Annotated in this window: 84 protein-coding genes, 1 rRNA gene, 1 pseudogene and 1 riboswitch; of the genes and pseudogenes, 38 read left to right on the forward strand and 48 right to left on the reverse strand. The window is 71.5% G+C overall.

Going from position 1 to position 98,989, the window contains the following annotated elements:
- Positions 1-90: 90 nt before the first annotated feature.
- Positions 91-1,044 carry a methionyl-tRNA formyltransferase gene (locus ACFWXC_RS38935; protein ID WP_384486488.1) on the reverse strand — a complete coding sequence of 318 codons (954 nt, stop codon included), beginning with the start codon at positions 1,042-1,044 and terminating at the stop codon, positions 91-93.
- Positions 1,045-1,098: 54 nt separating this feature from the next.
- Between ACFWXC_RS38935 and ACFWXC_RS38940 the strand changes: the two genes are divergently transcribed.
- Complete coding sequence (locus tag ACFWXC_RS38940; protein ID WP_384486490.1) at positions 1,099-2,454, forward strand: lysine N(6)-hydroxylase/L-ornithine N(5)-oxygenase family protein; 1,356 nt, start codon at positions 1,099-1,101, stop codon at positions 2,452-2,454.
- On the opposite strand, the gene ACFWXC_RS38945 is transcribed toward ACFWXC_RS38940, so the two are convergent.
- Both ACFWXC_RS38945 and ACFWXC_RS38950 read right to left on the reverse strand, forming a co-directional pair.
- Positions 2,369-3,013, reverse strand: coding sequence for an isochorismatase family protein (locus ACFWXC_RS38945; protein ID WP_384486492.1), 645 nt, complete (start codon positions 3,011-3,013; stop codon positions 2,369-2,371). The genes ACFWXC_RS38940 and ACFWXC_RS38945 overlap by 86 nt on opposite strands.
- A gap of 64 nt (positions 3,014-3,077) precedes the next feature.
- A complete protein-coding gene (locus ACFWXC_RS38950; protein ID WP_384486494.1) occupies positions 3,078-4,619 on the reverse strand; it encodes an amidohydrolase in 1,542 nt (513 codons plus the stop codon).
- 481 nt (positions 4,620-5,100) lie between these two features.
- Here ACFWXC_RS38950 and ACFWXC_RS38955 point away from each other — a divergent pair, with 481 nt between their 5' ends.
- From ACFWXC_RS38955 to ACFWXC_RS38995, 9 genes are all read left to right on the forward strand, one after another.
- Positions 5,101-6,417: an MSMEG_0569 family flavin-dependent oxidoreductase gene (locus ACFWXC_RS38955; RefSeq protein ID WP_384486496.1), complete on the forward strand. Its 1,317-nt coding sequence runs from the start codon at positions 5,101-5,103 to the stop codon at positions 6,415-6,417.
- Between the two features lie 19 nt (positions 6,418-6,436).
- On the forward strand, positions 6,437-7,276 hold the full coding sequence (locus ACFWXC_RS38960; RefSeq protein WP_384486498.1) for an amidohydrolase family protein: 840 nt from the start codon (positions 6,437-6,439) through the stop codon (positions 7,274-7,276).
- Between the two features lie 87 nt (positions 7,277-7,363).
- Complete coding sequence (locus tag ACFWXC_RS38965) at positions 7,364-7,888, forward strand: MSMEG_0572/Sll0783 family nitrogen starvation response protein (protein ID WP_384486500.1); 525 nt, start codon at positions 7,364-7,366, stop codon at positions 7,886-7,888.
- A gap of 9 nt (positions 7,889-7,897) precedes the next feature.
- Positions 7,898-9,010, forward strand: coding sequence for an MSMEG_0568 family radical SAM protein (locus ACFWXC_RS38970; RefSeq protein WP_384486502.1), 1,113 nt, complete (start codon positions 7,898-7,900; stop codon positions 9,008-9,010).
- A 5-nt stretch (positions 9,011-9,015) separates the two neighbouring features.
- Positions 9,016-10,506, forward strand: a complete 1,491-nt coding sequence (locus ACFWXC_RS38975; protein ID WP_384486504.1) for an MSMEG_0567/sll0787 family protein — start codon at positions 9,016-9,018, stop codon at positions 10,504-10,506.
- Positions 10,503-11,354: a carbon-nitrogen hydrolase family protein gene (locus ACFWXC_RS38980; RefSeq protein ID WP_384486506.1), complete on the forward strand. Its 852-nt coding sequence runs from the start codon at positions 10,503-10,505 to the stop codon at positions 11,352-11,354. The genes ACFWXC_RS38975 and ACFWXC_RS38980 overlap by 4 nt, the downstream gene beginning before the upstream one ends.
- Complete coding sequence (locus ACFWXC_RS38985) at positions 11,351-12,187, forward strand: carbon-nitrogen hydrolase family protein (protein WP_384486508.1); 837 nt, start codon at positions 11,351-11,353, stop codon at positions 12,185-12,187. The genes ACFWXC_RS38980 and ACFWXC_RS38985 overlap by 4 nt, the downstream gene beginning before the upstream one ends.
- Positions 12,184-13,281 carry an MSMEG_0565 family glycosyltransferase gene (locus tag ACFWXC_RS38990; RefSeq protein WP_384486510.1) on the forward strand — a complete coding sequence of 366 codons (1,098 nt, stop codon included), beginning with the start codon at positions 12,184-12,186 and terminating at the stop codon, positions 13,279-13,281. Before ACFWXC_RS38985 ends, ACFWXC_RS38990 begins: the two co-directional genes overlap by 4 nt.
- Positions 13,282-13,444: 163 nt before the next feature.
- Entirely contained in the window at positions 13,445-13,948 is a 504-nt protein-coding gene (locus tag ACFWXC_RS38995; RefSeq protein WP_384486512.1) for a Rieske (2Fe-2S) protein, read from the forward strand.
- A gap of 8 nt (positions 13,949-13,956) precedes the next feature.
- On the opposite strand, the gene ACFWXC_RS39000 is transcribed toward ACFWXC_RS38995, so the two are convergent.
- On the reverse strand, positions 13,957-14,601 hold the full coding sequence (locus ACFWXC_RS39000; protein ID WP_384486514.1) for a cysteine hydrolase: 645 nt from the start codon (positions 14,599-14,601) through the stop codon (positions 13,957-13,959).
- Positions 14,602-14,679: 78 nt separating this feature from the next.
- On the opposite strand from ACFWXC_RS39000, the gene ACFWXC_RS39005 reads away from it, so the two are divergent.
- Positions 14,680-15,144: a pyridoxamine 5'-phosphate oxidase family protein gene (locus ACFWXC_RS39005; protein ID WP_384486516.1), complete on the forward strand. Its 465-nt coding sequence runs from the start codon at positions 14,680-14,682 to the stop codon at positions 15,142-15,144.
- Between the two features lie 12 nt (positions 15,145-15,156).
- Here ACFWXC_RS39005 and ACFWXC_RS39010 read toward each other — a convergent pair whose 3' ends face one another.
- Positions 15,157-16,344, reverse strand: coding sequence for an MFS transporter (locus ACFWXC_RS39010; RefSeq protein WP_384486518.1), 1,188 nt, complete (start codon positions 16,342-16,344; stop codon positions 15,157-15,159).
- Positions 16,345-16,443: 99 nt separating this feature from the next.
- On the opposite strand from ACFWXC_RS39010, the gene ACFWXC_RS39015 reads away from it, so the two are divergent.
- A complete protein-coding gene (locus ACFWXC_RS39015) occupies positions 16,444-17,529 on the forward strand; it encodes a DUF5937 family protein (RefSeq protein ID WP_384486520.1) in 1,086 nt (361 codons plus the stop codon).
- 36 nt (positions 17,530-17,565) lie between these two features.
- Here the strand turns inward: ACFWXC_RS39015 and ACFWXC_RS39020 are convergent, their stop codons facing one another.
- Positions 17,566-18,468 carry a LysR family transcriptional regulator gene (locus ACFWXC_RS39020; protein ID WP_384486522.1) on the reverse strand — a complete coding sequence of 301 codons (903 nt, stop codon included), beginning with the start codon at positions 18,466-18,468 and terminating at the stop codon, positions 17,566-17,568.
- A gap of 102 nt (positions 18,469-18,570) precedes the next feature.
- A complete protein-coding gene (locus ACFWXC_RS39025; RefSeq protein ID WP_384486524.1) occupies positions 18,571-19,905 on the reverse strand; it encodes an aminotransferase class I/II-fold pyridoxal phosphate-dependent enzyme in 1,335 nt (444 codons plus the stop codon).
- 36 nt (positions 19,906-19,941) lie between these two features.
- Between ACFWXC_RS39025 and ACFWXC_RS39030 the strand changes: the two genes are divergently transcribed.
- Positions 19,942-20,640: a pyridoxamine 5'-phosphate oxidase family protein gene (locus ACFWXC_RS39030; protein ID WP_384486526.1), complete on the forward strand. Its 699-nt coding sequence runs from the start codon at positions 19,942-19,944 to the stop codon at positions 20,638-20,640.
- 99 nt (positions 20,641-20,739) lie between these two features.
- Here ACFWXC_RS39030 and ACFWXC_RS39035 read toward each other — a convergent pair whose 3' ends face one another.
- Both ACFWXC_RS39035 and ACFWXC_RS39040 read right to left on the reverse strand, forming a co-directional pair.
- Entirely contained in the window at positions 20,740-21,717 is a 978-nt protein-coding gene (locus ACFWXC_RS39035) for a DMT family transporter (protein WP_384486528.1), read from the reverse strand.
- 46 nt (positions 21,718-21,763) lie between these two features.
- A complete protein-coding gene (locus tag ACFWXC_RS39040) occupies positions 21,764-22,351 on the reverse strand; it encodes a Clp protease N-terminal domain-containing protein (protein ID WP_384486530.1) in 588 nt (195 codons plus the stop codon).
- Between the two features lie 199 nt (positions 22,352-22,550).
- Between ACFWXC_RS39040 and ACFWXC_RS39045 the strand changes: the two genes are divergently transcribed.
- Positions 22,551-22,745, forward strand: a complete 195-nt coding sequence (locus ACFWXC_RS39045; protein ID WP_384486532.1) for a hypothetical protein — start codon at positions 22,551-22,553, stop codon at positions 22,743-22,745.
- A 114-nt stretch (positions 22,746-22,859) separates the two neighbouring features.
- Positions 22,860-23,288, forward strand: a complete 429-nt coding sequence (locus tag ACFWXC_RS39050; RefSeq protein ID WP_351712342.1) for an SRPBCC family protein — start codon at positions 22,860-22,862, stop codon at positions 23,286-23,288.
- Positions 23,289-23,363: 75 nt separating this feature from the next.
- On the opposite strand, the gene ACFWXC_RS39055 is transcribed toward ACFWXC_RS39050, so the two are convergent.
- Positions 23,364-23,960 (reverse strand): PadR family transcriptional regulator, encoded by a 597-nt coding sequence (locus tag ACFWXC_RS39055; RefSeq protein ID WP_384486534.1) that lies wholly within the window; start codon positions 23,958-23,960, stop codon positions 23,364-23,366.
- A gap of 287 nt (positions 23,961-24,247) precedes the next feature.
- On the opposite strand from ACFWXC_RS39055, the gene ACFWXC_RS39060 reads away from it, so the two are divergent.
- The 4 genes from ACFWXC_RS39060 (at position 24,248) to ACFWXC_RS39075 (ending at position 29,664) form a co-directional block, all read left to right on the forward strand.
- Entirely contained in the window at positions 24,248-24,919 is a 672-nt protein-coding gene (locus tag ACFWXC_RS39060) for a TnsA-like heteromeric transposase endonuclease subunit (protein ID WP_384486536.1), read from the forward strand.
- Complete coding sequence (locus ACFWXC_RS39065) at positions 24,907-26,967, forward strand: Mu transposase C-terminal domain-containing protein (RefSeq protein WP_384486538.1); 2,061 nt, start codon at positions 24,907-24,909, stop codon at positions 26,965-26,967. The genes ACFWXC_RS39060 and ACFWXC_RS39065 overlap by 13 nt, the downstream gene beginning before the upstream one ends.
- Positions 26,964-27,983, forward strand: a complete 1,020-nt coding sequence (locus tag ACFWXC_RS39070; RefSeq protein WP_384486540.1) for an AAA family ATPase — start codon at positions 26,964-26,966, stop codon at positions 27,981-27,983. Before ACFWXC_RS39065 ends, ACFWXC_RS39070 begins: the two co-directional genes overlap by 4 nt.
- 829 nt (positions 27,984-28,812) lie before the next feature.
- Positions 28,813-29,664: a class I SAM-dependent methyltransferase gene (locus ACFWXC_RS39075; protein ID WP_384486542.1), complete on the forward strand. Its 852-nt coding sequence runs from the start codon at positions 28,813-28,815 to the stop codon at positions 29,662-29,664.
- Between the two features lie 102 nt (positions 29,665-29,766).
- On the opposite strand, the gene ACFWXC_RS39080 is transcribed toward ACFWXC_RS39075, so the two are convergent.
- Complete coding sequence (locus ACFWXC_RS39080; protein WP_384486544.1) at positions 29,767-30,903, reverse strand: alpha/beta fold hydrolase; 1,137 nt, start codon at positions 30,901-30,903, stop codon at positions 29,767-29,769.
- Positions 30,904-31,318: 415 nt separating this feature from the next.
- On the opposite strand from ACFWXC_RS39080, the gene ACFWXC_RS39085 reads away from it, so the two are divergent.
- The 3 genes from ACFWXC_RS39085 to ACFWXC_RS39095 all read left to right on the forward strand — a co-directional run bounded on the left by ACFWXC_RS39085 (position 31,319) and on the right by ACFWXC_RS39095 (position 35,299).
- Positions 31,319-32,587: an MFS transporter gene (locus ACFWXC_RS39085; protein ID WP_384486546.1), complete on the forward strand. Its 1,269-nt coding sequence runs from the start codon at positions 31,319-31,321 to the stop codon at positions 32,585-32,587.
- Positions 32,588-32,681: 94 nt separating this feature from the next.
- The gene (gene argG, locus ACFWXC_RS39090) at positions 32,682-34,130 is read left to right on the forward strand and encodes an argininosuccinate synthase (RefSeq protein WP_384486637.1); all 1,449 of its coding nucleotides are present in this window, start codon (positions 32,682-32,684) and stop codon (positions 34,128-34,130) included.
- 356 nt (positions 34,131-34,486) lie between these two features.
- Complete coding sequence (locus tag ACFWXC_RS39095; RefSeq protein WP_384486548.1) at positions 34,487-35,299, forward strand: PhzF family phenazine biosynthesis protein; 813 nt, start codon at positions 34,487-34,489, stop codon at positions 35,297-35,299.
- On the opposite strand, the gene ACFWXC_RS39100 is transcribed toward ACFWXC_RS39095, so the two are convergent.
- Together ACFWXC_RS39100 and ACFWXC_RS39105 are read right to left on the reverse strand one after the other, a co-directional pair.
- Positions 35,289-36,029 carry a CPBP family intramembrane glutamic endopeptidase gene (locus ACFWXC_RS39100; protein WP_384486639.1) on the reverse strand — a complete coding sequence of 247 codons (741 nt, stop codon included), beginning with the start codon at positions 36,027-36,029 and terminating at the stop codon, positions 35,289-35,291. The two genes, ACFWXC_RS39095 and ACFWXC_RS39100, sit on opposite strands and share 11 nt — an antisense overlap.
- A 492-nt stretch (positions 36,030-36,521) precedes the next feature.
- Positions 36,522-38,042 (reverse strand): glutamate--cysteine ligase, encoded by a 1,521-nt coding sequence (locus ACFWXC_RS39105; RefSeq protein WP_384486550.1) that lies wholly within the window; start codon positions 38,040-38,042, stop codon positions 36,522-36,524.
- Between the two features lie 558 nt (positions 38,043-38,600).
- Here ACFWXC_RS39105 and ACFWXC_RS39110 point away from each other — a divergent pair.
- The gene (locus ACFWXC_RS39110) at positions 38,601-39,185 is read left to right on the forward strand and encodes a hypothetical protein (protein ID WP_384486552.1); all 585 of its coding nucleotides are present in this window, start codon (positions 38,601-38,603) and stop codon (positions 39,183-39,185) included.
- A gap of 350 nt (positions 39,186-39,535) precedes the next feature.
- The gene (locus ACFWXC_RS39115; protein ID WP_384486641.1) at positions 39,536-39,742 is read left to right on the forward strand and encodes a DUF5999 family protein; all 207 of its coding nucleotides are present in this window, start codon (positions 39,536-39,538) and stop codon (positions 39,740-39,742) included.
- A 109-nt stretch (positions 39,743-39,851) separates the two neighbouring features.
- Here the strand turns inward: ACFWXC_RS39115 and ACFWXC_RS39120 are convergent, their stop codons facing one another.
- The 12 genes from ACFWXC_RS39120 to ACFWXC_RS39175 form a co-directional block, all read right to left on the reverse strand.
- A complete protein-coding gene (locus tag ACFWXC_RS39120) occupies positions 39,852-40,904 on the reverse strand; it encodes an endo-1,4-beta-xylanase (RefSeq protein ID WP_384486554.1) in 1,053 nt (350 codons plus the stop codon).
- A 31-nt stretch (positions 40,905-40,935) separates the two neighbouring features.
- Positions 40,936-41,769 (reverse strand): carbohydrate ABC transporter permease, encoded by an 834-nt coding sequence (locus ACFWXC_RS39125; RefSeq protein WP_384486556.1) that lies wholly within the window; start codon positions 41,767-41,769, stop codon positions 40,936-40,938.
- Positions 41,766-42,761 carry a carbohydrate ABC transporter permease gene (locus tag ACFWXC_RS39130; RefSeq protein WP_384486558.1) on the reverse strand — a complete coding sequence of 332 codons (996 nt, stop codon included), beginning with the start codon at positions 42,759-42,761 and terminating at the stop codon, positions 41,766-41,768. Before ACFWXC_RS39130 ends, ACFWXC_RS39125 begins: the two co-directional genes overlap by 4 nt.
- Before the next feature lie 8 nt (positions 42,762-42,769).
- Positions 42,770-44,065, reverse strand: coding sequence for an extracellular solute-binding protein (locus tag ACFWXC_RS39135; protein ID WP_384486560.1), 1,296 nt, complete (start codon positions 44,063-44,065; stop codon positions 42,770-42,772).
- 148 nt (positions 44,066-44,213) lie between these two features.
- Entirely contained in the window at positions 44,214-45,680 is a 1,467-nt protein-coding gene (locus tag ACFWXC_RS39140) for a glycoside hydrolase family 43 protein (protein WP_384486562.1), read from the reverse strand.
- A gap of 102 nt (positions 45,681-45,782) precedes the next feature.
- Positions 45,783-47,600 carry an APC family permease gene (locus tag ACFWXC_RS39145; RefSeq protein ID WP_384486564.1) on the reverse strand — a complete coding sequence of 606 codons (1,818 nt, stop codon included), beginning with the start codon at positions 47,598-47,600 and terminating at the stop codon, positions 45,783-45,785.
- Between the two features lie 128 nt (positions 47,601-47,728).
- Positions 47,729-49,378 (reverse strand): potassium-transporting ATPase subunit KdpA, encoded by a 1,650-nt coding sequence (gene kdpA / locus ACFWXC_RS39150; protein WP_384486566.1) that lies wholly within the window; start codon positions 49,376-49,378, stop codon positions 47,729-47,731.
- Between the two features lie 4 nt (positions 49,379-49,382).
- Positions 49,383-50,237 carry a potassium-transporting ATPase subunit C gene (locus ACFWXC_RS39155; protein ID WP_384486568.1) on the reverse strand — a complete coding sequence of 285 codons (855 nt, stop codon included), beginning with the start codon at positions 50,235-50,237 and terminating at the stop codon, positions 49,383-49,385.
- A gap of 3 nt (positions 50,238-50,240) precedes the next feature.
- Positions 50,241-52,394, reverse strand: coding sequence for a potassium-transporting ATPase subunit KdpB (kdpB, locus tag ACFWXC_RS39160; protein ID WP_384486570.1), 2,154 nt, complete (start codon positions 52,392-52,394; stop codon positions 50,241-50,243).
- Complete coding sequence (kdpF, locus tag ACFWXC_RS39165) at positions 52,394-52,483, reverse strand: K(+)-transporting ATPase subunit F (RefSeq protein WP_351712384.1); 90 nt, start codon at positions 52,481-52,483, stop codon at positions 52,394-52,396. The genes kdpB (ACFWXC_RS39160) and kdpF (ACFWXC_RS39165) overlap by 1 nt, the downstream gene beginning before the upstream one ends.
- A 109-nt stretch (positions 52,484-52,592) precedes the next feature.
- Positions 52,593-53,927, reverse strand: coding sequence for a diaminopimelate decarboxylase (lysA, locus tag ACFWXC_RS39170; protein ID WP_384486573.1), 1,335 nt, complete (start codon positions 53,925-53,927; stop codon positions 52,593-52,595).
- Positions 53,928-53,950: 23 nt separating this feature from the next.
- Complete coding sequence (locus ACFWXC_RS39175; RefSeq protein WP_384486575.1) at positions 53,951-54,298, reverse strand: SAV_915 family protein; 348 nt, start codon at positions 54,296-54,298, stop codon at positions 53,951-53,953.
- 299 nt (positions 54,299-54,597) lie between these two features.
- On the opposite strand from ACFWXC_RS39175, the gene ACFWXC_RS39180 reads away from it, so the two are divergent.
- Positions 54,598-55,137: a universal stress protein gene (locus ACFWXC_RS39180; protein ID WP_384486577.1), complete on the forward strand. Its 540-nt coding sequence runs from the start codon at positions 54,598-54,600 to the stop codon at positions 55,135-55,137.
- A gap of 4 nt (positions 55,138-55,141) precedes the next feature.
- Here ACFWXC_RS39180 and ACFWXC_RS39185 read toward each other — a convergent pair whose 3' ends face one another.
- The 7 genes from ACFWXC_RS39185 to ACFWXC_RS39215 all read right to left on the reverse strand — a co-directional run bounded on the left by ACFWXC_RS39185 (position 55,142) and on the right by ACFWXC_RS39215 (position 65,066).
- Positions 55,142-57,682 (reverse strand): ATP-binding protein, encoded by a 2,541-nt coding sequence (locus ACFWXC_RS39185; protein WP_384486579.1) that lies wholly within the window; start codon positions 57,680-57,682, stop codon positions 55,142-55,144.
- A 1-nt stretch (position 57,683) separates the two neighbouring features.
- Positions 57,684-58,367: a response regulator gene (locus ACFWXC_RS39190; RefSeq protein WP_384486581.1), complete on the reverse strand. Its 684-nt coding sequence runs from the start codon at positions 58,365-58,367 to the stop codon at positions 57,684-57,686.
- On the reverse strand, positions 58,367-59,035 hold the full coding sequence (locus ACFWXC_RS39195) for a potassium-transporting ATPase subunit C (protein WP_384486583.1): 669 nt from the start codon (positions 59,033-59,035) through the stop codon (positions 58,367-58,369). The genes ACFWXC_RS39190 and ACFWXC_RS39195 overlap by 1 nt, the downstream gene beginning before the upstream one ends.
- 5 nt (positions 59,036-59,040) lie before the next feature.
- Positions 59,041-61,134: a potassium-transporting ATPase subunit KdpB gene (gene kdpB / locus ACFWXC_RS39200; protein WP_384486585.1), complete on the reverse strand. Its 2,094-nt coding sequence runs from the start codon at positions 61,132-61,134 to the stop codon at positions 59,041-59,043.
- Between the two features lie 29 nt (positions 61,135-61,163).
- On the reverse strand, positions 61,164-62,828 hold the full coding sequence (kdpA, locus tag ACFWXC_RS39205; protein WP_384486587.1) for a potassium-transporting ATPase subunit KdpA: 1,665 nt from the start codon (positions 62,826-62,828) through the stop codon (positions 61,164-61,166).
- 7 nt (positions 62,829-62,835) lie between these two features.
- The gene (gene kdpF, locus ACFWXC_RS39210; protein ID WP_016434100.1) at positions 62,836-62,925 is read right to left on the reverse strand and encodes a K(+)-transporting ATPase subunit F; all 90 of its coding nucleotides are present in this window, start codon (positions 62,923-62,925) and stop codon (positions 62,836-62,838) included.
- Between the two features lie 299 nt (positions 62,926-63,224).
- Positions 63,225-65,066 (reverse strand): APC family permease, encoded by a 1,842-nt coding sequence (locus tag ACFWXC_RS39215; protein ID WP_384486589.1) that lies wholly within the window; start codon positions 65,064-65,066, stop codon positions 63,225-63,227.
- Positions 65,067-65,375: 309 nt separating this feature from the next.
- Between ACFWXC_RS39215 and ACFWXC_RS39220 the strand changes: the two genes are divergently transcribed.
- A complete protein-coding gene (locus tag ACFWXC_RS39220; protein WP_384486591.1) occupies positions 65,376-65,894 on the forward strand; it encodes a hypothetical protein in 519 nt (172 codons plus the stop codon).
- 149 nt (positions 65,895-66,043) lie between these two features.
- Here ACFWXC_RS39220 and ACFWXC_RS39225 read toward each other — a convergent pair whose 3' ends face one another.
- Together ACFWXC_RS39225 and ACFWXC_RS39230 are read right to left on the reverse strand one after the other, a co-directional pair.
- Positions 66,044-66,838 carry a DUF4118 domain-containing protein gene (locus ACFWXC_RS39225; protein WP_384486593.1) on the reverse strand — a complete coding sequence of 265 codons (795 nt, stop codon included), beginning with the start codon at positions 66,836-66,838 and terminating at the stop codon, positions 66,044-66,046.
- Positions 66,835-69,333 carry an ATP-binding protein gene (locus tag ACFWXC_RS39230; protein ID WP_384486595.1) on the reverse strand — a complete coding sequence of 833 codons (2,499 nt, stop codon included), beginning with the start codon at positions 69,331-69,333 and terminating at the stop codon, positions 66,835-66,837. Before ACFWXC_RS39230 ends, ACFWXC_RS39225 begins: the two co-directional genes overlap by 4 nt.
- Positions 69,334-69,702: 369 nt before the next feature.
- On the opposite strand from ACFWXC_RS39230, the gene ACFWXC_RS39235 reads away from it, so the two are divergent.
- Complete coding sequence (locus ACFWXC_RS39235) at positions 69,703-71,262, forward strand: Na+/H+ antiporter (protein WP_384486597.1); 1,560 nt, start codon at positions 69,703-69,705, stop codon at positions 71,260-71,262.
- Between the two features lie 103 nt (positions 71,263-71,365).
- Here the strand turns inward: ACFWXC_RS39235 and ACFWXC_RS39240 are convergent, their stop codons facing one another.
- Positions 71,366-72,907, reverse strand: coding sequence for a hypothetical protein (locus ACFWXC_RS39240; RefSeq protein ID WP_384486599.1), 1,542 nt, complete (start codon positions 72,905-72,907; stop codon positions 71,366-71,368).
- A 444-nt stretch (positions 72,908-73,351) separates the two neighbouring features.
- Between ACFWXC_RS39240 and kdpB (ACFWXC_RS39245) the strand changes: the two genes are divergently transcribed.
- The 7 genes and pseudogenes from kdpB (ACFWXC_RS39245) to ACFWXC_RS39275 form a co-directional block, all read left to right on the forward strand.
- Positions 73,352-75,505 carry a potassium-transporting ATPase subunit KdpB gene (gene kdpB, locus ACFWXC_RS39245; RefSeq protein WP_384486601.1) on the forward strand — a complete coding sequence of 718 codons (2,154 nt, stop codon included), beginning with the start codon at positions 73,352-73,354 and terminating at the stop codon, positions 75,503-75,505.
- 363 nt (positions 75,506-75,868) lie between these two features.
- On the forward strand, positions 75,869-76,678 hold the full coding sequence (locus tag ACFWXC_RS39250; RefSeq protein WP_384486603.1) for an SDR family NAD(P)-dependent oxidoreductase: 810 nt from the start codon (positions 75,869-75,871) through the stop codon (positions 76,676-76,678).
- Between the two features lie 222 nt (positions 76,679-76,900).
- A complete protein-coding gene (locus tag ACFWXC_RS39255) occupies positions 76,901-77,677 on the forward strand; it encodes a GNAT family N-acetyltransferase (protein ID WP_384486605.1) in 777 nt (258 codons plus the stop codon).
- 282 nt (positions 77,678-77,959) lie between these two features.
- Positions 77,960-79,915 carry an amino acid transporter gene (locus ACFWXC_RS39260; protein WP_384486607.1) on the forward strand — a complete coding sequence of 652 codons (1,956 nt, stop codon included), beginning with the start codon at positions 77,960-77,962 and terminating at the stop codon, positions 79,913-79,915.
- 126 nt (positions 79,916-80,041) lie between these two features.
- Positions 80,042-80,563, forward strand: a complete 522-nt coding sequence (locus ACFWXC_RS39265) for a hypothetical protein (protein WP_384486609.1) — start codon at positions 80,042-80,044, stop codon at positions 80,561-80,563.
- 228 nt (positions 80,564-80,791) lie between these two features.
- Positions 80,792-81,187, forward strand: coding sequence for a helix-turn-helix transcriptional regulator (locus ACFWXC_RS39270; protein ID WP_351712422.1), 396 nt, complete (start codon positions 80,792-80,794; stop codon positions 81,185-81,187).
- A 41-nt stretch (positions 81,188-81,228) separates the two neighbouring features.
- Positions 81,229-81,543, forward strand: a pseudogene (locus ACFWXC_RS39275) (aldehyde oxidase); the annotation flags it as partial.
- Here ACFWXC_RS39275 and ACFWXC_RS39280 read toward each other — a convergent pair.
- Positions 81,458-81,946: a molybdopterin-dependent oxidoreductase gene (locus ACFWXC_RS39280; protein ID WP_384486611.1), complete on the reverse strand. Its 489-nt coding sequence runs from the start codon at positions 81,944-81,946 to the stop codon at positions 81,458-81,460. The pseudogene ACFWXC_RS39275 and the gene ACFWXC_RS39280 sit on opposite strands and share 86 nt — an antisense overlap.
- A gap of 207 nt (positions 81,947-82,153) precedes the next feature.
- On the opposite strand from ACFWXC_RS39280, the gene modA reads away from it, so the two are divergent.
- The 3 genes from modA to ACFWXC_RS39295 are packed head-to-tail and all read left to right on the forward strand — an operon-like array spanning position 82,154 to position 84,899.
- Positions 82,154-82,981, forward strand: coding sequence for a molybdate ABC transporter substrate-binding protein (gene modA, locus ACFWXC_RS39285; protein WP_384486613.1), 828 nt, complete (start codon positions 82,154-82,156; stop codon positions 82,979-82,981).
- Positions 82,978-83,826: a molybdate ABC transporter permease subunit gene (gene modB / locus ACFWXC_RS39290; RefSeq protein WP_384486615.1), complete on the forward strand. Its 849-nt coding sequence runs from the start codon at positions 82,978-82,980 to the stop codon at positions 83,824-83,826. Before modA ends, modB begins: the two co-directional genes overlap by 4 nt.
- The gene (locus ACFWXC_RS39295; RefSeq protein WP_384486617.1) at positions 83,823-84,899 is read left to right on the forward strand and encodes an ABC transporter ATP-binding protein; all 1,077 of its coding nucleotides are present in this window, start codon (positions 83,823-83,825) and stop codon (positions 84,897-84,899) included. Before modB ends, ACFWXC_RS39295 begins: the two co-directional genes overlap by 4 nt.
- A gap of 59 nt (positions 84,900-84,958) precedes the next feature.
- Here ACFWXC_RS39295 and gcvP read toward each other — a convergent pair whose 3' ends face one another.
- The gene (gene gcvP, locus ACFWXC_RS39300; protein ID WP_384486618.1) at positions 84,959-87,844 is read right to left on the reverse strand and encodes an aminomethyl-transferring glycine dehydrogenase; all 2,886 of its coding nucleotides are present in this window, start codon (positions 87,842-87,844) and stop codon (positions 84,959-84,961) included.
- A gap of 174 nt (positions 87,845-88,018) precedes the next feature.
- Positions 88,019-88,113, reverse strand: a riboswitch (glycine riboswitch).
- Positions 88,114-88,227: 114 nt separating this feature from the next.
- Between gcvP and ACFWXC_RS39305 the strand changes: the two genes are divergently transcribed.
- Positions 88,228-88,608: a PRC-barrel domain-containing protein gene (locus ACFWXC_RS39305; protein ID WP_384486620.1), complete on the forward strand. Its 381-nt coding sequence runs from the start codon at positions 88,228-88,230 to the stop codon at positions 88,606-88,608.
- Between the two features lie 27 nt (positions 88,609-88,635).
- On the opposite strand, the gene ACFWXC_RS39310 is transcribed toward ACFWXC_RS39305, so the two are convergent.
- From ACFWXC_RS39310 to rrf, 11 genes are all read right to left on the reverse strand, one after another.
- Complete coding sequence (locus ACFWXC_RS39310; RefSeq protein ID WP_384486622.1) at positions 88,636-89,994, reverse strand: DNA polymerase IV; 1,359 nt, start codon at positions 89,992-89,994, stop codon at positions 88,636-88,638.
- A gap of 100 nt (positions 89,995-90,094) precedes the next feature.
- A complete protein-coding gene (locus ACFWXC_RS39315) occupies positions 90,095-90,739 on the reverse strand; it encodes a MerR family transcriptional regulator (protein ID WP_384486624.1) in 645 nt (214 codons plus the stop codon).
- 269 nt (positions 90,740-91,008) lie between these two features.
- Entirely contained in the window at positions 91,009-91,482 is a 474-nt protein-coding gene (locus tag ACFWXC_RS39320) for a bifunctional nuclease family protein (RefSeq protein WP_026253112.1), read from the reverse strand.
- Between the two features lie 91 nt (positions 91,483-91,573).
- Positions 91,574-92,311 (reverse strand): MerR family transcriptional regulator, encoded by a 738-nt coding sequence (locus ACFWXC_RS39325; RefSeq protein ID WP_384486627.1) that lies wholly within the window; start codon positions 92,309-92,311, stop codon positions 91,574-91,576.
- Between the two features lie 40 nt (positions 92,312-92,351).
- On the reverse strand, positions 92,352-93,182 hold the full coding sequence (locus ACFWXC_RS39330; protein WP_351734187.1) for an FHA domain-containing protein: 831 nt from the start codon (positions 93,180-93,182) through the stop codon (positions 92,352-92,354).
- Between the two features lie 190 nt (positions 93,183-93,372).
- The gene (locus ACFWXC_RS39335) at positions 93,373-94,209 is read right to left on the reverse strand and encodes a DUF881 domain-containing protein (RefSeq protein WP_384486629.1); all 837 of its coding nucleotides are present in this window, start codon (positions 94,207-94,209) and stop codon (positions 93,373-93,375) included.
- 5 nt (positions 94,210-94,214) lie between these two features.
- Positions 94,215-94,547 carry a small basic family protein gene (locus ACFWXC_RS39340; protein WP_046727248.1) on the reverse strand — a complete coding sequence of 111 codons (333 nt, stop codon included), beginning with the start codon at positions 94,545-94,547 and terminating at the stop codon, positions 94,215-94,217.
- Positions 94,544-95,455, reverse strand: a complete 912-nt coding sequence (locus ACFWXC_RS39345; protein ID WP_384486631.1) for a DUF881 domain-containing protein — start codon at positions 95,453-95,455, stop codon at positions 94,544-94,546. The genes ACFWXC_RS39340 and ACFWXC_RS39345 overlap by 4 nt, the downstream gene beginning before the upstream one ends.
- Before the next feature lie 106 nt (positions 95,456-95,561).
- Complete coding sequence (locus ACFWXC_RS39350) at positions 95,562-98,057, reverse strand: sugar phosphate nucleotidyltransferase (RefSeq protein ID WP_384486633.1); 2,496 nt, start codon at positions 98,055-98,057, stop codon at positions 95,562-95,564.
- 116 nt (positions 98,058-98,173) lie between these two features.
- On the reverse strand, positions 98,174-98,782 hold the full coding sequence (locus ACFWXC_RS39355; RefSeq protein WP_384486635.1) for a CDP-alcohol phosphatidyltransferase family protein: 609 nt from the start codon (positions 98,780-98,782) through the stop codon (positions 98,174-98,176).
- 112 nt (positions 98,783-98,894) lie between these two features.
- Positions 98,895-98,989: ribosomal RNA gene (gene rrf, locus ACFWXC_RS39360) — 5S ribosomal RNA — on the reverse strand; the annotation flags it as partial.

Below are 98,989 nucleotides of genomic sequence, written 5' to 3' on the forward strand. Positions count from 1 at the left end.
CGGGGGGGGGCCCTCTACCCCGCGGGGACCACCACGGGGCGGGGGGGCCCCCCGCCCCCCGCGTGTTTCCCCGGGGGCCGGGTCCTGCTGTCAGGGGCGGGACGTCAGGTAGCCGCCCATCGTGCGGAAGTAGTCCGGTGCCGCGTACTCCGTGCCGTCGTCCGTCCGTACCCGGCGGACCAGCAGGCCCCGGCCGCGGCCCGTGTGGGCGTCGGCGCCGGCCACGACGACCACGCCGTCGCCCTCGCGGATGAAGATCCGGCCCGGGGTGCCGCCGTAACGCCCCTCGGAGACGGCCGCGGAGACGATCCTCAGCCGCTCGCCGCCGTGGAAGGCGTATGCGTTGGGGTACGGGTCCGACTGGGCGCGTACCAGGCGCTCCAGGCGTTCCGCGGGCCATGTCCAGTCGATCCGGCTGTCCTCCAGGGACCGCTTGTGGAAGAAGCTGGCACGGCCGCGGTCCTGCGGTATCCACTGGCCGGCGTCCCGGCCGGAGGCGATCAGGTCGAGCGACTCCCGCACGATGGGCGCGATCAGGCCGACGGTGCGGTGGAACAGGTCGGTGGCCGTGTCGGTGGGTCCGACCGGCACCGAGCGCTGCACCAGGACGTCACCGGCGTCGAGTTCGGCGTTCATGCGGTGCGCGGTCACGCCGACCCGTTCCTCGCCGTTGAGCAGCGCCCAGATGATCGGCGAGAACCCGGCGTAGGCCGGCAGCAGGGAGTCGTGGACGTTGAGGGTGCCGTGCGGCGGAAGGTCGAACAGCTCCGGCGGCAGCCAGGTCCGCCAGTTGTTGGCGACGATGATGTCCGGACGGGACTCCCTTACGGCGTCGAGGAGTTCGGCGTCGTCGGGGCGGTTGCGCAGCAGCACCGGCACGTCGTGCTTCTCGGCCAGCTCGGCGACGTTGTCGTCCCAGATCTTCTCGTAGGCGTGCTCGCTCTTCGGGTGAGTGATGACGAGGACGACCTCGTGATCGGAGTCCAGCAACGCCTGCAGCGTTCGGTGACCCCACGTCTGGTAGCCGAGCATGACGACCCGCATGACGGTCCTTCCCTTCCAAGACTCCATTGCTAGGTAAGCCTTACCTTATCTAGCATGGGCAAGCCTGAGGGAGGCGATGCCAAGGTGAAATCACCGATCAATGGTCCCGACGTCGTCCACGACATCGTCGGGATCGGTTTCGGCCCGTCAAATCTCGCTCTGTCCATAGCGGTTGAGGAACACAACACGGGTCTCGCGGCAGACCGTCGGATCGACGCCCTGTTCCTGGAACGCCAGCCGCGGTTCGGCTGGCACCGGGGCATGCTGATCGACGACGCCACGATGCAGGTCTCCTTCCTCAAGGACCTCGTCACGCTGCGCAATCCGACCAGCGACTACAGCTTCCTGTGCTTCCTGCGCGAACGCGGCAGACTGATCGACTTCCTGAACCAGAAGACGCTCTTCCCGCTGCGGATGGAGTTCCACGAGTACTTCGAGTGGGCGGCCACGCGGGTCGCGCACCAGGTGTCGTACGACAGCGAGGTGATCGCGGTCGACCCGGTGCGCGACGAGGACGGCCGGGTGGCCTTCTTCGACGTCACCCGCCGTGACCCGGCGCGCCCCGGGACGGCCGTGACCCACCGGGCCCGCAACATCAGCGTGGCGATGGGTCTCGAACCTCATGTGCCGCCCGGCCTCGAACTGGCCGAACGCGTCTGGCACAACAGCGAGTTGATACCGCGCGCCGAGCAACTGGCAGGAACGGGTGCGGCGGTGCGGCGGGTGGTCGTGCTCGGCGCCGGGCAGAGCGCCGCCGAGACGGTGGACTACCTCCACCGCACCTTCCCGGACGCCGAGGTGTGCTCGGTCTTCGCCAAGTACGGCTTCACCCCGGCCGACGACAGCCCGTTCGCCAACCGGATCTTCGATCCGGAGGCGGTCGACGTCTACTTCTCGTCGCCGTCCGAGGTCAAGCAGTCCCTCCTCGACTACCACCGCTCCACGAACTACTCGGTGGTCGACATGGATCTGATCGAGTCGCTGTACGCCACCACGTACCGGGAGAAGGTGGCCGGCCGGGAGCGGCTGCGCTTCCTCAACGTCTCGCGCGTCCGCGGTGTCACGCCCGCCGCCGACGGCGGTCTCGACATCGCCGTCGAGTTCCTGCCCACCGGCGAGCGGCAGGTGCTGCCCGCCGACGTCCTGGTACTCGCCACCGGCTACCGGCCCCGGGACCTGACGGCGCTCCTCGGCGACGCGGCCAAACTGTGCCTCAAGGACGACGGGGACGCGATCCGGGTGGGCCGGGACCACCGCGTCGAGACGGTGCCGGAGGTCACCGCGGGCATCTACCTCCAGGGCGGCACCGAGCACACCCACGGGCTCACCAGCACACTGCTGTCGACCGTGGCGGTCCGGGCGGAGGAGATCCACCGGTCCGTGCTGGCCGACCGGCTGACGGCGGCCTGACCTCGCCCCCGCACTCCCGTGGCCCGGACGGTACGGTCCCGTTCGGGCCACGGGGTTCTCCGTCCTGCATCCAGGCGTCGGCCGCGGTCAGCATCACCTGGGTCCGCGCGAACACCCCGACGATCACCGGCTGGTCACGCTCCAGCTCCGTGAGGAGCTGCCGCAGCCGGGTGCCCGCGAAGGCGCTGAACCGCTTCGCCGTCAGCACCGTGTCCCCGACCCGGGGCCGCACCGCGCTCACCACGTCGCCCGAGCCGTCCTCCCGGGGGAAGTGCGGGTGCCCGAAGGCGGCGCCGCGGCCGTCGCGGCCGCGCTCGGCGGTGGAGACGGAGTACAGCACCGGCACGCGCGCCGCCCGCGCCGTCGCCGCCAGCCGGCCGATCCCGGCCACCAGCCCGTCGACCGGCACCGAACTCTCCCGCAGCACGTGCACGAAGTGGTTCTGGACGTTCAGGACCAGCAGAGCGGCACGCCGGGGGTCCACCGCCCAGCCGGAACGGTCGGGGGGCAGCAGGGCGGGCTCGGGCATGATGTGGGGAGCCGTGTCACGGGACATCATGCGCATCCGCCTTTCACCGGTCGTCGAACGCGGTCAGCAACACCGTCGCGGAGCGGACGCGGACTCAGTACGGGCCATGGGTCCAGCGGCCGTCCGTCATCGTGGCGTGCACCGGCATCGCGCGCAGCGTGTCCGGGCCCGCCGCCAGCGGATCCGCGTCCACGACCACCAGGTCGGCGGGGTCCCCGACCCTGATGAGCCGGCGCCCGCGCGCCGCCGCGGCCAGCGCGTCCCGGACCGGCAGGCGCTGTTCCGGATGCCAGGCGGGGCGGCCGTCGTCGGTACGGCTGACGGCCGACGCGACGGCGAGCCAGGGGTCGAGCGGTGAGACGGGGGCGTCCGAGCCGAACTCCAGCCGCGCCCCGGCGGCCAGCAGGTCGGCATAGGCGAAGGCGCGTTCGGTGCGGCCGGACCAGTACCGGTCCGCCACGTCCCGGTCGTCCGTGGCGTGCCGGGGCTGCACCCCCGCGACGACGTCCAACTCCGCGAAGCGCGGCAGGTCTTCGGGGCTCAGCAGCTGGGCGTGTTCGATCCGGCCACGGCAGCGCACGGCCTCGAAGGCGTCCAGGGCCACGGTGTTGGCGCGGTCGCCGATGGCGTGCACCGCCGGTTCGACGCCGTGGGTGGCGGCCCGGCGCATCAGCCGCACCAACTCGTCCGGCGGCGTCTGCTCGATGCCGTGCGCGCCGTCCGTGCCCTCGAGGCCGGGATAGGGGTCGCGGCAGAGCGCGGTGCGGGTGTTGAGCGAACCGTCCGTGAAGAGCTTGAGCGGGCCGACCCGCACCAGGTCCCCGTGCGCGCCGATCCCGGACCCGGTACGCAGTCCGCGCGCGAGCGCCGCGTCCAGGTGGCTCGGGTAGACGGCCGCGGCCACCCGTACGGCCGGCGGGGACTGCGCCGAGCGCCGCTCCCAGGCGCCCACCGTGTCGCCGAACTGGAAGTCGATGACACCGGTGATCCCGCGTGCGGCGGCGGCCCGGCAGGCGTCGGCGACCCAGCCGTCCACCGTCTCGGCCGGCGCCTCGGGAAGGGCCGAGAGGACCACGTGTCCCTCGTGCTCGCGGATCAGCCCGGTCGGGTGGTCGCCCCGGCCGGCCAGTGCCAGGCAGGCGGAGTTCAGCCACACGGCGTGCAGATCGGCGCTGACCAGGGCGACCGGACGATCCGGCAGGGCCGCGTCGAGCAGTTCCTTGTGCGGGGCGTCGCTCCAGAGACCGTCCCGGAAGCCGTATCCGAACAGCACCGACCCGCCGGGGGCCGCACGGCCGTGGTCGCGGACCCGGTCGGCCACCTCCCGTGCGGAGGCGGTGCCGGACAGGTCGAGCCGGCGGCGCGCGCTGGCCCACTCGGCGAGATGGACGTGGGCGTCCCACAGTCCGGGCAGGAGTACCCGCCCGTCCAGGTCGAGGACCCGGTCACCCGGGACGAGTCCGGCGGACGCCGGGCTCTCCTGCTCCGCGACCACATGGGTGACCCCGCCGTCCGCCACCCGCACGCGGACGAGCGGTCCGCCCGCCCCCAGCCGAACGCGGGCGAGCGTCGACGCCGTTCCCCGGGACGGTGTCTGCGCCACCGGCCCGCGCGATGTACCTGCGAAGTCCGTCATCGAGCCTCCCTCTGCGGCGGCAGCCGCCGTCAGCCGTGACACCGCGGACACGACCGCCACCGGGACCACCCGTGGGCCACGACGGCACAGTCCATCGGCAGCGCATGCCACGCCACCGCTCAACAGCGACAGCCACACAAACTTAGGCTTACCTTACCTGTTTGATCGCGCCCGGTCCCCGCCGATCGGTGGACGGACTTCCCCGAATCGGGCAGCCCCTCGCTTTTGCCTCCGAGGCAACACACCGTGCCGGACACCGCACTCAGCGTGAGGATCACGTAACTCCGCTTTATTCCGGATGACTTGGTCCGGAAATGGCCGGTGGGTGGAGTGGGTCGGGCAAGCAGCGGCGAGGCGTCCCGACCTCGGCGCCTCGCCTGGAGGATGTCATGCCCGAGATCTGCTTCAGCGAACGCGCACCCGACGGCCCGGCTGTCGTGGCGAAGTCCGAGAACCCGCCCGGCACGGCCGGGAGCGCCCGGTGACCCCGGCGCCGCGGCCGGCCGGGGGGCACTTCCCGGTGGCGGTGATCGGCGGCGGTCAGGCCGGTCTGTCGGTCAGTTACTGCCTGCGAGAACGCGGCGTCGAGCACGTCGTGTTCGAGGCGAACCGGGTCGGGCACGAGTGGCGGGCGCGCCGCTGGGACTCGTTCTGCCTGGTGACGCCCAACTGGCAGTGCAAGCTGCCTGGTTACCCCTATCGAGGGGGCGACCCGGACGGCTTCATGGTGCGCGCGGACATCGTGCGCTACCTGGAGGACTACGTCGCCTTCTTCCAACCGCCCCTGGTGGAGGGGGTGTCCGTCACCCGGGTCCGCAGGGCGCCCACCGGTGTCTACGAACTCGCCACGACGGACGGCGACTTCACCGCGGACCAGGTGGTGGTGGCGACCGGCCCCTACCACACCCCGAGGATCCCACGGGCCGCCGAGCGGCTGCCCTCCGGTGTCCGGCAGCTCCACTCCTCCGGCTACCGCAGCCCGGACCGGCTGCCCGCGGGGGCGGTGCTGGTGGTGGGCACGGGACAGTCCGGCTGCCAGATCGCCGAGGACCTGCATCTCGCGGGCCGGCAGGTGCATCTGGCGGTGGGCGGCGCGCCGCGGGTGGCGCGCTTCTACCGGGGCCGGGACTGCGTGGCCTGGCTGGACGAGATGGGCCACTACGCCAGGCCCATCGACGAGTTCGACGACGCCGGTGCGGTGCGGATGCGGGTCAACCACTACGTCACCGGCCGCGACGGCGGCCGCGACATCGACCTGCGGGCCTTCGCCCGGGACGGGATGCGGCTGCACGGCCGTCTCACCTCGGTGGAGGGGCGGGTCCTCGGCTTCGCCGGCGACCTCAAGGCCAACCTCGACCGCGCGGACGCGGTCGCCGAGTCCATCAAGGACGCCATCGACGCCCATGTCGCCGCCCACGGCATCGACGCCCCGCACGAGCCCCGCTACACCCCGGTCTGGGAACCGGACGGGGGTCCGGACGGGCTGGACCTCACCGCGGCCGGCATCACCTCCGTCGTCTGGGCGACCGGCTTCAGCCGCGACCACCGGTGGATCGAGATCCCCGCGTTCGACGGGCGCGGCTACCCGATGCACTGGCGCGGTGTCACCAGCGTCCCCGGCCTGTACTTCCTGGGCCTGCCCTGGCAGCACACCTGGGGTTCGGGCCGCTTCGAAGCGGTCGGCCGGGACGCCGAGTTCATAGCCGGCCACATCGACGCGGGCCGTCGGCTCGCCGACGTCTGCGGCACCCTCACCGGCGCGCCCACCCGTGTCGCGGCCGCCGTCCCCGTGGGCTGAGAAGGAGTCACGCACCGCCATGGTCCACGCCACGCACCGCCCCAGGGTCCACGACGCCCACCGCCACATCGGTGTGCTGCCCGCCTTTCCCTTCTACGGCGGCCCGCCCGTCAACCCCGACACCACCGCCCGCGCCACCGTCGCGCAGCTCATCGCGGATCTGGACGCCGAGGGCACCGAACGTGCCCTGGTCATCCCCAACTACGGTGTCCCGGACCCCGCCGTCGCCTTCTCCTTCAACGAACTGGCAGTGGAGGCAGCCCAGTCCGACGACCGGATCCGGGCCGGACTGTGGGTCTCGCCACGCCCCGAGGACGAGCAACGCACGCTCGAAGCACTCAAGTTGGCGGGCGAACCGGGTGTGAGGGCGCTCAAGCTCAGCTTCCTGCTGGGCGGCCGCCCCACCGACCCGGCCTGCCGCCCGCTGCTCGACCGGATCTTCGCGGAGGCCGCCCGGCACGGCCTGGTCGTCCATGTCCACACCTCTCCCGGGGCGGCCTCCGACATCGACGAGGTCGGCCACCTCGTCGACCGGTACGCCGACCGGGTGGCCCTGCATCTGGTGCACTTCGGCGGCGGGATGAGCGGCCACATCAAGCTCGCCGGCTCCCGGTTCTTCGACTGGATCACCGCCGGCAAGCGCGTCTACACCGACCTCTCCTGGGCGATCGGCTTCCTGCCGTACTGGCTGGCCCGGGAGATCGAGCACCGCGGTGTCGGCCACGACCGCGTGCTCTTCGCCAGCGACCAGCCCTGGGGCGACTTCACCGGCGAGTACGCCCGGATGACCGCCGCGACCGGCGGCGGCGAACTGGCCGGCCTCGTCTTCCGCGACACCTTCGCCGCCCTCTACGACTGACCGCCCCCGTCTTCCCCCGGAAAAGAACCACTGACCGCCCCCGTCCTCCCCCGGAAAAGAACCTCCGCCTCGCACAAGGAGACCGCCATGTCCGAAACCGCCGCCCAGCTCAGCGACGTCGAGCAGAAGTCCCTCGACGAGATCCCGCACCCCTCCCTCCCCGAGGGCTCCAGCATCTACGGCTCCACCAAGGTCTTCCCCGACTACCAGGCCGAGAACGGCGAGACCTACTTCACCCTCGTGCACGGCATCGCCCACGAGTCCTCGGTCTCCTTCGTCGCCGTCCTCCAGGCCACCCGCGCCCTGCGCAAGGGCTTCGAGACCGCGATCTACTTCTACGGCCCCGGCTCCCTCAACTGCCTGGCCACCCGCGGCTTCCCGACCACCGGCAACTCCGCCTTCCCCGGCGAGCACAACATCAACAACCAGCTCAAGACGTTCATCGCGGAGGGCGGCAAGGTCTTCTGCTGCCGGTTCGGCCTGTCGCTGCACGGCGCCCGCGAGGAGGACCTCATCGAGGGCGTCATCCCGACCCATCCGCTGGACGTCCAGGACGCGCTGATCCACTACGCGCGCAAGGGCGCCATCATCAACTCCACCTACCAGCTGTAGGGGGGCGCCATGAGCACCGGCACCGGTACGACGGTGGATGTGCGGATCACGACCCGCGCCGAACTCGCCCTGCACGGCGTGGCGCTGGAGGCCCCCGTGCACCGGCCGGACGGCGCGGGCCCCAGCGACGACGGACACTTCCTGATCGGACAGGGTCCCCTCGACGGTGCCGGTGCCGCCCTCCCCCGCAACCCCGACAGCCCCTACCGGGTACGCGACGGCAGGGTCTGGCTCGGCGACGAGACCGGACATCTCACGGACACCGGCCTCACCCTGACCGCCGTACAGCGCCCCAGGTTCTACGACCTGACCACCGCCGACGGCATCCCCTACGAGCACATCGCCCGGCTGCACGGCGCGGACGTGCTCGCCACCACCGTCGTGCAGACCTGTATCCGCTACGCCGAGGCGGACCGCTGCCGCTTCTGCACCATCGAGGAGTCCCTGCGCTCCGGCGCCACGGTGGCCGCCAAGACCCCGGACCAGCTCGCCGAGGTCGCGGAGGCGGCCGTACGGCTCGACGGCGTACGGCAGATGGTGATGACCACCGGCACGACCACCGGACCGGACCGCGGCGCCCGCAACCTCGTACGGTCGGTCCGCGCCGTGCTGCGGGCGGTACCGGAACTGCCGGTCCAGGTGCAGTGCGAGCCGCCCGCCGACCTCGCCTGGATCCGCGCCCTGCACGACGCGGGCGCCACGGCGATCGGCATCCATGTCGAGTCCCTGGACGACGCGGTGCGCCGCCGCTGGATGCCCGGCAAATCGACGGTCCCGCTGGCCGAGTACCGGGCCGCGTGGGACGAGGCGGTGCGGGTCTTCGGGCCGAACCGCGTCTCCACCTACCTGCTCGTCGGCCTCGGCGAGGATCCCGACGAACTGATCGCGGGGGCAAGGAAGCTGATAGCCCGCGGGGTGTATCCGTTCGTCGTCCCCTTCCGGCCGATGCGCGGCACCCTCGCCGCCCGGGACGGCTCCGGCGCGCCGGGCGCGGAGGTGCTGCGGTACGTCACGGCGGGCGTCGCCGCCGCGCTGCGGGCCGCCGGGATGAGCGGTGCCGACCAGCAGGCGGGCTGCGCGGCCTGCGGGGCGTGCAGTGTGCTCCGGGCGGCGGGCGGGTGACCGGCGTGTATCTCGACGACGTGGCGGCACCGGCCACGAGCGAGCGCCAGCCGGACATCCTGGCGCTGCTGGGCGACCGCAGCACCCTCGCGCGCCGCGCCGGCTTCCGGATCGAGGAGGCGCGGGGCGGGGCGGAGGCGGCCGCGTACCGGCGGCTGCGCAGGGACGTGTTCGTCGACGAGCAGGGCCTGTTCAGCGGCCATGACCTGGACGACCGGGACGCCGACCCCCGTACGGTCGTGCTGGTCGCCAGGGCCGAGGGCGGCGAGGTGGTCGGCGGTGTGCGGCTCGGGCCGGTCGCCGACGGGCCGGACATCGGCTGGTGGGCCGGCGGCCGGCTGGTCGTCGCCCCGCGGGCCCGCGGGGCGCGGGGCATCGGCGCGGCGCTGGTGCGGGCCGCCTGTGCCCACGCGGAGGCGGCGGGCGCGCTGCGGTTCGACGCGACCGTGCAGAGCCGCAACGAGGTGCTCTTCCGGCGGCTGGGCTGGCGGTCCGTGCGTCCGGTCACGGTGGCCGGTGCCCCGCATGTGCTGATGCGGTGGCCGATCGGCCGTATCGCGGCCCACACGGCCGCGGCCAAGGCCGCCCTCGGCCCCCTCCTCGCACACCTGCGCGGCCCACGGACCGGGACGGCCACGCCCGGCCCCCAGTCCGGCGGGGCCCTGCCCGCCCTCGGCGGCGCCGGGTTCGTCGGCGACGACGGGGCTCCGGTGCCCGGCACCGACCTGGTCGCCGCCTGCGACGCGATCGTGCCGTCCATGGTCGAGCGCGACCCCGACTGGGCCGGCTGGTGCGCGGTCCTGGTCAACGTCAACGACCTCACGGCCATGGGCGCCGCCCCGCTCGGCCTGCTGGACGCGGTGGGCGCGGCCGACGCCGGGCATGCCGCGCGGGTGCTGGCCGGGCTGGCGCGGGCCGCCGACGCGTACGGCGTGCCGGTGCTCGGCGGCCACACCCAACTGGGCGTCCCGGCCGCCCTGTCGGTGACCGCCCTCGGCCGCGCGGAGCATCCGGTGCCGGGCGGCGGCGGACGCCCGGGGCATGCCGTCCGGCTGACGGCGGACCTCGGCGGTGGCTGGCGGCCGGGGTACGGGGGCCGCCAGTGGGACTCGACGACCTCTCGTCGCAGGGACGAACTGCGGGCCATGGCGGGGGCGGTGGCCGCGGTGCGGCCCGCCGCCGCCAAGGACGTGTCGATGGCCGGGATCGCCGGCACCCTCGGCATGCTCGCCGAGGCGAGCGGCTGCCGGGCGGTGCTGGACATGGCCGCCGTACCACGGCCGCCCGCCGCCACCGCCGGGGACTGGCTGACCTGCTTCCCCGGCTACGCGATGCTCACCGCGGCCCCGCCGGGCGCCCCCGCGCCGCCCGCGGGCCCCGCGGCGGACGCCGTGTGCGGTGAGCTGGCCGAGGGCCGGGGTGTCGGGCTGCGCTGGCCCGACGGAGACGTCACCGAAGCGGTCACCGCCACCGTGACCGGGATGGGAGCCGCATGAGCACGCTGCGGATGGCGGCCGTGGCCGCCGCGTTCGGCCGCGACCTCGAAGAGGACTTCGCGATCGCCGAACGGCTGATCAAGGAGGCACGGGAGCAGGGCGTGCGGCTGCTCGCGCTGCCGGAGGCGTGCCTGGGCGGGTATCTGCTCGGCCTCGACGACCCCACCGCCCTGGACGAGGGTCCGCCCGCCCTCGCCCTCGACGGCCCCGAGATCCGCCGGCTGGCCGCGCTGGCCGGGGAGATGACCGTGGTCGCCGGGTACTGCGAGGCAGCCGGGGACGCCCGCTACAACAGCGTGGTGTGCGTCACCGGCGACGGTGTGCTCGGCAACCACCGAAAGGTCCACCAGCCGCTGAGCGAGGACGCCAGTTACTCCTCCGGCGACCGCTTCCACGCCTTCGACACCCCGGTCGGGCGGCTCGGGATGATGATCTGCTACGACAAGGCGTTCCCGGAGTCCGCCCGCGCGCTGGCGCTGGACGGGGCCCAGATCGGGGTGTGTGTGTCGGCGTGGCCGGGCGCGCGTACCAACCCGTCGGCCGACCTCGGACAGGACCGCTGGAAGCGGCGCTTCGACCTGTTCGACCGGGCGCGTGCCCTGGAGAACCAGATCGTGTGGCTGTCGGCCAACCAGTCGGGCACCTTCGGCTCGCTACGCTTCGTCGGCAGTGCCAAGGTCGTGGACCCCGGCGGCGAGATCCTCGCCGGCACGGGGGTGCCGGCCGGCATCGCCGTCGCCGAACTCGACGTCGTCCAGGCCCTGGAGACCGCCCGCCGGTCGATGGGGCACCTGCGCGACCGGCGGCCCGAGACCTACGACCTGTCACCGGGAGCAGTCACCGCATGAGCACGATCCGGATCGCGGCCGCGGCCGCCCACTTCGGCCGCGACCTGGAGTTCGACCTGGCCCGCATCGGCAAGCTGATCGACGACGCGCGGGCCGCGGGGGCCGGACTGCTGGTGCTGCCGGACGCCGCGCTCGGCGGCTATCTCGCCGATCTGCGCCACCCCGACCCGGAGGCGCTGCCCCCGGCCCTGAAGCCCGACGACCCGCTGATCCTCCGGGTGGCCAGGCTGGCCGCCGAGATGGTGGTGTGCGTCGGCTACTGCGAGGACGGCGGGACCGAGCGCCACAACGCGGCCGTCTGTGTGAGCGGCGACGGGATCCTCGGCCGTCACCGCAAGGTGCATCTGCCGGCCGGGGAGACCGCCGCCTACACGGCCGGTGACCGCTTCGACGCCTTCGACACCCCGGTCGGCCGGCTCGGCATGCTCATCGACTACGACAAGACCTTCCCGGAGTCGGCCCGTTCCCTGGCCCTGGACGGCGCCGAGGTCCTCGCCTGTCTCTCCGCCTGGCCGACCAGCATCACCAACCGCGCGCCGCGGATGGCCCAGGACCGCCAGGCCAAGCTGTTCGACCTGTACGACCAGGCGCGTGCCGCCGAGAACCAGGTGGTCCTCGCCTCCTCCAACCAGACCGGCGCCCTGGGCGGGATGCGCTTCCTCGGCCAGGCCAAGGTGGTCGGCCCCGGCGGCGACATCCTCGCCCGCACCTGGTCCAAGGCGGGCCTCGCGGTGGCCGAGCTCGACGTGGCCGCCGAGATCGAGCGGGCCCGCCGGGTCCTGCGCCACCTCGGCGAACGCCGTCCCGACGCCTACCGGGAGAGCCCCTCGTGAAGATCGCCCTGCTGACCTACTCCACCAAGCCGCGCGGCGGGGTGGTGCACACCCTCGCCCTCGCCGAGGCGCTGGCGGCGCTGGGCGAGGACGTCACGGTGTGGACGCTGGGCCGGGGCGGCGACGCGGGCTTCTTCCGGCCCGTCTCCCCCGCGGTGCGGGTGCGGCTGGTGCCGTTCGCCGACGGCCCGGCCGGCGAGACGGTCGGGGAGCGCGTCCTGCGGTCCATCGCCACGCTCCGCGAGGCCTTCGACCCGGCGCCCTACGACATCGTCCACGCACAGGACTGCATCAGCGCCAACGCGGCCGGCCGGTGCGTCCGTACGGTCCACCACATCGACCGCTTCACCACGCCCGAGCTGGCCGCCTGCCACGAGCGGGCCCTCGTCGAACCGTACGCGCACATCTGTGTGTCGGCGGCCGTCGCCGGTGAACTCGCCGACGGCTGGGGCATCGGCGCCGAGGTCGTCCCGAACGGTGTGGACTACGACCGTTTCGCCACCACCGACCCTGCGGCGAGGGCGAGTTGGCGTGCCCGGCTGGGCCGCTACGTCCTCACCGTCGGCGGTATCGAACCCCGCAAGGGCTCCCTGGACCTGCTGGAGGCGTACGCCCTGCTGCGCGCGGGACACCCCGGCGTCCGGCTGGTGATCGCGGGCGGCGAGACCCTCTTCGACTACCGTGACTACCGGGTCCGTTGGGAGCGGCGGGCCGCCGAACTGGGCCTGGATCCGGTGGTGCTCGGCCCGGTGCCCGACGGCGAACTCCCGTCCCTGGTCGCCGCCGCCGGGGCCTTCGCCTTCCCGTCCCTCAAGGAGGGCTTCGGGCTGGCCGCGATGGAGGCCCTGGCCGCCGGGGTGCCGCTGGTGGTCCGCGCCCTCCCCGTCCTGCGGGAGGTGTTCCGCGCGGCCGCCCGCTTCGCCGGCACCCCCGGGGAGCTGGCCGTCCAGCTCGGCCACGCACTGACCGCCGACGACCCGGACCGCCGGGCCGCCGGACACGCGCTCGCCGCCCGCCACACCTGGCGCGCCGCGGCCCGCCGGCACCGTGACTTCTACCGCTCCCTGGGGGCGGCTCGGTCCGTCTCGTCCTGAATCGGCCGCCGTCCGCGGACGCCGACAGGGAACCGACAGCGACGTTTTACCGGGGGCTCATGTCGAGGTGGTCACTATCGGGGATGCCGTCTGAACAGGTGGTGCCCGAAGACCGTACCCCTGGACGGATCAACGAGAAGCTCCGCGGAAGGGAACCCCTCACATGACCAGCGCATCGCTCAACCCCTCTGCCAAACCGGCCCGCCGCACGATCATGGCGGCGGCCGGAGCGGCGGGGCTCGCCGCCGCGCTGACTGCCTGCGGGTCGTCCGACGACTCGTCGAGCTCGACCACCACGGACAACGCGGGCGGTGGCTCCACCACCCAGGACAGCAACGGCTCGGGCGGCGCGACCGACACCTCCACGGCGGCGGCCGGCGGCTCCGCGCTCGCCAAGACCTCGGACATACCCGAGGGCGGCGGCACGATCTACAAGGACCAGGCCGTGGTCGTCACCCAGCCGACGTCGGGCCAGTACAAGGCGTTCTCGACGAAGTGCCCGCACGCGGGCTGCGCGGTGGCGAGCATCGCCAACGGCGCGATCGTCTGTCCCTGCCACGGCAGTGAGTTCGCCATCGCCGACGGCAGCGTGAAGAAGGGCCCGGCGACGACGGGTCTGACGGCCGCGAACATCACCGTCTCCGGTGACCAGATCACGCTGGCCTGACCCTGGGCTCAGGCCCGCCTGCGCGGGTTCTTGAGGCAGCCGAGCACCTCGTCCGTGGTCGCGACCGTAGCGACCAACGCGAGGGTGTTGCGGACCATCGCGGGGGTGTACTCGGAGGGCACTCCCGCGATGGCGTCGGCCGGGACGACGGCCGTGTAGCCCCGGTTCACCGCGTCGAACACGGTGTTGGGAACGGCCACGTTGGCCGAGACCCCGGTGACGATCAGGGTGCGGCAGCCGAGGTTGCGCAGCAGCGGGTCGACGTCGGTCCCCTGGATCGGCGACAGGCCGTGCAGCCGCCGTACCACCAGGTCCTCCTCCGAGACCTCGATGGGGGGCGCGACGCGGACCGCCGCGGTGCCGGAGAGCTGCTGGACGGGCAGCCGCTCGGCGGCACGGAACAGGCGGGCGTTGCGGTTCGCCCCCCGGCCGTCGGGGCGGCGTTCGGCGAGCGCGTGGATCACCTGGACGCCGGTGTCGTGCGCGGCGGCGACCAGCCGGGCGATGTTGGCGAGGGCGCCCGATGCCCGGGCCTCGTGGGCGAGTTCGGGCAGCGCGCTCTGCGGGCCGACCACGCCCTGCTGGCACTCCACGGTCAGCAGGACGGTGCTCACGGGATCGATGAGCTCCGCGAGCCGTTCGTACGACGGCATGTGACGCCCCCTTCCGCCTTGGTGCGGGGCGGGCGAGACTAACCAGCATTGCGCGGGAACGGAAGAAGAGGGGGCCGCATGACCGACACGCAGCGCCGGGGCCGGAAGATCATGATGACGTCCGGCGAGCTGGACGAGTTCCTCACCACACAGCGCACCTGCCGGGTCGCGACCGTGTCGGCGTCCGGTGACCCGCATGTCAGCGCCCTGTGGTTCGCCTGGGACGGCAAGTCGCTGTGGCTGTACTCGGTGGTGCGCAGCCAGCGCTGGAAGGACCTGAGCCGCGATCCGCGGGTGGCGGTCGTGGTCGACTCCGGCGAGGAGTACGACCAGTTGCGCGGCGTGGAGCTGAGAGGGACCGTCGAGTTCGTGGGCGAGGTGCCGCGCACCGGTGAGCTGGTGGCCGAACTCGACTACATCGAGACGCTGTTCGCCCGCAAGAACTTCGGCCTGGACGAGATGCCGCACGACGGCAGGCACGCCTGGGCCCGGCTGACCCCGACGAAGACCGCCTCCTGGGACTTCCGCAAGCTGGGGAGCTGACGAGCATCGCGCCTACTCGCTGACGACGGCCGCGGCGGACAGCAGGGTGGCCGCGGCCAGGGAGCCCCAGAGGGCGGCCGGGCCGCGCGCCGCGAGCGTGGTGATGACCACCGGGGAGACCGCGAGGCCGAACCCCGTGGAGAGCTGGAAGCGGGCCAGGGCCCGGCCCAGGACATGGGCCGGGGCGAGGTGGGTCACGAGTGCGGTGGCGCTGCCCGCGTAGCCGATCTCCCCGAGGGTGCAGACCACGGACACCGCGGCGAGGGCGGGGGCGCCCCAGCCGGGTCCCGCCCCGGCGACCGCGAGGAAGCCGAGGTAGGACGCGGTGAGCACCAGGCCGGCCAGGGCGAGCGCGGTCCGCCGGGAGAACCGGGACATCAGGACGGTGACCGGTACCTGGAGAGCGACCACCAGCACCGTGTTGGCCACGAAGATCACGGCCGACCACACCGGGGACGCGTGCAGCTGTGTCACCAGGACCAGCGGGAGTGCGATTTCGGGGACGTTGAGGCAGAAGACGTAGACCACGTTGGCGATCAGCAGCGCGCGCATCCGGGGTGCGGGCCGGCCGGCCGCGTCCTGTGTCGGAGCGGCGGCCGGATGCGCGTGGATGCGGACCGACCGGGCCAGGGCCGCGGCGGCGCAGTAGGCGAGCCCGGTGCCGGCCGCCAGGGCCCGGAACGCGGTGCTGCCGCCCGCCAGGCAGGCGGTGGCGACGAGTGCGCCGACGCCCATACCGGCGTTGCGCAGGGCGCGGCCGGCCGCGAGGGCCGCGTCGCGTTCCCGGCCGTGGGCGACCGTGGCCACGAGGGCGGCGTGGGCGGCCGGCCAGGCCTGGTTGCCGATGCCGAGGAAGAGCGCCGCCGCCACGAAGAAGGCGACATGCCCCGCCGGGGCCGCCAGCAGCAGGACCACGCCCACCACCCGCACCAGCATCGACGCCGCCACGGCCGTGCTCCGGGCGCCCCGGTCCAGCCAGCGGCCCACCGCCGGCATGCAGACCAGACCCGCGACGATGCCGACGGTCATGGCGGCGCCGGTGACGGGTGCGGACAGCCGCAGCACCGTCACCCCGTAGAGCAGCAGAAAGGGCCGCAGCAGACCGGTGCCGAGCGCGTCCACGGCGAGGGCGAAGGCATAGCGGGGGCCTCCGGAGGCCCGGACGAGGGTGCGGGGCCGGATGCCGGTGGTGGTTGTCATGGCGCCCAAGCTGCGTTCGCCCGCGGTGCGGGGCACGCCGGTTGACGGATACCGTCAACCGGCGTCGTCGTCCACCGTCCGGCCGGGGATGATGACCGGATGACGCTTCGCATCGACATCAGCGGGCCGCCGGCCGAGCGGCTGCGGTTCGCCGCCTCGCCGCTGGCCGAGCTGACCGCGATGCTGCATGTGCTGGCCGAACCCGGGCATCATCCGCAGCTGGCGGGCTGGGCCGCGGACGTCTGGGCCGGGCTGCGGCCGGAGCTGGCCGAGCGCCTCCGGGAGGCGGACTTCCTCTGGCGGTCCTCACAGGCGGACTTCCTGATCCCCGCCCGGCCCCGGCCCACCCTCGCCGAGGAGCTGGACGACGTGGACCGGATCGACGACGAACGGTATGTGACCGCCGCGCTCGTCACCACGTGCGGCAGCAGCCGGGTCCACTTCGCCGCCCGGTCGCCGCTCGCCGACCCGGCCGCGCGGCAGCGGGCCCTGGATCTGGCGCAGGCGCGCGGCGCGTCCCAGGAGGCCTTCGCGGAACGGCTGCTCGCGGACCCGGCCGCGGTACGGGCCCGGTTGCGCGACACCCTCGAACAATGTGCCGAGGCGTTCTTCGACACCGCCTGGACGGGTATCGCGGTGCGGCTCGCCGCCGATCTGCGGCTGAAGAACGACGTGCTGAAACACCAGGGTCTCGGCGCGGCGCTCGACTCGGTCTCCGGCGCGGTCACCCTGGCACCGGACGGCGACCGCATCATCGTGGACAAGCTCCAGGACAAGTCGACCACCGCCCACGGCACCGGGGTCACCTTCATCCCGACCGTCTTCGGCCGCCCGCACCTGGTGGCGGTCCACACACCCGGGTGGCAGCCGGTGGTGCAGTACCCCGTGGCCGAGCCCGGCCCGTCGGAGCCGGTGCCGCTGGAGACGGTCACGCTACGGCTGGAGGCACTCGCGCATCCGGTACGGCTGCGGCTGCTGCGCACGCTGGCCCGGGGCCCGCACACCACCCGCGAGCTGGCCCACGCTTGGGAACTCTCGCCGCCCGAGGTCTCCCGCCACCTCGCCGTCCTGCGCCGCGCGGGCCTGCTCACGGCCCGGCGCCACGGCCGGTACGTCCGCTACAGCCTCAGTCTGCCCGACCTGACGGCACTGGGCACCGACCTGCTGGCGGCCGTACTGCGCTGAACGGTCCCGGTCGGGCGTGGCGCGGGGCAGGGTGGGTCAGGAGATCACCGCGGCCGCGCCCCGCAGGGCCTGTACCGCCGCGCGGATCGAGGGGCGGCGGTCGGCGTCGGCCCGCCAGACGGCGTAGACATGGCGGCGTGCCCGCTGCTTCAGCGGCACCATGAGGACGCCCTCCGGCACCGGGTGGCGGCCCAGCAGCGGCGCGATGCAGACCCCCAGCCCAGCGGCGACCAGGTTGAGCTGCGTGTGGGTCTCGGCCGCGCGGTGGCCGATGAGCGGTTCGATGCCGCGGGAGCGCAGCGTGAACATCAGCCACTCGTGGCAGAACTCGCCCTCGCCCCAGGTGATCCACTCGTCGTCGGCGAACTCCCCCAGGTCCACCTCGTCCCGCCCGGCCAGCCGGTGCGCGACCGGCAGGGCCACGTCGGCGGGGTCGTCCAGCAGCGGCGCCTTGACCAGCCCGTCGGGCAGCGGCATCGGCTTGTTGTACCAGTCCAGGACGACGGCGAGGTCGAGGTCGCCGCGCACCACCCCGGCGACGCCGTTCTCCGGTTCCAGTTCGCTGGAGCGCACGCGCAGCGCCGGGTGCTGGGCGCGCAGGGCGGCCAGCGCGGTCGGGAACAGGCCGCGGGCGGCCGTCGGGAACGCCGCCACCGCGAGCTCGCCGACGACCTGACCCCGGTGCGCCTCCAGGTCGGACCGGGCCAGCTCCACCTGGGAGAGGATCCGGGCCGCGTGCTCGGCGAGCAGCCGGCCGGCGTCGGTGAGCCGCACCCCCCGGCCGTTCTTGGCGAGGAGCTGCTGGTCCACCTCCCGTTCCAGCTTGCCCATCTGCTGCGACACCGCCGACGTGGTGACGTGCAGGGCCTCGGCGGCCCCGCTCACCGAGCCGTGCCGGGCGAGGGCGTCGAGGGTGCGCAGGCGCTCCAGGTTCAACATGTAAGCGATTCTAAGAGGTGCCTACCGGGAAATCTCCATGGTGCTACGACGTCGGTTCAGCACCGGCAACGGGACCCCGCCGCCGTGCGGGACCGGTCCCGCCTAGGCCTGGATGCGGCCCCTCGCCGGTGCGACCGCCGCCGCGACGGCCGCCGCCAACGGGCCGGTCTCCTCGGGGGTCAGAGTCGAGACCGTGATCCGGATGCCGGACGGGGAGGCCAGGCGGTACCGCGCCCCCGGGGACACCGCCCACCCCTCGTGCAGCAGACGGGACACCGCGCCCGTCTCGTCCGGGACCGGGACCCAGACGTTCATGCCGCTGCGGCCGTGCGCCTCGATGCCGTGGTCCGCGAGCGCGTCGATCAGCAGCTCACGGCGGGCCCGGTAGGCCGCCGCCACCTGCGGGCCGTGCACCGCGCCGTCCGTCCGCATCCGGACCACCGTGCGCTGGAGCAGGCGGCTCACCCAGCCCGGTCCCAGCCGCTGCCGGCCCCGTACCCGGTCGACGGTGACCTCGTCGCCGGTCATGACGGCCAGCCGCAGGTCGGGGCCGTAGGCCTTGGCGGCCGAGCGGACGAAGGCCCAGTGCCGGGTGGTGCCCACCAGGGGGTGCAGGGGCAGGTCGACGATGCCGTGGCCGTGGTCGTCCTCGATCAGCACGGTGTGCGGGTGGTCGCGCAGCACGGCGCGCAGGGCACGCGCGCGTGCGGCGCTCACCGCGGCGCCGGTGGGGTTGTGCGCCCGGGCGGTGACGATCAGGGCGCGCGCCCCGGACTCCAGCGCCCGGCGCAGGCTGTCGGCGCGCGGTCCGTCGTCGTCGACGGCCACCGGGACGGTACGCAGCCCGAGCGCGGGGACGAGATCGAGGGTGCGACCCCATCCGGGGTCCTCGACGGCGACCGGGTCACCCGGCTTGAGGTGCGCCAGCAGGACCCGCTCGACGGCGTCGAGGGAGCCGGAGGTGACGGTGATCGGCCCGTGGGGCACGCCGTCGGCGGTGAGTTCGGCGCGCGAGATCCGCTCCAGCTCCGGCTCGACGGGGTCGGCGCCGTAGAGGACCGGGGCGCGTTCGCCCTCGTCGGCCGCCAGAGCCGTCAGGATCGGCGCGAGGGCGGGGAGCAGCGCGGGGTCGGGGTTGCCGGAGGACAGGTCGCGGACGTCGGCCGGGACGTCGACCCGGATCTGGTCCCGTCCGGTGGTGGCCGGCTTGGACCGGATACGGCTGCCCCGCCGGCCGGCGGTCTCGATGACCCCGCGCTCGCGCAGGGTGCGGTACGCGGCCGCGACCGTATTGGGATTCACCCCGAGCCGGGCCGCCAACTCCCGCATCGGCGGCAGCAGTTGGCCCGGCTCCAGCTCGCCCGCACCCACCCCGCGCTCGACGCTGGCCGCAATCTCCGCTGCGCCCCGGCCCTCGATCAGATATTCTCCTAGCACAAAGCAGATTATGCACTAGTGCAATGGAGATATGCAATGGAGACCGCCGAGCCCGCCGTACAGGGGACCGTGCCGACACAGCCCGCCGCCTACACCCCGACCGACCGCACCGTCCCGACGCGCTCCGCGCAGCGGGCGTCGTACGACAAGGACGTGGTGCACTCGATCCTCGACGAGGGGTACGTCTGCCACCTCGGCTTCGTGCGCGACGGCGCGCCGGTGGTGCTGCCGACGCTGTTCGCCCGGGTCGGCGAGGTGCTGTACCTGCACGGCTCGACGGGCTCGCGCCCGCTGCGGATGACGGGGCAGGCCGACCCCGGGCTCCCGGTGTGCGTGACGGTCACCCATGTCGACAGCCTGGTGCTGGCCCGCTCCGCCTTCCACCACTCGATCAACTACCGCTCGGTCGTGGTGCACGGCGTCGCCCGCCAGGTCACCGACCCCGAGGAGAAGCGTCTCGCGCTGGACGCCCTGGTCGACCATGTGGTCCCGGGCCGCTCGGCCGACTCCCGTCCGGCCGACAAGAAGGAACTCGCCGCGACGGCGGTGATCCGCCTGGACCTGGCCGAGGTCTCGGCCAAGACCCGCACGGGCGGTGCCAACGACGAGCCCGAGGACCTGGACCTGCCGTTCTGGGCGGGCGTGGTGCCGCTGCGCAAGGGGTACGGCACTCCGATCGCCAACGGCGACCTGGCGGCGGACGTGCCGGTTCCGTCGTACCTCGAGCACGCCTGACGCACGTTCCGGCAAGGGCCCCGCACCCCTTCGGCGGGTGCGCGGGGCCGTGGCGAGGCGAGACCTCCCACGGAGCCCCCGCATCCGCCGCCGGTCCGGTCACCCCGCGGACGTCGAGGCGACCCGCCCCTCCACCGCACTCCGGTCCACCACCGACTCCTTCGCCGGCGTCGAGGACTGCGCGATGAACGCGCCCAGCAGCACGACGGCCCCGCCCAGTATCTGCGGCACCGCCAGCCGCTCCCCCAGCAGCACCCAGGCCAGCACGGTCGCCACGACCGCCTCGAGACAGGCCACCACCCCCGCGACCTGCGGAGACAGCCGCCGCACCGACAGCACACCGGTGACGTAGGCGACGACCGTCGCGACCAGCACGATCCACACCAGCAGGGCGAACGCCGGCACCGTGGACCCGTTCATCCGCGCGGAGCCGGCCAGCACCGACCAGTCCATCGTCCACGGCCGCGCCACGACCGTCAGCACACCCGCCCCCACCAGCAGCCCGTAGGCGATGACCCCCAGGGGATCCACGCCGTCTCCGCCACCGTGATCGGCGAGCACGAAGTACCCCACCTGACAGCACGCCGCCGCCAGGGCCAGCGTCAGTCCCAGCGCGTCGAAGCTCAGCCCCGCCCACACCTCCACGACGCAGGCGAGGCCGCCGGCCGCGAGGGCGACGCCGAGCGCGGCGGCGCGGGTGACCGGCCGGCGCTGCACGAAGCGGACCCAGCCCAGCACCAGCGCGGGGGCGAGGTACTCCACGAGCAGCGCCACCCCCACCGGTATGCGGGAGATCGCGGCGAAGTAGCAGGCCTGGACCCCGGCGACCGCGAGCAGGCCGAACCCGGCGAGCAGCGCGGGCCGGCGGCGCGGCAGGTCACGGTGGCGGACGGCGAGCGGCAGCATCACCAGGGCGGCGCCCGCCACCCGCAGCCACACCACGTGCAGCGGGTCGAGCCCGGCCTCGATCAGCGGCTTGGCCGCGACGCCGGAGCCGCCGAAGGCGAGCGCCGATCCGAGGGCGAGGGAGAGCCCGAGGCCCCTGCCATGACTGCTGTCAGTGATACGCACCGGCACATGATGCCAGGGGACGACATGAGCGTCACGCCCTTTGACCCCTGTCTCAACGGCTGGACGTGCGGCTTTCCGTCTCGGCGTCCCACACTCCGTCGTCCCCGTCGACCCGCACGGCCAGGGCGCGGGAGGCCACTCCGGCCCGCTCCAGCACCTCCACGGCCCGGGACTCCGGGTCCACGACGAGGCCCGCCAGCAGATCGGTGCCGTCGGCCCGGTCGGCGGTGCGGCGCCGGGCGCGGCTGCGGGCGTACTCCAGGGCGGCCGCGGCCACCGGCGACCAGGCCCCGTCCCCCTTCGCCCCGGCCCGCGGAACGGACTGCGGAACGGCCGGCAGCGCGCCGGAGTCCTCGACCCCGCCCTGCCAGCGCAGCCCGTAGCCGATGCTGCGCTGCACGAGATAGCCGAGCAGCCGGGCGAGTTGCGGGGCGTCGCCGATGACGGCGCGGACCTCGGGGTCGGACTCGATCAGCGAGTGCAGCAGATGGGCGGTGTCGACCTGGCGGTCCCCGTCCCGCACCGCCCTCCGGCGGGCACCGGCGACCACCGCTGCCAGCTCGGCGCCGAGCCCGGCATCGTCGTCCGTGTGGATGCCGCCCTGGTCCTGGACGGGCTGGCGGGGAATACGGGGTTGCACATCCCCTACCTCATCAACCGCAAGCGCTTGAGTCATCGCCGAGGGGAAGCATCTTCGCGTCCCACGCAGAGTGGACGGCGACGGCCGGAATCTCCTCCTTACGGATGAGATCAGGCCGATTCCCCCGCACGGGCGCGCGCCGTCTTGCCGTGCGCCCCGTACGCAACCGCCGCGCACCGGCCGTACGTCTCTCGTCGTTGTGGAGAGCGGGTGCGGTTGCTGGCTGGTCGCGCTGCCGGCGGTCGACGGCAGGCTGTACGTGTACCGGGTGTACGCGCCGGAGGACGCGCTGCTCGCGGACCTGTTCTGGGATGCGTGGCACTGCCACGACGAGAGCGCCTTCCCGCGGGCCTGGGACCTGTTCGACGCGGCGGAGATACGGCGGGTGGGCTGAGACTCCGGTCGCGCCCGGGATCCGCACATTTCCTGACGGTTCATCAGTATTGAATGTTCGAGGCCCTGCGGCTACGTTCCGCGACACCGTAGCCCGATACGAAGGGGTGGTCGCATGGCCGAAGTCAGCGCGGAATCACGCATCCAGGCACCGGCCGAGAAGGTGTGGGCACAGCTCACCGACTGGCCGGCGTACGGGCAGTGGAACGCGACCCACACCAGTTTCCCCAAGGGCGGCCCGGAGAACCTGGCGGTGGGCGGGACCTTCCAGGAGAACATGAAGCTGATGGGCTTCCCGGCGGAGGTCGAGTGGACCATCGAGGAGCTGGAGCCGGCGCGGGTGCTGGCGATCCGCGGCAAGGGCCCGATGGCGGTGACCGTCGCGACCCGCTACACGCTGACCCCGGACGGGGACGCGACGGGGGTGCGGATCGACGGCGAGTTCACGGGCGCGGCCGTGTCTCTGATGGCGGGCAAGCTCAAGGACTCGGCGACGGCCGCCCTGAACGAGTCGCTGCGCAAGCTGGCCGGGCTGGTGGCCTGAGCCCCGCCCCGGGCAGACGGAAGGGCGCCCCGCGGATCACTCCACGGGGCGCCCTGTTCGCCGTGACCACGAGGGTCAGTCCTCGTCGGCGAGGATGAGGTACAGCTTCTTGCGGGTCTCGTTGATGACGGCCAGCGCCTTCTCGCGCTGTTCCTTGCTGCCGGTCTTCCAGACCTGCCCGAAGGCCTCCATCAGACCGAAGCCGGCCTGCCGGATCTCGCCGAGTGCCTCGAAGTCGACCCCGCGGGAAGCCTCTTCCCAAGGGGCGTCCGGACCCTCGTCGGCGGCCGTGCGGCCGCTCTCGGTGAGGGAGAACAGCTTCTTGCCGCCCTCGCTCTCGCTGGTGATCAGGCCCTCGTCCTCCAGCAGCTGGAGGGTGGGGTAGACCGAGCCCGGGCTGGGCTTCCACGCACCGCCGCTGCGCTCGGCGATCTCCTGGATCATCTCGTACCCGTGCATCGGGCGGTCCTTCAGCAGGGCCAGGATCGAGGCCCGGACGTCACCGCGCCGCGCCCTTCCCCTGGGACCTCCGCGCCCTCGCGGCCCCCAGTGCCCCGGTCCGAAACCGGGACCGCCGGGGCCGAAGCCGGGGCCGCCCGGACCGAAGGGCCCGAACGCCGCACGGCGTCCCTGTCGCTGTCCATGTCCACGCTCGTGTCCGTGGGAACGCATCAGAATCACTCCATTCGATCGTTGATCTGTCGCGTATCGTTCGCGATGCGTCAACGATATATCGGGAGTGTTCGGATGACAAGCCCCTTCCGACTGCTCGACTGTCCTGTGACAGCGAATCTCGTTCGATTGCCACTGAAGTTTGACCACCGGTACGTTCCTGCCACCGAACTTTGACCGTTGCGGTTGGAGGCGTGGTGGGGGCAGCGGCTCATGCGTACGGTGATCCGGCGTTATTCGCCTTTGAGCTGGACTTTCTTGAGTCCGGTAAGCGTTGTCGCGGACCGTTGGGCCGGTTGTGGGGTACGCGGTTCGAGGGCGTTCAGCCGGTACGTGAGTTCCGGTGGGCGAAGGGCGGGGAGAGCTTCCCGGGCTGGTACTTCGCGGCGACGACCAGCGGGCACGTGGGCTACGAGTCGTGGCTGGAGCGGGACTGCCTGATCTTGCTGGACCGTGATCCGAGGGTGGTCGGGATCGCCTCGCAGCCGTTCTGGTTGCACTGGCAGGACGGTCCGGAACAGCGTCGCCATGCGCCTGACTTCTTCGTACGCCTTGCTGACGGGCGGGCCAGAGTGGTCGATGTCCGTTCCGCGGACCGGCTGGACGAGCGGACCGGGGAGGCGTTCGCGGCGACGCGTCGGGCCTGTGAGGCGGTGGGCTGGGAGTTTGCGTGGATGGGCACGCCCGAGCCGGTGTTCATGGCGAACATACGCTGGCTGGCCCGCTACCGGCGGACCCGCTCGGGGCGCCCGGAGGGGGTGGCGGCCGCGCTGGTGGAGGTCTTCGAGGAACCGCTGCCGTTGTGGTCGGGAGCCGGCCGGGTGGGCGATCGGCTGCAGGTCCTGCCGGTGCTGTTCCATCTGCTGTGGTCCGGGCGGCTGGGCACGGACCTTCAGTCCGCGGTGCTGGGTGCGGACAGTCTCGTCTGGGCCGAGGGGCGGGCGGCATGGGCAGGATGAAGCGGCCGGGGCGGGTCGCGGTCGGTGACCGGGTGCGGTTCGAGGGCCGGATCCGCGGGGTGCTCGCCGTCGCCGCCCAGGCGGTGACGCTGACGGATGGCGAAGAGCCGTATCTGGTCGTGCCGTTGCTCGAGTTGTTCGCGGCGGCCGATTTCGAGGTCATGACCAGCCCGGTCCGGATGCCGTTGCCTGCAACCTCGCTGCTGGAGGCGTTTCCCGCCCGGGAGGTGGACAAGGCTCTGTGGTGGGAGGGCCACATCCTGGAGGTCCTGCACGGGCTGCCGCCCGATGCCGAGCCCGGCACGACGGTCCGGCCTGAGTACGGACCGGAGCGGTCCTTGACCGCCCGGCAGCGGGCAAAGGCCGCTGAGCTCACTGCCGCTGGTCACAAGGTCTCTGCCAGTACGGTCGCCCACCGACGACGTCGCTACCAGGAGCGCGGGGTGCTGGGCCTGGCCGATCACCGACCGGTCCGCAGGACGGCCGAGTTCGGGGAAGTCGACGACGCGGTGGTGGCCGCGATGCGGCAGGCGATCAAGGAAGCCGTGGACGCCTCAACCCGCACGGGGACGTTCATCTTGTGGCGGACCGGCGAGATCCTCAAGGAGACGCCTGACAGGCAGAGAGCTGGGCTCCCCTCACAGCGGACGCTCTACCGGCTGCTGGCGAAGCTGACTTCGGGCACCCACACGACCGGCTCGGCGGTGACCCGCCGGTCCAGGGCCCACGGGGCCACGACGCCGCACGGGGAACTGCCCGTGCTCGCTCCGGGCGAGGTCATGCAGATCGACTCCACGCCGCTGGACGTTCTGGTCCTGCTCGACAACGGCGTCACGGGCAGAGTCGAGCTCACCGCCATGATCGATGTCGCGACCAGGACGCTGACCGCGGCAGTGCTGCGGCCGACCACGAAAGCCGTGGATGCCAGCGTGCTGCTGGCCCGCACCGTCACTCCCGAGCTGATGCGGCCGGGCTGGTCGGACGCGCTCAGGATGTCCCGCTCGGTGCTGCCGCACCGCAGGCTGCTGGCTCTGGACGAGCGTCTGGCCCATGCGGCGGCCCGGCCGGTGATCGTCCCGGAGGTCATCGTCTGTGACCACGGCAAGGCCTTCCTCTCCCGCAACTTCGTCTCCTCCTGCCGGTTCCTGGAGATCGAAGTGCAGCCGGCCCATCAAGGCTCGCCCTTCGAGAAGGGGCACATCGAGAAGATGCTGGGCTCGGTGGCCACGCTGTTCGCGCAGTTCCTGCCCGCCTACACCGGCCGCAGCGTCGAACACCGCGGCCGGCACCTGGAACGCGAACGGGTTTGGTCGCTGCTGGAGTTGCAGGAGCTGCTGGACGAGTGGATCGTCGCGAAGTGGCAGAACCGCAAGCACGACGGTCTGCGCGATCCGGTCCACCCGGGCCGGCTGTTCACGCCGAACGAGAAGTACGCCGCCTTGGTGGAGGCCTGCGGCTACGTCCCGGTCGCACTCAGCGGCGACGACTACGTCGAACTCCTGCCCGCGGAATGGCGGGTGGTCAACGAGTACGGCATCCGGATCAAGAACCGCACCTACGACAGCCGGGCCTTGGGGCCGATGCGCCGCCAGAACTCCGGGGTCCGGGCGAAACGCGGCCTCTGGGAGGTCCACCGCGACCCCTACGACGTCTCCCGGATCTGGGTACGCAACCACCGCGGTGACAACGAGTGGGTCCCGGCCACCTGGAAGCACCTGAACCGGGCACCGGTTCCCTTCGGTGACCTGGCCTGGGACCACGTCAGCCACCAGCTGCCCCGCGCCACCGAGGCGGAGATCGCCGACGCGGTCGCCGCCCTGCTCACCCGGGCCCACGACGGCCCGCAGACCGGACAGGATCCCCAGCCCGGCAAACGTGACCGGCGGGTGGCCGCCCGCACGAAAGCCGCAGGCCCGCTGACTCCTGCGTCCGTTGCCGGTGCGCAGGCAGAGCCCGAGGACGAAGCAGACGAGAGCGAGGAGTCGGTGGCTGAGGTGATCCCGCTCGGACTGTTCGACCCGCTGGAAGACCCCTGGAAGCGCTCATGACGGCATCGTCCGCCCTGCCCCAGGACTCCCAGCGGCACCTGACCACGATCGACGGCTGGCGCCGCTTCGTCGAAGGACCACCGGGGCCGCCGCCCCGGCTGACCGACGCTCAGTACGACGCGCTGGGCAAGGCCGGCCAGGCGGCCTTCGACGAAGCGCGTCTCGATCACCACGGCCGTCTGCTGGTGGTCGCCACCTCCGTCGTCCGTCACACCGTCGCCACCGGCCGCCGCCTGGTCGTGCTGAACCGGCACGCGATCAGCGCCCGCCGGGGCCTGATCGTCTCCGGACCCGCCGGCACCGGGAAGACCATCGCGATCACCCAGCTCGGACTGTCCCACGAACTGCTGGACCGGGCCCGGCACCCCACCGCCACCGACCGCAAGCCGGTCATCTACATCACCGTCCCGCCCGCCGCGACACCCCGCATGATCGCGGCCGAGTTCGCCCGTTTCCTCGGGCTGCCGGTGATGGCCCGCATGAACATCACCGACCTCATCGAGTCCGTCGTCGGTGTCTGCACCGACGCCCGCACCGGCATGATCCTGGTCGACGAGCTCCACAACATCTCGCTCACCACCCAGCACGGCGCCGAAGTCGCCGACACCCTCAAGTACTTCTCCGAGCGGATCCCCGCGACGTTCATCTACGCGGGCATCGACATCGAGCACGGCAGCCTGCTGACCGGCACCCGCGGAGCCCAGATCGCCGGCCGTTTCACCCTGATCCCCACCCACCCCTTCCCCTACAACAGTGAGTGGCGGGGCCTGGTCGCCACCATGGAGAAGACCCTCGCCCTGCGACGGCACCGGCCAAGCACCCTGGCGAGACTGGACCGCTACCTGCACGACCGCACCGGCGGCATGATCGGCGCCCTCTCCCACCAGATCCGCGGAGCCGCGATCGACGCGATCTTCAACGGCACCGAGAAGATCACCAAAGCCGGACTGAAGGCCGTCCCACTGGACGTCGCCGCCGAATCGCCCCACTTCCGCGGACCCAGGTCCTCCCGATGACCCCCGAGAACGTCCGCATCCTGCCCTTCCAGGTCCGGCCCAGGTCCGGCGAAGGCATCCGCTCCTTCATCGTCCGCCTGGCCCACGCCAACCATCTCCCGCCCCGCTACCTGCGGACCTACCTCTGCGAACCGCCCGAGCATCTCGGTCCTCCCAGCTGGACACGGCTGGCCGCCGCGACCGGCCGCGACCCGGAGACGCTGGTGGCCACCCTGGAGACAAGACGCTGCCTGGAGTGCGACGGGGAGATTCCGCCCTCCGACGTCATCGGCCGCCAGGCCCTGCGCTGTTCCCAGGCCTGCCGCGAGAAGGCCTACCGCAAACGACTTCCTCGGGCTCCAGTGCAGATGGCCCCCTGCAGAGAGTGCGGCAAGAACATGAAGATCCAGCCCGGACAGCGCTATCGCCTGTGTTCATCCGCCTGCCGGAGGGCCAACTACCTCAAGCACGAGGAGAAGTGGTTGGCCGAGGCAGACCCGGCTGATCCATCCGGACCACGCGTCTGCCCGGTCTGCGACGGCCCGATGTTCTCAGCAGCACGCCGGACATGCTCGGACCGATGCCGCCAGCGAGCACGTCGCCAACAGCTCAGGCAGCCTCCCCCGGACCCGTCTTCTCCACCGCCGGTGACATCGCCGACACCACAGCCCGCACCACCACCCCAGCCACCCGAGCCAACCCCCGTGGCATCAACCAGACCCTGCGAGACCTGCGGAGGACCACTACCAGCAGGGCCCTGCCAGCAACAACGCCGGACGTGCTCACAGCGCTGCCGCCAGAAGGCATACCGGCAGCGGAAGGCGCAGTTGGCTCCGTCTAGGCTGACGCGGTGACTGATGAGCAGGAGCGGGTGCAGCCGTCGGGAGTGTGGGCCACGGCGGTGGGGGTGGCCAGAGTGCGGGCGCTGGAGACCGAGCGGGAGAACGCGCTGTTCCGCGACCCACTGGCACAGGCCTTCGCCACCGCCGGCGGCCTGTGGCCCTCCTCGCCGCCGCTGCCCGATGACGAGGCCGCGCGCCGCCGCCGACTGGCCGTGTCGTTCTCCATCGTCATCAGGACGAAGTTCCTCGATGACCTGTTGCAGCAGGCCTCCGCGTCCGGGGTCCGGCAGGTCGTGCTGCTCGGCGCCGGCATGGACAGCCGGGCCTTCCGGATCGACTGGCCAGAGGGCACCCGGCTGTTCGAGGTCGACACCGCCGCGCCACTGGACTTCAAGGCTTCGGTGCTGCGCCAGGAGCAGGCCGTCCCACACTGCGAGCGGATCACCGTCGCGGTGGATCTGCGGGAGGACTGGCCAGGCGCGCTGGCCGCCGCAGGGCACGACCCGGCGGTGCCGACCGCGTGGATCGCCGAAGGACTGCTGATCTATCTGCCCGAGGACGCAGTGGAACTGCTGCTGGCCCGGATCAGCGCGCAGTCGGCGGCAGGCAGTCGGATGGGGCTGACACTGGGCTCGCGCGGCGTGATCGAGCGCTTCGGCGCGGACGCCGTGCCGGGATCGGCTGCGTCCATGTGGGTCTCGGAGATGCCCGACGACCCGGTGGGCTGGCTGGCCGGGCACGGCTGGGACGCCGCCAGCCACACCCTGCGCGAGCGCGCTGCCGCCTACGGCCGCCCGATCAGCCCCCCTCCGCAGCGCGAGGAACGGCCCGGCGGACTGATCTCCGCGGTCCGCCGGTAGAGCGCCTCCAGGCGGTCAAACTTCAGTGGCAATCGGTCAAGGTTCACTGTCACAGGACATCGACAGAGCGAGTCGTTCGAGCCGATCGGGCCGATCACCCGCTCAAGACGGCGATGACGATCTCGCGGGACCCTGGGAACGTTGATGTTCGGCCTCGGGACGGCCGTCGAAGCGGTCCACGTCGACGACCGCCTGGGCGAAGGCGGTCGGCGCCTCCTGTGGCATGTTGTGGCCGATGCCCTTGAGTGCGCGGTGGGCGTACGCACCCGTGAACCGATCGCGGTACGACGCCCCGTTGCCGGGCGCGGTGAACGGGTCGAGTTCGGGGTCGATCGTGATCGTCGGCACTCCGATGACAGGGCGCGTGGCGAGTACCTTCTCGTACCCGTCGTACCGGCGCTCGCCGTCGGCCAGCCCCAGCCGCCAGCGGTAGTTGTGGATGACGATCGCCGCGTAGTCGGGATTGTCGAACGCGGTGGCCGTCCGCTCGAACGTGGCGTTGTCGAAGTGCCAGGTGGGAGAGACCTCGACCCAGACGAGCCGGCACAGATCGTGCCGGTATGTCTTGTCCTCCATGGCGAGGCGGCCCCGCTCGGTGCTGAAGTAGTACTGATACCACCAGGTGTGTTCGGCCTTGGGGGGCAGCGGCTTCTTCTGCGCCTCGACGTTGGTGATGAGGTATCCGCTCACGGACACCAGGCCTTTGACACGTTCGGGCCACAGGGCCGCGATGATGTCGGCGGTGCGTGATCCCCAGTCGAAGCCGGCGAGAAGGGCCCGCTGGATCTTCAGAGCATCCATCAGGGCGACGATGTCCAGGGCGATCGCCGACTGCTGGGCGTTGCGGACGGTTTTGGCGGACAGGAAGCGCGTGGTCCCGTGACCGCGCAGGTAAGGGACGATGACCCGGTAGCCCTGCGCCGCGAGCAGCGGGGCGACGTCCACGAAGCTGTGGATGTCGTAGGGCCAGCCGTGCAGGCAGATGACGACGGGGCCGTGCGCGGGGCCCGCCTCGGCGTAGCCGATGTCCAGCACGCCCGCCTTGACGTGCTTCAACCGGCCGAAGGACGTGTGAGTGCCCGGTGTGACCGTGGGCACGGTAGGCGTCGGAGGCACCGTCGGAGTCGGAGTGTCACCCTCCATCTGGTGGGCGGATGCGGCCTTCGCACTTGCCTCTAGTCCGGCCAGCGTGGCCGCGCCCGTGCCGACGGCCTTGTTGAATGTACGCCTGTCGATCATGAGAGACCCCTCCGTCGCATGGATTGGGTGGGGCGGATGTGCCGGTTGCAGGCGCTCCCGTCGGGCAGTTCCGGATCATCGCGGCGCAGATTGCGCGATGACGGCTCCACAGGCGCCATCACCGGCCAGGCAGGTGATCAATTGTCGCTTGTTTCCAGCCGGGCGGCACCTTGGCCGCGTGCCGTGCGATCGGTGCGAGACGCTCGTTCCGGAGCACGACCGTCTCCCCCACGGGTTGAGCAGCGCGTCTCCGCCGACAAGTGCGCCGCGTTCCGCCGAAGCCGTCCGAGCCTTGCGCGACAGCGAGGACGGCTGATACCCACGGGTTAGCACTCTCACATGGAGAGTGCTAATCGATGCGCTGCTGAGCTGCTCGTTTGCGGCAGATGCCGGGGCGCAACAGGGAGGGGCTGCCGTGTTCGACGTCCTGCGAGTGCGCGACTTTCGCCTGGTGGCGGCCGCGGACCTCCTGTCCAGCCTGGGAGATTGGCTGCTGCTGGTCGCCGCGCCCTACTTCGTGCTCCGGCTGACAGGATCAACGCTGGCCACCGGATTGACGCTGGCGGCCGGGACGGTTCCCGCGCTCCTCCTCGGCCCGGTCGCCGGGGTGTTCGCCGACCGCTGGGACCGCCGCCGCACGATGCTTGCCATCGACGTCTTACGGGCCGCGACCGTCGCACTCATGCTCCTCGTCCACCATCCGGGCCAGCTCTGGCTCATCTACGTCGCACTGATCGGCGAGGCCGCCCTCGGCCAGTTCTTCGGCCCCGCCCGGCGGGCCCTCATCCCGGGACTGGTCGGACGCGGTCCGCACCTCGCTGCGGCGAACTCCGTGGCGGCCCTGGCCTCCGGCACCGTCCGGCTCGTCGGCGGCCCCGCCGGAGGCGCCCTCTTCGCGCTGGCCGGCTTCGGCCCTGTCGTGGCTCTCGACGCCGCCAGCTACCTCGCCTCCGCCGTCCTGATCACCGCGATCCACCACCGCCCCGAACCCTCCTCTCCACAACGTCGCGGGGGCACAGTGCTCGGGCGGTTCGCGGACGACCTGCGAGCGGGTGCAAGGCATCTCCGCGCGACCCGGGGCCTGCCCGCCGTGTTCGTCACGGCCTCGGTGTTCTTCCTCGGCAACGCGGCCCTGACGGCGCTGCTGGTGCCCTTCACCGGCACGGTGCTGCATGCCGGAGCCGGGACGTTGGGCCTGCTGTTCGCCGCGCTGGGCGCCGGCTACCTGGCCGGAGCCCCGCTCAGCCGGGCCGCCGCCGCACGCCTCTCCGACCGCGCTGTCATGATCAGCAGCCTGGCCGGGCTGAGCGCGGTCTTCGCCGCCACCTTCAACACCCACGACATCGCCTGGGCCCTCCTGCTGTTCGTCCTCATCGGGCCGCCAGGCGTGTGCTTCCTGGTCACCGTCGACACCTACCTCGCCCGCCGCACCCCCGACGCCCTGCTCGGCCGCGTCGGTTCCGCCTACGGCATGCTCCAGGCAGCAGCCACGCTGGCGGGCATCCTGGGCGGCGCGGCCCTCGGTCAGCAGGTGGGTATCGGCATCACCGCAGACCTCGCCGCCCTCTGCGTCGCCCTTTCGGCGGTTGCCGCACTGCTGATCCCGCGCCACACCACGACCGGAAGCCTCGACGCGGGCAAGCCGTCACCCCTGGCACCGCCGGAACGTTCCGCGGAATGCTGATGCCACCGTCGGCGTCAGGCGGGCCGACCAAGTCGTTCGACCACGGACCGGGGCGGACGTTGCATGACCATGCGTTCTCATGCATACTCTTCCTATGTCCAAGGTCCTCACCTCCCTTCCCGCCGGCGAGCGCGTCGGCATCGCCTTCTCCGGCGGGCTCGACACCTCGGTCGCGGTCGCGTGGATGCGCGACAAGGGCGCCGTCCCGTGCACCTACACCGCCGACATCGGCCAGTACGACGAGCCCGACATCGCCTCGGTGCCCGGCCGCGCGCAGACCTACGGTGCCGAGATCGCGCGCCTGGTCGACTGCAAGGCCGCGCTGGTCGAGGAGGGCCTGGCCGCACTGACCTGCGGCGCGTTCCACATCCGCTCGGGCGGGCGGGCGTACTTCAACACCACCCCGCTGGGCCGTGCCGTCACCGGCACACTGCTGGTGCGGGCCATGCTGGAGGACGACGTCCAGATCTGGGGCGACGGCTCGACCTTCAAGGGCAACGACATCGAGCGGTTCTACCGGTACGGGCTGCTGGCCAACCCGCACCTGCGGATCTACAAGCCCTGGCTGGACGCGGACTTCGTGACCGAGCTCGGCGGCCGCAAGGAGATGTCCGAGTGGCTGCTCGCGCACGGGCTGCCGTACCGGGACAGCACCGAGAAGGCGTACTCCACCGACGCCAACATCTGGGGCGCCACGCACGAGGCGAAGACCCTGGAGCACCTGGACAACGGCATCGAGACCGTCGACCCGATCATGGGCGTGCGGTTCTGGGACCCCGAGGTCGAGATCCTTCCCGAGGACGTGACGATCGGCTTCGACCAGGGCCGGCCGGTGACCGTCAACGGCAAGGAGTTCGGGACCGCCGTCGAACTGGTCATGGAGGCCAACGCGATCGGCGGCCGGCACGGCCTCGGCATGTCCGACCAGATCGAGAACCGGATCATCGAGGCGAAGAGCCGCGGGATCTACGAGGCGCCGGGCATGGCGCTGCTGCACGCGGCGTACGAGCGCCTGGTCAACGCGATCCACAACGAGGACACGGTCGCGCAGTACCACAACGAGGGGCGGCGGCTCGGCCGGCTGATGTACGAGGGCCGGTGGCTGGACCCGCAGGCGCTGATGATCCGCGAGTCGCTGCAGCGGTGGGTCGGCGCGGCCGTCACCGGTGAGGTGACGCTGCGGCTGCGGCGCGGTGAGGACTACTCGATCCTCGACACGACGGGTCCGGCGTTCAGCTACCACCCCGACAAGCTGTCGATGGAGCGGACCGAGGACGCGGCGTTCGGTCCGGTGGACCGGATCGGGCAGCTGACCATGCGCAACCTCGACATCGCCGACTCCCGCGCGAAGCTGGAGCAGTACGCGGGCCTCGGCCTGATCGGCTCCGCCAACCCGGCGATCGGTGCGGCGCAGGCCGCGGCGACGGGGCTGATCGGCAGCATGCCGGAGGGCGGCGCCGAGGCGATCGCGTCCCGCGGCCAGGCTGCGCCGGACGCCGACGAGCTGCTGGACCGGGCGGCGATGGAACTGGGCACGGACTGAGCGTTCCGCTCAGGGGGGCCGACTCGTCACGGGTCGGCCCCTTTTCCTGTGGGGGCGACGGCGGGCACGGGCGCCGTGGAGGCCGGCGCCGCCCGGCCGGTGCGGCGCCGTTGCGCGGTTTCGCGCAGTTCCCCGCGCCCCTGAAAGGCGCGCCGCCGTGGCTCGCGACCGGACAACCGGTGCGGCGCCGTCGTGGTCGCTCGCGCAGTTCCCCGCGCCCCTGAAGGGCGCGCCGTCGTGGTCCTTGGGGGGTGTCCATGGTCGTCGGGGGTGTCGGGGCCAGTGGAGGGAAAACGGGCCGGCGGGGCCGGATTGGCCTTGGGCGGTCGGCTCGTGGAGGGCCTAGCGTCTGGTCCATGCGGATTCGAATCGTCGATGCCTTTGCCGAGCGGGCCTTCGCCGGCAACCCGGCCGGGGTCGTGCTGCTGGACGGCTTTCCCGATGACGGGTGGATGCAGAACGTCGCCATGGAGGTGAACCACGCCGAGACCGCGTTCGCGCACCCCCTGCCCGAGGGAGCGGACGCCGACTGGGCGTTGCGGTGGTTCACCCCGGTCGCGGAGGTCGCGATGTGCGGGCATGCCACGCTCGCCACCGCCCACGTGATCGGTACGACGGGAGCGCAGGCAGGGCCCGTGCGGTTCGCCACCCGCAGCGGAGTGCTGATCGCGACGCCCGGCACGGACGGGGCGATCACCCTCGACTTCCCCACCGCCCCGCTCACCCGCGTCGACACCCCCGCCGGTGTCGCCGACGCGCTCGGCGCCGAACCCGTCGCCGCCTTCGACACCGGGCCGAACGTAGGCGACCTGCTTCTCGAACTCGCCGACGAGAAGACCGTGCTCGGCCTCTCCCCCGACCTCAGGGCCCTCGGCGCCTACTCCGCGCGCGGGATCATCGCCACCGCCCGCGCCGCGGAACCGGCCGAGGACTACGACTACGTCTCCCGCTGCTTCTTCCCGAACGTCGGCATCGACGAGGACCCGGTGACCGGCAGTGCACACACCGCCCTCGCACCGCACTGGTCCGCCCGGCTCGGCAGGCCCGATCTGACCGGCCTCCAGGCCTCCCGCCGTACCGGCTTCGTCCGCACCTCGCTGCGCGGCGACCGCACCCTGCTCACCGGACGGGCCGTCACCGTGATCGACGGGGAACTGCTCACGCCGTAGGCAGCCAGCCCACCTTGCCCGCCAGCAGCGCGTAGCCGACGAAGGCGCCGATGTCGAGCAGGGAGTGCGCCACCACCAGGGGACCGACCCGGCCCCACCGCCGGTACAGGTAGACGAAGACCACGCCCATCACCATGTTGCCGACGAAGCCGCCGATCCCCTGGTAGAGGTGGTACGACCCGCGCAGTACGGAACTGGCCACCAGGGCGGTGCCCGCGCTCCACCCCAACCGGTCCAGGCGGCGCAGCAGATAGCCGACGACGATGACCTCTTCGAGGATCGCGTTCTGCATCGCGGAGAGGATCAGCACGGGGTACTTCCACCACACGTCCGGCAGGGCCTCGGGCACCACCGTGAGGTTGAAGCCGAGGCCGCGTGCGGCCAGGTAGAAGGCGATTCCGGTGCTGCCGATCACCGCCGCGATCCCCGCCCCGCGCCCGAGGTCCGGCCAGGGGCGGGTGCGGTCGAAGCCGAGCGTGCGCAGGCTCGCGCCCTCGCGCAGGAGGAAATGGGCGACCAGGAGGACGGGGACCAGTGCGCTCGCGATGCCGAACAGCTGCCAGGCGAGATCCAGCCATGGGCGGCCCGGCGCGGCGGACGCGTTGAGGGTCGCCGCCTGGTCCTTGAGCCCGCCCGGCTTGGTGACCGATCCGACAAAGCTGATCAGGGCGGACACTCCACTCGCACCGAGCGAAAGCCCCAGAACGAGCAGCGTCTCGTCCCTGAACATCCGCTGCGAGGGCCGCTCCAGTGGGTAAGTACCGGCCACCTGATCCGCCTCCACCTGCACTCCTGCCTCCGGTCGAGCAAGACCGTGCGTGCCGGGCTGTCGGGGGACAGGGAAGGCACCACCGTCATGGGACGTCACAGCTTGCCCGATCAACCCCGGGCGGGCGCGGCCGACCCCCGCCCCCGGACCCGCCGTCGCACGATCACCATGGCGACGGCCACCTTTTGAGCCCAGAGCCCCGGCAGCGCCTCCCGCACAACAACGTTCACGGTAACGCGGTCAGAGGCGCGAGAAACTGCGCGACCAGCCCCGACGGCGCCACGCCCGACACCCCACCGCACCACGCACGACGACTACCCCACGGCACCGCGCACCGCGACGACCCTCACCGCACCACGCACCGCAACACCCCCCACGCCACGCATCGCGACAACCCCCACCACGCCACGCACCGCAACAACCCAACCGCGCCCACCGCGCCCCCCTCGCCCCTCACCCCATCAGCACCGGCTCCAGTAACCCCACCGGCCACGTATGCACCGGCTCGCCCTCATTCATCAGCTCCGCATAGCGCCGCGTCATCGCGGCCAGCGCCTCGTCCCTCGGCAGCCCCCGCTCCACCGCCCGGTGGAACGTCGCCGCCTGCCAGGACGCCCCGTTCACCCGTCGCCGGCACCGCTCCTCGATCACGCCCAGGTAGAAGTCCCGGTCGGCGGCCTCCACCCCCCACGCGTCCAGTCCCGCCGCCGCCAGCGGCAGCAGTTCGTCGCGGACCAGGGTGACCGCGTCCACCTCGGTCGTACCGCCGCCGTACCGGCCCCTCCTCGGCCACACCAGCCGCGCGTCGATGCCATGACGGCACGCCGCGTCGAAGTTCGCCTCGGCCGCGGCGAACGGCAGCCGCGTCCACACCGGTCGTGACTCCTCCGCGAGCGCGCGGACGAGGCCGTAGTAGAACGCCGCGTTGGCGATGACGTCGGTGATGGTCGGCCCGGCCGGCAGGACCCGGTTCTCGACGCGCAGGTGCGGGACACCGTCGGCGACGCCGTACACCGGCCGGTTCCAGCGGTACACCGTCCCGTTGTGCAGGACGAGTTCGGCGAGCTTCGGCACCCCGCCCGCGTCCAGCACGGCCAGCGGGTCCTCCTCGTCGCAGATCGGGAGCAGCGCCGGGAAGAAGCGCAGGTTCTCCTCGAAGAGTTCGTACGCGGAGCTGATCCAGCGCTCGCCGAACCAGATGCGCGGCCGTACGCCCTGCGCCTGGAGCTCCGGCGGCCGGGTGTCCGTGGCCTGGAGGAACAGCGGGGGCCGGGACTCCCGCCACAGTTCACGGCCGAAGAGGAAGGGGGAGTTCGCGCCCACGGCGATCTGCGCGGCGCAGGCCGCCTGCGCCGCGTTCCACACGTCGGCGAAGCGGGCCGGGGTGACCTGGAGGTGCAACTGGACGGAGGTGCAGGCGGCCTCCGGGACGATCGACTTCGACGTGCACCTGAGGTGCTCGACGCCCTCGATGTCGAGCACGAAGTCCTCGCCCCGGGCGGCCACGATCTGGTCGTTGAGCAGGGTGTACCGGTCGACCTCGGAGAGGTTCGCGGAGACCAGGTCGTCCCGCTCCAGCGTGGGCAGAATGCCGATCATCACGATCCCGGCGTCCACCTCGCCCGCCTTGCGGTCGGCGTACGCGAGCGACGTCCGGAGTTCTTCGTCGAGCCGGTCGAATACCCGGCCGGCAAGCCGGTGTGGAGCTATGTTCACTTCCAGATTGAACATGGCGAGTTCTGTTTGGAAATCTCGGCTCGCGATACGTTCGAGAACCTGTCCGTTCAACATTCTCGGCATGCCGTCCGCACCGGCGAGATTCAATTCGATCTCGACGCCCATGAGGTTCTTGGGGCGGTCGAACCGCTTCTCCACCAGCAGTCGCTCCAGCCCCGACAGACAGTCGCGGAGCTTTTCGCGGTAGCGCTGGCGATCGGACAGGTCGAACCGGCCCGCCACGACCTTCTCCCCCATCGAAGCGTCCCTCCTCGAATGGGCGGACCGAGGTTCCGGCCGCCGATGGTCCCGGGTCCAGGTGGGATGATGCCCACCGGAAGCGATCGATAACGTCGCGCGCGGCTCCGGTAGCCGCTAGTCTGTTGGAATGTGTCCTGCGGCACATTCACGGGGCATGGGGCATCATGCAACTTCGGGTTCCCCGATGTCCTCGTGAAAAACGCCGACGACATTCGGCCGACCGCGAGAACCCTGTATTCCGAGGTCAGCACGGTCGCCGTGGGCCGGAAATCGGGAGGATTCCGCACGTATCAACGGCCGAATTGCGCCTTGTTCACTTTTGTGGAACGACCCGGCGAAACACCGTCTGAACAGGCGTCGTATAAACTCCGCGAACAAGGCAGAAGGCTGGCGCCCACGGTCTGGTTCCTGCCCTCTGAATGACGTGCGGCAGACAACGCCCGCACCTCTCTTCACCGAGCCGGGCCCCCGCCTCTCTGACCCCCCTGTGAGCTGACAGCGCCGTCCGCCCCTGCCCTCGCGCCGCCGCGCCTGTCGAATGAGAGGCGACCCACCATGCCGCTGCAATTCCCTCCTGCGCCCGCGCCCGCCCTGCGTTCCGTCCTCACCGCCCTCGGTTCCCCCACCGCGGTCCGCGAGGCCCGTACCCCCTCCCTGCGCACCGCCCAGGGACCCGCGACCCCCGAACTCCCTCTGCCCGTGCACGTCCTGGACCGGATCGCGCCGGAGGGCATGTCCGCCACCCGGCTGGCCGGCTGGCGCTTCCTGATCCGCTGCGGGGACCGCGCGGTGGCCGCGGCCGAGACGATGCTCACCCCGGACGGCTGGGCCTTCTCGCACTTCTTCGAGGGGCCCTACATCTCCTCCACCGAGCGGGCCCTGCACCAGGCCGAGGCCCTGCAACAGACCTACCAGCCACGCCTGTTGTCCCTGCCCGGCCTCTACATGCTCACCCTGTGGCTGCACGGCGACCGCACCGCGGACGGCGCCGAGGGCCACCCGGCCGCCAACGACCTGCTCGTCCCGCTCGCCCCGGCCCCGCCCGGCATCGCGGCCCACCGGCCGCACCCGGTGGCCGAGCTGCTCCCCGTGCTCACCCACCGGATCACCACGGCGCCCCTGCTCATCACACCCGCCTGAGACCGTCACCCGCCGTACCCCGTCACCCTTGAACGAGTGACGGGGTACGTTCATATTTCCACAAGTCAATATCTGGGACACCGGAAGCCGCTCGTACGAGCAATTGGCTGCTCCTAAGAGCCGGATAACCCTTCCCTGTCGACCTGACTAGCTCCATCCGGCCATGCGAAACCATCCGAATTGGCAGCCCGGTCGAGATGAACCGTCCGCGCGAGTGATGCGTCTCCAACCTGTGAGAAGCGGTGCGGCTAAATCCCTGCGGAACATCGCCCGGAGGGCAACACTGGTTTCCGACCGACTCATCACCACGGGGGACCGAGATGACCACCACAGAGCGAGAGACCCCACTCATGTGCCAGCACCAGCCACCGTGCCCGACAGCAGCATCCGCCGACCGGGAGTCCGCCCGCCTGACGGCGCACCACCCGGAGCAGGGATGGAGCCTGCTGTGCAACGGCGTCCTGCTCTTCGAGGACACCGGTGAGCTTCTGCCCGACGGCCAGATCATCGCGCCGCACCGCCCGGTCGGCGCCGGCAGCGTGATGACCGCCGCCTGACAGACAACCGCACCACCCCCCGGGCGGCCCCGCCGCTCCGCCCGGTGACCAGCAGGGGCCGGACGCACACACATGGTGCGCACCGGCCCCGACGCGCGTCCGGGGGTGACTACCCCCTGTAGCCGAGCGCTTGGCGCAGTGCGAAGTAGGCCGGTTTGGGAGCGAGTTGATCGTCCCAGGGCAGGGCCGCGCCCTCGCCCGGGAAGAACGCCGGGATCCACGAGTACTTGTCCGTGTAGTCCCAGACCGTCAGGCCCACGCACCGCCGTACCGCGAGGCACGCCTTGGTCAGATCCGCGTACCAGGTCGCCTGCTCGGCCAGTTTCGCGTCGGTGGCGGGCAGTTGCATCCGGACGTCCACCTCGGTGAGCGCGGTGTCCAGGCCGAGCCGGGAGAAGCGGCGGAGGTTCTCCTCCAGGGTGGCCGGATAGCCGTACTGCAGGGCGAGGTGGGCCTGGAAGCCGATGCCGTCCAGCGGCACGTGTTCCGCCGTCAGCTCCTGGGCGAGCGCGTAGTAGGCGTCGCTCTTCGGGCCGGTCGCCTCGATGTTGTAGTCGTTGAGGTAGAGCCTGGCGTGCGGGTCGGCCTCGTGGGCCCAGCGCAGCGCGTCGGCGATGTAGCCGGGGCCGAGCGTCTTGTACCAGAGGGTCTCGCGGTAGCTGCCGTCCTCGTTGAACGCCTCGTTGACGACGTCCCAGGAGTAGACCTGGCCCCGGTAGTGCCGTACCTCGGTCTGGATGTGCTTCTTCAGCACCGCCCGCAGTTCGGTGGCCGTCCACTCGCGGGAGGTGAGCCAGCCGGGCAGCTGGCTGTGCCAGACCAGGGTGTGGGCGCGGACCCGCTGGTGGTTCCCGCGGGCCAGGCCGACGATCTGGTCGCCGTCGGTCCAGTCGAAGACGCCCTGTTGCGGCTCGGTGGCGTACCACTTCATGCCGTTGCCGGGTGTGATCATGTCGAACTCGCTGCCGAGCAGCTTGGTGTAGGCGGTGTCGGTGAGTTCGGGGTTGTCGGTGGCGCTGCCGAAGTAGCGGCCGTGGCGCTGGGCCAGTTCGGCGAGGGTGGCCGGCCGGCCGTGGGCCTGGGCGGCGGGGCCGGTGGCCACCCCCGCCGCCACCAGCACGGCCGCGAGGGCACCGGCGAGTCTGAGACGTGTGCGGGACATCGTGCGACTCCGATCAGTAGGGAGTGCGGATTCAGCCCTTGGTGGCGCCGGCGGTGAGGCCGCCGACGAGCTGGCGCTCGGCGACCGAGTAGAAGGCCAGGGCCGGGACCATGGCGAGGACCAGATAGGCGAAGACCCGGGCGGTGTCCGCGGAGTACTGGCCCTGGAACTGCTGCACGCCGATCGGGATGGTCCACCAGGTGGAGTCCGTGAAGACCAGCAGCGGCAGCAGGAAGTTGTTCCAGCTGGTGACCACCGCGAGCACGGAGACCGTGCCGAGCGCGGGCCGGGCCATGGGCAGCAGGATCCGCCAGAAGAAGGCGAAGGGCCCGCAGCCGTCCAGGGTGGCCGCCTCCTCCAGCTCGCCGGGGATCTCCCGGAAGAAGCCGCGCAGGATGATGATGGTCATCGGCAGTCCGAACGCGGCCTGCGGGAGGATCACGCCCAGCGGGTTGTCCAGCAGGTTCATCGAGCGCAGCAGCAGGAACAGCGGCAGCGCCGCCACCGCGAACGGGAACATCAGCCCCATCGTGAACACCGTGAACAGCACCTCACGGCCCCGGAACGCGAACCGCGCGAAGGAGAAGGCCGCGAGCGCCGACACCGCGACCACCAGCACGGTCGTGCCCACCGCGATCAGCGTGCTGTTGCCGACCAGCCGCCAGAAAGCGCCGGAGCCGAGGATGTCACCGTAGTTGGAGACGATCCAGGAGCCGGGCAGCCCGACCGGGTTGCGGGACAGCTCGTCGGTGGACTTGAACCCGGACACCACGGCGTACAGCAGGGGTACGACCATCACCGCGCCGACCACGACGAGCACCAGGTGCAGGGGCACGGTCCGTCCGGTCGTCCTACGGCCGCTCATGCGCCGTCTCCCCTCATGTTGGTGGTGGCGCCGGCCAGGTCGCGGCGGAGCACGAACCGCTGGTAGGCGAGGGCGAAGACGAGGCTGATGGCGAACATGACCACGCTGATCGCGCTGGCGTAGCCGACCTGGTAGCGCTTGAAGCCGTACTGGAACATGGTCACGGCCATGGTCTCGGAGTGGTGGTCGGGTCCGCCCGCGGTGATCACCCAGACCAGGTCGAAGAGCTGGATGGAGCCGATGACCGACAGGAAGACGCTGATGCGCAGGGTCGGGGCGAGCAGCGGCAGGGTGACATGGCGGAAGCGCTGCCAGGGGTTCGCGCCGTCGACGGTCGCCGCCTCGGTCAACTCGGCCGGGATGGACTGGAGTCCGGCCAGGTAGAGCATCATGTGGAAGCCGAAGTACTTCCAGGTCATGACCAGGAAGAGGGTGGCCATCACGGTGGACGGGTCGGAGAACCACTCACCGCCGAGGCCGTCGAGCCCGACGGCGCCGAGCACATGGTCGGCGAGCCCCTGGCCGGGCGCGAAGATCATGCCGAACAGCACACCGGTGATCGCCTCGGACAGCACGTAGGGCGCGAAGAACAGCATCCGGTAGACGGCCCGGCCGCGGATCCGCTGGTTGAGCAGGACCGCCATGGCGAGCGCGAACGGCAGTTGCAGCGCCAGCGACAGCAGCACCAGGAGCAGACAGCGCCACAGGTCGCCGAGGAAGACCTCGTCCTGGAAGAGCCGGGTGAAGTTGTCGGTGCCGGTGTAGTCGGACGGCATGCCGAAGCCGCCCCAGCGGAAGAACGAGGCGTAGACCGCGAACAGGATCGGCAGCAGGACGAGGACGCCGAACAGGACCAGGGCGGGCAGCTGGAAGCCCATCGCGGTGAGCCAGTGCAGCAGCCGGCGCCGGGAGCGGGTCCGGCCGGAGGGCGGGGGCGGCTGGGGCGGGGCATCCGGTCCGGACCGCATGCCGGACAGGTAGGTCGAGGTCATCGGCCGGCCTACTGCTCTTCCTTCGCGGTCTTGGTGATCGCCTGGGTGACGTCCTCGGGCGACTTGGACCCGGCGATCAGACCGGCGACGCTGTCGTTGACCTGCTGGCCGACGGCGGGCGCGTACGCCTGGTCGAGGTAGAGCTGGAAGCCGGTGGCGGCCTTCAACTGGGCCTGTACGAGCCGCAGGTTGGCATCGGTCAGCGCGCTCTCGGCGGCCGGGACGACGGGCAGCACGCCGGTCTTCTTCACCAACTCGACGTCCGTGGTCTCGGAGGCGAAGAACTTCAGGAAGTCGACGGCCGCCTGCGGGGCGTCGGCGCGCAGCGCGTGTCCGCCGCCGCCTCCGAACACCTCGGTGATGGTGCCCTTGCCGCCCTCCACCGCCGGGAACGGGAAGAAGCCCAGGTTCGCGCCGACGCCCTTGCCTGCGTCGGCCTCGACGACCGGGGCCCACTGCCCCATCAGCTCCATCGCGGCCTTGCCGTTGCCGACGGTGGCGGCCTGCCCGGTCGGGCTGGAGTAGGCGGCACCCAGGAAGCCCCTCTGGAACGGCTCCAGGGCGACCAGATCCTTCAGATGCTGCCCGGCCTGGACGAACCCGTCGCCGGTGAAGTCCTTGTCGTCGTCGGCCTTCTTGAGGGCGTCGATCCCGGCGGTGCGCATCGCCAGGTACGCCCAGTAGTACATGCCGGTCCAGCTCTCCTTGCCGGCCAGCGCGAGCGGGGTGACCCCGGCGGCCTTCAGCTTCTTCACGGCGTCGAGGAAGGCGCTCCAGGTGGTGGGGGGTGAGCTGACCCCGGCCTGCTTGAAGAGCGCCTTGTTGTACCAGAAGCCGACCATGCCGATGTCGAAGGGGATGCCGTACGTCTTGTTGTCGAGGAGGTACGCCTCCTTGGCGACCGGAAGCAGCCCTTCGGCCCAGGACTTGGTGGGGTCGGTGAGGTCCTTGACGAGCCCGGCGTCGACCTGCTGCTGGAGGACTCCGCCACCCCAGGTGTGGAAGATGTCGGGGAGTTTCCCGGAGGCGGTCAGGGCCGTCATCTTCGACTTGTAGGCGTCGTTCTCCAACTGCACGATCTTTACCTTGACCTTGGGGTTCTGCGCCTCGAACTTCTTGGCGAGGGCGGCCCACACGCCCTTGGTCGGGTTGGTCGTGGAGATGTTCCACCACTCGATGGTGGTGTTTCCCCCCGACGACCCTCCGTCCGAGTCGCCGCCGCAGCCGCTGAGGGCGGTCATGCCCAGTCCGGCGGCCGCGGTGGCCGCCAGGAAACCGCGACGGGACAGTGCCGGGTCGCCCATGATGCGCTCCTTGGGGTACGGGACGACCGACGCCGTCCTGGTTCGGTGGTGCTCTCGGGTCGCCGTTTTCGAAACATTCGGTATTTTCACCGAACGTTCCGAACGGCGACTCTAGAAAGGCGCATCAGGAGCGTCAAGGTGTCGCGCATCAGCTCATGGGCGCGTATGCGAACCAGTCGAAGGCGGCCCGGCCCCGGGTGACGTACATGCCGATGACCCGGCCGGTGAACCCGCCCGCCACCTGTGTGGAGAGATACCGCCCGTCCAGTTCGGCCAGCCGAACGACACCGTCGGGCGTTTCGATCGAGAGGGTCACGGTGTCGGGCCCGCCGCGACTGCCCCCGGTCGTGCCGGTCTCGACGACGAGGGTCACCGGGCCCGGTGGGACCGGGTGTCGGGAGATCGTCTGCCGCAGCGGCCCGATCCGGGCGACCGCGCGCACCGCTCCCCCGCCCACCTCCAGGTCGTAGTGGTGGGCCTCGTCGATACGGACCGAGAGACCGGCGCGTGCCGTGCCCGGGTCGAGCAGCGCGGCGGCACGGCAGTCCGGGTGCTGCTGGCGGCGGCCGACGAAGGTGTGCCCGGCCCGGTCGAGGCTGTCCCCGGTGGCCGTGAGCGTCAGCCACCCGGGCCGTTCGGCCAGCGACCAGGAGCCGTCCGGCCGGCTGCGCGGGGAGATCCAGTGCGGTGCGAGGGCGGTGGCCGTGAAGTCGTCCCGTACGGGCGGCTGTTCGAGCGGATGCCAGGCGGCCGGGGCCTGCTCCCGCTGCCGCACCCGTCCCATGCGCGGCCAGCCGTCCGCCCACTGAACCGGGGCCAGGAAGGTCTCCCGGCCGAGGACGTGGAACTCCGGGAACCAGCCGCGCGGACGGGTGCCCAGCAGCACCGCCCACCACGTGCCGTCGGCCGCCTGGACCAGGTCGGCGTGGCCGGTGCACTGGACCGGCTCCCCGGTGCCCCGGTGGGAGACCAGCGGATTGCCCGGCGCCGGCTCCCAGGGCCCGCGCGGCGAACGGGCGCGGGCCACGGACACCCCGTGCCCGAGCGCGGTGCCGCCCTCGGCGACCAGCAGGTACCACCACTCCCCGACCCGGTACAGGTGCGGCGCCTCGGGGTCGCGCAGCCCGGTCCCGGACCACATCGGCAGCGGCCCCTCCAGCACCTTCCCGGTCCGGGTGTCGATCCGGGCCACCGCCACCCCCGCCACCGCGCACCAGCAGTCGCCGTTCTCGTCCCAGGCGAGATCGGGGTCGATGCCGGGGACGTCGATCCACACCGGGTCGGACCAGGGCCCCTCGGGGCGCTCGGCGGTGACCAGGAGGTTGCCCCCCGCACCGACATTGGTCGTGACGACGTGGAAGAGCCCGTCGTGGTGCCGGATCGTCGGGGCGTACACACCGCCCGAGGCCGGCGTCCCGTCCGGCAGCGCCAACTGGTCCGGCCGGTCGAGCACGTTGCCGAGCTGCCGCCAGTGCACCAGGTCCCGGCTGTGGAAGAGCGGGACACCGGGGAAGTACTCGAAGCTGGAACACACCAGGTAGTAGTCCTCCCCCACCCGGCACACGCTCGGGTCGGGGTGGAAGCCGGGGATGACCGGGTTGTCGTACGTCCGCATGCGCGTGCCCCTCCGCAGCCGTCGCCGAAAGTTTCGGCGAGGTCGGCGAACATTACGAGGCGCACTGTAAGGGGCTGTCCGGGACCCGACAAGGCAGGCGGGCTACAGCTTCAGGCGGTACGGGAGCAGGCAGACCACGACGTCGGTGCGGGCCCGCAGGACGGTGGCGAGGAGCAGACCGCGCTGGTTCTGGAGGATCTCGTAGCGGCGGTGTTTCGGCTCCACCTCGGGGATGAGGACGGCGACCTGGCGGCCGTCCTCCGCCGCCCGCTGCACGTAGTCGACGATGGGCTGCACCAGCGAGTGGTGCGGGCTGTTGACGATGTCGAGGCGCACCCCGGGGTTCCACCGCACCCAGGCCTCCTCCAGCTCACGGGACCTGACCGGGTCGGCGTGCACCGCGACGGCGACCACCTCGTCGCCGAGGGCGAGGGCGGCACCGAGGGCGTGCCGGGCGAGCTTGCTGACCTCGCCGATCGGCACGATCACCAGGCTGCCGGTGTGCCGGGGCGGGGGCTGCGGGGTGCGGCCGAGGCCCAGTTCCTGGCCCACGGCGGTGTAGTAGCGCTGGATGCGGGCGAACAGCAGCATCAGCAGCGGCACGGCGAGCACGACCACCCAGGCACCGCCGAGGAACTTGGTGAACAGCAGGATGACACCGGCGAGGGTGGTGAGCAGGGCGCCGGTGCCGTTGATCAGCGCCCGGCGCTTCCAGCCGGGCGGGCGCTGGGCCGCCCAGTGGCGGACCAGACCGACCTGGCTGAGGGTGAAGCCGATGAAGACGCCGATGGCGAAGAGCGGCAGCAGCCGGTGGGTGTCGGCGTCGGTGGCGATCAGCAGCAGCGTGGCCAGCAGGGCGAGGGCCAGCACGCCGTAGCGGTAGACCGGGCGTTCGGCGCGCAGGCCGAAGAGGTGGGGCAGCCGGTGGTCGCGGGCGAGCAGGCTCATCAGCACCGGCAGCCCGCCGAAGCTGGTGTTGGCGGCCAGGCCGAGGACGAGGGTGACGAGGAGGTTGGTGACGTAGTAGGGCCAGCCGGTGCCGTAGGCGCCCGCGGTGAGCTGGGCGAGGACGGTCACCCCGCCGCGCGGGGCGACATGGTCGCGGTGGATGAGGATCGCCAGGCCGATCAGCATGATCCCGAGCAGCCCGCCCAGCATCAGCTCGGTGCGCTGGGCGCGCCTGACGCTGGGGGGCCGGAAGGTCGGTACGGCGTTGGCGATGGCCTCCACACCGGTCAGGGCCGAACAGCCGGACGAGAACGCCTTGAGGATCACCAGCGCGCCGAGCGCCTCGGTCGCGTGCACGGGCCGGTCGGTGCCGACGACGGCGACCGGGTGCGAGCGCAGCAGACCGAGCAGGATCACGCCGAGGATCGCCACGATGAACAGCAGGGTCGGCAGCATCAGCACCCGGGCGCTCTCGGCGATGCCCCGCAGGTTCACGGCCGTCAGCAGGGCCAGGCCGATCAGGCAGACGAGCAGCTTGTCGCGGCCGAGGGACGGGAAGGCCGAGGCGAGCGCGTCGGCGCCGGCCGCGAGGCTGACGGCGACGGTGAGGACGTAGTCCACGACCAGGCTGGCGGCGGCGAGCAGGCTCGCGGTGCCGCCGAGATCCGCCTTGGCCACGGCGTAGGCGCCGCCGCCGTCCGGGTGAACGGCGATGACCTGGCCGTAGGAGACGACGAGCGCGGCGAGCAGAAAGGTGATCGCCAGGGTGATGGGCAGGGTGGCGGTGAGCGCCCCGGTGCCGGCGACCACCAGGGCCAGCACGATCGCCTCCGGGCCGTAGGCCACCGAGCTGAGCGCGTCCAGGGAGAGCGCGGCCAGCCCCTGCAGGCTGGTCAGACCGTGTTTGCCGCCCTCGCCCGGGCGCAGCGGAACCCTCGGTCTCAGTTCACGACGTGCCAGGCCATACGCCATCGGGACCCCATCACGGCCGGTGGGACGGTCGGCAACAGTGTCCTTCGTGGCCGCCCGGGCCGCCCTGTGAAGGGGCCCGGACGGACCGGCCGGCGTGAGTGAGGGATGGCCGGCCCGTCCGGGAATCTCTACAGGAGCCCCTCCGCCAACGGGCCGAGGGAGAGCGCGGGCAGGAAGTTGAGCAGCGCCAGGATGAGCGCGGCCCCGGTGGCCAGGGCGACGAAGTTGACGCCACGGGCCTGGAGGGTGCCGACGGTGACCACGCCGGGCTGCTGGCGGGCCAGCCGGCCGGCCAGGGCCAGCAGGAACACCATGGGCACATAGCGGCCGACGAGCATCGCCGCCGTCATCAGCAGGTTGTGGAAGTCGGTGGCGCCGTTGAAGCCGGCCATCGCGCTGCCGTTGCTGTTGACGTTGGAGGTGTAGGCGTACACCAGCTCCGTCAGGCCGTGCGGCCCCGGATTGCCCATGGACGACTGCCCGTCGCCGAGCGCGACCGCGAGGGCGGCGCAGCCGAGGACGGCGGTCGGGGCGACCAGCGCGTACAGCACGACGTACCGCATCTCCGGGAACCCGATCCGCTTGCGCAGGTACTCGGGGGTCCGGCCGACCATCAGGCCGCCGACGAAGACGGCGATCAGCACCGCCATGATCAGGCCGTACAGTCCGCTGCCGGTGCCGCCGGGCGCGATCTCGCCGAGCATCATGGCCGACAGGAGCACCCCGCCGCCGAGGCTGGAGAAACTGTCGTACGACGCGTTGGCCGCGCCGTCGGCGGAGCCGGTGGCGGCGACGCCGAAGAGGGTCGAGCCGGGGACGCCGAAGCGGGTCTCGGTGCCCTCGTACGGTCCTCCGACCGCCTCGGTCACCGTGCCGGTGTGGGCGCTCTGGGCGAGGCTGCCGGCCGCCAGCAGCAGGCCGAAGAGGATGCCGACGACCGTGAGCAGGGTCCAGCTCTGCCGCAGGGAGCCGATCATGCGGCCGTAGGTGCGGATGAAGGCGGTCGGGATCAGCAGCATGAGCACGATCTCGATCGCGTTGGTGAGCGCGGACGGGTTCTCGAAGGGGTGGGCGCTGTTGGCGTTGAAGATGCCGCCGCCGTCGCCCGACATCAGCTTGAGCGGCTCCCAGGAGCCGACCGGACCGCCGAGCAGGGTTCCCTGACCGCCCGCCACGGTGGTGACGGTGTGCGGGCTCGCGAGGTTCTGCGGGACGCCGAGCGCGATCAGGATGATCCCGGCGACGATCGACAGGGGCAGCACGATCCGGAAGATCGTACGGATCAGGTCCACCCAGAAGTTGCCCAGCCGGTCGGTGTCCCGGCGGACCAGGCCGCGGATCAGGGCCAGCGCGGCGCAGATGCCGACGGCCGCCGAGGCGAACGCCTGCACGCCCAGGCCCGCCATGACCGCGAGGTGACCGGTGGTGGACTCGCCCGCGTAGTTCTGCCAGCTGGTGTTGGTGGTGAAGCTGACCGCGGTGTGCAGGGCGAGCCGCCAGGGCATGCCCGGGTGGCCGGTGGACCAGGGCAGCCCGCCCTGGAGGGTGAACAGCGCGAACAGCGCGGCGATGCTCATCAGGCTGAAGGCGAGGAGGGCGAACAGGTAGTGCCGCCAGTCCTGTTCGCGGTCCGGGTCGACGCCGCAGACCTTGTAGAGGGCCCGTTCGGCGCGGTGGTGGCGGGCGCCGTCGAGGGCGCGGGCCATGTAGTCGCCGAGCGGGACGTGCAAGCCCACGACGACGGCGAGGACGAGGGTGGCCTGAAGCCAGCCGTACATGGGGTCAGGCCCCCTTCTCGGGATGCGTGCGGTCGAGGGCCGCGTTCAACTGGACGACGTTCACGGCGGGTTCGCCGAGGATGCCGAGGGCCCGGCCGCTGGTGTACTTCTCGACCAGCGTGCGTACGGCGGCCTCGGTCATGCCGCGTTCACGGGCGATACGAGGCGTCTGGAGTCCGGCGTAGGCCGGGCTGATCCCCGGGTCGAGGCCGCTGGCGCTCGCGGTGACCGCGTCGGCCGGGACCTTCGGGTGGGCGGGGGCGTCACCGCGGACGGGGGTGACGACGGCCGCGCCGTAGTCCTCGCCGGGCTTGGCGCACGCCACGGTCAGGCCCTCGTAGGTGGCGAGGAACGGCTTGGCCGGGCAGGCCTGGTCGAGGCTCACGACCCGGGTGGCCTCCCCGGTCGTACCGCCGTCACGGAACACACCGAGGACGGCGCCGACCCCGTCCGGGGTGCAGTACGGCCGGGAGCCGTCGACGTGCTCCAGTTCCCCGACCGCCTTGCTGCGGGCGCAGACCTGGGTCAGCAGGCTCTGCTTGCCGTCCGGGCCGAGGACGTCGACGGTCGACTCCGGGCCGAGGTTGCCGGCGGCGGAGGCCGAGGCGTCGTATCCGGTACCGGCGTTGGAGGGGCGGGGCTGGAAGTAGTACGGGATCGGGTGGCCCTTCTTGTCGAGGAAGGACTGGCCGATCAGGGAGGTACGGCCCGCGGCGTTGTCCCGGAGGCCCGGGACCTGGGCGATGACGGTCATCCCGAGGGGATAGGCGAGGCCCAGGAGGACGGTGAGCACGATGACCACCCGGATCGCCGCCACGTGGTGGCCGATCCAGGAGGGCATCCTGGAGAGGAAGGTCATGAGTCAGAGCCCCGGGATGAACTGGACGACGGCGAAGTCGATGAGCTTGATCGCGAGGAAGGGCAGCACGAGTCCGCCCATGCCGTAGATCCACAGGTTGCGGGTGAGCAGGGCGTCGGCGCTGCTGGGCCGGTAGCGGACACCGCGCAGCGCCAGCGGGATCAGCGCGACGATGATGACCGCGTTGAAGATCACCGCGGACAGGATCGCGGAGGCCGGCGAGTGCAGCCGCATGATGTTGATCGCGTCGAGGGCGGGATAGACCCCGCCGAACATCGCCGGGAGGATCGCGAAGTACTTGGCGATGTCGTTGGCGATCGAGAACGCGGTCAACGCGCCCCGGGTGATGAGGAGTTGCTTGCCGATCTCGACGATGTCGATGATCTTCGTGGGGTCGGAGTCGAGGTCGACCATGTTGCCGGCCTCCTTGGCGGCCGACGTACCCGTGTTCATGGCCACGCCGACGTCCGCCTGCGCGAGCGCCGGCGCGTCGTTCGTACCGTCGCCGGTCATCGCGACCAGTTTGCCGCCCGCCTGCTCCTTCCTGATCAGGGCGAGCTTGTCCTCGGGGGTCGCCTCGGCGAGGAAGTCGTCGACACCCGCCTCCTCCGCGATGACGCGGGCGGTGACCGGGTTGTCGCCGGTGATCATGACCGTGTGGATGCCCATCCGGCGGAGCTCCGTGAAGCGCTCCCGCAGACCGGGCTTGACGACGTCCTTGAGGTGGATGACGCCGAGCATCCGGGCCGGGCCGTCGCCGGAGGCCTCGGCCACCGCGAGCGGGGTGCCGCCGGAGGCCGAGACCTGCTCGACGCAGGCGTCCAGGGCGACCGGTACCGTGCCGCCGTTCTCCGCGACCCAGGCGGCGACCGCGGTGGCCGCGCCCTTGCGCAGCCGTCGGCCGGACGGCAGGTCCACCCCGGACATCCGGGTCACGGCGGAGAAGGCGACCCACTCGGCGCCCTCGGGTTCGGTGGCCGCGATGCCGAACTGTCCCTGCACGTACTCGACGATCGAGCGTCCCTCGGGCGTCTGGTCGGCGAGGCTCGACAACATGGCGGCCTCGGCGAGCTGCCGTCCCAGCACGGAACCGACCGGCAGCAGGGCGCTCGCCCGCCGGTTGCCGTAGGTGATGGTGCCGGTCTTGTCGAGCAGCAGCGTGTTGACGTCACCCGCCGCCTCCACCGCGCGGCCCGACATGGCGAGCACGTTGCGCTGCACCAGCCGGTCCATGCCCGCGATGCCGATCGCGGAGAGCAGTCCGCCGATGGTGGTCGGGATCAGGCAGACCAGCAGGGAGACCAGGACGATGCCGGTGACGCCGTCGGCGGTGAGCGCCTGGGTGTCGGGCGCGGCCGACATGAACTCCTTGGAGAAGATCGCCATCGGCTGGAGCGTGAGGACCGCGACCAGGAAGACGAAGGTCATCATCACGAGCAGCAGGTTGAGGGCGAGCTCGTTCGGGGTCTTCTTCCGGTTGGCGCCCTCGACCAGGGAGATCATCCGGTCCAGGAAGGACTCGCCGGGCTCCTGGGTGATCCGCACGACGATCCGGTCGGACAGCACACGGGTGCCCCCGGTGACGGCGGAGCGGTCGCCGCCCGACTCCCGGATGACCGGCGCGGACTCTCCGGTGATCGCCGACTCGTCGATGCTCGCCACGCCCTCGACGACATCGCCGTCACCGGGAACCAGCTCCCCCGCCTCGACGACCACGAGGTCACCGCGCCGCAACTCGCCCGCGCCGACGCTCTCTTCGCCGAACGAGCCGCTCTGCGGGCCGGTGAGCCGGCGGGCGACGGTCTGGCGGCGCATCCCGCGCAGGGTGTCGGCCTGGGCCCGGCCCCGGCTCTCGGCGACCGCCTCGGCGAGGTTGGCGAAGACGACCGTCAGCCACAGCCAGACGGTGATCAGCCAGCCGAACCCGGACGGGTGGGCGATCGCGAGCCCCGTGGTCAGGGCCGCGCCGATCTCGGTGACGAACATGACCGGGTTGCGGGCCAGGGTCACCGGGTTCAGCTTGCGCAGGGCGGCCGGGAGGGCCCGCCACAGCTGCTGGGGGTCGAGCAGTCCGGCGCCGATCCGGCGCGCGGACTCCGCGTCGGGTGGCCGTACGCTGCCGGCGGGTTTCTCGCGGACGGGTGCGGGCGCGGTCATCAGAAGCGCTCCGGCTTGATCAGGGCCACCACGAGGTAGGCCAGCAGGGCGACCGCGACGATCAGCCCGACGATGTTCTCGATCGTCACAGCGACCTCTTCTTCAACAGCAGGCGTGGTACGGGGACTTGGGATGGGACACCTCCGGGCGAGGGCCGGGCCGTCGCTCGCCCGGAGGTGGATCGGGGGACGGGCCGGACTACAGGCCGACGTCCCGGCGGCGGATGTCCTCCAGGGACTCGCGGCGGACCAGCAGACGGGCGTGGCCGTCCCGGACCGCGGTGACCGGCGGGCGGCCGACCAGGTTGTAGCCGGAGGCCATGGAGAGGTGGTACGCACCGGCCACCGGGACCGCGAGCAGGTCGCCCGGGCGCAGGTCGGAGGGCAGTTCGACGTCCGCGGCCAGGATGTCCCCCGCCTCGCAGTGCCGCCCCACGACGGTCACCGGAGCCGGCGCCGCGCCGCTGGTGCGGCCGACCAGCCGGGGCGCGTACCGGACGCCGTACAGCGCGGGCCGCGGGTTGTCGCTCATCCCGCCGTCGACGGCGACGAAGGTGTGGTCACCGGTCTTCTTGACGGCGAGGACGCGGTACACGGCGATCCCGGCCGGTCCCACGATCGCCCGGCCCGGCTCGATGATCAGGCGGGGCACCGGCAGCCCGGCCGCCGCGCACGCGTCCGACAGCTCGGCGCGTACCTTGCGGGCCAGGGCGGTGAGGTCGAGGGCCTCCTCGCCGGGCCGGTAGGCGATGCCGTGGCCGCCGCCGAGGTCCAGCTCGGGCAGCACCAGTCCGTGCTGCTCGTGCAGGCGGGCCATGAGGCCGACCATCCGGCGCACCGCGGCGAGATACGGCTTGACGCTCGTGATCTGGGAGCCCAGGTGGCAGTGCAGTCCGGTGAGTTCGAGCTGCGGCTGGTCCAGTATCCGGGCGATGGCGTGCTGGGCGTACCCGTCGGAGATGGACAGCCCGAACTTCTGGTCGTCCGTGCCGGTGCGGATCTTCTCGTGGCCGCCCGCGCTGATCCCGGGCACCACCCGGACCATGACCTTCTGGTGTCCGTCGGGTCCGACGGCGGCGGCGAGCCGGGCGATCTCCGAGGGGCTGTCGATCACGATCCGCCCCACGCCCAGCCGCAGCGCGGTCTCCAGGTCCCGCGGGGACTTGGCGTTGCCGTGCAGCACGATCCGCTCCGGCGGGAACCCGGTGGTGACCGCGAGTTCCAGTTCGCCGGCCGAGCAGACGTCCAGGCCGAGACCCTCCTCCTCGGTCCAGTGGACCATGGCCCGGCACAGGAACGCCTTGGCCGCGTAGAGGACTTCGGCGTCCGGGAAGGCGTCCCGGTAGGTGCGGCAGCGCTCGCGGACCTCGTTCTCGTCCAGGACGTAGACGGGCGTGCCGAAGCGGTCGGCGACCTCGGCGAGCGGGACGCCGCCCACGGCGAGGTCGCCGGGCCGCGGCTCCGTGGTGGAGGCGGGCCACACCGACAGGTCGGCCGGCGTGCTGGTGAAGACGGGTTCGTGCAGGGTGGTCATCGACCGCTCCCCTCTCAGACGGTTCAGGCGGTTCGGGCGACCCGCAGGGACACGGCGACCGGCGCGAGCGGTCGTACCGGCGTGGGCGCCGGTGCGGACAGCTGGGGGTCGACCGTGACGGTGGTGACGCCGAGCGGTGCGGTCAGGGCACGCAGCGCGGGTTCGGCGAGCCGGATCCAGGCCTGGTCGGGGCCGAGCGTGGCGGCGAGTCGGCGGGCCGAGGTGAAACCGACGGCGGTGCGCTCGCCCAGGGGAGTGCGGAACAGACGGGCCGCACATCCCGCGGGTCCCGGCCGGACGGGTACGAACAGGGGTCCGGCCGGGAAGCGATCGGAAGGCTCCGGATCGTCACCGCACAAGAGTTCTGGCATGGGATGCCTCCTGGTACAGGTAAGAGCTGGTGCCCCGGACGCGGGGAGGCTGACCGGGGCTCACCCAAGAAGCTATGCCCGCCCCCGGCACTCCTCCGATGCCTCATGACGGGACGCTGACGGTGATCGCGGCGACGTTGACGGGATGCTGACGGAGGGGCCGTCGACGCTGGTAGCAGGCGTCAGAGGCGTGCCAAGAAGCGGCTGCGGGACTGGCCCGCGCCCGGCTCCGGGGAGTGTCATGGAGGCGGTCCGTCCCCGGGACACGCCCGGGGCCGCTGCGGAAGTACGGTGGATACATGTCCGGTTACGACACCTGCACATCCGGTCGGGTCGTCGTCGGTGTGAGCGGTTCGCTGGGCAGCGTCACGGCTCTGTACCGGGCGGCGGCGGAGGCCCGACGCCGGGAAGCCGAGCTGTGGCCGGTGCTGGCCTGGGAGCCGCCCGGCGGCGAGCTGGCGGCGCGCCGCTCCCCCACCCCGCCGGCGCTGGTCGAGGAGTGGCAGCGGCTGGCCCGGGAGCGGCTGCTCGTCGTGCTCGGCGAGGTCTTCGGCGAGGCGGCGCCGGCCGGCGTCCCGCTGCACGGTCTCGTGGTCCGCGCCACCCCCGGCCTGGCCCTGGTGGAGACGGCCGACCGGGACGACGACGTCCTGGTCGTCGGCGCGGGCCGGCGCGGCTGGCACCGGGCCTTCTCGGGTCGCGTCACCCGCTACTGCCTGACCCACGCCCACTGCCCGGTCCTCGCAGTGCCGCCGTCCCCGCTGGAGGACGCGCTGACCTCCGCACACCGCCGCAACACCTGGCATCTGCCGCTGAACGTACGGCAGTTGTCGTCCTGAGGCGTTACGACGTCACCGCGGCCGAGAGATCCGGCCGCTCCGGTCTGCGCCCCGGTGCCAACGGCAGGCTCAGCACCATCGTGAGCCCCCCGCCCGGCGTGTCCTCGGCCGTGAGCGTGCCGCCCATCGCCTCGGTGAAGCCCCGGGCCACGGCCAGCCCCAGGCCGACACCGGCTCCGCGCGGCGAGTCGCCGTAGCGCTGGAAGGGCTCGAAGATGCGTTCCTTGGCCTCGTCCGGGACGCCTGGTCCGCGGTCCACCACCCGGACCTCCACCCGGTCGGCTATGGAACTGGCCTTCACCAGTACGGGGGTGTCCGCCGGGCTGTACTTCACCGCGTTCTCGACCACGTTGGCGACGACCCGCTCCAGCAGCCCCTTGTCGACGTGGACCATGGGCAGCGTCTCCGGGATGTCCAGCCTGACGCTGTCCTCGGGGACCCCGCCGAGTGCCATCGGCACCACCTCGTCCAGGTCGGCCTCGCGCACGATCGGCGTGACGGTGCCGGTCTGCAGGCGGGACATGTCGAGCAGGTTGCCCACCAGGAGGTCCAGCCGGTCGGCGCCGGCCTCTATCGCCTCCAGGAGCTCCGCCCGGTCCCGCTCGGACCACTGCACGTCGTCCGAACGCAGCGACGACACCGAGGCCTTGATGCCGGCCAGCGGGGTGCGCAGATCGTGGCTGACGGCGGCCAGCAGCGCGGTCCTGATCCGGTTGCCCTCCGCCAGCTCCTTCGCCTGGTCGGCCTCCTGCTGGAGCCGCTGCCGGTCGAGCACGACGGCCGCCTGGGCGGCGAACGCGGCCAGCACGCGCCGGTCGGAGGCCGGCAGCACCCGCCCGGACAGGGCGAGCGTCATGTGGTCGCCGACCGGCATGTCGACGTCCGCGTTCTCCGGTGTCCGGCAGGGCTGCGGCCCGACGCTGCCGGCGCAGGTCCACGGTGCCACGTCGTCCGCCCGCTCCAGCAGCGCCACCGACTCCATGCCGAAGGTCTCCCGCACCCGCTCCAGGAGCGCTTCCAGGCTGGTCTCGCCGCGCAGCACGCTGCCCGCCAGGAAGGAGAGGATCTCCGACTCGGCGCGCAGCCGGGTCGCCTGCTGGGTGCGCCGGGCCGCCAGGTCCACCACCGACGCCACCGACACCGCGACCCCGACGAAGATCGCTATGGCGACGATGTTCTTGGGGTCGGCGATCGTGAGGGTGTGCACGGGCGGGGTGAAGAACCAGTTGAGCAGCAGGGATCCGACCACCGCCGAGGTGAGCGCCGGGAGCAGTCCGCCGAGCAGGGCCGCGGCGACCGTCAGGGCGAGGTACAGCAGCATGTCGTTGGCCAGGCCCACCTCCGGTGCGGTACTGGTCAGCAGCCAGGTCAGCAGGACCGGCCCGAGCACACCGGTGAGCCAGCCCCAGATGATCCGGGACCGGCCGAGCCGCGCCGAACGCCCCAGCGGGAGCCGCCCCTTGCCGACCTCGTCGTGCGTGATGAGGTGGACGTCGAGATCGGGCCCCGACTCCCGGGCGACCGTGGCGCCGACGCCCGGCCCGAAGACGTACTGCCAGCTGCGGCGCCGGGAGACACCGAGGACGATCTGGGTGGCGTTGACCCCGCGCGCGAAGTCGAGCAGGGCGACCGAGACGTCTTCGCCGACGACGTGGTGGAAGGTGCCGCCGAGGTCCTCGACGAGGGTGCGCTGGACGGCGAGTTCCTTCGGGGAGGCGGAGGTGAGCCCGTCGCTGCGCGATATGTAGACGGCCAGCACCTCGCCGCCGGCGCCCTTCTCGGCCAGCCGTGCGGCCCGCCGGATGAGGGTGCGCCCCTCGGGCCCGCCGGTCAGGCCGACCACGATGCGCTCCCGCGAACCCCAGATGGTGGAGACCCGGTGCTCGCTGCGGTACTCGTTCAGGTACTCGTCGACCCGGTCCGCCACCCAGAGCAGGGCGAGTTCGCGCAGGGCGGTGAGGTTGCCGGGCCGGAAGTAGTTGGACAGGGCCGCGTCGACCTTGTCCGGCTGGTAGATGTTGCCGTGCGCCATGCGGCGGCGCAGGGCCTGCGGGGACATGTCGACCAGCTCGATCTGGTCGGCGCGGCGCACGACTTCGTCGGGGACGGTCTCCTGCTGCCGTACCCCGGTGATGGCCTCGACGACGTCGCCCAGCGACTCCAGGTGCTGGATGTTGACCGTCGAGACCACGTCGATCCCGGCGGCCAGCAACTCCTCCACGTCCTGCCAGCGCTTGGCGTTGCGGGAGCCCGGGATGTTGGTGTGCGGGAGTTCGTCGACGAGGGCGACCTGAGGACGGCGCGCGAGGACGGCGTCCACGTCCATCTCCGTGAACACCGCGCCCCGGTACTCCAGTTCCTTGCGCGGGATCTCCTCCAGGCCGTGCAGCATCACCTCGGTGCGCGGCCGGTCGTGGTGCTCGACGAACGCGACCACGCAGTCGGTGCCGCGCTCGATCCGGCGGTGGGCCTCGGAGAGCATGGAGTAGGTCTTGCCCACTCCGGGTGCCGCGCCGAGGTAGATCCGAAGCCTGCCGCGTGCCATGTCATCCTTCGAAGCGGTAGCCCATGCCGGGCTCGGTGATCAGATACCGGGGGTGCGCGGGGTCCGCCTCCAGTTTGCGGCGGAGCTGCGCCATGTACACCCGCAGATAGTTGGTCTTGTTGCTCTGCGAGACACCCCACACCTCCTGCAGCAGATGCTTCTGCGTGACGAGCCGGCCGGGGTTGGTGACCAGGATCTCCAGCAGATGCCACTCGGTGGGGGTGAGCCGTACGTCGTGGCCGGCCCGTACGGCCTTCTTGGCGAGCAGGTCGATGGTGAAGTCGGGCGTCTCCACCAGGGTGGTCTCGGGGGCGAGCGGCACGTCCTCGGTACGGCGGACCGCCGCCCGCAGCCGGGCGAGCAGTTCGTCCATGCTGAACGGCTTGGTGATGTAGTCGTCGGCGCCCGCGTCCAGCGCGGCGACCTTCTCGTCGGAGGCCTGCCGTGCCGACAGCACCAGGATCGGTACACGGGTCCAGCCGCGCAGCGCCTTGATGACGTCGACCCCGTCCATGTCGGGCAGTCCGAGGTCGAGCATCACCACGTCCGGCTGACGCGCGGCCGCCAGCCGGAGGGCCGTGGCGCCGTCGGGCGCCGCGTCCACTCCGTACTGGCGTGCCTGCATATTGATCACGAGTGCCCGTACGAGCTGTGGGTCGTCTTCCACGACCAGCACTCGGGTCATCAGCTGCCCTTGATCAGTTCCTTCAGCGCGATGTTGAGTTCGAGGACGTTCACCCGCGGCTCACCGATGAAGCCCAGGGTGCGGCCGTCGGTGTGGTCCTTCACCAGCTTCTCCACCTGGTCGACGGAGAGGTTGTTCTTCGCCGCGACCCGGTGGACCTGGAGCTCGGCGTAGACCGGGGAGATGTCCGGGTCCAGGCCGGAGCCCGAGGAGGTGACGGCGTCGGCCGGCACCTGGGCGGGCGTGACCGTGTAGCCGGGCACCGAGTTGTCCTTGACGACCGCGGCCTTGGCGTCCTTCACCTGCTGGATCAGCACCTTGTTGTCGGCGGCGAGGTTGGTCGCACCCGAAAGGATCAACGTGTACTTGGTGTTGATGCTGTTGCTGCCGAGCCCGTTGGCCGGGCGGCCCTGGAACCACTGCAGGTCCGCAGCCGGGGTCTCCTGACCCTTCTTCAGCGGCAGGTTGTACGACTGGCCGATCAGGGACGAGCCGACGACCTTGCCGTCCGCCTTGACCTCGGAGCCGTTCGCCTTGCTGTGGAACGCGGCCTGGGTGATGCCGGTGACCACCAGCGGGTAGACGACGCCCGTCACCACGGTCAGCACGAGGAGGGCGCGCAGGCCCGCCCAGAGCAGCCGGGCGGTGTTGCTTACGGAGTTGTTCATGGCCTTCAGCCGATTCCGGGGATGAGGGAGATGATCAGGTCGATGATCTTGATGCCGATGAACGGGGCGATCAGACCGCCGAGGCCGTAGATCCCCAGGTTGCGGCGGAGCATCTTGTCGGCGCTGACCGGCTTGTACTGGACGCCTCGCAGCGAGAGCGGCACCAGCGCGATGATGATCAGCGCGTTGAAGATGACCGCGGACAGGATCGCGGAGCTGGGCGAGGACAGGTCCATGATGTTGAGCTTGTCCAGGCCCGGGTAGACCACGGCGAACATGGCCGGGATGATCGCGAAGTACTTCGCGACGTCGTTGGCGATGGAGAACGTGGTCAGCGCACCGCGCGTGATCAGCAACTGCTTGCCGATCTCGACGATCTCGATGAGCTTGGTCGGGTTGGAGTCGAGGTCGACCATGTTGCCGGCCTCCTTCGCGGCCGACGTACCCGTGTTCATCGCCACGCCGACGTCCGCCTGCGCGAGCGCCGGGGCGTCGTTGGTGCCGTCACCGGTCATCGCGACCAGCTTGCCGCCCGCCTGCTCCCGCTTGATGAGGGCCATCTTGTCCTCGGGGGTGGCCTCGGCGAGGAAGTCGTCGACGCCCGCCTCGTCGGCGATCGCCTTGGCGGTCAGCGGGTTGTCACCCGTGATCATGACGGTCTTGATGCCCATGCGGCGCAGTTCCTCGAACCGCTCGCGCATGCCGTCCTTGACGACGTCCTTGAGGTGGATGACACCCAGGATCCGGGCGCCCTCGGCGTCCTCGACCGCGACCAGGAGCGGGGTGCCGCCGGCCTCGGAGATGCGGCCTGCGAGGGTGTCGGCGTCCTCGGCGACGGTGCCGCCCTGCTCGCGGACCCAGGCGATGACCGAACCGGCCGCGCCCTTGCGGATCTTCCTGCCGTCGACGTCCACACCCGACATGCGGGTCTGGGCGGTGAAGGCGATCCACTCGGCGTGCGCCAGCTCGCCCTGGTGCCGCTCGCGCAGCCCGTACTTCTCCTTCGCCAGGACGACGATGGAGCGGCCCTCGGGGGTCTCGTCGGCCAGCGACGACAGCTGGGCGGCGTCGGCGACCTCGGCTTCGGTGGCCCCGCGTACCGGCAGGAACTCGGAGGCCTGGCGGTTGCCGAGGGTGATGGTGCCGGTCTTGTCCAGCAGCAGGGTGGAGACGTCACCCGCGGCCTCGACCGCGCGGCCCGACATGGCGAGCACGTTGCGCTGCACCAGGCGGTCCATACCGGCGATGCCGATCGCGGAGAGCAGCGCGCCGATGGTGGTCGGGATGAGGCAGACGAGGAGGGCGACCAGCACGATCATCGTCAGGTGGGTGCCCGCGTAGTCCGCGAAGGGCGGGAGGGTGGCGACGGCCAGCAGGAAGACGATCGTCAGCGAGGCGAGCAGGATGTTCAGCGCGATCTCGTTCGGCGTCTTCTGCCGGGCCGCGCCCTCGACGAGGCTGATCATCCGGTCGATGAAGGTCTCGCCCGGCTTCGTCGTGATCTTGATGACGATCCGGTCGGACAGCACCTTGGTGCCGCCCGTGACCGCGGACCGGTCGCCGCCGGACTCGCGGATGACCGGAGCCGACTCACCGGTGATCGCCGACTCGTCGACCGACGCGACACCCTCGATGACGTCACCGTCACCCGGGATGATGTCGCCGGCCTCACAGACCACCAGGTCACCGATCTTCAGCTCGGTGCCGGGCACCTGCTCCTCGGTGTCCCCGACCAGTCGCCGGGCGATGGTGTCCGTCTTGGCCTTGCGCAGGGTGTCCGCCTGGGCCTTGCCACGGCCCTCGGCGACCGCCTCCGCGAGGTTGGCGAAGATCACGGTCAGCCACAGCCAGGCACTGATGGTCCAGCCGAACCAGTCGCCCGGGTCCTTGAAGGAGAAGACCGTGGTCAGGATCGAGCCGACCCACACCACGAACATCACGGGCGACTTGATCATGACCCGCGGGTCGAGCTTGCGGCAGGCCTCGGGGAGGGACCTGATCAGCTGCTTGGGGTCGAACAGGCCCGCGCCGACGCGGCCTTCGGCGGGCTTGTGCCCGGTCGGCGCGTCCTGGTGGGGCGCAAGGGTGGGTGTGGACATGGTGTCCTCGTGGGCTTCCGTTCGGGTTTTCACGACGCCAGCCCCTCGGCCAGCGGGCCCAGCGCCAGGGCCGGGAAGTAGGTCAGACCGGTGATGATCAGGATCGCGCCGACGAGCAGGCCGGTGAAGAGCGGCTTCTCGGTACGCAGGGTGCCGGCCGTGGCCGGGACGGGCCGCTGCTCGGCGAGCGAGCCGGCCAGCGCCAGCACGAACACCATCGGAAGGAAGCGGCCGAACAGCATCGCGAGTCCGGTCATGGTGTTGTACCAGTCGGTGTTCGCGTTCAGGCCGGCGAAGGCCGAGCCGTTGTTGTTGGCCGCCGAGGTGAAGGCGTACAGCACTTCGGAGAAGCCGTGCGCTCCCGGGTTGAGCATGGAGTGCGGCGGGGTCGGCAGGGCCATGGAGACCGCGGCGAACACGAGCGCCAGCGCCGGGGTGATCAGGATGTAGATCGCCGACAGCTTGATCTCGCGGGATCCGATCTTCTTGCCCAGGTACTCGGGCGTGCGGCCGACCATCAGACCGGCGATGAACACCGCGATGACCGCCATGATCAGGATGCCGTAGAGACCGGAGCCGGTACCACCGGGGGCGATCTCGCCCAGCATCATGCTGAGCAGGGTGATACCGCCGCCCAGGCCGGTGAACGAGGAGTGGAAGGAGTCCACCGCACCCGTCGAGGTGAGCGTGGTCGCCACGGCGAAGATCGACGAGCCGCCGACGCCGAAGCGGACCTCCTTGCCCTCGTAGGCGCCGCCCGCGAGCTGGAGCGCGGGGCCGTGGTGGGCGAACTCGGTCCACATCATCAGTGCGGTGAAGCCGAGCCAGATGGTGCCCATGGTGGCGAGGATCGCGTAACCCTGCTTGACCGAGCCGACCATCACACCGAAGGTGCGGGTCAGCGCGAACGGGATCAGCAGGATCAGGAAGATCTCGAACAGGTTGGTGAAGGGCGTCGGGTTCTCGAAGGGATGGGCGGAGTTGGCGTTGAAGTAGCCACCACCGTTGGTGCCGATCTCCTTGATGGCCTCCTGGGAGGCGACCGCGCCGCCGTTCCACTGCTGCGAACCGCCCATGAACTGGCCGACCGCGTGGATGCCGGAGAAGTTCTGGATGGCACCGCAGGCGACCAGGATCACCGCGGCGACCGCGGCGACGGGCACCAGGATGCGGATGGTGCCGCGCACCAGGTCGGACCAGAAGTTGCCGATCTCACCGGTGCGCGAGCGCGCGAACCCGCGCACCAGCGCCACGGCGACGGCGATGCCGACGGCCGCGGAGACGAAGTTCTGCACGGCCAGACCGGCGGTCTGCACGACGTGACCCATGGTCTGCTCGCCGTAGTACGACTGCCAGTTCGTGTTGGTCACGAAGGAGACGGCCGTGTTGAACGACTGCGCCGGGTTGACCGAATCGAAGCCGAGCGAGCCGGGCAGGATGCCCTGGAGCCGCTGCAGCAGGTAGAGGAAGATGACGCCGACGAAGGAGAAGGCGAGGACACCGCGCAGATAGGCGGGCCAGCGCATCTCGGTGTCGGGGTTGGCGCCGATGCCCTTGTAGATCCACTTCTCGACACGCCAGTGCTTGTCGGAGGAGTAGACCTTGGCCATGTAGTTGCCGAAGGGGACGTAGCAGAGCGCCAGCGCGCCTATGAGTGCGGCGAGTTGGAGCACGGCGGCGGTTACGGGACCCATGTCTGTCTCAGAACCTCTCCGGGAAGATCAGGGCGAGGACGAGATAGCCCAGCAGGGCGACGGCCACGACGAGGCCGACGATGTTCTCGGCGGTCACAGCTTGGTCACCCCCTTGGCGATGAGGGCCACCAGCGCGAAACCCGCGAGCACGGTGACGACGAAGGCCAGATCGGCCATCGTGAACTCCTGGATGAGGTTCGGGAACGGACTCGGACTGTTAGAGGAAAGCGTCTTTCTGGCCGGATTCAGCCGCCGTTGACGGGTCCCTTACGGCGGTGTTCACGCCTTTGACGGGACTCTTACGCGGCCTCGACCAACCCGCGACCGGACAGCGCCATTCGGCCGCCGAAACCCCCCTGAACTGGGGGAACGCCGGCCTCGGGCGTATCAGGCGCATCAGGACAGGCGGAACCGCAGACGGCAGATCACCGCGTCGGTCTCCCGCCGCACGGCGTGCGCGACGACGGCACCGCGCTGGTTCTGCAGCAGCCGCTGCCAGAGCCGCTCGGGCTCGGTCTCCGGGATCAGCACGGTCACCTGGGTGGCCGGCTCGGCCGCGGTCACCTCACGGACGTACGCGGCGATGGGACGGCCGAGGGTGCGCCGCTCGCAGCTCAGCCTCACCAGCGGCACCCCGGGGTCCCACTCGGCCCAGGCACGCTCCAGGGCGTGCAGCTGGGCCCGGTCCTCGGGGTCGGGGTGGCAGACGGTGACGGCACGGACCTCGTCGCCGAGGGAGGCGGCCGCGGACAGCGCCTGGGAGGTGAGCCGGGACAGGGACGACACCGGCACGATCACGACCGACCGCTCGCGGTACGGTGCCTGCGGGATCCGCCCGAGCCCGAGCCGCTCCCCGATCCGCCGGTAGGCGCGGTGCACGGCGCCGAAGGCGGCGACGAGCAGCGGCAGCATCACGACGACGAGCCAGGCGCCCTCGGCGAACTTGCTGGCGGTGACGACGACGGTCGCGACCCCGGTCAGGACCGCCCCGAAGCCGTTGAGCAGCGCCTTCCCCCGCCAACCGGGCCCGCGCTCCAGCCGCCAGTGCTTCACCATGCCCACCTGGGCGATGGTGAAGCCGACGAAGACACCGATGGCGAACAGCGGCACCAGCGTGTTGGTGTCGCCGCCGGAGAACACCAGCAGCGCCGCCGAGACCAGGGCGAGGGCGAGCACTCCGTGCCGGTGCACCTGGCGGTCGGCCTTCAGCGCGAAGACGTGCGGCAGGTAGTTGTCCCGGGCGAGCAGCTTGAGCAGCACCGGCAGCCCGCCGAACGACGTGTTGGCGGACAGCGCCAGCAGGATCATCGTCGCGAACTGGACGACGTAGAAGCCGCAGTTGTGGCCGAGGGAGGCGTCGGCGAGCTGGGCGAGGACGGTCACGCCCTCGACGGGCTGGAGGTGGAACCGGGAGATCAGCACCGAAAGCCCGATCAGCATCGCTCCCAGCACCGCCCCGAGGGCGACCTCGGCGTGCTGGGCCCGCTTGACGCGCGGCACCCGGAAGGAGGGCACGGCGTTGGCGATGGCCTCGACGCCGGTGAGCGCGGCACAACCGGAGGCGAAAGCTTTCAGCAGGAGCAGGCCGCCGATGGTGGAGGCGTTGTCGGCGAGGACGGAGGCATGCCCGGCGGCGGTGACGGTACTGGCCGGCGACGACCGGAACAGCCCCACGACGATCAGCACGAAGATCGCCCCGACGAACACGACCGTCGGCACGATGAACGCCTTCGCCGATTCGACGATGCCGCGCAGGTTGACGCCCGTGATCAGCACCAGCACCGCCAGGCAGATCCACAGCCGGTGCGGGTAGAGGGCCGGGAAGGCGGACGTGAGCGCGGCGACACCGGCGGTCACGGCGACGGCGACGTTGAGGACGTAGTCGAGCACCAGGGAGGCGGCGGCCACCAGGCTGGTCCGGGCCCCGAGATGCGTCCGGGCCACCGCGTACGACCCTCCCCCGTCCGGGAAGGCCGCGATGACCTGCCGGTACGACGCGACGAGCACCGCCAGCAGGGCCGCGATGGCGAGGGTGACGGGCAGCGTGTAGCCGAGTCCGTGCGCACCGGCGGCGGCCAGCACCAGCACGATGGCCTCCGGTCCGTACGCCACCGACGCCATGGCGTCCAGCGACAGCGCGGCGAGGCCGGTGACGGCGGTGAGCCGGTGCCGCTCACCGGTATCGGGCGGCTCCTCACCGGCGGGCACGGCGCCCGGTTCGGCGGTCAGTACGGACATGGAAGGGTGCTCCTTAACGAACGGGATATGCCTTCGCGCGCGGCAGTACCGCGCGCGATGCGATTAGGTTCTGTCCCGTTCGGGCCAGGTCCGACAATTCCTTGCGCGTTCTTCGCGCGGGAGGGGTCGACTTTGATGCCTTCTTGACAGGGGTGACCACAGCGCGCGACAGGGGCGCGGAGCTGTGGCGATGTGCGGCCACCGCCGCGTGCGCGCGACCGGCCCGCGCAGGCCCAGGACCGTCAGAGTCCCATCAAAGACATGCAGCTCCTGCTGACGCCACGGCCCCCGACTCCCTACGTTCACCCCATGCAGCACGGCGAAGAAGCCCGCCCCGCCGAGGACCAGCGCTGGTCCAAGGACGTCTACGCGTCTGCCCGTTGCGCCGGCGCCCTCCTCGCCCTGCTCCTCCTGATCGACTGGGGGTCGGGGACGGTCACCTGGTGGCGCGGGAGCCTCTGGACCACCCTCGCCCTGCTCCTCTTCGCCGCTCTCTGCCCCGCCAGGGTCCGCGCCGGCGACGGCTGGCTCACCTCCCGTCGGCTGCTGCGCACCCGCAGGCTCCGCACGGACCTCCTGGTCTCCGTCCGCTGCCTCGACGGCATCTCTCCCCGGCTGCTGCTGCGGGACTCGTCCGGCGACCGGCTGCGCATCGACCCACAGGTCCTGATCGACAACCCGAGGCTGTGGCGTCACGTCGACGAAGGCGCCCGCAGGTCGGCCGCGGCCGGCACCCTGCTCTGTGGCGCGACCGCGTTGACCCGCCTCGCCGAACGCGTCGAACACGAGAACGCCCTGGGGGTCTTCAGGGCATCAGGCCTGAAGTAGACCCCGTCGAGGTGCGCTCGTCGGCGAAGCACACGACGACGACCACGACGACCACGACGACCACGGCGGCCGGCTGGGTGAACCGGGTCCGCCCCCAGCGCACCGGCCGGAACCGGCAGGTGCGGTCCGTCCCGGCCCGCGCACCCGGATCAGCCCGCGCTCACCGGCCCCGCCGTGTCCAGCGCGGCCCCGGTCTGGTCGGCCAGTGTCACCGCGACCAGCCGGGCCTGCCGCGGCGGCACCGGCCCCGGACCCGGCGTGAGCATGAACCGGCCGAGGTAGTGCCCGTTGCCGTACGCGCGCAGCTCGATCTCGCCCTCCGGCCAGCCGCGCCTCTCCAGGTCCCAGGGCCGCCGTCCGACGGTGATCCCGCCGTCCTTGCCCAGCCGGGCCGGCTGTCCCAGCAGGGTGCCGTACTCGAAGCGGCAGCCGGACAGGCCGAGCAGACCGGTCAGTTCGCCGCGCACGTGGCCGACGACGGCGTCGGCGGACTTGGCGGACCGGACCAGGTCGGCGGTGGTGTGGATGCGGGCGAGGTAGCCCTCGTCGGTCACCGTGACGACCTCCAGCCTGCGTGCGTAGGCCGCGAGCCGGGCCACGATCAGACCGACGGCGAGCAGCAGCACAGCTGTCTCGATGTCGGCGGTGGCGCTGATGTCGAACGTCTCGTAGGGCCTGGTCAGGAAGAAGTCGAACCAGGCCGCCGCCGAGAGCGCCGCCACCGCTCCGGCGAGGCGGCTGCCCAGCGCGGCCACGGCGACGACCACCACGACCAGGATCAGCGCCGCGTTGGTGTGGGACAGGTCGGTGCGGAAGGGGACCAGGACGAGGGCCACCAGGAAGGGGATTGCGAGGCCCGCGGCGAGCGCGGCCCCGTCCCTGGTGGGCACGGGCACGGGCCACCTGAAGGCCGTGTGTGCCATACCGGCGGGTGTGCTGCTCATGAGGCACCTCCTACGCTCTGCGGCGTCCGGAAGGGTTGGGTCCGATCGGCCAGGGGCAGCGAGACGACCATGGTCAGTCCGCCGCCCGGGGTGTCCTCGGGGGTCAGGGTGCCGTCCATCGCCTCGGTGAGCCCGCGGGCGAGGGCGAGACCGAGGCCGAGGCCGGTGGTGTTGTCGGTGTCGCCGAGCCGCTGGAAGGGCTCGAAGAGGCGGTCGCGGCCGCCCGCAGGCAGGCCCGGGCCCCGGTCGATGATCCGGAGTTCGGCGCGCCCGGCCAGCGCGCTCGCCGTCACCAGCACCCGCTTTCCGGGCGGGCTGTAGCGGGCCGCGTTGCCGACCAGGTTGGCGATCACGCGCTCCAGCAGCGGCGGGTCGGCCAGCAGCGGTGGCATGTTCTCCGGCTCGCCGTGCACGTCGACCGTCGGCGTGTCGGCGAGGGCCGCCGGGAGCACCTCCTCCAGGGCGGTGGCCCGGAGGTTGAGGGTGAGGACGCCGGCCTCCAGGCGGCTGAGGTCGAGGAGGTTGTCGATCAGCCGGCTCAGCCGGGCCATGGACTCCTCGGCGGTGGCGAGGAGTTCGTCGCGGTCCTCCGGGGAGAACTCCACCTCGCGGCTGCGCAGCGAGGTGACCGCCGCCCAGCCGGCCGCGAGCGGGGTGCGCAGGTCGTGGCCCACGGCCCGCAGCAGCGCGGTGCGCATGCGGTCGGCGGCGCGCACCGGTTCGACCTCGGCCGCGGCCTGCGCGAGCCGGGCCCTCTCCACGGCCGAGCCGACGTGCGCGGCGAAGGCGCCGAGCACCCGCCGCTCGGACGCGGAGGGGGTACGACCGCGCAGGACCAGGTAGTTGCCGGGACCGGCCGGCACGGTGGTGACGTCGGCACCGTCGGGCGGCTCGTCGACGAGCACGGCGGAATCCATGCCGAAGGTCTCGCGGGTGCGTTCCAGCAGGGCCGGGATGGTCTGGCCGCCGCGCACGATGCTGCCGGCCAGCGACGACATGGTCTCGGCCTCCGCGGCGGCCCGTGCCGCGCGCCGGGACAGCCGCAGCGAGCGGTCGACGACCCCGGCGACGGTGGCGGCCACGACCGCGAACACCCCGAGCGCCAGCAGGGCGTTGGGATCGTCGAGGGTGAACTGGCCGATGGGCGGTATGAACCAGTAGTTGAGCAGCAGGGACGCGGTGACGGAGGCGATCACCGCGGAGGTGACCCCGCCTATGCAGGCCACGCCGACCACCGCGAGCAGGAAGAGCAGGGCCTCGCTGGTCAGGTTGACGGTGCCGCGGACCTGGGCGAGGGCGACGGTCAGCAGCACCGGGAGCACCAGCCCTGCCACCGGTCCTGCGATCAGGCGGCGCGGGGAGAGGGTGCGGCGTCGGGAGGGCAGCAGCGTGCCGCGGCCGGCGCGCTCATGGGTGACCCGGTGGACGTCGATGTCGCCGGAGAGCGCGGTGACGACCTCCCCCGTCCCCGGTCCGGTGAGGAAGCGTTCGAGGCGGCCCCGGCGGCTGGTGCCGAGGACGAGCTGGGTGGCGTTCTCGGCACGGGCGAACTCGACCAGGGCGGTGGCCACGTCGTCGCCGACGACCGAGTGGTAGCTGCCGCCGAGGTCCTCGACCAGCCGGCGCTGCCGGGCCAGCGACGCATGGGAGACACCGGCGGCCAGTCCGTCGCTGCGGGCCACGTGCACGGCGAGCAGGTCGCCGCCCGCCGACCGGTCGGCGATGCGGGCGGCCCGTCGTACCAGCGTGTCGCCCTCCGGACCGCCGGTCAGCGCGACCACGACCCGCTCCCGGGTCTCCCACACCCCGCCGATGGCGTGCTCGGCGCGGTACGACTGGAGCGCCTCGTCGACCCGGTCGGCGACCCACAGGAGGGCCAGCTGGCGCAGGGCGGTGAGGTTGCCGGGGCGGAAGTAGTTGGCGAGGGCCGCGTCGACCTTCTCGGGCGCGTAGATGTTGCCGTGCGCCATGCGCCGGCGCAGGCCCTCCGGCGGGATGTCCACGAACTCGATCTGCTCGGCCCGCCGGACGACCTCGTCGGGCACCGTCTCGTGCTGCGGCACCCCTGTGATCTTCTCGACGACGTCCTTGAGTGATTCCAGGTGCTGGATGTTGACCGCGGTGATCACGTCTATGCCGGCCGCGAGCAGGTCCTCGACGTCCTGCCAGCGCTTGGGGTGCCGGCCTCCGCCCGGGATGTTGGTGTGCGCGAACTCGTCGACGATCGCCACCTTCGGGCGGCGCGCCAGCACGGCCGCGACGTCCATCTCCTCGAACTCGCCGCCCCGGTAGTCGCAGCGCAGGCGGGCCACGACCTCCAGGCCGTCGATCATGCCCTCGGTCCTGGGACGCCCGTGGCACTCCACGAACCCCACCGCCACGTCCGCGCCCCGGGACGCGCGGCGCTGAGCCTCGTCGAGCATGCGGTAGGTCTTGCCGACCCCTGGGGCGGCACCGAGGTAGACCTTGAGTCGTCCGCGCGGTACGTCGTTCATCACCTCAAAGACAAGCGCGCCGCAAGGCCCGGGGAACGGCCTCTTGACGCGTCTCTGGCGCCACTGACGAGGACGTTGACACTGTCTTGACGGCCATTGGCCGGATAGGGTGAAGGCGGTGTGCCGGGAAGTCTGGTCGGCCGGGAGTCACAGTGGCTCCTGTTGGGCCTGTCTCTCGGATCAGGTCGCAGGACATCGGCGGTGACTCGTCAGCTCCGGTGAGCGGGGCTTGGTGCGTGCAGCTGCAAGGCGGAGGAGGGAGTCGACGCGGAGCGTCGGCGACCGACGACAACGCCGCAGATGTGCGTGCCACGCCCCGCGTCTGCGGCGTGATCCGAGAGACAGGCCCTCAGGCCCCAGGGGGACGGCATGCGCGGCGTGGGTACGGTTCTGGCACTTGTGGTACTGGCCACGGTGGTGGCGACCTTCGCGCGCCGATGGCGGATTCCCGCCCCCTCCCTCCTCGTCGTCGCGGGTCTCGCCGTGGCCCTGCTGCCGGGCACCCCGGAGATCCAGATCAGCCCGGAGGTCATCGGGCTCGTCGTCCTCCCGCCGCTGCTCTACGCCAGCGCCGAGGAACTCTCCTGGCGCGAGCTGCGCGCGGTCTGGAAGCCGGTCGGGGTGCTCGCGGTCGGTCTGGTGCTGGCCTCGGCGGCGGCCGTCGGGGCGGTCGCCTCGATGATCACCCCGCTGTCCTGGCAGATGGCGCTGGTGCTGGGCGCGATCCTGGCCAGCACCGACCCGGTCGCGGTGACCGCGCTCGGCCGCCGGCTCGCGCTGCCGCCGAAGGTGCAGATGCTGGTCCAGGCCGAGAGCCTCTTCAACGACGCGACCTCCCTGGTTCTCTACCGGGTCGCGGTGAGCGTCGCGGTGGCCTCGGCGGCGGCGAGCTGGGGGACGGCGGGCGGCGAGTTCCTGCTGCTCGCGGGGGGCGGCACGCTGATCGGCGCGGTCGTGGCCGGTGTCGTCGCGCTGATCCGGCGGCGCACCGAGGACCCGGTCCTGGAGACGGTGATCGCTCTGGTCACCCCGTACGCGGCCTACGTTCTCGCGGAGGCGGCCCACACCTCCGGTGTCACCTCCGTGGTGGTCGCGGGGGTCGTCCTGGGCGGCCGCGGCGACCGGCTCACCAACGCCCGCATAAGGCTTCAGCTGCACGCCGTCTACGGCACGGTGGTCTTCCTGCTGGAGAGCGTGGTCTTCAGTCTCATAGGGCTCGCCCTGCCCGCCCAGGTGCGGGCACTGTCCGACGGCGACCGGGCGTGGCCGCTGTACGCGCTGGCGGTGGCCGGCACTCTGATCGCGGTACGGCTGCTGTGGCTGGCGCCGCTGTCGGCGGTGGTGCAGCGCAAGGGCGGCATCCAGCGGCCGAACTGGCGGGTGCCGGTGGTGCTGACCTGGGCCGGCACCCGGGGCGTGGTGCCGCTGGCGGCCGCGCTGTCGATCCCGGTGGTGGCGAAGGACGGCTCGGCGCTGACCGAGCGCCCGCTGGTCCTGGTCCTGACCACTTCGGTCGTCGTGGTCACCCTCGTCGTGCAGGGCTTCTCCCTGGCCGCCGTCGTGCGCCGTTCCGGCATAGCCCTGGAGCCCGACCACACCGAGCGCGAGGAGGCCGCCGCCCGCTGCCGGCTGGCCGACGCGGGCATCCGGCGCCTGGAGGAGCTGTCCGAGCTGGAGGCCGTGCCCGAGGTGGTCCTCGACCGGCTCCGGCGCGGTCTCCACGCCCGTCTCGACGACGCCCGCGACCGGCTGACCGACAGCACGGTCGAGTCGGCCGACCTGGTCTACCGGCAGCTGCGCCGCGACCTGATAGGGGTGGAGGCGGCGGAGCTGCGGCGGCTGTACGACGAGCACACGATCAGTGACACGACCCGCAGACGGCTCCAGCGGTCCCTGGACCTGGAGGAGGCTCGGCTGGCGGACGCGTAGCGCTCCGCCGGGGGGACCGTCTTTGTCCGCGGGTGGGTGGGGGCCGGTCGCGCCCCGGCGGCGGAGCCGCATGTCGGTACGGTCCCGCGCCCCGGGGCAGGTGTCAGCGGAACTCCGCCAGTCGGGGCCGTAGGCCCAGGGCGACCAGGACCATGGCCGCGCACAGCAACGCGCACGCCCACGGAAGCAGGCCGCTCAACTCCGAACGGCCCTCGCCGACGGACGAGGTGAAGTGCGCGCGGTTGATGTCGGTCACCTGGTCCAGTGCGGTCATCCACGCGCCGAAGTGCGCGTTGGACGTGCCCGCCTCCCAGCCCATGCAGAACTCCACCGCCTGCTGTTCCTTGCCGGCGGCGAGCAGCGCGCGGATCTTCCGGTCGTCGCGCTCGTAGACGGCGTACGCGTCGACCGTCTTCTCGGCCGCGGCCCGCTCCCCGGGGAAGGTGATGTTGTCCAGCTCGCGCCGGAACTCGCCGGTGAAGCGCAGGTCGGTGGCGTCGGCGTGGTAGTCCTGCCACGTGGCGGCGAGTCGGGCGTCGTACGTCGACAGCGTGGCGCCCTCGATGCCGTACAGCTCCTGGGACTTGGCGAGGAAGGAGTCCGCGTACCGGGTGCGGCGCTGGGGGTCGAGGAGGTAGCGGCTCTCGTCGGCGTTGGCGTCGTAGGCGATCGCGCGGGCGCGGGAGAGGGCGACCACGGAGTCGAAGGCGTCGTGCCGGGCCACCTTCAGGTGCGTGGCCGAGGAGGAGAGGAGTTGGGTGCCGAGGACGACGGCGGCCAGGGCGCACACGGTGGCGGCCAGGACGGCGGGGTTGAGGTTCCGGCGGAAGCGGCGGGCCAGGTACCACTGCACGACGCCGAGGACGGCCAGGAGCAGCAGCCCGAGGACGAGGACCGCGACGCGCTGGGCGGACAGTGCCGAACGGGCCGCCGCGTACCGGGAGTCGAAGGCCGCGTTGTTGGAGGAGACGAGCTTGCGCGCGTCGGGCAGGAGGCTGTCGCGCAGCAGGTCGGTGGCGTGGCGGTAGTCGGCGATCGCGTCCGGTTTGCCGTCGGCCCGGCGGTCGTTCTCCAGGGCCCGGCCGATGAGTTCCTGGTACTCGGCGAAGTCGTCGGTGATCGACTCGACGGTCTTCTCGTCGGTCCGGTCCCCCTGGGCGGCGGCCGAGAGGGTGCGCAGGTCGTGCCCGATCTCGCGGCGGGCCTCGCCGTACAGGGTGACGGCCTTGGCGTGCGGGGTGACCAGCTCGCCCGTCCCGCCGTTCCCGCTGGACAGCAGGATGTTGGCGGCCTGGGCGTCCATGTCGTTGAGGGCCAGGTCGAGGCCGGCCGCGCTGGTGGTGCGGGGGGCGTCGCGGTCGGCCACGGCGTCCCAGGTGCCGTTCGCGGCCACTCCGGCGACGAGGAGCAGGCTCCCCAGGGCGACGGCGAGCAGGACCGTGGCCGCGCGCAGAAGGCGCAGCCGTGCCGGCACGGTCGACCGGAAACGGCGGCGCAGAGCGGCCCGCGCGGCCACGATCCGCTGCCCCGGGCGCCGCTTTGGCGGCCCCGGGGTGGGCACGGGCGGCGGGACGACCGCGGCCTGCCGTGGCTCTTCGACAGCCTCCGCCGGAGGTCTGTGTGCTGTGCCGGCCGTGATGGTCACGGTCCCCTCCCAGGTACCCGCCACGGACGGTCGCCCGTCCCCCGTGCCGAGCAAGTCTGCGACCGGATCCGGCCAGAAGCGGGCGGCCTTGATGCGCTCCTGACGGCCCTTCAGGCAGGTTTGACGGGACCTTGACGGCGTGCTCGCGGCGCCCGTACGGGATCCGTATATTCCGTGCTGAGCAGGTATGTCCGGCACTCGCCGAGGGATAGATTCACGGTCGGCCGCCCGAGGAGCCGCGGGCGTCAGCGGCCTCACGGCCCCGGACCACGGATCCGACGCGGACCGCGGCGGCCGGGGGCCCGTTCCGAGCGACGGGCGCCCGCGCACCACACCCCGACGGCGTCCCGTCGGTATCCGTGCGCCCGCCGTGCGGTGCCGGGGCCCCGGCACCGCACGGTCCTCGCGGCCCACCCCCTCCGCCGTCGTCCCACGAAGGTCCTCATGTTGCGCGCCGCTCCCGAGCAGGCCCCGCCGTCCCGTGCCCCGCGTCCGTCCCGTCCGGAGTCGAAGGGAGGCACGCGGCACCGGACCCCGAGCGGTTTCTTCGAACCCGGCCAGCTCGTCCGCGCCTTCCCCGACGCGCTGCGCAAACTGCATCCGCGGGACCTGGTCCGGAACCCGGTCCTGTTCGTGGTCTCGGTGGGAGCCGCCCTGACCACCTTGTCCGCGCTGCTGCACCCGGCCGTCTTCACCTGGGTGATCAGCTTCTGGCTGTGGCTGACCGTGGTCTTCGCCAACCTGGCCGAGGCGGTCGCCGAGGGCCGCGGCAAGGCCCAGGCCGCGTCCCTGCGCAAGGCCCGCACCGACACGGTGGCACTGCGGCTCCTCGACTGGCGCTACGGCACGGACGCGCGTACCGCCCGCACCGAGGCGGTCGCCGCGACCGAGCTGAAACCGCTGGACTTCGTGGTCGTGGAGGCCGGTGAGCTGATCCCGGCGGACGGCGATGTCGTCGACGGGGTCGCGGCGGTGGACGAGTCGGCGGTGACGGGCGAGTCGGCGCCGGTGATCCGTGAGTCGGGCGGTGACCGCAGCGGGGTCACGGGCGGTACGACCGTCCTGTCGGACCGGATCGTCGTCCGGGTCAGCGCGCGGCCCGGGCACAGCTTCCTGGACCGGATGATCGCCCTGGTCGAGGGCGCCTCCCGGCAGAAGACGCCGAACGAGATCGCCCTGAACATCCTCCTCGCCTCGCTCACGATCATCTTCCTGCTGGTCGTGGTCACCCTCCAGCCGATGGCCGAGTACGCAAACGCGGCCCAGTCGACGACCGTCCTGGTCGCCCTCCTCGTCACCCTCATCCCGACGACGATCGGGGCGCTGCTGTCCGCGATCGGCATCGCGGGCATGGACCGGCTGGTGCAGCGCAACGTCCTCGCCATGTCGGGGCGGGCGGTGGAGGCGGCCGGTGACGTGGGCACGCTCCTGCTGGACAAGACCGGCACCATCACCCTGGGCAACCGCGAGGCCGTCGCCTTCGTACCGCTGCCCGGCGTGGACGAACGGCAGCTCGCGGACGCGGCCCAGCTGTCCTCGCTGGCCGACGAGACGCCCGAGGGCCGCTCCGTCGTCGTCCTCGCCAAGAAGCTGCACGGACTGCGCGCTCCCGCCCAGGACGAGCTGGCGAACGGCCGCTGGGTCGCCTTCAGTGCCCAGACCCGGATGAGCGGCGTCGACCTGCGCTGGGACAACGGCGCGGTCTGCTCGATCCGCAAAGGCGCGGCCGCGCAGGTGATCGCCTGGGTGGAGATGTACGGCGGTCATGTCCCGTCCGAGGCGCGGATGTTCGCCGACACGGTGGCCGCGTCCGGCGGTACCCCGCTGCTGGTGGCGGTGCACGACTGGGACGGCCCGCGCGTGCTCGGCCTGATCCATCTCAAGGACGTCGTGAAGGACGGCATCCGGCAGCGCTTCGCCGAGCTGCGCCGGATGGGCATCCGCACGGTCATGATCACCGGTGACAACCCGGTCACCGCCCGCGCGATCGCCGAGGAGGCCGGCCTCGACGACTTCCTCGCCGAGGCCACGCCCGAGGACAAACTCGCGCTGATCCGGCGGGAGCAGGCGGGCGGCAAGCTGGTCGCGATGACCGGCGACGGCACGAACGACGCGCCCGCGCTGGCCCAGGCCGATGTGGGCGTGGCCATGAACACGGGCACGTCGGCCGCCAAGGAGGCCGGCAACATGGTCGACCTCGACTCCAACCCGACCAAGCTCATCGAGATCGTCGAGATCGGCAAGCAACTCCTCATCACCCGGGGCGCGTTGACCACGTTCTCCATCACCAACGACGTGGCGAAGTACTTCGCGATCATCCCGGCGATGTTCGCGGGCGCCTATCCCGGCCTGAAGTCCCTCAACGTGATGGGCCTGCACAGTCCCACCTCCGCGATCACCTCGGCGATCATCTTCAACGCGCTGATCATCGTGGCGCTGATCCCGCTCGCGCTGCGCGGAGTCCGCTACACGCCCTCGTCGGCGCACGACCTGCTGCGCCGCAACCTGCTCCTGTACGGGCTCGGCGGGCTGGTGCTGCCGTTCGCGGGCATCAAGCTGATCGACCTTGTGATCTCGGCGGTGCCCGGCCTCGGCTGAGCCCCGCCCGTTCGGCCGAACGGTCCGTCAAAGACCCGTATGCGCACGTCAGAAGCGTGTCAGAGAACCGCACTCCGGCTTGTCCGGGGCCTGCGGAACCGCTTCCATGGAACCCGTGAACAGCGCCTGGCTCCTCTTCGACCGGCCGCCGAGTCCCGCTCGGCCGTCCCGTCGTCAGCCGCGCTGTCCGGAAGCCCTCGCGTCCCGCTGACGCGGCTTCCGTGCCCCACGGGGCGCCGGCCCTCGCCCTCTCGCCGAGGGACCTGACCCGGTCCGGCGCCCCTCTTTCTCTCCTTACACCCCGCACGCGCGCCGCCGCCCCCGCCGGGGACCGTGCCGCGTGCCCGCACCCCGGATGGGACCATGCCCGAGTCCACCCTTTCGTCCCGTACCGTCCTGGTCACCGGAGCCACCTCCGGCATCGGCCTGGAGACCGCCCGGCTGCTCGCCGAGCGGGGCGACACCGTGCTGCTGCACGGCCGCAGCGCCGAGGAGGCGCGGGCCGCCGCCGACCGGCTCGTCGCGACCGCCGGGATCGACGCCGACCAACTGTGCACCTACGCCGCCGACTTCGCGCGTCTCGACGAGGTCGAGAGCCTCGCCCACAAGGTGGTCACCGAGCACCCGCACCTGGACGTCCTCGTCAACAACGCGGGCATCGCCGCGCCCGAGCGGCACACGGTGACCGCCGACGGCAACGAGATCGCCTTCCAGGTCAACTTCCTCGCCCACTACCTGCTCACCTGCCTGCTGGAGCCGGCCCTCACCAGCGACCCCGGCGGCCGGGTGGTCAACGTCTCCTCGGCCCTGCACCGCACGGCGTCCATCCAGTGGTCCGACCCGAACCGCGCCCGCCGCTACTCCCGGCTCGCCGCGTACGCCCAGTCGCAGCTGGCGCTCACGGTGTTCGCGGCCGACCCGCGCGTCACCGCCGTCTCCGTGCACCCGGGCGCCTGCGAGACCGCGCTGCTCCCGCTCTACGCGCACGAGGGCGCCTCGGCAGCCGAGGGCGCCGCACACGTGGTCCGGCTCTGCGACCCGGCCTTCGAGATCGTCAACGGCGCCTATTACGACCGGGACGCGCGCGTCGAACCGGCCCCGGCGGCGACGGAGGACCGCGCGGTGAGGCGGCTCAACAGGCTCGCCGACCTGCTGGTCGGCCGCACCGCTTGAACGCCCCACCTGTGGAACGGAGTTGACGGACATGTCCAAACGAACCCGCAAGAAGAAGGCCCGCCGCAAGAGGAAGGCCAATCACGGCTCGAAGGCCGGTCAGCGCTAACGCGCCCGCCGGAAGTTCGACGGGGGGCGGGGCAATGCCCCTGCCCCCCGTTGCCGTCCCTCGGGGCGCTGCCCCGTCGCCCCGCACGCCGGACAAGCTGGAGTGAAGACCCCGTGATCGAGCTCGCGCCCTCGCACCTCGCCCTGACGACCCGCTGGCTGCCCACCGGGACTCCCGGCCCCGCCGCCGTCGGCGAGCACATCGCGGCCACCGGCGTCGGCCGGTGGTGGGCCGACCGCTCCGCGCATCCGCGCGCGATCGCCGCGTCGTGCGCCGGACACGTCGTCCTGCGCGGGGCCGCGGACGCACTGACACCCGAGGCCCTGGCACCGCTGGCCGGCACCCGGATCGACGCTCCCGCCAGCTTCCTGCCCGCACTCGGCGCCGCCTTCGAGCGGCTCACTCCCCGGGAGCGGATGATCTGGACCCTCCAGGCCGAGCCGCAGCGCCCGCAGGTCCCGAGGAACGTGACGATACGGCGCCTGGAACCGGCCGACACGGACTGCGTGCTCGCCCTCGGCTCGGACGCCTCCTGGCTCTCCGCCAGCTGGGGCGGACCGCGGGGCCTGGCCGCCTCCGGGCACGCCTGGGCGGCGGTGAGCCGCACCGGCCGGATCCTGGCGGTCGCCTGCACCTACTTCCGCGGCACCCGCTTCGAGGACCTCGCCGTCTACACGGTCCCCGACCGCCGGCGCCACCACCTCGGCCTGACCTGCGTCACGTCCCTGTGCGCCGACGTGACCGCGCGCGGTCACGTCCCCACCTGGAACTGTCCGGTCCACGACCGCGCCGGCCGTCTGCTGGCCTGGAGCGCGGGGTTCCGCCTGGTCCGCGAGTACGTGCACTACGCGGTCGGCAGCCCGGCCGTACGCGAACGGCTGAGCGCGTGAGACGCGCGGCAGACGTCGGACGGGATAACGCTCGGTGTCCGGTCCCCCGCACCCGCCCGCCGTCCCCCGTACAGCCGAACGCCCCGCTGCGGACCACCGGCACCCTCTTTTTGATGCTGCACCGCCGTCTGTCAGGCGATTCTTAACGCAAGTTTGACGCCCAGGGCCCGCTGATCCATGGGCCCACGCGTCACTCTCTGCATACGCTGGTGCGGCCGTCCGCGTGATGGCCGGAATCGAACTACCCCGCACTCAGCGCGCCGGACACCAGGAGCCCGACCGATGGCCACGACCGAACACCCCCCTCCCAGTCGCCTGCGCGCCTGGATGCTGGAGGGGCTGTCCGACATGGGCAAGAGCGGCGGCCACACCGGGCCCCACGCTCAGCCGGAGGCCGCGCACAAGGGCCAGCGCTGGTGGCGGGTGATGTGCCTGACCGGTGTGGACTACTTCTCGACCCTCGGTTACCAGCCCGGCATCGCGGCCCTCGCGGCCGGCCTGCTGTCGCCGATCGCGACCATCGTGCTGGTCATCGTCACCCTGGCCGGCGCCCTGCCGGTCTACCGGCGCGTCGCCGCGGAGAGCCCGCACGGCGAGGGCTCCATCGCGATGCTGGAGCGGCTGCTCTCCTTCTGGCAGGGCAAGCTCTTCGTGCTCACCCTGCTGGGCTTCGCCGCCACCGACTTCCTCATCACCATCACCCTGTCGGCCGCCGACGCCTCGACCCACCTGGTCGAGAACCCGCATCTGACCGACGCCCTGCAGGGCAAGCAGATGATCATCACGCTGATCCTGGTGGCACTGCTGGGCGCGGTCTTCCTCAAGGGCTTCCTGGAGGCCATCGGCGTAGCGGTCGCCCTGGTCGGCGTCTACCTCGCGCTGAACGTCGTGGTCGTGATCGTCGGCGTCTACCACGTCATCACCGCCGAGCACGTCATCACCGACTGGACCAGCGCCCTGACGACGGAACACGGCAACGTCTTCGTCATGATCGGCGTGGCCCTGATCGTCTTCCCCAAGCTGGCCCTTGGCCTGTCCGGCTTCGAGACCGGCGTCGCGGTCATGCCGCACGTCCAGGGCGACCCGGGCGACACCGAGGAGCGGCCCACCGGCCGGATCCGGGACACCAGGAAGCTGCTCACCACGGCCGCCCTGATCATGAGCTGCTTCCTGATCGCGACCAGCTTCATCACCACGCTGCTGATCCCGGAGCAGGAGTTCAAGTCCGGCGGCGACGCCAACGGCCGCGCGCTCGCCTTCCTCGCGCACGAGTACCTCGGCAACGCCTTCGGCACGGTGTACGACGTCTCGACCATCTGCATCCTGTGGTTCGCCGGCGCCTCCGCGATGGCCGGCCTGCTCAACCTGATGCCGCGCTACCTGCCCCGCTACGGCATGGCCCCGCACTGGGCCCGCGCCGTGCGCCCCATGGTCATCGTCTTCACCCTGATCGCCTTCCTGGTCACCTGGATCTTCGACGCCGACGTCGACGCGCAGGGCGGCGCCTACGCCACCGGTGTACTGGTGCTGATCAGCTCCGCCGCGATCGCGGTGACCATCGCCGCCCGCAAGGCCCAGCAGCGCAACTGGACCATCGCCTTCGCGGTCATCTCGGCGGTGTTCCTCTACACGACGGTCGTGAACGTCATCGAGCGCCCGGACGGTGTGAAGATCGGTGCCTGCTTCATCGTCGGCATCATCCTGGTCTCGCTGCTGTCCCGGCTGGCCCGCGCCTTCGAACTGCGCGTGACGAGCGTGACGCTCGACGACATGGCGGAACGGTTCATCAGGGACATGGCCAGCCGCAAGATGCGGTTCATCGCCAACGAGCCGGACGCCCGCGACAAGGCCGAGTACCGAGACAAGATCGAGCAGATCCGGGCCGACAACGACATGCCCGAGCAGGAGGACTTCGTCTTCGTCGAGGTCACGGTCACCGACCCCTCCGAGTTCGAGGCGGGCCTCAGCGTGCGCGGCGAGGTCCTGCACAACCGCTACCGCGTCCTGACCCTGGAGTCGGCCTCCATCCCCAACGCCCTGGCCGCGCTGCTGCTGCACGTCCGCGACGAGACCGGCTGCATCCCGCACATCTACTTCGAGTGGACCGAGGGCAATCCGTTCGCCAACTTCCTGCGCTTCTTCCTCTTCGGCCAGGGCGAGGTCGCCCCGGTCACCCGGGAGGTCCTGCGCGAGGCGGAACCGGACCGCTCCCGACGGCCACGCGTCCACACGGGCTGAGCACCCGCCCCACGCCCACCCCGTGTCGACCCCCGTCGTAAGAAACCCGTCAATAACCGCTCGGTCCGCATAAGAACCCCGTCAGCCGCCGTTCCCGAGCGCCCCGCGCCCCCTACCGTCGGCCTCATGGAGGACAGAAGACGCGGGGGCCGGGCAGCCGGCGACCGCACCTGGCGCGGCAGCGCACGCCTGGCCGTCGGCTGTGCCGCCGGCTTCGGCGGCGTGACGCTCCTGGTGGACTGGGACGCCGGCACGCTCACCCCGGTCCGCGCCCTGCTCTGGGTCACCCTGTCGGCGGCCATCCTCGTCATGCTGCTGCCGGCCCGGGTCACGGCGGGCCCCGGCTGGCTGGCCGTCCGCGGGCCCCTCCGCGGCCGTACCGTCCGCACCGACTCCCTCGTCTACGTCGGCCAGTACGGCGATGTCTCCGCCCATCTGGTGCTGCGCGACACCGCCGGCAACCGGCTGGAGCTCGACCCGAACGTCCTGCACGCGAATCCGCTGCTCTGGCACGAACTGGACACCGGCGTCCGCCGCTCCCTGGACCGCGGCACCCTGCGCCGGGGCACCGAGGTACTCGCACAGCTCGGCCACGAGATCGACGACACCAACGCGCGCGCGGTCCTCAAGGCGTCCGGCCTGACCTGACCACCACCGGGCGCGGGGGCATCGTCGCGGGTTCCGCGCACCCATCAAGACGGGACCGCTGCCACCCCCTGAGGGGCGCGGCGAACTGCGCGACAAGCCACGACGGCGCCGCACCCTCGTTTCATGGTCACCCGGATCGTCCGAGGGACCGATTCCGGCGTCGCACAGCGGGAACCTCGGGGGGACACCTGGTCCGCAGGCCCCGCCGACCGGCCCTATCGTGACCCCATGCAGTCCTACACGATCGGCCAGGCGGCGCGGCTGCTCGGCGTCAGCCCGGACACCGCCCGCCGCTGGGCCGACGCCGGCCGGGTGACCACCCATCGCGACGAGGGCGGCCGGCGACTCATCGAGGGCAAGGACCTCGCCGCGTTCTCCGTCGAACTGGCCAGGGCCGGCACCGTCGAGGAGGACGCCTCCTACACCTCGGTCCGCAACGCCTTCCCCGGCATCGTCACCGCGATCAAGCTCGGCGACGTCGCCGCCCAGGTCGAGATCCAGGCCGGCCCGCACCGCCTGGTCTCCCTGCTGACCCGCGAGGCCGTCGAGGAACTGGGCCTGGAGGTGGGCATGGAGGCCACCGCCCGGGTGAAGTCGACGAACGTGCACATCGACCGCGTCTGACCCCGCCACCGGCGACCGCGTCCGACGCCGCCACCGGCACGGCGACGCTCTTCGAGAACGTGCGGCTGGACGCGCGTGGCGCGGTCGGGACGGCGGCCTTCCGCCGCTACCGGCTCCCGCAGTACGCGGACGTCCCGCGGACCGAGGTGCACTTCACGGAGTCCGCCCACGCCATCGGCCCGCTGGGCGCCAAGTCGATGAGCGAGAGCCCGTTCAACCCGGCCGCCCCGGCGCCGGCCAACGCGCCGCGGGACGCGACCGGGGTGCGGTTCACGGAGCTGCCGTTGACGCGCGACCGGGTGTGGCGGGCGCCGGCCACCGGCCGCCGTACGCCCCGTCCACCCGGATCGCCGTGATACCGCTGATGTGCCGGGCCCCGCAGCGGTCCTGCGGCAGGACCAGTTGCGGGCCCGCCAGGTCCAGCGGGGTGTCGTCGATGCCGACGGCGAGCAGGACGGGGGCGTGGGCGAAATCCGGGTCGATCTCCGCCCAGGAGAGCAGTGCGTGGTGCCCGTCGGCGCCGGTGACCACGATGAGGAAGCGCAGGCGGTCCTTGCGCCGGGCGGGGTCGAAACCGGGGCCCGCGTCGCTGAGGACGTCGTACAGCAGGGGTCCGGTGAAGCCGTGGTGCTGGACGCCGCTGGTGGCGCACTCGAAGCTGACCCGCACCCGGTGCTGGGGCCAGCGCAGGAGGTCGGACACGGTGAGCCGGGCCGGCCGTGCCAGGTCCCCGGTGAGGTCGAGTTCGGCGAGCGTCATGTGCGGCCACCTCCTGGATGACGGTACCCGCGGCACCCCTCCGTACAAACGCACATGCCAGGTTCAAGCCACAAGCGTGCAGCTCATGCGATGTGACAGAAGACTTACGCCTGGCAGATGCGGCAGTATCATCGCCAGGCGGCCGATATACAGGTCGCGACAGGGCGCGACAGCTTTTTCATCTGGATTCAGAGGAGTTCACTCGTGATGACCCGTTCCGCGCGCCGGACCCGGCGGACGCTCCAGGTGGCCGGTGCCTCGGTCGCGGCCCTGCTGGCCCTGAGCGCCTGCTCCTCCTCGGACGACGACGCGTCCGCGACGACGAAGTCAGACACCTCCTCGTCGGCGTCGCCCAAACTGTCGGGCTCGATCACCGTGTTCGCGGCGGCCTCCCTCAAGGAGAGCTTCACGACCCTGAAGGCCGACTTCGAGAAGGCCCACCCGGGCACCAAGGTCGACTTCAGCTTCGGCGGCAGTGACACCCTCGCCGCGCAGATCACCAGCGGGGCCCCCGCCGACGTCTTCGCCGCCGCCAGCCCCAAGACGATGGCGATCGTGACGGACAAGAAGGACACCGCCACCACGCCGGCCACCTTCGTCCGCAACCAGCTGGAGATCGCCACCCTGCCGGGCAACCCCGACAAGGTCACCTCGCTCAAGGACCTCACCAAGTCTTCGCTGAAGGTGGTCCTCTGCGACAAGACGGTGCCGTGCGGCGCCGCCGCGCAGAAGGCCCTGGACGCCAGCAAGCTCAAGCTGACCCCGGTCTCCTACGAGGAGGACGTGAAGTCCGCCCTCAACAAGGTGGTCCTCAAGGAGGCCGACGCCGCGGTCGTCTACAAGACCGATGTGAAGGCCGCCGGTGACAAGGTGGAGGGCGTGGAGTTCCCCGAGTCCGCCGACGCCATCAACGACTACCCGATCGCTCTGTTGAAGGACGCCCCGAACCCGACGCTGGCCAAGGCGTTCATCGCGCTGGTGCAGTCCGCCGAGGGCCAGCAGGTCCTGAACGAGGCCGGGTTCCTCAAGCCGTGACGAAGATCGACGAGCCGGACGCCGGGACCGTCGCCGTCACGGGCGGCCCACGGCGCCGGCGCGTCCGGTCGGCCGTGCCGCTACCGCTCCTCCTCCCCGGAGCGGTAGCTCTGGTCTTCCTCCTCCTGCCCCTGCTCGCACTGCTCCTGCGCGCCCCCTGGGGCAGCCTCCCGTCGCTGCTGACCAGCACGGAGGTGTGGCAGGCCCTCCAGCTCTCACTGCTCAGCGCGACCGCGGCGACGGCCGTGAGCCTGGTCCTCGGCGTCCCGCTGGCCTGGCTGCTGGCCCGCACGGAGTTCCCCGGCCGGGGCCTGGTACGGGCGCTGGTGACCCTCCCCCTGGTCCTCCCCCCGGTGGTCGGCGGTGTGGCCCTGCTCCTCGCCCTGGGCCGCAACGGGGTCGTCGGGCAGTGGCTGGACTCCTGGTTCGGGATCACGCTCCCGTTCACGACGACCGCGGTGGTGATCGCCGAGTCCTTCGTGGCCATGCCCTTCCTGGTGATCAGCGTCGAGGGCACGCTGCGCGCCGCCGACCCGCGCTACGAGGAGGCGGCGACGACCCTGGGCGCGTCCCGCTTCACGGCGTTCCGCAGGGTCACGCTCCCCCTCATCGCCCCGGGCATCGCGGCCGGCTCGGTACTGGCCTGGGCCCGCGCGCTCGGCGAGTTCGGCGCGACGATCACGTTCGCCGGCAACTTCCCGGGCCGCACCCAGACCATGCCGCTCGCGGTCTACCTGGCCCTCCAGAACGACCCCGACGCGGCGATCGCCCTCAGCCTGGTCCTGCTGACCGTCTCGATCGCGGTACTGGCAGGCCTGCGGGACCGCTGGATGACGGCGTCATGACGCATCCCCGCTCCACAGCGTCCGACGGCCTGGATGCCCGCCTCGTCGTCACCCGCCCCGCCTTCCACCTCGACATCACCCTCACGGCCGCCCCCGGCGAGGTCGTCGCCCTCCTCGGCCCCAACGGCGCCGGCAAGACCACCGCCCTCCGGGCCCTGGCCGGCCTCACCCCCCTCACCGCCGGCCATCTCCGCCTGGACGGCACGGAGTTGGACCGTACGCCCCCCGAATCCCGCCCGGTGGGCGTCGTCTTCCAGGACTACCTCCTCTTCCCCCACCTCACGGCCCTCGACAACGTCGCCTTCGGCCCCCGCTGCCACGGCGCGACCAAGACCGAGGCCCGCGCCCAGGCGGCCGCATGGCTGGACCGCATGGGCCTCGCGGACCACGGCGGCGCCAAACCCCGCCGCCTCTCCGGCGGCCAGGCCCAGCGCGTCGCACTGGCCCGCGCCCTGGCCACCCACCCCCGCCTGCTGCTCCTGGACGAGCCCCTCGCCGCCCTCGACGCCCGCACCCGCCTGGACGTACGTTCCCAACTCCGCCGCCACCTCGCCGAGTTCGAGGCCGTGGCCGTACTGGTCACCCACGACCCGCTGGACGCCATGGTGCTGGCCGACCGCCTGATCGTCATCGAGCACGGCCGGATCGTCCAGCAGGGCACCCCCGCCGACATCGCCCGCCACCCGCGCACCGACTACATCGCCCACCTGGTCGGCCTGAACCTCTACCGCGGGCAGGCCGAGACCGGGGCCGAGGGCCACCTGGTCAGGCTGGACACCGGCCCCGCCGTCGCCACCACGGAGCACCTCACCGGTGACGTGTTCGTCGCGTTCCCGCCGAGCGCCGTCACCCTCTTCCGGGACCGCCCGACCGGCACCAGCGCCCGCAACCTGTGGCGCTGCGAGGTCGCCGGCCTGGAGATCCACGGCGACCGGATCCGCGCCGACCTGACCGGCGAACTCCCCCTCGCCGCCGACCTCACCACGGTCGCCGCCGCCGAACTGGACCTGCACCCGGGCACCCCGGTCTGGGCGACGGTGAAGGCGACGGGGACCCACGCGTACCCGGCGTAGCACCACACGCGAGAGGCCCCGCCGAAGCGGGGCCTCTGCCACATCCGTACTACCGCGGATCAGTCCTCGTACACGTCCAGCGGCGGGCACGAGCACACCAGGTTCCGGTCACCGTAGGCCTGGTCGATCCGGCGCACCGGCGGCCAGTACTTGTCGGCGGCGGACACCCCGGCCGGGAAGACGGCCTCCGCACGCGAGTAGGCGTGCTCCCACTCCCCGCCGAGCGCGGCGGCCGTGTGCGGAGCACCCCGCAGCGGGTTGTCCTCGGCGGGCCACTCCCCCGCCCCGACCTTGTCGATCTCCGCCCGGATGGCGATCATCGCCTCGCAGAACCGGTCCAGCTCACCGAGGTCCTCGGACTCGGTCGGCTCGATCATCAGCGTGCCGGCCACCGGGAAGGACATCGTCGGCGCGTGGAACCCGTAGTCGATGAGCCGCTTGGCGACATCGTCGACGCTCACGCCGGTCGCCTTGGTCAGCGGCCGCAGATCGATGATGCACTCGTGCGCGACCAGCCCGCCGGGACCGGTGTAGAGCACGGGGTAGTGCGGCTCCAGCCGCTTGGCGATGTAGTTGGCGCTGAGCACGGCCACCTGCGTGGCGCGCTTCAGCCCCTCGCCGCCCATCAGCCGGACGTACGCCCACGAGATCGGCAGGATCCCCGCGGAGCCCCACGGCGCGGCCGAGATCGGCCCGACACCGGTCGCCGGGCCGGCGGCCGGCTGGAGCGGGTGGTTCGGCAGGTACGGCGCCAGGTGGGCGCGTACGGCCACCGGACCGACACCCGGCCCGCCGCCGCCGTGCGGGATGCAGAAGGTCTTGTGCAGGTTGAGGTGCGAGACGTCGCCGCCGAAGTGCCCGGGCTTGGCGACCCCGACCAGGGCGTTGAGGTTGGCCCCGTCGACGTACACCTGACCGCCGGCCTCGTGCACCTGACCGCAGATGTCCGCGACGTGCTCCTCGAACACGCCGTGCGTGGACGGGTAGGTGATCATCAGCACGGCGAGCTGGTCGCGGTGCTGCTCGATCTTCGCCCGCAGGTCCTCGACGTCGACCTCGCCGTCCTCGGCGGTCTTCACGACGACGACCTTCATCCCGGCCATGACGGCGCTGGCGGCGTTGGTGCCGTGCGCGGAGGACGGGATCAGGCACACGGTGCGCTGCTCGTCGCCGTTGGCGCGGTGGTAGGCGCGTACGGCGAGCAGCCCGGCCAGCTCGCCCTGCGACCCGGCGTTGGGCTGGAGCGACACCTTGTCGTAGCCCGTGACCTCGGCGAGCCGCTCCTCCAGCTCACGGATGAGCGTCAGATAGCCCTGCGCCTGCTCGGCGGGCGCGAAGGGGTGCAGCTGGCCGAACTCGGGCCAGGTGACCGGCTCCATCTCGGTGGTCGCGTTCAGCTTCATGGTGCAGGAGCCCAGCGGGATCATGCCCCGGTCCAGCGCGTAGTCCCGGTCGGCGAGCCGGCGCAGATAGCGCAGCATCGCGGTCTCGGAGCGGTGCTCGTGGAAGACGGGGTGGCCGAGGTAGCCGTCGCCGCGCAGCAGTGCCTCGGGCAGCGTGTCCTCGGCGACCTCGTCCAGGGTCTCGACGTCGCCCTCGACCCCGAACGCCGTCCACACGGCACCCAGCTGGGCCCGCGCGGTGGTCTCGTCGCAGGCCATGGAGACGTGGTCGGCGTCCACCAGCCGCAGGTTGACGCCGCTCTGCCGGGCGGTGGCGACGATCTCGGCGGCCTTGCCGGGCACGCGCGCGGTGAGGGTGTCGAAGTAGGCGCCGTGCACGAGCTCGACCCCGCCGGCCCTCAGCCCCGCGGCCAGGATCGTGGCGTAGCGGTGGGTCCGCTGAGCGATGGCCCGCAGCCCCTCGGGCCCGTGGTAGACGGCGTACATGCCGGCCATCACGGCGAGCAGCACCTGCGCGGTGCAGATATTGCTGGTGGCCTTCTCACGGCGGATGTGCTGTTCACGGGTCTGCAGCGCAAGCCGGTAGGCCTTGTGCCCGTCGGCGTCCACGGACACGCCCACGAGCCGGCCGGGCAGGCTGCGCGCGAACTTCTCCTTTACCGCCATGTAGCCCGCGTGCGGCCCGCCGAAGCCCATCGGCACACCGAACCGCTGGGTCGTCCCGACGGCGATGTCGGCGCCCAGCTCGCCCGGCGAGGTCAGCAGGGTCAGCGCGAGCAGATCGGCGGCGACGGTGACCAGCGCGCCCAGCTCGTGCGCCTGCTCGACGAGCGGCTTGATGTCGCGTACGGCACCGGAGGCGCCGGGGTACTGGACGAGCACACCGTTGATCTCACGGGCGGCGAGGTCCGCCGGGATCCCGTCGCTCAGGTCCGCGACGACGACCTCGACCCCGGTCGGTTCGGCCCGCGTCCGGATCACGGCGACGGTCTGCGGCAGGGCGTCCGCGTCGATGACGAAGACGCCCTTCTTGTTCTTGCCCATGCGCAGCGACAGGGCCATGGCCTCGGCGGCGGCCGTGCCCTCGTCCAGCAGCGAGGCGCCGGAGGTGGGCAGTCCGGTGAGGTCGGCGACCATGGTCTGGAAGTTCAGCAGGGCTTCCAGCCGCCCCTGGGAGATCTCCGGCTGATACGGCGTGTAGGCCGTGTACCAGGCGGGGTTCTCCATCACGTTGCGCAGGATGACGGGCGGCGTGAAGGTGCCGTAGTAGCCCAGCCCGATCATCGAGTCGAGCACCTGGTTCCGGTCGGCCAGCGACCGCAGCTCGGCCAGCACCTCGGCCTCGGTGCGCGCGCCCGGCAGCTCCAGGGTGTCGGCGTTCTTGATGACGTCCGGCACGGCGGCGGCGGTCAGCTCGTCGAGCGAGCCGTACCCGACCTGGGCGAGCATCTTGGCCCGGGCCTCGTGATCGGGTCCGATATGGCGCTGCTCGAAGGGGATTCCCTGTTCGAGCTCGGTGAGCGGAACACGCTGGGCGGTCATTGCGGAGGCCTCCTGGTCTGACGCGACCTTCGAGGGGTACCCCGGCACGGGCACCCCGACGGCCTCCCCCTCTGTCATCTCAACCTGAGAGCTTCGCCGGATGCCCAGGGGATCCGGCTTTCACCGTCGGTGAGAGCGGACGTCGTCGACGCCCGCTCTGCTTTCCAGAGTGACCTCGTCCGTGCGGTACGTGAGCCTGAGAGATTCCGGGGAGGATTTGCTCCTTCGGCGCCTCCGGTCTGTCCGGAGGACTCTCCCGCACGGGGTCAGCAGCCGCTTGCCAGCCTACCAGCGAGGGCTCCGCGCGGGCCTTCGAGTGGCCGCCTCGTTCAATGTGCTCTTTTGTAGTGCTTACGGATGAGTTGCGACCAAGTGGAGGGCCCGTGCAGACCGACATCGATCCGCGCAACCTGATCGGCCGCAAGGCGTTCGACCGCAAAGGCACGAAGATCGGCACGATCGACGAGGTCTACCTCGACGACGCGACCGGTGTGCCGGAGTGGGCGGCCATACGCACCGGCCTGTTCTCCCGGGACGCCTTCGTGCCCCTGGAGCCGAGCGAGCTGGTCGAGGGCACCCTCCAGGTCCCCTTCGACCGCGCCCTGATCAAGGACGCCCCCGACTTCGGGGTGGGCCGCCACCTGTCCCCGGAGCAGGAACTCCAGCTCTACCACCACTACGGCCTGGACACGACCGCCCCACCCCCCGACCACCCGGACCACGACTTCGGCAAACTGGCGGGAACGGAGGACGCGGGCGCCTGACGGCCGACGGTGCGTGTCCCACTCCGGTCACGCACCCACCCCGTCCACCGGAATCGCCGGCACCAGCGGCAACGGATCCACCGGCTCCAGCTCAGGATCCTCGACCCGGAACGTCCGCACCCGCCCCGGCTCCACCGACCCCGGCGTCTCGAACCGCACCGTCACCCGCCCCAGACCGCTGCCCTGCACCCATCCGTGCCCGTACTCGGCGTGCCGGACGTCGTGCCCCGCGGGCCATCTCCGCTCCACGACCGCCTCCGGCTCGGCGACCGGCTCGGCCGCGTCCTCCTCCGCCAGGATCTCCGCCGCCTCCCCCGCCGCCTGCGCGAACAGATCCTCCTGGGTGTAGTCGGCCAGCCCCGACACCCCCACGCCCAGCAACCGCACACCCCCCGTCGTGTCCACCGAGTCCAGCAACCGCGCGGCCGCCTCCCGCACCACCGCCGGGTCGTCGGTCGGCCCTCTGAGCGTCTCCGACCGGGTGAGCGTCGAGAAGTCGTACCGCCGAACCTTCAGCACGATGGTCCGCCCCGACAGTCCGGCCCCCCGGAGCCTGCGCACACACCGGTCGGCCAGCCGCTGCACCTCCATCCCCACCCGCATCCGGTCATGGATGTCCACGTCGTAGGTGTCCTCGACGGAGACCGACTTGGCCTCCCGCTCGGCGACCACGGCCCGTTCGTCGTGCGCCAGCGCCATCGCGTACAGCGCGTGCCCGTGGGCCTTGCCCAGCAGCCGTACCAGCTCGTCCTCCCCCGCCTCGGCGATCTCGTCGACCGTGGTGATCCCGGCCCGCCGCAGATGGTCCCCCGTCGCCGGCCCCACGCCCGGCAGGGTCCGCACCGGCATCGGCCCGAGCATCGCCCGCTCCGTGCCCGGCTCGATCAGCACCAGCCCGTCCGGCTTGGCCTGCTCGGAGGCGATCTTCGCGAGCATCTTGGAGGCGGCGAGCCCCACCGACCCGGCAAGCCCCGTGGCGGCCCGTATGTCCGCGCGCAGCTTCTCCCCCACCAGACGCGCCGACCCCGCGTCCCACGCCACCTCACCCGCCTCCAGGTCCACGAACGCCTCGTCCAGGCTCAGCGGCTCCACCAGCGGCGACAGCTCGTGCAGCAGCGCCATCACCTGCTCGCTGATCGACCGGTACAGCCCGAAGCGCGGCACCAGATACGCGGCGTTCGGCGCCAGCCTGCGGGCCTGTGCCATCGGCATCGCGGAGTGCACCCCGAACACCCGGGCCTCGTACGAAGCGGTGGCCACCACACCGCGCGGTCCGAGCCCGCCCACGACCACGGCCTTCCCCCGCAGACTCGGCTTGGATGCCTGCTCCACCGAGGCGTAGAAGGCATCCATGTCGAGATGCAGGATCGTGGGCGCGTTTCTCACACCTCCGATGCTGCACCACACCACTGACAATGCCCCGGCACGGAACCGTGCCGGGGCGTCGCGAAGGGCTCAGGAGATTCGAGAGGGTCGGGCCGGGACCTCAGACCGCCCGGTTGCGGCGCCGGGCCAGCTCGTCCGCGGGGTTGGGGCCGATCAGGGTCTCGCCGGTGTCGACCCGCTCGCCGTGCAGCTGGGAGAGCGCGCTCTCCACGTCCCGCCAGACCACGCCGACCGCGATCCCGAAGATGCCCTGGCCGCCCTGGAGCAGGGCATGGACCTCGTCGGGCGAGGTGCACTCGTAGACCGTGGCACCGTCGCTCATGAGGGTCATGCGCTCCAGGTCGCGGAAACCGCGCTCCCTCAGGTGCTGGACGGCGCTGCGAATGTTCTGGAGGGACACCCCGGTGTCCAGGAACCGCTTGACGATCTTCAGGACGACGACGTCCCGGAAGCTGTACAGGCGCTGGGTGCCCGACCCGTAGGCGGGCCGCACGCTGGGCTCGACCAGGCCGGTGCGGGCCCAGTAGTCGAGCTGCCGGTAGGTGATGCCGGCCGCCGCACAGGCCGTGGGCCCCCGGTAGCCGATCTCCTCGGTCGTCATGGACGCCGCCCCTTCGCCGCTCGGCACTGCCGTCGGCCGCTGTGGAGCGTGACCGGCGGTGCTGCCGTGAGGCCGGTACGGACCGCTCTCCCCGAGACCGCGTCCCGGGGCACCCCCAGTCGTACCGTCGCCGCTGCTTCTCACGCCGACCTCCGTCCTTGACCTGCCTTCTCGACGGTAGGCAGTCACCAGGGGCGCGTCAACGATCGCCACACTCGGCACGCCGAGTGATAATCACCCTAGGAGTGGTTTCCCGTGCCCCACCGCGGGGAAAGGCTAGCCGAATGCTCTGGCGGGAAGGCGTAGGACGCTCTCAATGGCCGCTGGCAATTGCCCATGAGTTTCGAGTCCGACCAACCGTGAACCGGCCCGCCACCGGCCCCTGGTGGGCTGATGACGGGCCGCTCGGTCCCTCACTGGCTGCTGGTGCCAAAGTCCTCGGGCGAGATCTGGTCGAGGAACTCGCGGAACTTCTCCACCTCGTCCTCCTGCTCGTCCGGAATCGCGATGCCCGCGTCGTCCAGCACCGTGTCGCTCCCGTAGATCGGCGTCCCGGTGCGCAACGCCAGCGCTATGGCGTCGGACGGACGGGCGCTCACCTCGACACCGCTGGCGAAGACCAGCTCCGCGTAGAAGACGCCCTCACGCAGGTCCGTGATGCGTACTTCGGTGAGCTCCTGGCCGACGGCCTCCAGCACGTCCTTGAACAGGTCGTGGGTCAGCGGCCGCGCAGGGGCCATGCCCTGCTGGGCGAACGCGATCGCCGTCGCCTCCCCCGGCCCGATCCAGATGGGGAGGTAACGGTCGCCTCCCACTTCGCGCAGGAGCACGATCGGTTGGTTGGAGGGCATTTCCACCCGGACACCTACGACATCGAGCTCGTTCACACAGCAACCCTAGGCCGTGCCCGGGACGTTTGGGTAGTCGGGCCCGGAACGCGCGCCCGATCCGGCCTCCGCCCGGGTCCTGTCACGATGGTCACGGCAGCCGCACCCCGAGCGCGGTCTGCACCAGTGCGGAGTGCAGCCTCACCGTGAGCGCCGCCAGCTCCTTCGTACGGGCCTCGGCATGGGCCCTGGTCTGCGGATTGCGGTGCCGCTTGAGCGGGGCCACCACTTGGTCCACCAGACCCGCCTCACGGTCGGCGGCGGCCTTCATCACGCGCAGATGGCGCGGCTCGATCCCGAACCGGCCCAGCTCGGTCACGAGCGCGGCCACGGTGACCGCCTCGGCGTCGTACACGCCGTCCTCCAGGGGAGCGAGCAGCCCGTACGACTCCCACTCCGCCAGGCAGTTCTCGTCGATCTCGGCGGCCGCGAGCAGCTCGTCCCGGCCGATCCGCGCCACCGTGGGCGCCTCGGCAACCATCGGCACCGCCTCGCCGTCCCGCTGCCGTCCCAGCACGGGCAGCTGGACGGCCTCACCGCGCTCCATGGCGTCCAGGTACTCCCGGATGACCTTCAGCGGCAGATAGTGGTCCCGCTGCATCCTCAGGACGTGTCCGAGCCGCTCCACGTCCCCGGCGCTGAACTTGCGGTACCCGGACGGGGTCCGGCGCGGCTCGATCAGCCCCTCCGACTCCAGGAAGCGGATCTTGGAGATGGTGACTTCGGGGAACTCGTCGCGCAGCACGTTCAGCACCGTGCCGATGCTCATCAGCCCGGATTCCGTGGCGGCGGTGCCGTGACCGGTACCGCCGCTCGGTGTGTGCAGCATGGACCTTCTTCCCTGGAGTCCCCGGACGAGGTCCGGAGGGTCAGATGCCCTGCCGGCTCGCGTAGAAGACCAGCCGGTACTTGCCGATCTGGACCTCGTCACCGTTCGACAGAGCGACCTGGTCGATGCGCTCCCGGTTGACGTACGTGCCGTTGAGGCTGCCCACGTCGGCCACCGTGAACGAGCCGTCCGGCTGGCGGCGGAACTCCACGTGGCGGCGCGAGACCGTCACGTCGTCCAGGAAGATGTCGCTCTGCGGGTGACGGCCGGCCGTGGTCAGGTCGCTGTCCAGCAGGAAGCGGCTGCCCGAGTTCGGGCCACGGCGCACGACCAGCAGCGCGGAGCCCAGCGGCAGCGCGTCGACCGCCGCCTGCGCCTCGGGCGAGAGCGCCGGCGCCTGGGTCTGGCCGGTGACCTCGGCGTCGTAGGCCTCCAGGCCGGAGATCGAGATCGTGGACGTCGTCTCCGACGCCCGCTCGGGGACGGCGCCCGCGCGCAACGGGGCACCACAATTGGAACAGAAGCGGGCGTTCTCCGCGTTGCGGTTACCGCACCTCGTACAAACCAGGGCCGACATGGACGGATCCTCCTGCCGCGGCTGCCCCGCCGGGGCGTTGGACGCGTACGGGTCGGAGGTAAACCCTCCACCCGCACCTGAGGTTGACGGTTGCCCGAAACCTATGCCGCCGGACTGCGACGGGTCAACTGACCGCGCGCCCTGACCTCCCGAAATGTCACCCCCCGGACCAGCCACCTGGTCCCGGAACAGCGGACGCTGACCGTCCGCGTCGGGCTGTGCGCGATGACGAGCGGTCGCGTTGTCGCTACCCTCTCGCGTGCTCTTGCCGAACAACTTCGAAAACAACTTCACGGGCGATTCCCCTTGACCGAAACAGACCCGCCCGTGGGGCAGGACGAACCCTGACTGAATAAACCGGCCGACCCGGACAACCACACAACGTCCGTATCCACCAGACAGTTTCCACCACGCACCGGCTCCCCGGTGCGCCGACCCCCCGCATCCTCATGCCCCCGCCGGATGTCCCGCATGCACCGCCGGTTCACTGTGAGGACGACCGAGCGTAGTCAGGCTGCTTCGCCGGTCGCAAGGCATCCACCACGATCTTGGTCGACCGCTCGACGGTCACAGTCGCCTGTTCCTTCTCCAGGGTCTGCACCACGCCTCCGGGGATGTTGAGAGCCGGTTCGAGATCCTGCGGCTTGCCGATCACCTTGAAAACGTAGGGCTGGGTGATCTTGTTCCCGTCGACGCTCACACTCTTCCCGGAGTCGGTGAGGTAGGTGCCGGAGATCACTCGCACGCCGTTGACCTGGATCGCCTCCGCGCCGGCCGCGCGCAGCTCCTGGATCGCGTCGAGCAGCATGTCCGCCTGTACCGTCCCCTTCGGGTCGTCGACCGTCATCGTGATGCCAGGACCCTGCGCTGCCACGGTGCCCGCCAGAATGCCGAGTTGCCTCTCCTTCTCGGCCGTCTGCCTGCGTGCCTCCGCCGCCTGGTCGGAGCTGCTCTGCAACTCCTGGCGCTGTTTCTCAAGTCCTGTCTTCTCGTCTTCAAGACGCTGAGTACGGTCGTCCAGTTCATCGAGGATGCGAACAAGATCCTCCTGGCGGGCCCCGCGCAACGCGCTGTCACTGTCGCTGTTCGACGCCACCTGCACGGCGAGCCCGAAACCGAGCCCGAACAGCAGCACGGCGACGATCAGTTGGGCCCGGCTGACCCGCGGCGGCCACAGCCCCTGGACCAGCCGCCGGCGGCCGGTCAGCCCGGCCTCCGGCTTCGGCTCGGCCGCGGATCCGGCCTCCGGCGCCGCGGCGGGCACCTCGTCCGGCAGTTCTCTGCGCAGCCGGTGCTCCGGCCGCTTCTCGTGTTCGCTCATGCCGCTCACGCCCGGAAGACATGCCGTCGGATCGCCGCGGCGTTGGAGAAGATTCGGATACCGAGGACCACGACGACACCCGTGGACAGCTGCGAGCCCACACCCAACTTGTCGCCCAGGAAGACGATCAGCGCGGCCACCACCACGTTGGACAGGAACGACACCACGAAGACCTTGTCGTCGAAGATCCCGTCGAGCATGGCCCGCAGCCCACCGAAGACGGCGTCGAGCGCCGCGACGACGGCGATCGGCAGATACGGCTCGACGACCGCCGGAACCTCAGGACGGACCAACAGTCCGGCCACGACGCCCACGACGAGGCCAAGTACGGCGATCACGATGTGCCCTTCTCCGTCTTCTCTGTGTACGGCTGGGCCGTACGTACGATCACGCTGGGTGCGGCGGGCAGCCGGACGTCACTCTCCGTGGAGATCGTCGCCCGGATGTCGAAGTTCTCCTCCAGCGCATGCAGATACAGCCCGTCGGGACTGTCCTGGAACCTGGAGCTGAGCCTCTGCCCGTCCCCCACCGCCAGCACCGTGTACGGCGGTACCAGCGGCCTGTTGTCGACCAGTATCGCGTCTCCCGCGGCCCTGATCGCGGACAGGGCGGTGAGCCGCTGCCCGTTGATGGAGATCGCCTCGGCGCCCGAAGCCCACAGCCCGTTCACGACGCGCTGCATGTCGTGGTCACGCACCCGACCGGTGTCGGAGAACCCGGAGGTCTCCCGCGGGTTGCTGCCGTCGCCGCCCGAGGAGGCCGCCTTGGCGTCGTTCACGACCAGCTTCACGCCGGGGCCGTGCACCGCCGTGGCACCCGACAGGATGCCCACCAGGTCCGCCTGACCGCTGCCGCCGCTCTCCTTCAGCGCCGCACGCTGGCGGGCGCTGACGTCGTCGCGCAGCTTGTCGACATTGGTCTCCAGCTTGTCGGCGGCGGACGTCTCACGGTCGATGCGGTCGATCAGCTCCTGGCGCTCCTTGGCCACGACAGGGGCCGTCACGCGCGCCTGAGCCGCTCCCACGGTCACCACCAGGGCCGCGAGCACCAGACCGCCGGCGAGGCCCAGCCTGGCCCGGAGGGTCTTCGGCATGCCGCCGCCCTCCCCCTGCGCCCGCTTACGGGCCGCCGCCTCGGCATACCCGTCGTCGAGGCTGTGATCCATGACGTTGGTGATCAACGACATGGAGGCGTCCGGGCGCTGCGGCCGGGTGGCGCTGCTCCGAACGGGGGGTTGCTGCGGCATGCCGCACATCGTCGCACGTTGCGACCGGTACCTCCGAACGGCCCCACCGGCGTGCCGGACAGGCCCCCTCGGGGACACTTGTCCGGCACGCGCGCGTGCGGCTGATTTACCGTCCGGCGCTGTCCACGATCGCCGACCATTCGTCCAACAGGGCCTGCGCGGAGGCGTCGTCGGGCCCCTCGGCCCACAGATGGGTGACCGCCTCGGCCGGGTCGGGCAGCACCATCACCCAGCGCCCGTCCGTCTCGACCACCCGCACCCCGTCGGTCGTGTCCACGAAGCGATCATCGGCCGCCTCGACGACACGCCGCATGACCAGGCCCTTGACAGCCCACGGGGTCGCCAGGTCCCGCTTGAGGACATGCGCCCGCGGGATCCGGGCGTCGATCTGGCTGAGCGTGAGCTGTGTCCGCGCCACCAGGCCGATCAGGCGCACGAAGGCCGCCGTGCCGTCGTAGACACTGCTGAACTCGGGGACGATGAATCCGCCCTTGCCGTCACCACCGAAGATGGTGCCTTCCTCACGCCCCACGCGCGTGAGGTCGTCGGGCGAGGTGGTCGTCCATTCGACCTGGGTGCCGTGGTACGCGGCCACCTGCTCGGCGATCCGGGTCGTGGTGACCGGAAGCGCCACACGGCCGCTACGCCGCTCGGCGGCCACCAGGTCGAGCATCACCAGGAGCGCGCGGTCGTCCTCGATGATGCGGCCCTTCTCGTCCACCAGGGACAGCCGCTCGCCCACCGGGTCGAACCGCACACCGAACGCGGCCCCGGAGGACGCCACGATCTCGCCGAGGCGCACCAGCCCGGACCGACGCTGATCCGCCGTCTCCGTGGGCCTGGCCTCGTTGAGACCGGGGTTGATGGTCAGCGAGTCCACGCCGAGCTTCCCGAGCAGGCTGGGCAGAACGAGCCCGGCACTGCCGTTGGAGGCGTCCACGACGACCTTCAGGCCGGCCTCGGCGATCCCGGTGATGTCGACGTTCCGCAGCAGCGAACCCGTGTACGAGTCGAAGACGCTGGCCGGGAAGTACAGGTCGCCGATCTCACCGGGGAACGCACGCCGGTACTCCTGGCGGGCGAAGATCCGGTCCAGCTTGCGCTGGCTGGCCTGCGAGAGGTCCGCGCCCTGCCCGTCGAAGAACATGATGTCGACGGAGTCGGGCACCCCGGGCGAGGTCCGGATCATGATGCCGCCGGCGCTGCCGCGCGCGGTCTGCTGCCGTGCCACCGGCAGAGGCACGTTCTCCAGGTCGCGTACGTCGATGGCGCTGGCCTGGAGCGCGGAGATGACCGCCCGCTTGAGCGCACGGGCACCCCGGGAGTGGTCACGGGCCGTAGTGACCGTGGAGCCCTTCTTCAGGGTGGTCGCGTACGCGCCAGCCAGCCGTACGGCCAGCTCCGGCGTGATCTCCACGTTCAGGATTCCGGAGACACCACGGGCACCGAAGAGATGCGCCTGCCCGCGGGACTCCCAGATCACGGACGTGTTGACGAACGCACCGGCCTCGATGGTCTTGAACGGATAGACCCGGACGTTGCCCTGCACGATCGATTCTTCACCGATCAGGCACTCGTCACCGATGACCGCCCCGTCCTCGATCCGGGCGGCCCGCATGATGTCGGTGTTCTTCCCGACGACACAGCCCCGCAGATTGCTGTGCTGCCCGACGTAGACGTTGTCGTGCACCACGGCCCGGTGCAGGAAGGCACCGCTCTTCACGACGACATTGGAGCCCACGACGGTGTGCTCGCGGATTTCCGTGCCGGCCTCGACCTTGGCGTAGTCACCGATGTACAGCGGTCCACGCAGGACGGCATCGGCATGCACCTCGGCGCCCTCGGCCACCCAGACGCCCGGCGATATCTCGAAGCCGTCGATGTCGACGTCGACCTTGCCCTCAAGGACGTCGGCCTGCGCCTTCACGTACGACTCGTGGGTGCCGACGTCCTCCCAGTAACCCTCGGCGACATAGCCGTAGATCGGCTTGCCTTCCTTCATCAATTGCGGGAAGACATCGCCGGACCAGTCGACGGGAACGTCGGCCTCGACATAGTCGAACACCTCGGGCTCCATGACGTAGATGCCCGTGTTCACCGTGTCGGAGAACACCTGCCCCCAGGTCGGCTTCTCGAGGAACCGCTCGACCTTCCCCTCTTCGTCGACGATGGTGATGCCGAATTCCAGCGGATTGGGCACACGGGTCAGGCAGACCGTGACAAGCGCGCCCTTTGCCTTGTGGAAGTTGATCAGCTCGGTGAGGTCGAAGTCGGTCAGCGCATCGCCGGAGATGACGAGGAAAGCATCGTCCTTCAACGCCTCTTCGGCGTTCTTGACGCTTCCGGCGGTACCGAGTGGCTTCTCCTCATTGGCATAGGTGAGCTCCATACCGAGCTCTTCGCCGTCACCGAAGTAGTTCTTGACGAGCGACGCCAGGAACTGCACGGTGACGACGGTCTCGGTGAGCCCATGCCTTTTGAGCAGCCGTAGCACATGCTCCATGATCGGTCGGTTCACCACCGGAAGGAGCGGCTTGGGCATGCTGGAGGTCATGGGGCGAAGGCGTGTGCCTTCACCACCGGCCATCACTACGGCCTTCATGTCGGAAGCGTCCTCCTCTAAGAGACGACGGTCTAGCCGACTTCACCCGTCCAGATTGTCCCGCACTTTTTCGCCGCGGGCCATCGAGAGCCACTACGTCCGGACAATCGCCGAGCTCAATCGGCTGTGGCGTCCGCACGAACCAGACGGCGGACCTGCACCACGTAGAGCACTCCTGCCCACCAGTAGAGCGTTGTACCCCATCCGGCGAACGCCCATCCGAAAATAGCAGCGAGTGACGAGATCCAACCGCTTCCGTCACTGAGCAGCAGGAGCGGGAACGCGTACATCAGATTGAACGTGGCTGCCTTGCCAAGGAAGTTCACCTGCGGCGGCGGATAGCCATGCCGCCGGAGAATCCCCACCATCACCAGCAGCACCAGCTCGCGCAGCAGTAGTACGGCCGTCAACCAGAGCGGCAGGATCTCGCGCCAGGTGAGTCCGACCAGCGTCGACAGGATGTAGAGCCGGTCCGCGGCGGGGTCCAGGAGCCGGCCGAGGTTGCTGATCTGGTTCCAGCGCCGGGCGAGCTTGCCGTCCAGGTAGTCACTGATGCCACTGAAGGCGAGCACCAGCAGCGCCCAGCCGTCGCTCTTGGGCCCGCCGAACTCGGGCCTGAGGATCAACCACAGGAAGACGGGTACGCCGACGAGACGCGCCATGCTGAGGATGTTCGGGATGGTGAGGACCCGGTCCGTCTGGACACGGGTCTCCTGGACCTCCACCCGGGGGCCTCCTGTGATGGGAAACGAGCCAACTTTGCCCCCTGACCTTACCTCAACGCAAAAAAGCTCTGGCCCTTGGGCTTGTCGCCCAAGAGCCAGAGCTCTAAAAGGAGTTCGGCGGTGTCCTACTCTCCCACAGGGTCCCCCCTGCAGTACCATCGGCGCTGTAAGGCTTAGCTTCCGGGTTCGGAATGTAACCGGGCGTTT

The sequence above is a fragment of the Streptomyces sp. NPDC058683 genome (assembly GCF_042716195.1).
Classification (GTDB): Bacteria; Actinomycetota; Actinomycetes; order Streptomycetales; family Streptomycetaceae; genus Streptomyces.

Bases quoted from the DNA above. Each gene is read 5' to 3' on its own strand.
- ACFWXC_RS39175 (WP_384486575.1), bottom strand. From the start codon at position 54,298: ATGCCAGAACTCTTGTGCGGTGACGATCCGGAGCCTTCCGATCGCTTC.
- ACFWXC_RS39335 (WP_384486629.1), bottom strand. From the start codon at position 94,209: ATGAGCGAACACGAGAAGCGGCCGGAGCACCGGCTGCGCAGAGAACTG.
- ACFWXC_RS39080 (WP_384486544.1), bottom strand. From the start codon at position 30,903: ATGATCGACAGGCGTACATTCAACAAGGCCGTCGGCACGGGCGCGGCC.
- modA (WP_384486613.1), top strand. From the start codon at position 82,154: ATGACCCGTTCCGCGCGCCGGACCCGGCGGACGCTCCAGGTGGCCGGT.
- ACFWXC_RS39185 (WP_384486579.1), bottom strand. From the start codon at position 57,682: ATGGCACGCGGCAGGCTTCGGATCTACCTCGGCGCGGCACCCGGAGTG.
- ACFWXC_RS39260 (WP_384486607.1), top strand. From the start codon at position 77,960: ATGGCCACGACCGAACACCCCCCTCCCAGTCGCCTGCGCGCCTGGATG.
- ACFWXC_RS38945 (WP_384486492.1), bottom strand. From the start codon at position 3,013: ATGATGTCCCGTGACACGGCTCCCCACATCATGCCCGAGCCCGCCCTG.
- ACFWXC_RS39120 (WP_384486554.1), bottom strand. From the start codon at position 40,904: ATGTCCCGCACACGTCTCAGACTCGCCGGTGCCCTCGCGGCCGTGCTG.
- ACFWXC_RS39010 (WP_384486518.1), bottom strand. From the start codon at position 16,344: ATGACAACCACCACCGGCATCCGGCCCCGCACCCTCGTCCGGGCCTCC.
- ACFWXC_RS39195 (WP_384486583.1), bottom strand. From the start codon at position 59,035: ATGAACAACTCCGTAAGCAACACCGCCCGGCTGCTCTGGGCGGGCCTG.
- ACFWXC_RS38970 (WP_384486502.1), top strand. From the start codon at position 7,898: ATGAGCACCGGCACCGGTACGACGGTGGATGTGCGGATCACGACCCGC.
- argG (WP_384486637.1), top strand. From the start codon at position 32,682: ATGTCCAAGGTCCTCACCTCCCTTCCCGCCGGCGAGCGCGTCGGCATC.
- ACFWXC_RS39180 (WP_384486577.1), top strand. From the start codon at position 54,598: ATGTCCGGTTACGACACCTGCACATCCGGTCGGGTCGTCGTCGGTGTG.
- ACFWXC_RS39065 (WP_384486538.1), top strand. From the start codon at position 24,907: ATGGGCAGGATGAAGCGGCCGGGGCGGGTCGCGGTCGGTGACCGGGTG.
- ACFWXC_RS39350 (WP_384486633.1), bottom strand. From the start codon at position 98,057: ATGAAGGCCGTAGTGATGGCCGGTGGTGAAGGCACACGCCTTCGCCCC.
- ACFWXC_RS39140 (WP_384486562.1), bottom strand. From the start codon at position 45,680: ATGCGGACGTACGACAACCCGGTCATCCCCGGCTTCCACCCCGACCCG.
- ACFWXC_RS39270 (WP_351712422.1), top strand. From the start codon at position 80,792: ATGCAGTCCTACACGATCGGCCAGGCGGCGCGGCTGCTCGGCGTCAGC.
- ACFWXC_RS39110 (WP_384486552.1), top strand. From the start codon at position 38,601: ATGCCGCTGCAATTCCCTCCTGCGCCCGCGCCCGCCCTGCGTTCCGTC.
- ACFWXC_RS38960 (WP_384486498.1), top strand. From the start codon at position 6,437: ATGGTCCACGCCACGCACCGCCCCAGGGTCCACGACGCCCACCGCCAC.
- lysA (WP_384486573.1), bottom strand. From the start codon at position 53,927: ATGACCACCCTGCACGAACCCGTCTTCACCAGCACGCCGGCCGACCTG.
- ACFWXC_RS39015 (WP_384486520.1), top strand. From the start codon at position 16,444: ATGACGCTTCGCATCGACATCAGCGGGCCGCCGGCCGAGCGGCTGCGG.
- ACFWXC_RS39235 (WP_384486597.1), top strand. From the start codon at position 69,703: ATGCGCGGCGTGGGTACGGTTCTGGCACTTGTGGTACTGGCCACGGTG.
- kdpB (WP_384486601.1), top strand. From the start codon at position 73,352: ATGTTGCGCGCCGCTCCCGAGCAGGCCCCGCCGTCCCGTGCCCCGCGT.
- ACFWXC_RS39215 (WP_384486589.1), bottom strand. From the start codon at position 65,066: ATGTCCGTACTGACCGCCGAACCGGGCGCCGTGCCCGCCGGTGAGGAG.
- ACFWXC_RS39130 (WP_384486558.1), bottom strand. From the start codon at position 42,761: ATGACCTCGACCTACCTGTCCGGCATGCGGTCCGGACCGGATGCCCCG.
- gcvP (WP_384486618.1), bottom strand. From the start codon at position 87,844: ATGACCGCCCAGCGTGTTCCGCTCACCGAGCTCGAACAGGGAATCCCC.
- ACFWXC_RS38980 (WP_384486506.1), top strand. From the start codon at position 10,503: ATGAGCACGCTGCGGATGGCGGCCGTGGCCGCCGCGTTCGGCCGCGAC.
- ACFWXC_RS39230 (WP_384486595.1), bottom strand. From the start codon at position 69,333: ATGAACGACGTACCGCGCGGACGACTCAAGGTCTACCTCGGTGCCGCC.
- ACFWXC_RS39250 (WP_384486603.1), top strand. From the start codon at position 75,869: ATGCCCGAGTCCACCCTTTCGTCCCGTACCGTCCTGGTCACCGGAGCC.
- ACFWXC_RS38995 (WP_384486512.1), top strand. From the start codon at position 13,445: ATGACCAGCGCATCGCTCAACCCCTCTGCCAAACCGGCCCGCCGCACG.
- ACFWXC_RS39155 (WP_384486568.1), bottom strand. From the start codon at position 50,237: ATGACCTTCCTCTCCAGGATGCCCTCCTGGATCGGCCACCACGTGGCG.
- ACFWXC_RS39050 (WP_351712342.1), top strand. From the start codon at position 22,860: ATGGCCGAAGTCAGCGCGGAATCACGCATCCAGGCACCGGCCGAGAAG.
- ACFWXC_RS39005 (WP_384486516.1), top strand. From the start codon at position 14,680: ATGACCGACACGCAGCGCCGGGGCCGGAAGATCATGATGACGTCCGGC.
- ACFWXC_RS38935 (WP_384486488.1), bottom strand. From the start codon at position 1,044: ATGCGGGTCGTCATGCTCGGCTACCAGACGTGGGGTCACCGAACGCTG.
- ACFWXC_RS38950 (WP_384486494.1), bottom strand. From the start codon at position 4,619: ATGACGGACTTCGCAGGTACATCGCGCGGGCCGGTGGCGCAGACACCG.
- ACFWXC_RS38965 (WP_384486500.1), top strand. From the start codon at position 7,364: ATGTCCGAAACCGCCGCCCAGCTCAGCGACGTCGAGCAGAAGTCCCTC.
- ACFWXC_RS39265 (WP_384486609.1), top strand. From the start codon at position 80,042: ATGGAGGACAGAAGACGCGGGGGCCGGGCAGCCGGCGACCGCACCTGG.
- ACFWXC_RS39220 (WP_384486591.1), top strand. From the start codon at position 65,376: ATGCAGCACGGCGAAGAAGCCCGCCCCGCCGAGGACCAGCGCTGGTCC.
- ACFWXC_RS39345 (WP_384486631.1), bottom strand. From the start codon at position 95,455: ATGCCGCAGCAACCCCCCGTTCGGAGCAGCGCCACCCGGCCGCAGCGC.
- kdpA (WP_384486566.1), bottom strand. From the start codon at position 49,378: ATGTACGGCTGGCTTCAGGCCACCCTCGTCCTCGCCGTCGTCGTGGGC.
- ACFWXC_RS39225 (WP_384486593.1), bottom strand. From the start codon at position 66,838: ATGAGCAGCACACCCGCCGGTATGGCACACACGGCCTTCAGGTGGCCC.
- ACFWXC_RS38940 (WP_384486490.1), top strand. From the start codon at position 1,099: ATGGGCAAGCCTGAGGGAGGCGATGCCAAGGTGAAATCACCGATCAAT.
- ACFWXC_RS38985 (WP_384486508.1), top strand. From the start codon at position 11,351: ATGAGCACGATCCGGATCGCGGCCGCGGCCGCCCACTTCGGCCGCGAC.
- ACFWXC_RS39100 (WP_384486639.1), bottom strand. From the start codon at position 36,029: ATGTTCAGGGACGAGACGCTGCTCGTTCTGGGGCTTTCGCTCGGTGCG.
- ACFWXC_RS39145 (WP_384486564.1), bottom strand. From the start codon at position 47,600: ATGGCGTATGGCCTGGCACGTCGTGAACTGAGACCGAGGGTTCCGCTG.
- kdpB (WP_384486570.1), bottom strand. From the start codon at position 52,394: ATGACCGCGCCCGCACCCGTCCGCGAGAAACCCGCCGGCAGCGTACGG.
- ACFWXC_RS39295 (WP_384486617.1), top strand. From the start codon at position 83,823: ATGACGCATCCCCGCTCCACAGCGTCCGACGGCCTGGATGCCCGCCTC.
- ACFWXC_RS39020 (WP_384486522.1), bottom strand. From the start codon at position 18,468: ATGTTGAACCTGGAGCGCCTGCGCACCCTCGACGCCCTCGCCCGGCAC.
- ACFWXC_RS39190 (WP_384486581.1), bottom strand. From the start codon at position 58,367: ATGACCCGAGTGCTGGTCGTGGAAGACGACCCACAGCTCGTACGGGCA.
- ACFWXC_RS39030 (WP_384486526.1), top strand. From the start codon at position 19,942: ATGGAGACCGCCGAGCCCGCCGTACAGGGGACCGTGCCGACACAGCCC.
- ACFWXC_RS39095 (WP_384486548.1), top strand. From the start codon at position 34,487: ATGCGGATTCGAATCGTCGATGCCTTTGCCGAGCGGGCCTTCGCCGGC.
- ACFWXC_RS39000 (WP_384486514.1), bottom strand. From the start codon at position 14,601: ATGCCGTCGTACGAACGGCTCGCGGAGCTCATCGATCCCGTGAGCACC.
- ACFWXC_RS39125 (WP_384486556.1), bottom strand. From the start codon at position 41,769: ATGAGCGGCCGTAGGACGACCGGACGGACCGTGCCCCTGCACCTGGTG.
- ACFWXC_RS39055 (WP_384486534.1), bottom strand. From the start codon at position 23,960: ATGCGTTCCCACGGACACGAGCGTGGACATGGACAGCGACAGGGACGC.
- kdpB (WP_384486585.1), bottom strand. From the start codon at position 61,134: ATGTCCACACCCACCCTTGCGCCCCACCAGGACGCGCCGACCGGGCAC.
- ACFWXC_RS39105 (WP_384486550.1), bottom strand. From the start codon at position 38,042: ATGGGGGAGAAGGTCGTGGCGGGCCGGTTCGACCTGTCCGATCGCCAG.
- ACFWXC_RS39280 (WP_384486611.1), bottom strand. From the start codon at position 81,946: ATGACGCTCGCCGAACTCGACCTCACCGGGGACCTGGCACGGCCGGCC.
- ACFWXC_RS39115 (WP_384486641.1), top strand. From the start codon at position 39,536: ATGTGCCAGCACCAGCCACCGTGCCCGACAGCAGCATCCGCCGACCGG.
- ACFWXC_RS39325 (WP_384486627.1), bottom strand. From the start codon at position 92,311: ATGCTGCACACACCGAGCGGCGGTACCGGTCACGGCACCGCCGCCACG.
- kdpA (WP_384486587.1), bottom strand. From the start codon at position 62,828: ATGGGTCCCGTAACCGCCGCCGTGCTCCAACTCGCCGCACTCATAGGC.
- ACFWXC_RS39135 (WP_384486560.1), bottom strand. From the start codon at position 44,065: ATGGGCGACCCGGCACTGTCCCGTCGCGGTTTCCTGGCGGCCACCGCG.
- ACFWXC_RS39070 (WP_384486540.1), top strand. From the start codon at position 26,964: ATGACGGCATCGTCCGCCCTGCCCCAGGACTCCCAGCGGCACCTGACC.